Here is a 115,343-nt window from a genome sequence, read left to right as displayed (position 1 = left end):
GTACACGCGCAACATGGCGACGGGTGCCTCGACTGCGGATGTAGCGATTGTGTTGATCGATGCGAACGCCTTTGCGAAGGCCGGTGGCCTGTTGCCGCAGTCGCGCCGCCACACGTATATCGCCAGTCTGCTGCGGATTCCGCATGTAGTGGCTGCGGTCAACAAGATGGACCTCGTCGGTTATTCGGAGGAGCTGTTCCAGAATATTCGCGAGGAGTTTGGCAAGCTTACAACGAAGCTGGGATTGCCGAGTGTCGAGATTATTCCGGTGAGCGCGCTGGCTGGCGACAACGTCGTGGAACATTCAACGGCGATGCCTTGGTACACGGGGCCAACGCTGCTCGAGTACCTCGAGACGGTGCCGCTGGAGTTTGTTGTGGCCAAGCATGGCCCGCTACGTTTTCCGGTGCAGTTGGTGGTGCGGCCTGATGCGACGTTTCGCGGTTTTGCTGGCCGTGTCGAACGCGGTGAAGTAACCCCCGGCCTGCGCGTGAAGGCATTGCCGAGCGGCCGCACGACCCGTGTGAAGAGCATCGTGACCTACGACGGCGAGTTGAAGGCCGCGAGCTTTCCCCAGAGCGTGACCCTGGAGCTTGAGGACGAGATCGATCTCAGCCGCGGCGAGATGTTGGTGGCCGAAGATCAGGCGACGCCGCAGATCAGCACACAGTTCCGCGCGATGGTGGTGTGGATGAGCGAAGATCCGCTCGTCGTCGGCAAGGCCTATCTGGCCAAGCATACGACTCGGACGGTGCGCGCGACGGTGCGGGCGATTCGTTATCGTGTCGACGTGAACACAGCCGAGCAGCGCGATGCCGCAAAGCTTGCAATGAACGATATTGCCGAGGTGGAGTTCGAGACTAGTCTGCCGCTGTTCTTCGATACCTATGCCGAGAGCCGTGGCGCCGGATCGCTGATTCTGATCGATGCAGTGACCAATGCGACCGTCGGTGCAGCGATGATCTCTGCTTCGATTGACGATACCGAAGAGTCTGTCGCGCACAAACCAGGTTTCCTCTTCTTGCCTGGGGATGAAGCCGCAGCTATCTCGCTGCGCGAAGAACTGCATCATCACGGACAGCGTGCAGTGATCGTCGACGACCCGCTTATCCCGGAGAGCGCTCTGGTGGCAGTTACACGCGCCTTGCAACTCGCAGGTGTAACAGCGATCTCGGCACGTGCGGCCCTCAGCGCTGAAACCGTTACTGCACTTCAGTCATCTACTGAAGATCACTTCGTGCAGGGGCTTGAAGCAGTGCGGACATGGTTGGAGGCGAAGCGATGAGCACGGTGTCGGTCGATATCGAAGGGCTGCAGGCGGAAGAGATTGCTGCTGAAATCGTGCGCGAGTCGCGCGGAGAAGCCGTTTGCCTGACGAGCAGCTTCCAGACCGAAGACATGGTTGTGCTGCACATGCTGCGCAAGCATCTGCCCGGTGTGCCGGTGATCTTCCTCGAGACTGGCTATCACTTTGCTGCGCTGATCGAATATCGCGATCGTCTGGCGCAGGAGTGGGGTCTGAACCTCATCAATGCGATGCCCCGCACCACGCTCGCGGAGCATGAGAAAGAGTTTGGCCTGCTGCATATCGTAGAGCCGACGAAGTGCTGCCAGATTCGCAAGGTCGAACCGTTGATGCGCTCGCTGGAGCCTTACTCGTGGTGGTTTACCGGGTTGCGCCGCGAGCAGTCTCCGACACGCGCCGGGTTGAAGAAAGTCGAAGACCATAAGCTGCCGACCGGCAAGCAGATGAAGAAGATCAGCATACTGGCCGACTGGGACTGGGCGCGCGTCGAGGCCTATGCTCAAGAGCACGGGATTCCACGGCTCTCGCTCTACGACCGGGGGTATACCAGCATCGGCTGCGAACCCTGCACGGCCATTCCCGCGGCTGGCGCGGATGCGCGCAGCGGCCGCTGGGGCGGCAAAAAACTGGAGTGCGGCATCCATACTTTCAGCGAGAAGGAATAAGAGCCTTCAGCGAAAAGAAAGTAACAAAGGAGTATTCTGGGCGGATGATGCGCGAACGCCGTCAGATCGTCGAACTCTGGGAGCGTGGCGATGCCGTGGCCCTGGCGACGCTGGTGCGTGTGGAAGGCTCGAGCTATCGCCGCACAGGAGCTCGGTTACTGATTGCGGCGAACGGTGACTACGCCGGTTCTATCTCGGGGGGCTGTCTGGAAGCCGAAATCGTTCGCAAAGCACAGTGGATGGTTGGCGCGGGCGCTACAATCCAACGTTATTCAACGCTCTTCGACGATACGGCGGAGATTCCTTACGGCCTCGGTTGTGGCGGCACGGTAGAGCTGTTGCTCGAGCCTGCAGGAACGCCGGAGTTCGACGCACTGATGGACGCAATGCGTTCGTCTCTTCATGGCGAGACGCAGTTTGTGGAGACCTGGCTTCCTCGACCTGGAAGGCAGCTGCATCGCACCGTTCAGAGAGTAGATGATGTCTTCTGTCTACGCCCAGACTTTGCGGACTCCTCCCGCAATACATTTTGTGAAACTCTCGAGCCGCCCCAGCGGCTCTTCGTTTTTGGCGCTGGCGACGATGCACAGCCGGTGGTGCGCATGGCCGCGCTATTGGGATGGAGCATCCTTGTAGTGGATGGACGCGCGCAATGGGCGCGGGCAGAGCGCTTTCCCGAGGCCGAGCAGGTGCTTGTAGCGCCGGCCGCCGATGATCTGCGTATCGATTCGCGCGATGCTGTTGTCGTGATGACGCATAGTTATGAACAAGACCGCAACTGGCTTGCTGCTGTTTTGCCGAGCGGGCCAAGCTATCTCGGATTGCTGGGAGCGAGGCACCGCAGCGCTCTGTTAGTAAGCGAAGTGGCCGCAATGCTGGATTGGACGCTGGAACGTGCCTGTGCGGGGATCTTCGCTCCCGTGGGGCTGGATCTTGGCGGTGATGGTGCGGAGGCCATAGCGCTCTCGATCGTTGCGGAGATCCAGGCCTGTCATGAGGGGAAGCTTGGAGCATCGCGGCGCATGGCCCCAGAAGCAGTTACAGAGTTGATCGCCAGGGATGACGCGTCGCGCTATCTGCAGGCACAATGTGCGCTATGAGTATCGCGGGAGTTGTGCTGGCAGCAGGTACTTCAAGCAGACTGGGCAGGCCGAAGCAGACCGTTGTCTTTGAGGGCGAAACGCTGGTGGAGCGTGCTGTGCGTGTGGCGCAGGAAGCAGGGCTTTCGCCGGTCATTGCTGTGGTCAATCCAGAGGGAGACTTTGGCCACTCGCTCCAGCAGCTGGGTTGTCTCGTTGTGATCAACGAAGGTTTTGCGGAGGGGATGGCCGCTTCCATTCGCCGGGGTGTGGCGGTGGCGAAGATGTTGAAGGCGAGCGGTGTTGTCTTGATGACCTGCGATCAGGTTGCGGTGAGTCCTGAACACCTGCGCGCGCTGTACGAGGACACTGAGAACATCGCTGGTTCAGGCTATGCAGGCAAGGTTGGTATTCCGGCATACTTTCCCACGTCCGGATTTGATGATTTACAGCAGTTGAGCGGGGATGTCGGAGCGCGTGAGATGTTGCGGAGTGCGCGAGTCGTCGTGGATGAGAGACTGGCGCTTGATATTGATACGGAAGAGGATCTTACGCGTGCAGAGGCCACTACTAATGCCATCGCGCCCTCCGCGAAACCTCCGCGACCTCTGCGTTAAAAGCTTGTGCTGGCAGTGGTACTACAGCGATCGCAGGAATTCTTCCAGCAGATTTGCGGCGACTGCCGCCCGATATTTTGCCGTGCTGCGAATGTCGTCGATAGGCTTGGCTTCGGTTGCCAGAGCAGCGCGTGCGGCGCGAACAGTTGCGTCTAGGTTTGCTCCATCAATCCGCTGGCGCTGTAGTGCAGCCTCTGTCGCTGAGCAGCGCACGGGGCGATCCGTCAGCGATGCCGCGCCGAGACGGATGTCTGCGATGGTATCGCCTTCCAGTTTTGCAATGGCAGCCAACGCAATCTTAGAAATCGACTGTGCGTTACGCGTTCCTACCTTCCGGATGTACTGGCGATAGTCTGAGAAGTCGCGCGGTACGCTGATGCTGTGTAGCAGTTCGTCGGGCCGCAGCACCGTCTTTTTGTAGCCGAGGTGAAAATCCGAATAGGGCATGGTGCGTGTGCCGCTTGCGCTGATGAGTCTGACCGTCGCTCCATAAGCCAGCAACGCAGGCGGTGTATCGGCTGCAGGGGAGGCATTGCAGATGTTGCCGCCGAGCGTGCCGCGGTTCTGATTCGCGATGCTCCCAGTCCATGAGGCAGACTGAATCAGCAGTGGCAGGTCTTCCGCGATGGCTTGGCTGCGGCGTATATCGGTGAAGGTCGTGCCGGCGCCAATGTGGATGGCTTTGTCGTCGACGCGGATGAAGCGCAGCTCGCGCAGATGCTGGATCGAAATCAGGGAGTGCTGTACGAGGCGGCCGACGCCGAGCGCAACCATCAGCTCGGTCCCCCCAGCGATAGGCGTGTATTTACCAGGCTCTTTCGCGAGGATCGCGAGAGCGGCGTCGAGCGATGGCGGCGCTGAGAGATCGTAGAGTGAGACGTCGGAGCGCATTTGTTCTGTATGCCTTTCCATTCGTTGATGGATTAGGGAGAGATGGTGTTGGCCGCTTGTTGAACCGACTCAAAGATGCGCATGTAGCCGGTGCAGCGGCAGAGATTTCCGGCGAGTCCTTCCTGGATCTGTTCGAGGGTTGGGTTGGGGTACTTGTCCAGCAGATGATGCGTGGCAAGAATCATACCCGGCGTGCAGATGCCGCACTGTGCACCCCCTCTTTCAAGGAAGCATTGTTGAATAGGGTGCAGTTGGCCCTCGGTCGAAACACCTTCGATGGTGCAGAGCCGTGAACCATGGGCCTGTAGGGCGGGCACGAGGCAGGAGTTGACCAGCTCCCCATTGAGCAGCACAGCACAAGCGCCGCACTCGCCTTCGCCACAGCCTTCTTTGGTGCCGGTCAGGTGCAAGTCTTCGCGCAGAACATCGAGCAGCCGCTTCATCGGTGGGACGTCGACGCTCTGCCTGTTGCCGTTGACGGTGAATTGGATAGGAGTGTTCATGCAACGGCCTCTGGTAAAAACTCACCCAGATGCGTGGGGTCAAAATCTTCACTGCCGCCATGCGCGGGCTCGGTAAAGCTGGTGAAGCGTTCGAAGATGTCTTCCGGCAAGAGCGGAATGGTGTTGAAGGCGATGCCCGTGGCGTTTTCGATGGCGTTGAGAATTGCTGGCGCGGGACCGTCCATTGGAAGCTCCCCGATACCTTTTGCTCCGCCGGGGCCGTGGATGCTTGGCACCTCTTCAAAGTGCACATGGATCGGCGGCAGGTCGGCACTGGTCGGCATGATGTAATTGGTCATCTGGTTGTTCATCATGCGGCCCTCCTTCCAGACGCACTTTTCGTAAAGCGCATAGCCGATACCCTGTGCCACGCCGCCTTCGATCTGACCCTTGGCAAGTACCGGGTGCATGACCAGTCCGACCTCCTGCAGTGCGTCAAAGCGTGTGACGGTTGCCATGTAGGTATTGAGATCGACCGCGACTTCCGCGACGTAGACCGCCCATGCATAACCGGGGTAGGCATCGCCGCGATAGAGCTCGTCGTCCCAGTAGATCTTCGTGGCCGGCTCGTAGCGAACGGAAGCGCGCAACGAGCCATGCTTTGCGCGATAGGACTGCGCCGCTGCGATGAACTGTTCGCGCGTGTGTTCTTCAGGCAGATCCTCCTGCTCACGCAGTGTGGCTAAAATCTGGTGGCTGGCGCGCTCCACGAGCTTGCCGACGATCATGGCTGTGCGGCTCGCAACCGTTGGACCGGAGTTGGGTACGACACTCGTGTCGGGCTGCGCAATCAGAATGTCCTCATAAGGAAGCTGGAGTGTCTGTGCAGCAACCTGGCAGAGTATCGTGTTGGTGCCTTGTCCGAACTCGGTGGACGAGACCAGGATCTGCGGTCGTCCGTCTTCGAGTACATCGAGATGAACCAGCGAGTTCAATCGCCGCTCACCGGAGCCTGTGAATCCGGCCCCGTGCATGAACGAGGCAAAGCCGACACCGCGTTTGATCGTGGAATGCTTGTTCTCTTCGGCGAAGCGTGCGAGTTTCTCGTGGTATTCGCTCTCCTGCAGCGCGCGCGTCAGCAAATGCTGCATGTCGACGGGCTCGTTCAGGAGTTGGCCTGTGGCTGTGCGGTCTCCGGTGCCAAGGAAGTTGCGGCGGCGAAGCTCTTCGGGCGTAAGGCCAATCGTCTTCGCGATCTTGTCCATATGGCGCTCCAGCGCGAAGAGCGACTGCGGCGCACCGAAGCCGCGAAAGGCGCCGTGCGGAGGGATGTTCGTCGCCATGGCCTTGGCGCGAACGCGGATATGTGGCCACTTGTAGGGACCTGGCGAATGAATCGTTGCGCGCGATAACACAACCGGCGAGAGTGTTGCATAGGCTCCGCCGTCGATAGCAACATCGATGGTCCCGCCCAGCAGCTTGCCGTCTTTGGAGACTGCCGTACGGTGTCGCGTGCGCGAAGGGTGCCGCTTGGTGGTCGCGGCCATGTCCTCCGCCCGGTCGTAAGTGATCTTCACCGGATGACCGCACTTCATCGCCAGCAGCGCGGCGTGCGAGCCGATGACGGAAGGGAAGTCTTCCTTGCCGCCGAATGCGCCGCCGGTCTCCACCTGGATGACGCGACACTTCTCTTCGGGCAGATTGAAGATCAGAGTAAGCGCATGCACGACGTAGTAAGGACACTGCATCGAACCGCGTACGCATACATCGCTCACATTACCGAGAGCATCTTTGTTGCACTCGGCGATGACGCCGTTGTTTTCGATGTAGAGCTGCTCCTGCGCGCCGGTGTGGTATTCCTCTTCGACGATGAAATCGGCAGCTTCAAACGCAGCGGCCAGACCGTCCTCGGTCTCGTTCGCCTCACCGGAGTACATCAGGTATTGTTTGAAGCAGTTGGCTGTGCCGCCGGCATCGCTGCCCGGCCAGATGATGCGCTCAGCGTCATTGTTCTCAACGGCGGCTTCGGACTCTTCGATGGTGAAGACGCCGGGTAGTTCGTCGTACTCGATACGCACGCCGCGCACGGCGGCGAGGAGTGCGGTCTTGTCTGGATGCGCGAGCAGCAGGATGGGTTCTTCAGGGTGATTGACCTGACTCTCGGCAAGACAGGGGTGATCTTTGGTCAGGTGGACGATGGTGTTTTCGCCGGGAATGTCGGAGGCGCGCACGATGGCGAATTGCTCCCAGTCGATCTCCGGAGCAAAGGTAATGCTGCAGATGATTCCACGGGCGATGGAGGAGCGCACAGTCGCGCCGTGCCACATGCCCGGCAGCGACTGGTCGTCAATGTACTTTGCTGCGCCGAGCACCTTCGCACGACCCTCTTTGCGAAGAGGAGAAGCGCCGAGAATGGGTTTGCTTTGCGACATAGCTGAGTTGGTCGTGTAGTTTGAGTATCCGAAGAGGATAGTACGAAATGGGGTCGGGCGTCATGTGCTGGCCGATGAGTCCCGCGATAGCGCAAGGATTAGAGCGGATCTCGATAGTGCTCTACAGTGGGGAATGGATCATAAAAGTGATGCAGGAGTGCCCGCCACTCTTGATACTGCGGAGAGCCGCGAAATCCTTGAGTGTGGTCTTCGAGCTTTGCCCACTCCACGAGAAGAATGTAACGACTCGGCTTCTCGTGGCAGCGGCGTATCTGATGAGAGATATAGCCCTGCATTCCGGTGATGAGGGGAAGCGCCTTCTTAAACGCTGCCTCAAACTCATCTTCCTGCCCGGCGCGAACATCCAGAGTCGCGACTTCCAGGATCATTTAGCGTCCTTGCGCGGCCAGCTTCGACTGAATGAGATCGGCGAGGTGGCCTACCGTGTGCATAGATTCCAGTTCGGCGGTCTGGAACTTGATGCCGAAGCGCGACTCGATAGCCACGATCAGATTGATGTGATTGAACGAGTCCCACTCGGGAACCTCCGCGGCTGTTAGGCCGGGATTGAGCACGATAGAGTCGTCATCAAAAAGATCATGAAAGATCGTGGTGAGCTGCGCATAGATGTCGTGCTGTTGCATCAATCTATTATATCGACGCGGTTTCTATTAGAAGTGCCGCAGCTTGGGGCCTGGAGTCTCGCGCACCTCTGTTGCAGGTGAGTCTTCTGTGGGGCGGACGGCCAGCGGTTTTTCGATGCTCTTTTCGATCGAGCGGCTCACCAGGTCTCGCGAACCGAGCCCGATCGCAAGCGAAAGCGTGAGAACGATGCCTCCGAAGAGGATACCGAAAGCCAGTTCGACGACGGTGCCGCCGATTTGCAGATGGTCGAGCGCCATGGCAGCGGTGAGCACCAGAACCAGCCACTTTACTCCAAACGAAAGAAAGCGCGCATATTGCAGTTGCGCATTGACGGCACCAATGAGCACCGAACGTGCGAGGAACCTCGCCAACAGATTTCCAGCAAAGAGAATCAGGATGGCGCCGAGGAGATGCGTCAGGTAGGGAAGGGCAAAGAGCGAGACCTGAGTATCAGCAGAGTACGACGCGTCGAACGCCGATATGCCAATGGCGACGCCGGCCAGTATGCAGACCCAAAGGATCACACGCGAAATCAGTAGCGTCGGGGAATGGGAGGGGGCCCAGTCGGAGAAGTTTACCGGCGAGCTGATCTTCTCGTTTGCCTTGATGCGCTCGTCGAAGCGTGTTGCCGTCAGCAGTCGACGGATGAGTGCCGCAAGCAAAAAGCCGATTAGGGCCAACACGGCTACGGCGAGCAGAAAGGCCAATAGCCCGGGAAGAAAGCGGACTAGCACGACCACCACGCGGTGCGTGGATTGGAGAAGGGCGAATTTGATTTGCTGACCCATGATGATGGCTCCTAGCTTCGTTGGTGCCGGCGGATACTGCGATTCCAGGGCGTATCGGCCGAGTTGGCGCTCTTAAGGATTGAAACGGTCCGGCCAGCGCCAGCGGGCGACTACATAAGGTTTCTCGGTGGAGAATGCGGAAGCCGTCTCCTCGACATGCCGTGACGACAGCGCTGCGTCACCAGCCGACCGGCGAAGGTGCGAGGTGACCCACGCCAGATAGAGTGGCGTCAACGCGCCAAGCAGATGGCCGCGGTTGATGGTCCGCAGATGGTAGGCGAGGACGAAGTCGTATACGACCCGCGCCCACAGGTCCGGAGGCATCAGAAAGCTCTCGGGTGGCGCCAGAGACAGCTTTTTCAGCGCGAGCAGCGATTGTGGAGGGAGCACCAGCGACCAGATCTCCTGAAGATTCAGGTAGGCGCTGCGAAAGCTCTCCGCCATCGCGCGAACTTCGGCGAGTTCCTCGGTTTCGCTTCCCAAAAGCACCGGTTCCGAGGCTTGAACCGCAGAGATCGAGCTTCTACTGCGCTGCCAGAAGGGCGCCTTCGCTTCGATGTCGGTAAAGAGCGAACCCGCAACTTCGGCGAGCAGCGAGTTTAGATCGGCGTCGCCCGGATGCGGCAGTGTCCGCTCGCCGACTTCGATCTCACGGACGACAAAGGATGAGACTGAAGCTTCTGCGGCCGGCCAGACAAGCGGCGTGCTCTGAGCTCCATTGCCCAGCCTGCGTGCGGCTGCAGCGAGACGTTCGGCCATGCGCAAAGAGAGCGCTGCATCGAGCGGCAGAGGCAGATGCGTCCCCACACCGAAAAGCGCATTCGTAAGAGGATAGAGCAGTGCTGAGCTCACCAGGGCATCGTGTGGGCCGGTTTTGTAGCGCGGCAGTGCCAGGTCGACTCTCTGGTTGAGGATGCAGGTGGCCAGTGCCTGCAGTCCAGCCGATGACAGGGAATCAGCTTCCGCTCCGAGAAGCATGAGCGCTGATGCGTTGTGTTCGCGCGCGAGATCGGCAGCGGTGAGAAAGTCACTAGCCACGAGGGTCCAGGATGCATGAGGAGGTCCCGCCGGATAACCGACCAGGCGCAGGTGTTCCGTGCTGGATTCGTTGTCTGGGAGAACGTCGGGCGAGGCGAGAACCACGGATTGTCCGGGAAGAGCGGCGCCAATGCGATCTTGCATCGTCTGCAAACCATCGATACCCAATGATGGAAGGCAGATGAGCAGCGTGGCGCGGCTGCTGTCCGTGCTGCGTACGGCTGGCGCTGTTTCCAGCGGGCTTGCATTCGAGATGTCGGCAATCGGCGATGAGGACATGAGTTTTTACAAGACAATGCAACGATAGACGATTTAAGCAGTATCACGGGCGAGCGCAAGCAAGCCGCTAAGTGGAATATGCAACCAATCGGGCCGGTTGTTCAACTCGTAGAGCAGTTCGTAGAGCGATTTTTCAAGCAACAAGGCATGCAGCAGGGTCTCAGCCTGGGGTGGTTTTGGGAGCAGCGAGGCCCCCTGTACTCCAGCCCCGTGTATTGTTTCGCGGTAGGCCTGAAGAAACTTTACCGATACGGCATTTTCCCAGAGTGATGCCCATCCAGCGAGGGCTCCTGACTGTTCAGGGCGGCGCTGTGTGTAACGGTCAAGTGTTGAACGCGAGGCATAGCTAAAGCTGCGCAACATGCCGGCAACATCCTTCAGTGGCGAGTGTTTCTGGCGGCGTTCTTCGAGCGACCGAGCGGGCTCGCCCTCAAAATCGACGATCAAAAAGTCCGATTTCGCGTGCAGCAGTTGGCCTAAATGATAGTCGCCGTGGATGCGGATACGTTCACCGAAGGCTGCAGGGGCATCCGTCGCGAGCGCCCGAGTGCGCTGCAGAAGGTCGCTGCGACGGCTCAGGAGCAACGCAGCGCGGTCGACCAGATCGTCGGGGATCGTCGCAAGATTGCGTTTGAGCGCTCCTAACGCCTGCTCGACCTGCTCGCGAATGCGTGCAGAGTCGCGAGTCAGGTCTTCGGTGGAAGTGGGCTCGGCTGAGAACGCGATGTCGTCTGTCGGCGTTGCCAGGGCAAGATGCATCTGCGCCGTTCGAGTTCCAATCAGCGCCGCTGCTTCGAGTGAAAAGCCTGCATGCTCCTGCGCGTCCTGCGGAATCTCCGCTTCCGCGAGAAAGCTTGCAGGCTTGCCGTAGGACGCGGGTTGCGGTGAGTTCGCAACTGATTCGTAGAACCGGATCAGCTCTTCCGAGAACCACGACCACCCGTCGCCCTCGTTGGCCGCGAACGCCTGAAGAAAGGCGAGGGTTGTTCCATCGTTATGATGAAGCTCGCCCAGATAGGCTGGGATGCGGTCGAAGTGCGCGACATCGGTGAGAAAGCGGCTTATCTCCACGTCAGGATTTTCGCCGGGTTCCAGCCGCCGGAAGAGTTTGAGGATCGCTTTTTGATCGAATAGAAGACTGGTATTGGACTGCTCTGCCGAGCCCACACGAGACTCCGTTCCTGTAAGGCTGGTGGGATTGAATACCGGCGAGTGCGTGGCCAGAATGGTCGCACCGTCTTTTGTCGAGGTTGTAAACACCCCAAACAGTGCCTGACGAAAACCTTCGCTTGCCGTGGCATCGTAAAGTACAGACCCGTTCGTCGCATCCCCCAGCGTTGCCAGGATCGCTTTCGGTGACGATTTGCGCAAGGCCTCTGCCGAATCGCCTGCTGCGATGGAGAGTGGAAGCTGGTAGCGTTCTGCACTTCCATTGTCATAGGTGACGTCGATCAGCGCGATGCTGTACTCGTCTCCAGCGAGCGCCATGGAAGCGCCAACGACGGCAGAGCGAATCTTCCGTGATTTGCTTCCAAACCACCGTTGTTGCTCCAGATAGTTCGGCAGCAATTGCTGCAGGAGTTCGTGCCCTCCACCTTCCAGAAGGCTGCCGATGGACAAGGGGTGGGATGCCGGTGCACTGTTCGGTGCGATACCCGCTAGCGCCTCGTTCTCCGTGGGAGATTCAATGGTGGGAGCTTCCGGCTTGGGTGCTGCGGGTTGCAGTTCCAGCCAGAAGAAGCTGTAGGGCGCGAGCGTCAGCGGGTAGGGCTGATCGGTGATCTCGGGGAACGCGACGTAGCCCAGCATTTCAACGGGCTGCCGTCCGGCGAATTTAGCCAGGTCAAGCGCTACCGGTTGCGCAAAGCGTGAAAGGTTAGCGACGCAGAGCACCGTCTCCGGCGAGCCATCTTCGCGCTGGAGGTCGCGGATATAAGCCAGAACCTTGCGGTTTTCCGGATGCAGAAATTCGAGCGTGCCCCGGCCGAAGACCTGGAATAATTTGCGCAGCGCAATCATGTTGCGCGTCCAGTGCAGCAGCGAAGAGGGATCGCTCTGCTGGGCCTCTACGTTGATCGCTTGGTAGCCCCAAACGGGGTCCATAATGACCGGGAAGTAGAGCCTGGCAGGCACTGCCTTGCTGAAGCCAGCGTTGCGGTCGGAGTTCCACTGCATGGGCGTGCGTACGCCGTTGCGGTCGCCGAGATAGATGTTGTCGCCCATGCCGAGCTCGTCGCCGTAGTACATGATCGGCGTTCCGGGGAAGCTGAGCAGCAGGGAGTTCATCAGCTCGATGCGGCGGCGGTTGTTGTCGAGCAGGGGTGCCAGGCGGCGGCGAATCCCAACATTAACGCGCATGCGTGGATCGGCCGAGTAGGCCATATACATGTAGTCGCGCTCGTCATCGGTCACCATCTCGAGCGTGAGTTCGTCGTGGTTGCGCAGGAAGAGGCCCCACTGACAGTTATCGGGGATTCCAGGCGTCTGCGCCATGATGTCGGTGATGGGCAGGCGATCCTCCTGCCGCAGCGCCATGTACATGCGTGGCATCAGTGGGAAGTGGAACGCCATGTGGCACTCGTCGCCGTCGCCAAAGTAGGGCCGCACATCGGCCGGCCACTGGTTGGCTTCGGCGAGCACCAGGCGGTTCTCATAGCCTTCATCGATCGCCGCTCGGATGGCTTTGATCGCGGCATGGGTCTCGGGCAGGTTCTCGCAGTTGGTGCCGTCGCGCTCCACGAGGTAGGGAATCGCGTCCATGCGCATGGCATCGACGCCCATGTCGAGCCAGAAGCGCATCGCTTTCAGCACCTCTTCCATCACTGCCGGGTTGTCGAAGTTCAGATCAGGCTGGTGCGAGAAGAAGCGATGCCAGTAATACTGCTGGGCCTCTTCGTCCCACGTCCAGTTCGACTTTTCCGTATCGGTGAAGATGATACGGGCGTCCTTGTAGATCTGGTCGGTATCGCTCCACACGTAGTAATCACGCTCGGGGCTGCCCTTGGGAGCGTGGCGCGCGCGCTGGAACCACGGATGCTGATCGCTGGTGTGGTTGATGACGAGCTCGATCATCACCTGCATGTTGCGCGCATGCGCTTCGTCGAGGAACTGTTTGAAGTCCTCAATCGTCCCGTAGGAAGGGTTGACATTGGTGTAATTGGCGATGTCATAGCCGTCGTCCCGCAGCGGCGAGGGGAAGAACGGCAGAACCCAGAGGCAGGTAACGCCGAGGTCCTGCAGATAGTCGAGCTTGGAGATCAAGCCTTGGAAGTCGCCGATGCCATCGTCGTTGGAGTCGGCGAAGGCACGCACATGGATCTCATAGATGATCGCGTCTTTGTACCAGAGCGGATCGGTGGCGCTACAGGGTTTCTTCACTCGTAAAAGGCCTCTCTCGTGCTGGGGCTCCTGAGGGAGTTGGATGCAGATTTAGAAGCTGCGGTGGTCAGCCTTCAGGACTCTCTAGAAACTTTCGAAGGCTAGGCACATCTTTTGTTCCAATATCGTCCACCCGCCAACCTCGCGGTGTCCAAAGAAAAGAAATTCGGACTTCAGGTTGGCCTCACGATCCGAAACACATGCGCCGGTATCACGCTGGGTTTGAGCGCGACGTAGTTCCACTGATCGTGCCACAGATAGCGAGCGCCGGTGAGCAGATCCTCGACCTCAAAACTTCCCTGCCAGGGCAGTCCGAGCTTGTCGAGCGCGAGATTGATGATCCCAGCCTGTTCGTTGAGTGGGTCTAGATTGACCGCGACGAGGATCGTATCCGAGAAGTCCGGCGTCGACTTCGAATAGCAGAGAATGCTCGGGTTCGGGCACGGATGGAAGTGCAGGCTCTCATTGCGTTGCAGCGCAGGGTGTTCGTGGCGAATCTTGTTGAGCTGCGTGATGAGCGGGGCAATGGACTGCGGTGACGAGCGATCCCATTCGCGAATCTGATACTTCTCGCTGTCGAGATACTCCTCCGACCCGGTCTTTCCTGACGACGGCGCTGCCGGGCGGCCTTCACAAAGCTCATAGGCCGGGCCATAGATGCCGTAGTTTGCAGAGAGCGTTGCGGCCAGGATCACACGCTGCATGAACATGGGCCGGCCGCCGGTCTGGAGCTGCTCGTGCAGGATGTCGGGTGTGTTCGGCCAGACATTGGGGCGGAAGAAGTCCGAGACGGGCGGCTGGGTCAGCTCCTCAAAATAGCTCTGCAAGTCAGGCTTGTCGGTGCGCCATGTGAAGTAGGTATAGCTCTGGGTGAAGCCTCCCTTGGCTAGGGAGTACATCACATGCGGGCGTGTGAACGCTTCGGCGAGAAAGAGGCTGTCGGGTGCTGTGCTTTGAACCTCTGCGATGCACCACTTCCAGAACGGCAGCGCCTTGGTGTGGGGGTTGTCGACGCGGAAGACGCGCACGCCGCGGTCGACCCAGAACTTGAAGACGCCGAAGAGCGCATCCCAAAGTCCGCGCCAGTCGCTGGATTCGAAGTTCAGCGGATAGATGTCCTGATACTTCTTTGGTGGGTTCTCGGCATATTGGATCGTTCCATCGGGCCGATGAACGAACCACGCTGGATGCTGTTTTACCCACGGGTGGTCGGGCGAGCATTGAAAGGCGATATCCAGCGCCAGTTCCATACCCTGTGCCTGCGCTGCTTGTACGAGGTTGTCGAAGTCGGCCAGTGTACCCAGCTTCGGATGGATCTCCGTGTGGCCGCCTTCGGCAGAACCAATGGCCCAGGGGCTGCCTTCCTCGCCCGGCTCAGCCGTGACGGAGTTGTTCTTGCCTTTGCGAAACGCGACCCCAATGGGGTGAATCGGTGGCAGGTAGACCACATCGAAGCCCATTGCGGCGATCTCTGGAAGCCGGGCCTCGACGTCTTTCAAGGTGCCATGCCGGCCCGGGACCGGCGAGGCCGAACGCGGAAACAGCTCATACCAGCTCGAAAAACGCGCACGTTCGCGATCGACCCATAACGGCAGCTCCACCGGATACTTTGTCGCAAACGAAAGATCGGGATACTTTGCCGCGAGTTCTTCCAATTCAGGGGTGATGGGCGACTCGTAGAACGGAAGCTTTGCCTCCGCGAGTGTCCGCAGCTGCTCCGTAGCCAGTTTCAGACGGTTCGCATCCTCTCCCTTAGCCCGCGAAGCGGCTGCCTCCAGGTGGTCTGCTCCGATGCGCAGAGCCAGTGGAATATCCTGCGGCGTCGCCTGTGGCGTGGGCTCTTTTGGGTCGGGTTGAGCGGCGAGTCGTTTGCCCAGATCATGCACCCACGTGTCAAAGTGGTCGACCCAGGCCTCGACGGTGAAGCGCCACATGCCGAGCTTGTCGACGGGAAAACTGGCTGTCCACATATCGTTCGTGAGCTCCTGGAAAGGAACAGAAGCCCATTTCTTTTGCGACTCATGGCGATACAGCAGCCGGGCTGCAACGTGATCATGTCCGTCGCCAAAGATCGCTGCTGTGACCTCGACGAGGTCTCCTGTGACGCGTTTTGCGGGATAACGGCCAGCATCGACCTGTGGTTGAATCTCTTCGATGACGATGCGGCGGCGGCCCTCACTCGGTTTCATGCTGTACGTTCTCTCCTGCGTCGATCTTTCGTAAATTCATGCGTTTGCAGCCAACACGAAACGCGTATCCTGCCAGGACGCATCCAACGGTGGAAGATGTCTTCCCAGCGTCTCCACCTTACACCCGTCCTCTAAAGGGTAAGGGATGCAGAGGGACCAAAGCTGGTTGTGCTGTGGAGCAATGAATCGGGTCCGACTTGGAGGGATCGTGTCGAAGTGGTTCGGAAAAGAAGAGAAGCAGGTACCGCTGCACGCGGCCCGCATTGAGGACTACGCCCTTATCGGCGATTGCGAAACCGCGGCGCTGGTCAGCCGTGAGGGTTCGATCGACTGGTTGTGCTGGCCATCTTTTTCAGATGGGGCGTGTTTTGCTGCGCTGCTGGGAACGGCAGAAAATGGTTACTGGCGCATACGGCCCGAGGACGAAATCCGTTCGATTACCAGGCGTTACCTGCCCGGAACCATGATTGTTGAAACAACGTTTGTCACCGAAGAAGGCGCGGTCAGTCTCACTGACTTCATGCCGCCACGGGGCAAGCACTCCGACGTTGTCCGTATTGTGACCGGCGTTCGCGGCAAAGTGAAGATGCGCATGGAACTCGCCATCCGCTTCGACTACGGTCTCACAATCCCCTGGGTCACAAAAAAGGGCAACGAGTTGCGTGCGGTTGCCGGCCCGCACATGGTAGTGCTGCACAGTGAGTGCGTGAAAGGTAAGCCGGTCGAATTACAGGGTGAGGGGCTGAAGACGGTCAGCGAGTTCACTCTCCGCGAAGGCGACCGGACGTGTTTTGTGTTGACCTACGCCGGTTCGACCGAAGTGGTGCCGGAGCGCGTGCCCCCCGAAGATGCTCTTCGCGATACGCAGGATTACTGGTGCGAGTGGACGGCACGGTCGAAGTACGAGGGTGAGTATGCGGATGCCGTCGCACGGAGTCTGATGACGCTGAAGGCGATGACCTATCGGCCCTCCGGCGGCATCGTCGCTGCGGTGACCGCCGGGCTGCCGGAGAAGATTGGCGGCGAACGCAACTGGGATTACCGCTACTGCTGGCTGCGCGACACGTCATTTACCTTGCTGGTGCTGATGCGCGCCGGCTACACCGAGGAGGCCGTGCAGTGGCGTCTCTGGCTTCTGCGTGCGATTGCCGGCTCTCCTGGCCAGGTGCAGACCATCTATGGCATTAGTGGTGAGCGGCAATTGATTGAATGGAACGCCGATTGGCTGCGGGGTTATGAGGACTCCCTGCCTGTGCGCTTCGGCAATGCTGCGGCCAAACAATTTCAACTGGATGTCTTTGGCGAAGTCGCGACCGCGCTGTACAACACGCCGGAAGCCGATGAGGACATCCGCGTTCCTGCCTCCGCATTGCAGGCTGCGCTCATCGACCACCTGTGCAAGGTCTGGCCGGAGCCGGACGAGGGTATCTGGGAGACGCGCGGCGGACGTCAGCACTTCGTTCATAGCAAGGTGATGGCCTGGGTCGCACTTGACCGTGCGCTTAAGAACTACGAGCGTTTCGACGGCGGAGGCGACGTCAAACGCTGGCGCAAGAACCGCGATATGTTGCACAAGGAGATTTGCGCGAAGGGTTTCAATAAAAAACTCAATGCTTTCACGCAAAGCTATGGCTCGAAGGAACTCGACGCCTCCTGTCTGCGGTTGGGTCTGGTTGGTTTTCTGCCGATGGATGACCCTCGCATTGTCGGCACTGTAGATGCCATTCAGAAACAACTAACCAGGAATGGCTTAGTGCGGCGCTACATTCCAGCAGCCACTCCGGACGGCTTGAAAGGCGACGAGGGCACATTTCTGGCCTGTAGTTTCTGGCTCGTGGTCAACCTTCATCTGATGGGACGGAAGGAGGAGGCCAGCGAGATGTTTCATCGTCTGCTGGCACTACGCAACGATGTAGGCTTGTTGAGTGAGGAGTACGATCCTGTAAATAAGCGTATGCTGGGCAACTTTCCACAGGCACTCTCGCATATCGCACTGATTCATGCAGCGTTCACGCTTTCGGGCCACTGGCAACCCCAGCCTTTTGTGGCAGCCAAGTAGCTGATTATCGTCTCAATGCAACCTCAGGTATCAGGAATCGACTCTATTTGATCTATACGGGTCGTTCACGACCGATGGGCATTTCGCGGGCTGAATCGGTTTCATAACAGCTGTAGAGCGAAGTGAAAGATGTTTGTGTGGTTTTCTGTAAAGAAACCCGCATTGAATGCGAAATCACAGCGGTGAAACCGCTCTAACGCATGTATCCACAGATGGGACAAGACCATTCAGATGGCGAAGACTCCGAGGTCGACATATCGGCTGCAGCTGCACAAAAACTTTACCTTCGACGATGCTACTTCGATCGTCGACTATCTGAAGTCGCTTGGGGTTACCCATGTCTACACGTCGCCCTACCTGCAGGCTGCGCCGGGAAGCACGCATGGCTATGACGTCGTCGATCATCGCAAGGTGAATGAGGAGCTTGGTGGTGCGGAGGGGCACGAACGCTTCTGCAAGCGGCTGAACGAATTGGGGCTGGGGCAGGTACTGGATATCGTGCCCAACCACATGAGCCTCGGGGAACAGAATCGTTACTGGTGGGACGTGTTGGAGAACGGCACAAGCAGCCGTTACGCAAGTTTTTTCGACATCGATTGGAACTCGGCGGAAGAGCGCCTGCGCGACAAAGTGCTGGTGCCGATTCTTGCCGATCAGTATGGCCACGTTGTGAGCGAGGGCGGCATTAAAGTTGTCCGGCGCGGAGCTACCTTTACGGTAGAAGCCGCGGGACAGGCGCTTCCCGTCGCTCCCGAAAGTCTGTTTGCCATTCTGAACAGGGCTGCCGATTATGCAAAGAGCGATACGCTGAACTTCCTGGCTGCCAGCTATGGACGTTTGCCGTATCCGGATCTATCGGACCGGCGCACCACGCTGGCGCGTCATCGCGATAAGGGAGTGCTCTATCGATTGCTCGATCGTATCTGTGGCGAAGAGGCCGGGGTCTGCGAGGCCGTCGATCGCGCCGTAAAAGAGTTGAATGCGAACCCGGACGCGCTCGACGCGTTTCTATCGCAGCAGCACTATCGCCTGGCCTACTGGAAGACGGCGGACCAGCAGCTCGGATATCGCCGTTTCTTCGACGTGAACACTCTGATCGGCCTGCGCGTCGAGCGGGAATACGTCTTTGACGAGACGCACGCGCTGATCGTGAAGTGGTTGAAACAGGGGATGCTCGACGGCGTTCGCATCGACCATCCCGATGGCCTGCGCGATCCACTGCAATACTGCCAGCGTCTGCGTGATCGCGCTCCGGAAGCATGGATCGTCGGCGAGAAGATCCTCGAGCCTGGAGAGTTTCTGCGCAGCTCATGGCCAATACAGGGGACCAGTGGATACGACTTTCTCAACGCTGCCATGAACGTGCTGGTGAAGCCCGAAGGTCTGCGTGACCTCGGCAGGTACTATGCGAAGTTCACCGGTGAGTCCACAGACTTCCCAACCATTGTCCATGACAAGAAAATCGCTGTTACGCAGGAGGCTCTGGGCAGCGACGTGAACCGGCTGACCAATATCTTCGTCGATGTCTGCGAGAGCCACCGCGAGCAGCGTGATTTCACACGCGCGGAGATTCGCCGTTCGATTCGTGAGGTGGCTGCCTGTTTTTCGGTCTACCGGACCTATGTGATGCCCGACCGCGAAGAGATCACGGACGAAGACCGGCTGGTGATCGACCGCGCGATCCAGTGTGCGAAAGACAACCGGCAGGACATCGATGGGGCTCTCTTCGACTTTATGAGCGACGTCCTGCAACTGAAGGTGAGGGGCGCTAACGAAAGCGAGTTTGTCTATCGCTTCCAGCAGTTCACAAGCCCGGTGATGGCGAAAGGCGTGGAAGATACGGCCTTCTATTGCTTCAACCGTCTTATCGCGTTGAACGAGGTGGGCTCCGACCCGTCACACGATGGCCTAAGTCTCGCGCAGTTTCACGAATACAACGCGACGATGCAGCACACGCATCCCGAGAGCATGACATCGCTTGGCACGCATGACACCAAGCGTAGTGACGATGTGCGCGCACGCCTGCTCGTGCTCAGTGAGGTACAGAAGGTCTTTGCGCAGACTGTCAGGCGTTGGTCAAAGCACAATACGCACTATCGCACAGGAGAGTTTCCTGATCGCGGCACGCAGTGGTTCCTGTATCAGACCATGATCGGTGCGTGGCCCATTGGCGGCGAGCGCCTGCGGGAGTACATGCAGAAGGCCATGCGCGAGGCGAAGGTCCGCACCAGCTGGGTTGCCAACAATGAGGCCTATGAGAATGCGGTCAATAAATTCATCGATGCGATTCTGGCCGATGGAGGATTCATTGCCGAGCTCGAGGCGTTTGTCGCGAATATTCTTTTTGCCGGGCGTATCAATTCGCTCTCCCAGACGCTGATGAAGCACACCGCGCCCGGTGTGCCTGACCTCTATCAGGGCGGCGAGCTGTGGGATCTATCGCTCGTCGATCCGGATAATCGGCGTCCGGTGGAGTATGACCGGCGTCGCCAGCTGTTGGCTGAGCTCGAAGGTCTGGATGCCGCAGCCGTAATGGAGAGAATAGACGAAGGCTTGCCGAAGTTGTGGGTGATTCAGCGTGCGCTGCGCCTGCGGGAACGACGTCCGGAGTGGTTTGCTCCCGAAGCGGACTACCTGCCCATGACCGCAAATGGAACCAAGAGCGGGCATGTGATTGCCTATCGCAGAGGGGACAATGTGCTGACGGTGGTTCCGCGTTTCTGGATGACACTACGTGGCGACTGGGGCGATACCTCGCTCGCATTTCCCGAAGGTAGCTGGAAGAATGTAATGACCAACAAGATGATGCAGGGTGGAACCATGCGCCTTGGCGAGTTGCTGCGCGAGTTTCCCGTAGCTTTGTTGACCCGCGAGGGTTGAAGTTTTCCAGAATCAGGATTTCCTAGAATCAGGAGAAGAGAAGGAATGCACGAGTTTTCCGTGTGGGCGCCGAAGGCGAAGCGTATGACCTTGAAGCACGACGAGCAGCAGCTCGCCATGGAAGGCCCGGATGACCGTGGCTGGTGGCACATTGTCGGTATGGACGCTCATTGCGGTGATGATTATGCGTACCTGCTAGACGATGATCCAACGCCCTATCCCGATCCCCGCAGCCTGTGGCAGCCGTATGGAGTGCATGGGGTTTCGAGACTGTACGACCATCGCCTGTTTCCGTGGACCGATCAGCGTTGGCAGGGGCCGCCATTGTTCGGCGCGGTTCTATACGAGCTGCACATAGGCACCTTCACCAAAGAAGGAACCTTTGACTCCGCGATTGCGAGGCTCGACCACCTTGTAGAGCTTGGCATCACGCACGTAGAGATCATGCCCGTGGCGGAGTTCCCTGGCAATTACGGCTGGGGCTATGACGGCGTCGCTCTGTTTGCCGTAACCAACAAGTACGGTGGGCCGGACGGCCTGAAGCGCTTTGTCGATGCGTGCCACAACAAAGGGCTTGCCGTCATTCTCGACGTTGTCTACAACCACTTTGGCCCGACGGGAAACTACACTCAGAAGTTCGCACCGTATCTGACCGAAAAGCACAAGACGCCCTGGGGCGATGGTGTGAACTTCGAGGACATCGGTAGTGACGAGGTGCGGCGTTTCTTCTGTGATAACGCCATCATGTGGCTGCTCGAATACCACGTTGACGGTCTTCGCCTGGATGCGGTGCATGAGCTTACGGACAGGTCCGCCTTTCACTTCATGGAGCAGCTCTCGGCCGAGGTAGAGACAGTCGGCGCGATGCTTGGGCGCAAACTGGTGCTTATCGCGGAAAGCGATTTGAACGATCCGAAGATCGTGCGCCCGCGCGAAGCCGGTGGGTATGGCATGGATGCGCAGTGGTCCGATGACTTTCACCACTCGCTCTTTACCCTGCTGCACGCCGAGCAAAGCAGTGGTGGCTACTATGAGGACTACGGGCGCTTCTCCTACCTGGCGAAGGCGCTGGAGAAGGTGTTCGTGTTTGACGGCAACTACTCCATCTATCGCAGACGCACACACGGCAGGCCTATCGATGGACTCTCCGCGCATCATTTCATTGACTTCGTCCAGAACCACGATCAGGTCGGCAATCGAGCCACGGGTGATCGCCTGGAGCATATCGTCGGCCTCGATGCCGCAAAGGTAGCGCTGGGCATGTTGCTGACCGCACCCTGCATTCCGATGCTGTTCATGGGCGAAGAGTTCGCGGCGTCGACTCCGTTCCTGTACTTTGCAGACCACGAAGATGACGAGATGGCGAAACGGGTATTCGAGGGCCGCAAGCTCGAGTTCGCGGCATTTGGCTTCGAAGAGGCGGAACAGATACCCAACCCGGAGAAGCCGGAGACCTTTGAGGCTTCCAAGCTGAACTGGGACGAACTTCATGCGGGGATCCATGCCGAGATGTTGGAATGGACCAAGAAGCTGCTTCATCTACGCCGGCACTCGCTTTCGCTCAACGATGGCGATCTGAGCCACGTGACGATTGACAGTCACGAGGAAGAGCGATGGCTCTCGATGCAGCGTGGCAAGGCGCTTGTCGTTCTGAATCTGGGAGAGAAGCTGGTTCGGGTGAAGGTGCCTGATCGGTACTTCCTGGCTCTGGCATCGAGGCCGGAGGTTGCGGTTGCTCCGGGAGAAGTGGGCATGCCTCCGATGAGCATGGCTGTCTTCTCCTTCGAACGTCTGGAGAGGGTGTCGTAGCATCGATCTATGAACGACGAACAGATACCACCCATCAGGACAATCAGCAGCCGCGAGGTATATCGCAATCCGTGGACGCGCGTCCGCGAAGATGTGATCGAGCGCAGCAACGGCGTGCGCGGCATCTACGGAGTCGTAGACAAGGATCCTGCGTGCATCGTTATTCCTCTGGAGCAGACCGCTGAGGGCGATTTCCTATGGCTTGTGCGGCAGTATCGCTACACGGTGGGGGATACTTTTTTCGAGTTACCGCAGGGCGGCTGGGAGACGGCTGAGGTCGATCCCGAGGAGCTGGCTCGCGGTGAGCTACGCGAGGAGACAGGACTGCTCGTCGAACGCATGACGCATCTGGCGGATCATTGGATTGCCTATGGCGCGATGCGCCAGATTCATCATGTCTATCTGGCGGAGGGGCTCACACCCGGCGAAACCGAACGCGATCCCGAAGAGCATGACATGACGGTGCATCGGGTTCCAGTGAGCGAGTTTGAATCGATGCTGCTCGACGGCCGTGTGATGGACAACTGCACTGTCGCAGCCTGGGGTGTTTACCGGGTCTGGCGCGACCGCAGAGATAAGCTTCTTCGCAGCACTTAAGTAGGCCACGAATACCGTCGCGTCCTCAGCGGAACCTCCGCGCCCTCTGCGTTAAAGATTTTGCCGTTGTTTGTTCTAAACCTTATTACGCCGAAAGCAGTCCGCGCTGTGGTCGTTGACGATGCCCGTCGCCTGCATCCAGGCATAGACGATCACCGGCCCAACAAACTTGAAACCACGTTTCTTGAGAGTTTTGGAGATCTCTTCAGAGAGTGGTGTCTGCGCGGGAACAGGGCCTTTATTGCGGATCGGTTTGCCGCCTGCAAGGTTCCAAACAAAGCTGGAGAAGTCTTCTCCGGCATCCTGCATCGCGAGGAAGATCCGAGCACCGTTGATGGTCGCTTCGATCTTGGCACGCGAGCGAACAATGCCCTCGTTCTTTAGAAGCCGTGCAATATCCCGCTCCTTGAACTTCGCGACTACAGCTGGATCGAAACCTGCAAAGGCCTTGCGGAAGGCATCACGCTTGCGCAGGATGGTGATCCAGGAGAGCCCGGCCTGGAAGCCCTCCAGCATCAGCATCTCCCAGAGTGCGCGGCTGTCGTGCACTGGCACGCCCCACTCTTCATCGTGGTAGGTCTGGTATAACGGATCACTCCCAGACCACGCGCAGCGTTGCAGATCGTGTTTTGCCATCTCAGTTCACCATCTTCTGGCGGCGGGACATAAAGTCCATCAACAGGTAGTTGCCGAGGGTCTGTGGCGTGGTGAAGTAGGCCTTGCCGCGGCACATGGCCGAGACCTTCTGCACGAACTGAACTAAGGCGAAGTCCTGAGCCAGCATGAAGGTGTTGATCATGATGCCGGCGCGCTTACAGCGGCTGACCTCTTCAAGCGTCTCTTCAATGACGATAGGGTCCAGGCCAAAGGCGTTCTTGTAGATGCGGCCATCTGCCAGCGTCAGTGCCGAGGGTTTGCCATCGGTAATCATCACGATCTGCTTCATGTCTTTGTTGGACCGCTGCAGAATGCGATGTGCCACACGCAGGCCTTCGCGGGTATTGGTGTAGTGCGGGCCGACCTTGACGCGCGGCAGTTGCGAGATCGGAATCTCTTCGGCGGAGTCGTGGAAGAGCACCAGGGACAAAGAGTCGCCCGGATACTGTGTACGGATGAGATGGCTGAGCGCCATGGCAACGCGCTTGGCGGGAGTGAAGCGGTCCTCGCCATAGAGGATCATGGAGTGCGAGCAGTCGAGCAGAACGACGGTCGCGCAGGAGCTCTGATAGTCGGCCTGCTGAACATGTAAGTCGGAGTACTCCAGCTTGAGGACTCCGGAGCCGTCAGGGGCGCCTTCGCGGGCGAAGACCGAGTTGAGCGTAGCGGTGATGTCGAGGTTGAGCGAATCGCCGAACTCATACAGCTTCGATGACCCGTTGGTCTCTACGCCGGCAGCCTCGTAGCTCGTGTCATGGCGGCCCAGCGATGACTTGCCCAGCGGGCCGAGAAGATCGCGGAGCGCCTTGTAGCCGAGGAAGTCCATGCCCTTGTCGGTGACTTCAAAGCGCGAGGACTCACCGTCGCCCTCTTCTCCCTGGCCTTGACCCTCAGCGGGCTCCTCCGCATTGAGGAAGTTCTCATCCTTCATGCGCTGGACGATTTTGTCGATGAGCTCTTCGACCTGTTCTTCGGGCAGCTGGTCGAACTGCTCCTGCGCGTCTTCGTCGAGCAGGTCGCCGGATTCGAGCGCCTGGCGGATCGCATCGCGCAGGTTCTCCATGGTCTGCTCACCGTCCATGTCCCGAAAGGGCGAGAACGGGTCTTGAAAGCCAGAGTCGAGCAGGAAATCGGAGAGCGCCTGCATCAGGTCATCGAGCCCGAAGCTCGTGGAGAGGTCGCCGGTGAATTTGGTGTAGCGGGTGAGCTTCATTCGTGGCCTGCGTTCTACATTAGACGCTCGGCAGTGGTGGAAGATGCGGGTAGTAGTTGTCAGCTCGCAGTTCCGCCGAACCAGCTAACAGCGAACTGACAACTACCTCAGGGCTATAGTTTTGTCCCTGACAACACCGCGAAGCGATTGTCTTTGAACCAGCAATCGGCGTCGGTAAAGCCAGCCTCACGCATCCAGTGGAGCTGATCTTCGACGGAGGCGCAGCGGTCGTCCTGCTGGCGGTAGAGCGAATCGGCGATCTGCTGGGGTGTGGCTCCAGATTCGCGAACCTGCTGCAGCCAGATCACCTTGTAGTGAGCGTCGAGGGCTGGCGTGGGGCCGGCGACCTGCTCGGCGTTGACGAAGGTGCCGCCGGGCCGGAGAGACGCGTAGATCTTCTTGAAGAGCGACTTCTTGGCCTCGTTGTCGAGATGGTGGATCGAGAGCGCGGAGACGATGGAGTCCTGGTTATGGGGCAGCGTCGCGGTGGCGTAGTCGGCAACCTCAAAGCTCACATTGGAATCGGTGCCGAGGCGGGTGCGGGCTCGCTCGAGCATTGGTTCGGAGACGTCCATCAGGTGAATGTGGGCTTTGGGATACCACTGGCGTACGAACGTGGAGAGCAGCCCCGTACCTGCGCCGAGGTCGAGCACGCGTTCTGCCCCGCCGACGATGAGATCGGTGGTACGGCGATAGAAGGCGTCGTAGCAGGGGATTAACTTGGCGCGGTCGGCGTCGTAGGTGGAGGCGGTGATGTCGAAGATTTCCTGGGTTGCGTTAGGCATGGCTGTCTCAAGAATAAGCGCTTGAGCGGATTATGTCGCTGGGGAGTTATTGGCGACAGTTATAGGACTACGGAGAAATCGCATTACTCAGGACAGCTTGAGGTGTTGGAGTATGCAGTAAAACTTGTTTTTTGAGGAGAAGGGCAGGGGAATGTTCCACGTAGAACATTTTTTCTAAAATTTAGAAATCACCGCTCTACTGTCTCTAGTATGAGGACTTTACCTCTGAAAAAATGACTTATGCGTTGCGGAGAAGATGCGCTATTTAAAGCCTGCGCGGAAGGATACAACCGCTTCAGTCGAAGTCGTCGCGATTGACGTTGCCTTTGCCTGTGATCGCGTAGTGCAGGCAGCGCCAACAAAGGCGCACAGATCCGATAAACACAGCGATGCCCCCGATCAACACCATAAAGCCAGGGCTAGTGAAGACAAAATATCCGGCAACTATCGCGAAAAAAGCTAGGAAGATCGCGCAGATGCCCTGGACCCAACGTGCGGTGTAATCCTTCTCGTCCCACATGGACGAAAATTCTAATTGAAGCCGCGCCGTGTGCGGTTGTGGGCGTCTTCACGCTCCTGCTCGCGCTTGCGTTCGGCGAAGTTTGCGGCTTCCTCGTTGCGCTTGCGCTTTTCGCCTGCTGTGAACTTGCGTGCTTCGCTGCGCGAGATACGCTTGTGCGCGGTCATGCCTTCCAGCAGGAACTCTGCTGCCGAGACGGCGACCTCAGGCTGTGACTTCGACGTGATCTTGAGGGGCGTCAACTTCTCGAAGAGCCCCTGAATCTGCTGGAGCTCGGCCAGCACGGCAGCAGCCGGCTGTTTGTCGTTCAACTCCACGGCGCCGCCGAGGTTGAACCACTGCTCGATCTGCTGCGTGTTGGTGTCGGCGAAGTAGCTGTCGAAGATGTTGGCGACGGAGCTGCGGATCAACTCGCGGATGACATTGTCGGAGCCCCGCATCTCGCCTTCGTACTCGAGTTCGATCTTGCCCGTAATGCCAGGCAGCGCGGCGAAGATATCGCCGACACGCGGGACGACCACAGACTCTCCGTGAATCAAAGCCCGGCGTTCGGCGTTTGAGACCACCAACTCCATCGTGCTGATAGGCAGCCGCTGCGAGACACCCGAGCGCTTGTCGACCTTCTTGTCCTCGCGGGCCACAAAGGCGATCTGTTCGACAATCTGGCGAATATAGTGCGGAATCTCGATGCGCTGGATGGTGTCATTCGAGGGGGCATACGTACGCTCTGTCCAGGCCTCCTGCTCCGTAATGCTGATGGCCTCATCGAGCGATTCGGGATAGTGCGTGCGAATCTCGCTGCCGATACGATCCTTGAGCGGAGTGACGATCTTGCCGCGTGCCGTGTAGTCCTCGGGGTTGGCGCTGAAGACAATAGCGACATCCAGTTCCAGGCGCACCGGATAGCCCTTAATCTGTACGTCGCCCTCCTGCATGATGTTGAAGAGCGCAACCTGGATCTTGCCGGCGAGATCAGGAATCTCGTTGATGGCGAAGATGCCGCGATTGGCGCGGGGGAGCAGACCGTAGTGCATCGTCAGCTCGCTGCCGAGTTCGTGGCCGCTACGCGCTGCTTTGATCGGGTCGACGTCGCCGATGAGGTCGGCAACGGTCACATCCGGCGTTGCGAGCTTTTCGACGTAGCGCTCCACCGGCGTCATCCACGCGATGGGGGTATCGTCGCCGAGCGAGGCGACGAGGTCGCGCGAGAACTTCGAGAGCGGGGCATAGGGGTTATCGCGCAGCTCGGATCCGGCGACATAGGGGCTAAAGGGGTCGAGCAGCGTCGTAAGCGAGCGCAGGATGCGCGACTTTGCCTGGCCGCGCAGGCCCAGCAGGATGAAGTTGTGCCGTGAGAGCAGGGCATTGACCACCTGCGGGACAACGGTGTCGTCATAGCCGACGATGCCGGGGAAGAGCGATTCGCCCTCTTTCGGCCCACCGGGGGCGATCTCGCGCAGGCGAACGATCAGGTTGTCGCGGAGTTCGTCTTTGACGCTGCGGGAGACGCGATCGGCGGTGTAAACAGAGGTGCGAAGCTGACCTAGTGTGCGCGGAAGTGCAGTCGACGGCATATGTAGAAGTATAGATGTCGGGCGCGCTCATAAGATTCTCGGTCGTTTAGGATGAATCCGAGGCGTTTCTCTGTGATTCTGGCGTATTTAGATGAGACGGGTAATACGGGCATGGATCTGAGTGACGCTACTGGGCAGCCTTACCACTGGGTTGGGGCGCTCCTTGTTCCGCAAGATGTCTGGCATTCTTCAAAAGCGGCTGTTGAGAAAATCCATGCGTTTGCATCGGCCAAAGGTTTTGTGGGCGCCGACTGCGAACTTCATGGGGCAGAGATTTTGCATGGCCTAAAGAATTGGCGGGCTGTTTCGCTGACAGATAGATTGCAGATATTCGAGATGTGCGTGTCGGTTATGGAGACGCATTCCTTGAAGCTCGTGTCTGGTGGGTGCAATAAAAAACTCTTGCGTGAGCGATATAGCAATCCAGATCACCCGCACGGAATAGCAACCTGGTTATGCCTCGAACGTGTCGCTCGTTACGCCAAAGCCAAGAACGATCTTGCCGTTCTAGTCGCGGATGAGTGCAGTGCAGACCATAAAAACCTATCGCGTGGGGCGCTGAAAAGCTATCGCCAGTTTGGCGCACCATTTGGACCGTCTATAGATTTATCGTGCCTTCTTGACACAATTCACTACATGTCTTCAGCTGAGTCTCCCCATATCCAACTATGCGATATAGCGCTCTTCATTCGGCAACGGTACGACCGGAAAGGCGACGTTCGAATTCGTGATCTCTGCCATCGCTGTAATCGCCTTTATGCTGTCAGTTCCGGCGTGATTCCGTACTAAAACTGGTATTATAAGAAGGACGACTGATGTGGCCGCTCATTAGCGACCCGGAAGCCTAGCTTCCTCAGCCGTCCCTTTTATTTAAATTCACACAATGTCGTCGAGCATAGCCTGCATCTCGCTGGCAGCATGGGCGTTGCCAGTGCGTGCCGCAGCGGCAAGACCAGCAGTAAGGCGCTCGCGGGCTTCCTCCGTACGGCTCGCTTTGAGCAGCTCCTGCGCGGACATCTGGTAGGCAGGCACGTAGTCAGGGGTGTGCTGCAGAATGGTCGCGAACTCAGCGAGCGCCGCCTCTTGCTTGCCCTCCGAGGAATAGGCCATGGCGAGGCCGTAGCGGGCAAAGGCGTCGGTGGGGTTCTGCTTCAGGATTTCGGTGAGCATCGCGATCTTGTCCATCTGCTTAGGATGCGGGGAACGCCCACGAAATGCAAAAAGGCTGGCTTCGAGGCCAAAAGAGCACCAGTTGACGGACAATTTAGGATAAAAAAGACGGGCAATTTAGAATAAATAGATGAGTGAAGGCGTATTGGTGCGGCCGGTTCGTGAGTCGCAGTCGGAGCGCAGCGAGATCATCTTTCCAGGCGATGCGAATGCGCTTGGCAATCTCTTCGGCGGCAGGTTGATGCAGTTCATCGACCTCGTCGGGGCGATGGCCGCCAGCCGCCACGCGCGGGCCATTACGGTAACCGCCTCGATGGACCATCTGGACTTCGTTGCCCCGGTAAAGGTCGGCGATCTGCTGATCCTGAAGTCCAGTGTGAATCGGGCCTTCAGGACGTCCATGGAGGTCGGTGTGAAGGCGATGGTCGAAGATGTGCGCGCCCAGCGGCTGCGGCATGTATCGTCAGCCTATCTGACCTTTGTAGCAGTCGATACCACGGGCCAGCGTATTGAAGTGCCGCAGGTTTTGCCGGAGACCGAACACCAGCAGCGGCGATTTGAAGATGCAGGACGCCGGCGCGAGATGCGATCCGACGAGACCCGGCGGAAGAAAGAACTACGTGCCGCGCTAACGCCGGATTGGCATTTATAGAAGAACGCCCGAGTGGCCTCTATAAGAGGCCGCAAACAGGAAACAGCGAACAGGAAGAGCAAGGACGAATTTGATGGGACACAGTGGACAGGGAGTACCGCAGGGACCGCAGCCGTTGCCGGGTATACAGCATGTGGTGGCGGTAGGATCAGGCAAGGGCGGCGTTGGTAAGACGACAGTGAGCGTGAATCTGGCGGTGAGCCTCGTGAAGCTGGGCTATCGCGTAGGGCTGATCGACGCCGACATCTACGGCCCGAACGTCCCCACCATGCTGGGCGCGACACGGCAGCCGAACATCGTCGGAGAGAATCGGATCGAGCCGCTTCTGGCGCACGGCGTCAAGTTCATCTCCATCGGTCTGATCTCCCCCGGCGATAAGCCGATGGTGATGCGCGGGCCGATGCTGCACCAGATCATCAGACAGTTTCTGCAACAGGTAGAGTGGGGCGAGCTGGACTTTCTCGTCGTCGATCTCCCCCCGGGCACGGGCGATGTCGTCATCTCGCTGGTACAGACGGTTCCGCTGACCGGCGCAGTCGTCGTCTCAACCGGATCGAGCGTAGCCTTGCAGGATGCGCGCAAGGCGTTGGAGATGTTCCATCAGGTGAACGTTGAGGTGCTCGGCCTGGTCGAGAACATGAGCCAAATGACGCTGCCGAGCGGCGAGGTGATCGACGTATTCGGTGCGGGCGGAACCCAGCAGACGGCGAAGCAGTTCAACCTGCCGTTCCTGGGTTCAATCGATCTCGATCCACGCGTGCGCGAAGGCGGCGACCGTGGCCTGCCTGCGGCTCTGGGTGGCGAAGACTCGCTCCGTGCGCAGGAGTTTGCGGCCATTGCGCAGAAGATTGCCGAGAAGGCCAAAGAAGTCGCTGCACGCAGTGAAGATGTGTTGGAGATTAGTTAGAACAGGAAACAGGAAACAGGAAACAGCGAAGCGGCTAAGAGATCGAGATCTAAGCTAGAGGCGAATGATGGCGAGCATGCACCAGATGACAATACGGCAGCGGCAGATTCTGACCGCCATCGTCGAGAGCTACATCTCGACGGGCGAGCCGGTGAGCTCTGGGACCATTGCACGCTCCCAGGCCCTCGATACCGGTTCGATGAGCGCGGCTACGATTCGCAATGAGATGGCCGATCTTGCCGACGCAGGCATGCTGGAGCAGCCGCATACCTCGGCTGGCCGTGTCCCCTCGGCGCAGGCCTTTCGCATGTACGTGGAGCAGTTGCATGGCGGTATTGCAGGTCGGCTGCCCGGGCTTTCGCTCGCGGAGGTTCAGTCGCAGATCGACTTAAGCCTCGCCGGAGTTGCCGGAGCCCAGGCCTTGCTGGCCAGAACCTCGCATGTGCTCGCCACGCTTTCAAGCGGTGTCGGATTAGCGATTGGTGCGGTCGCGAACGCCGATCTTTTGGAGCACGTCCACTTCAGCCGTCTGGCCTCGCGGCGGGTTCTTGCCGTGTTGGTGACGCGTAGCGGCATGGTGCGCGACCGGGTGCTCGCCATCGACCGCGATCTCTCGCTGCGTGAACTCGAGACGGCAGCGAACTTTCTGAACGAGCACTATCGCGGATGGAACATCGAGCGCGTGCGAGCCGAACTGGCACAGCGCCTGGAGCGCGAGCGCAGCGACTATCGCGAACTGGCCCAGCAGCTATGGGCGGGCACCGTACCCGAGGCCGCGCATGCCGAGCAGGCAGTCTATGTCGAAGGCGTTGCCAACCTCGTCGGGCTGCCGGAAGACCGCGCCCATCTGCGCGAGATGCTCGCCGCTCTGGAGGCCAAGCAGCGCCTGGTGGAGCTGCTGAATGCCTATATCGATTCGCGGCAGGAGTCGGTGCGTGTCGTATTCGATCTTGAGGAACAAGCCCCCGAGATGGCAGGCTTAGTGCTGATCGCCGCACCGGCACGTGTAGGTGGTGAAAGCATCGGAACGGTGGGAGTCATTGGCCCGAAGCGAATGCACTATGAGAATGCGATGAGCGCCGTCAGCTACATCGCGCAGGTCTTCGACCGCATCAGCAGCGATAAAACAGGTGGAATGCTTGGACCACCCTCGCTATGAGCCCGAAGCGGAAACGGATCGATGAAGTTCGAGACACATTCGCGCGATGGTCGCGAATGGGAAACAATGAAGATGGAGCAAATATGAGTAAACAGGACACGATGCAGGACGAGACGATAGACGCGGCGCAGACCGAACCGGAGATTGGAACAGAAGCTGTGGAGACAGACGCGCAGCCAGCAGAGTTAGAGCAGCTTCGCGGCGAACGCGACCAGTTGAAGGACCGCCTCGCACGGTTGCAGGCCGAGTTCGACAACGCGCGCAAGCGCGAGATCAAGGAGCGCCAGGACGCTCGGGACTATGCGGTGCAGGGCGCGATCGACCCGTTCCTAGGCGTAATGGACAACTTCCAGCTCGCGCTGAAGGCGGACGGCTCTGCCGAGCAGCTGCGCACGGGCGTGGAACTGATCCTGAAGCAGATGGAAGAGGCCCTGCGTGGCCTTCAGGTACAGCCGGTGGAGACGGTGGGGGCCCAGTTCGACCCGCGAATCCACGAGGCCCTGGGCAGCATCGAAACAGTGGAGCATCCAGACCATCAGGTGCTGGAAGAGATTCGCCGCGGCTATAAGCTGCGCGACAAGCTGCTCCGTCCCGCGCTGGTGCGGATTGCGGTGAACCCAGCACAGAAGAGTGAGTAGCACAGGCGGCTAGGCACAGGCAGCTAGGCGAGAGCCCGTTAATAGAGAACAGGAAATCAGGTAATGGCGACAGCGACGATGAAGATGGACTACTACGAGGTTCTACAGGTAGAGCGCACCGCGAGCGACGGCGAACTCAAGGTCGCGTATCGCAAGCTCGCCATGCAATTTCACCCGGACCGTAATCCGAACAATCCAGAGGCCGAAGAGCGCTTCAAGCAGTGCAGCGAAGCCTACCAGGTGCTGAGCGATGCGGATAAGCGTGCGGCCTATGACCGTTACGGTCATGCTGGCGTCAGTGGCGCTGGCCCAGGCGGCTTCAACGGCGGCAACCCCTTCCAGGGTCAGGGTGACCTGGGTGACATCTTCGGCGACCTGTTCGGCGAGATGTTCAACATGGGTGGCAACCGCCGCGCGTCGCGCGCACAGCGCGGCCGCGACCTGAAGTTCGACATGCGCCTGGAGTTTGAAGAGGCTGTCTTCGGAGTCGAGCGCGAGATCTCGATTCGTCGCGCCGAAGTATGCGAGGACTGTTCGGGCACAGGTTCAGAGGGCAGCAAGCAGCCTGAGACTTGTCAGCAGTGCGGCGGCCGCGGACAGGTTCGCTCCCAGCAGGGCTTCTTCTCGGTCGCGAGAACCTGCCCGGTGTGCAGCGGTACGGGCAGCGTCGTCCGCAACCCCTGCAAGACCTGCAGAGGTGACGCCCGCATACAGCGGGAGCACAAGATTCTCGTCAAGGTTCCGGCAGGCGTCGAGCAGGATACCCGCATCCGCTACAGCGGTGAGGGCGATGCAGGACGCTTTGGCGGTCCAGGCGGCGACCTCTATGTGGTGCTTGAGGTCAAGGCGCATAAGTTCTTCGAGCGCGATGGCGACGATCTGCACTGCGTGATTCCGGTGAGCTTCCCGCAGGCGTCATTGGGCACGGAGCTTGAGATTGCGACGCTCGAAGGTAAAGAGACGCTGAAGGTTCCCGAAGGCACGCAGAGCGGCAAAGAGTTCAAGCTTAAGGGCAAGGGTGTTCCACACCTGAACTCGCACGGCAAGGGCGACCTGATCGTCGAGGTGCGCGTGCAGACACCGAACAAACTCAACAAACAGCAGAAGGAATTGTTGAAGCAGCTCGCCGAGACGATGACCGTGGAGAACATACCCTCTTCGCGTGGAATATTCGGCAAGGTTAAGAACATCTTCAGCTAAGCGGCAGGTAGAGAAGTCAGGGAACGGCGGTGAGGCCATAGGCTCACCGCCGTTTTTATTTCTAGTGCCGTGACCAAGTAATTAGGTGCTTTTGCTTTTCTGGTTGTCATTCCCGCAGGGAATCTGCTTCCTCCTGCGATGGCAAGAACGCTGTGGCTATACGGACCAACAGCAGGTTCTCTCCACCCCAACCTGCAAAGAACGCAGGCTGGGGACCCCGGCCTGCGGGAATGACAACCAGAAAAGCAAGAACAACGACAAAAGCAAAAACACCTCTTCACGCGGTCACGGTACTAGCGCGACGAGGATGGGGCACCCGATGGTGGCTCTCGGTCGTAAAACCTATCTGGAAACGAGCGCTTATGTTTCGCCCAAAAACTGCACCAGATCGGACAGCGTATTTCCGGAACCATCGGGAAGCACTCCCAGCTCCTCCGCAGGAAGTTTTTGCCGGTTAACCCAGTACGTCGGATAGCCAAAAAGCTTTGCTCCCGCAGCATCCCATCCCGCCGATGCCACAAACAAGATCTCCTCACGCTTCGCCTTGAAGGCGTCCAATCCCATTTGGTAGGCCTGAGGGGCAGGCTTATAGGTCTTTACCTGGTCGGTGCTGAGGATCTGCTCGAAGAACCCATCCAGCCCTGCGTGCTTGATATTGGAATGCAACATCCTGGGGGTGAGGTTCGACAGGAACGAGAACCGGAGGCCAGACTTTCTCAAAGAAGCGAGAGCCGGAAGTACGTCTGGCCAAGCCTGCAGTTCGAGGTAGGCATTCATCAGTCTGGTCCGCTGAGCTGGGAGGATATTTAGTTTTAGTGCATTGGCGGCGAAGGTGAGGGCATCGTCTGTTACCTGCCAAAAATCCACGTAGTGCTGGGACGCGACCCTCAACCACGTGTATTCGAACTGACGCGTGCGCCACTGGTTACTAAGACCCACCCCCGGAAACATTCCATCGGCAAGCGCAAAGACTGGTCCGGGGTCAAAGATCGGAAAGGCATCGAAAGCAATAAATTTAATGGCGGACATCGCCTTCGGGGTTGCTGCAAGTGCATTTGGGACTCGAATCAAACTACTGCTAGCGGCACTCCCGGCTGCAAGGGTGACAAACTCTCTACGATCCATAAGCATTGCAAGCAATCCTTGAAACGTCCCAGTGGGTTGCAGGGACGCACCTTTGATCTTATAGAGATTCCTTAGATCAAAGCCGAACAGATAGCCAGCCCTGCAATCGCCGCCGTCTCCGCACGCAGGATGCGCGGACCCAGCGTGACATGCTTCCATCCATGCTCGGTAAAGAGCTGCATCTCCTCAGCGGTCCATCCACCCTCGGGACCAATGGCCAAAGCAATGGACTGACTCGCTTCCCCCAACGCAGAAGCAATCGTGTTCTCCTGCTCCGTCTCCGCAAGCAACAACTTGGTCTCTGCGCTCACTGATTGCAGTGCAGCTTTCAACGTCTGCGGATCGTCGACTTCGGGTACGTCGCTTCGCCGCGACTGCTGCGCCGCCTCCCGCACGATGCGTCTCCAACGTTCCACGCGCTTAGCCGCGGCTAGAGCGAGATGCTTCTCCGTGCGACGTGCAAGTACAGGAGTGATACGCGCAGCACCGAGCTCGGTGGCTTTTTCAATGCCCCATTCGAGATGATCGAACTTGAAGACAGCCAGCAGCAGATGCACAGGCAGCGCTGCCTCGGCCTCGAGCTCTTCATGCAGCGCAAAGACGACCTCGCGCTCCGAGACGCTGATGATCTCGGCACGATGCAGGAAGCCATTAGCCACGACGTCGAAGATTTGTCCGGGCTCCGCGCGCAGCACGCGCGCCAGATGCGCGGCCTGGTCGCCGGTCAGCGAAGCGGTTGTGTCAGTGAAGGTGTCGGCGATCCAGCGGCGGCGCGTCATGCCTGTAGGATACTGCGACATCGCATGTGTGTGGCGGGTTGCGTATAGACGTGCATGCGAAAACCCCTATGAACAAAGGCCCGATAAACACCTCAGGGAACGCTCTGTATCGCGTTCCCTGAGTGTGTTGCCTTTGTTTGGTGCTTTGCCTGGTTGCGTTTGCCTGCGCTCCCATATCGATAAAGATCATCGACGCTGCTTTCACGATGTGAAGCAACTAACGAAGGTATAGATTTTGTGCGACATATAGTCAAGAAAAAAAGTGAGGTAAGGCAAAGGAATTTTTTCGGCGCGCTCTTGGCTCGGACCATCTTTACGGACTCTTGATGGCTGCATCGGCTTCATCATCGTGCCAGATTGGCATGCCGAAGGAAGAGAAAGAGCCCAACCAGAAAGTCCTGTGCGCTGTGTGCGACGATGACGGCGCGCAGATTTCCGAAGCGCAGCGCGAGAATCGCGTACATGAGTCCGAGTATGCCGACGAAGATTGCACCTCCGACACCTTCATAGAGATGAAGGCTTCCGAAGAGGAGAGACGTTACCGTGATCGAGAGGATCGTGGCGAATCGTTGAGAGGCGCCCGCTATGGAAAAGAAAGAGAGGGCTTGGCGAAGCAGGTACCCGCGAAAGATGTGTTCCTCACAAAAGCCTGCCGTGAGGCTGACACCAGTCCACAGCAGAAGCTCGAACCCTGTCGTCGGCGCGACCGATTCGACCGTCTTATTCTTCAAGTGAAGACGGGACACGACTTGCTCATGGAGGTTTGCGACGTGTGAAGGATCAGGATGTCGTAGCACGAGGATCGACATGGCGACCATGACGACGAAGCTGAGCGTTACCAGGCACGCGGCATAGATCGTCATACCGCGCACAACTTCGAGAAACCATGGTCGGCGGTTATGCAGCAGCGTGTTCCAGAAGAAGAGATGGCGGTGGTACACCCCAGCGACGACGCAGCCAAGCAACATCCAGACCATTAAGATCTGCGATCCGTAGCGTATTGGACGATCCAGCGCGATCGTCTCTTGATGCCCAAAGTGCGCCACCACGGAGAAACCCGCGAGCAAAGCCACAACCGCAAGCGTATGCATCCAGGGGGCGATGGGCTCAAGAACGCCCTCCGCTCTGAGATCTCCCGATGGCGGAAGCGGCGTGTCGGGCAAAGTATCTGTCATGGGACGTATACTACGGCGTTCGGCCTTGGTTTGCGCACTGCAGCGTTTGACCGCGAACAGAGGAGACGTGTCATGCGGGATGTTGTGATCGTAAGTGCAGTACGGACGCCAGTTGGGAAGTTCCAGGGTGGGTTGTCGGAGATGTCTGCTGTAGAGCTTGGCGCTATCGCGGTACGAGCCGCCGTGCAACGAGCCGGCATCGCAGCGGAGAGCGTCGACGAATGCCTCATGGGCTGCGTGTTGCCAGCGGGACTAGGACAGAACCCGGCACGACAGGCTGCCTTGCGTGGCGGGCTCGCGGATACCGTAAGTGCTCTGACGATCAACATGGTGTGTGGATCGGGCCTGAAGGCCGTTGCGTTGGCCGCTCACGCGATCTCTCAGGGCGATGCGGAGATCGTTGTCGCCGGTGGCATGGAATCCATGTCGAATGCACCCTATCTGTTGCCGGGTGCACGTAAGGGTTTGCGCATGGGCGACGGAGCTGTAGTGGACTCGATGATTCGCGACGGGTTATGGTGCGCGTGCGAAGACTTCCACATGGGCATGACCGGCGAACTCGTCGCTGAGAAGCATTCGATTACCCGGGAGCAGCAGGACGAATACGCCCTGGCCTCCCATCGCAAGGCGGCTGCGGCCTGGCGCGAGGGTCGCTTCGACGCAGAGGTTGTGCCTGTCGAGGTGAAGAGCAAGAAGGGCTCGGTGATGGTGACGCGCGATGAGAGTGTTCGCGAAGATGCGTCCCTGGAGGCGCTCGCTGCGCTGAAGCCGGCGTTCAAAAAGGACGGTACGGTGACAGCGGGCAACGCTCCCGGGGTAAACGATGCGGCGGCTGCGGTTGTGGTCATGTCCGCGGAGAAGGCCCGCGAGCTTGGGCTCAAACCGCTGGCGACGATCCGCGCACAGGCTACCAGTGGCGTCGCACCGAAGTGGGTGATGCTCGCTCCGGTGACCGGGATCAAGAAGGTGCTGGAGCGTGCGAAGTGGTCGATCGATCAAGTGGATCTGTTTGAGTTGAATGAAGCCTTCAGCGTGCAGGCGCTCGGTGTGACCAAGGAGTTGGGCCTGGGCCTGGAGCGAGTGAACGTAAATGGCGGTGCTGTCGCGATCGGGCACCCCATCGGAGCCAGCGGCGCACGCGTGCTCGTGACTCTGCTGCACGAGATGCAACGTCGCGATGTGAAGAAGGGTGTCGCTGCACTGTGTTTAGGTGGGGGGAACTCGGTGGCGTTGGCGGTGGAACGAGAGTAGACCAGCTATCTAGCTGGAACCGGATCATTCGTTCCCATGGGCACAGAGCCATTGCACGAGGCGATGCGCTTGATCGTGAGCCCCAACCCTTTGGCAATCCCAAAACGTTGCACGGCCTGTATCGAGTAGCGCGAGCAGGTTGGGTTATAGCGGCAGCGAATGAAGCTGGCAGTAAGGGGTTGAAGATCGCGCTGATAGAACCGCACAGCCCCGAGATAGAGCCGTGCGGTCACCTGTTTTTGCGGAGCACGGGTGGCATCGAGCGCTACAAGAAGGATCAATAGCGCGACAATACCCAGTAGAAGGCGCGATCGTTTCATCGGGAAGCACCCATCAAACCACCTCAGCCTATGTTCGTCACATAGGCCTTCGTCAACACTCGATGATATTCAGCGCGAGTCCGGCGAGGCTGGTCTCCTTGTAGCGCGACTGCATGTCCATCCCCGTGCGGTACATGGTCTCGATCACCTGATCGAGCGAGATCTTGTGGCTCCCCTGATCGTTCATCGCCAGGCGCGAGGCGTTGACAGCCTTTACCGCACCCATACCATTGCGCTCAATGCAGGGAATCTGCACCAGCCCCCCGATGGGATCGCAGGTCATGCCGAGGTTATGCTCCATCGCGATCTCGGCAGCATGCTCGATCGCACTGTTGTCGCCGCCAAGCGCAGCGACGAGGCCGCCCGCAGCCATCGAACAGGCCACGCCGACTTCACCCTGGCAGCCGACCTCTGCGCCTGAGATGCTGGCATTCTCCTTGTACAGAATGCCGATAGCCGCCGCGGTGAGGAAGTAGCGTAGCAGCCCAGCTTCTTTGTCGGCTTCAGACAGGTCATGCGAGGCATGATGCAGATAGAAGTAAGCGATAGCCGGGATGACGCCGGCAGCACCGTTCGTCGGTGCCGTCACGACACGGCCGCCAGCCGCGTTCTCTTCGTTGACCGCCATGGCAACGAGTGTGACCGAGTCCATCGGTGCAAGCGGATCACGGGTACGGCCCTCTTCGTCTAGTCGCGCAAGGCGCCGCGCAAGACCGGCAGCGCGCCTGCGGACGTTGAGGCCACCCGGCAGTGTCCCCTCGGTAGCGACTCCGCGGTCGATGCAGGCACGCATCGTCTCCCACAGGGTGAGGATGGATTGCTTCACGGCAGATTCGCCATCATGAACGGCGCCGGCATCTCTTGGCGGCGGATGCACGATGGTCTTCTCGTTGAGCAGCGCGACTTCGTTCGCAAGTACGATCTCGGCGATGGAGAGCTTCTGTTCGCTGGCGAGCTTGAGCAACTGCTCGGCGCTGGAGAACGTGTAAGGCACCTCACGCTTCCTCGCATCGCCAGGATTGGCGAACTCCTCTGCGGAGACGATGAAGCCGCCGCCAATGGAGTAATAGACCCCGCTCGCAAGCGTGTCTCCGTTGGCAGCGCGCGCCGTGAAGCGAAGGCCATTGGGATGAGTCACTGTTTCCGGATCGGGATACATCTGGTTGCGGTGGAAGAGCAGATGTTCGCTCTCCCGGAATACGATCTGGTGGCGACCGAGGAGTTGCAGTTGCTGCGAAGATCGAATCGCAGCGATGAGCGAGTCAATCTGTGCAGGATCGACTCTATCGGGAGCTTCGCCGAGCAGACCGAGGAGCACAGCGCCGTCTGTGCCATGGCCAATTCCGGTGAGCGCGAGCGAGCCGTAGAGGTCCACGGTGATAGAAGTGGTTGGCTCGAGCAGGCTGTTGCTGTCGAGAGTGTGAACGAACCGCAAGGCTGCGCGCATGGGGCCGACAGTATGCGAGCTCGAGGGCCCGATACCGATTTTAAAGAGCTCGAAGAGACTGGTGTTCATAGACATCCTGTGCAGGTTGGCACGATGCCTATTGTAGGCGGCGCGCACGAGACTTGCTCGCTGAGGCCGTGCGCTTCTTCGCCGTCTGCTTCGCGAGGGTATTGTGGAAGGCGGTCGAGAGCGCCCCTGCGAGAACCTCTTCAGGCGCATCGAGGCGGACGAGCGTCATGCCCATGCGGCCCCAGCCGCCGGGGGCAGGTGTGAAAAGATCGGGCGCATCCGCAAGAAAGCCTGCCTGCTGTTCAGGGGTGAGCTTGAGCGTTCCAAGGCCTTTGCTGCCGTAGGCGAGTGTGGCGAAGATACGGTCATGGATGCGAAAGTCCGGCGCACCCATGTGCGAGCTCTCGGCCGCCTCAGGCAGCGCCAGTGCAAGTCTGCGAAAGAGGTCAGGACTCGGAGGAGTTTCAGTGGTCTTATTCATGCCTTTCGCTTCCTTACTCTGTCCAACGACAATTCTATGCACTGCCGTTCATCGGGGGATGCGCTGTCTGTTTTATCCGGGTAATATTGTGTTGACATGTTTTACCCGGGTATAATCGAGGCCGATGTCTATCGAAAGGTCTCTCATGTCCACCCCACTCTCGCTCCAGGTCACAGCTTTTGAAGGAGATCGCTGTATTGCATCGGGCTCGCTGGCAAGCGTGGCGGAGAAGATTAAGGAAGTGATCGCCCGAGGGGAGGTAGCTCCAGTGTTGGTCTTCGACGACCAAACAGGCGCCCAGATCGACCTGAACCCCCGCACATTGGCGGAGGCAACGTCTCCAATCACTGCCGAACCCCTGGAGTCGCGCAATGCGGGGCGGCCGAGACTGGGTGTTGTAGCGCGAGAGGTAACTCTACTGCCTCGGCAGTGGGAGTGGCTGGGGCAGCAGCAGGGAGGAGCTTCTGCGACACTGCGAAAACTGGTCGACCAGGCCCGCCGTGAGAATGCGGGCGAAGAAAAAATACGAGCTGCACGTGAAGCTCTTTACCGTTTCATGACGGCCATCGCAGGGAATGCGCCTGGATACGAGGAGGCACTACGGGCGTTGTTCGCCGGCGATGTGCAACGTTTCTCCATCCCGACCTCGAATTGGGCTACCGATGTGCGCAAGCATATAGGTAAGCTCGCCCCGGCGGCCTTCGGATATGCGCCCTCACCGCTTGACGCTGTCATTCCGCTCACAAAGCGTGAAGCGGTTCTTCGCGCATTCGGCACCTCTGAGATTCAGGCGATTGAGCGGATCACGAATGGGGCGTCAGGGGCTGGCGTGTTTAAAGTCACCGCCAATCAAACCGAGTACATCTTGCGAATCGAAGGACAACCGGACGGCCTGCGCGATCCCGCACGGCAATATGCCTGCTTGAAGATTGCCGCCGACGCTGGTGTGGCGCCGCGTTTGATCTATGCCGATGTGAATGCTGGAGTGGCTGTCACAGACTTTATCGTTCCGGACCCAACTTCAGTAGAAAGATCGAAGGCCAAGTCGTTGCGAATGATCGTGAAGGCCGTCCGAGATTTGCATGATGCACCGCTGTTTCCTGGCTTGGTCGATTATTTGGAGGGTGTCGACATGCTGATCCGCAGATGCATAGAGACTGGCATCCTGGCGAAGAGAGCCATCGAGAAGCACCTGAAGTTTTATGGGGAACTGGCCGCTGCCTATCCCAGGCAGGACCTTGATCTGGTTTCCAGCCATAACGATCTCAACCCCGGTAATGTCCTGTTCCAAAAAGAGCGAGTCTGGCTGGTGGACTGGGAGTCAGCGTTTGCCGCAGACCGGTATGTGGACTTAGCGGCGATTGCCAATTTCTTTACGACGGAGGAGAGCGAGAAAGAGCTTGTCCTGCAGAACTACTTTGGCGCTGCGTTGAACGATCTTCATCGAGCCCGCTTCTTTCTAATGCAACAGGCGAACCGCATGTTTTACGCCATGGTAGTGCTGAACTTCGTAGCTGCCGCAGCGCCTGCGACAAAGCTGACAGCAGCCGATATGAAGGGCATACGGTGGAGCGAAGTTCGCGGAGAGATGGCCGGGATCAACACGAACGAAACCAAGGTGCGCTTCGCTTGTGCTCTGTTGAACGAAACCTTGCCAGCCTTTCAGAGCCCCAGGTTTAGCCATGCAATTGCGCTGGTGAAGGGCAATAACAGCCGATAGCAGAAGCTCCCCATTATGGGAAGCTTCTGGACAACATTCTTGTAGGCGTGCCCTTACTCAGTTGTCTCCGGTGCGGACGCCTTGGCCGTAGTTCTAATACTCGTGCTGTGCAGATACGCCGCCGCCGCGCTCAATCGTACAGGCGGCTTGGTGTCGTCAAAGAGGGGGACCAGCGCGATGGTGGCGGCCTTATCGTGGTAGTCGCCAAGTGCTTTGGCGGCGGCAATGCGGACAGCGGGATCCTTGTCCCCGAGGGCTTTTACGAACAGCTCGCGGTGGGACTCAGTCTTGGTTTTGGAGAGCTCTGTGATGGCGATAACATGGGCGGATTCGCCACCATTCTTACGAACGTACTCATAGGCCGTGATGCCGAAGCCGAAGGGCCCGAGCAGCATGCTGGCCCCCTGAAGCGCACCGATCTTGGCGAGGGCTGAGGGGTTGTGCAGGTCCTTGCTCATGGTGTGCATGGTCCCGTTGAGGAGGCCGGAGTTGGCCTTGCGGTCGCCGTCCACCACATCCATCAGGATGTCTTCGCCAGAGCGATCGTTCATCTTCGAAAGCGTGACGGCGGCCGCGAAGGCGACCTGAGGCTCTTTGTCGTCGAGCTTGGCGCGGAGATTGAGGATAAGCGCACGATTCTTTGTCTGGCCGGCGGCGAGAACAGCAGCCGTGCGGACATCGATGTCATCATCCTTCATCGCCTCAGCGATCAGATGCCCTGCGCGGGTGTTTGCTCCCATCGTTCCCAGGGCGGCAAGAGCCTGGGTGCGCAGGTCGGAGTGCTTTTCGTCCTTGATGCCGTTGAGGGCAGTGTCCAGCATCGTCCAGGCCGTCTCTGTGTTGCTGACGGGGGTGGTTGAGGCAGGTGCTGGAGGAGCGGAGCTAGGCTCTGTGGTGTCGGCCGGCTTCGCTGGGGTTTCTTGAGCGTAGGCCACAAACAGCGGAGAGAGTGCGAAAGCAGCCAACGCAACCGAGTAGAGGCTGGTGCGGAGGGAAGAAGGTGCAAGGTTCATATCGTTCTCCAGGACAGGGGCAAGCCAATTGTTTTCAGCTGTAAAGTGTAATGCTACACTTGCGAAACTATATCGCCTCACTGATGGCATCAGGCAGGGACATGCTCTTCAAAGCGCGCAGCGCAGCGGTTTACGGAATCGACGCGCACATTATCGATGTCGAGGTTGACTTCTCCGGAGTAAAAACCAAAGAAGACATCTTTGCCACCGTCGGTCTGCCCGACGCTGCTGTACGCGAGAGCCGCGACCGCGTCCGCTCGGCGATCAAGAATTCTGGCTTCGATCTACCGCCGACGCGTATCACCATCAACCTCGCCCCTGCCGATCTTAAGAAAGAGGGCTCCGGCTTCGATCTGCCGATTGCCGTTGGCATCCTCGGTGCCTACGGCGGCTTGGCGATCAGGGACATCAGCGATTTCGTGCTGGTGGGGGAGCTTGGCCTCGATGGCACTCTGCGAGCGGTGCAGGGAATGCTGCCAATTGCCGTCGCCGCCCGCGCCGCCGGAATTCGCAACCTGATCATTCCTGCAGCCAACGCGCGCGAGGCCGCCGTAGTGCAGGGTGTCAACGTCTATCCGGTCAACAGCCTGCTTGAAGTGCGCGAGCTGCTGAACTCGGCTGCAATGGGAGGCATCACGGCGCCGCCTCTGGTCGTCGACACCAAGGCACTGTTGGGCGATGTACAGGAGTACCACGCTGACTTTCGTGATGTGCGCGGCCAGCATGTGGCCAAGCGAGCCCTGGAAGTAGCCGCAGCCGGGGGCCATAACATTCTGATGATCGGCCCTCCAGGCAGCGGAAAGACGATGCTGGCCAAGCGCCTGCCGTCGATCCTCGCGCCGCTGCGCTTTGAAGAAGCACTAGAGACCACCAAGATTCACTCCGTCGCAGGTGTGCTGAACAAGGATGAAGGGCTTGTTACGCAGCGTCCCTTTCGTGCGCCGCACCACACCGTTTCGGACGCCGGGTTGATCGGCGGCGGCGTGATCCCGCGGCCGGGTGAGGTCTCACTGGCGCATAACGGCCTTCTCTTTCTGGACGAGCTGCCGGAGTTTCCACGCAACGTGCTGGAAGTCTTGCGTCAGCCGCTCGAGGATGGCACTGTGACGATCGCGCGTGCGGCCATGAGTCTGAGCTTTCCAGCGCGCTTCATGCTCGCCGCCGCAATGAACCCCTGCCCTTGTGGTTTTCGAAATGACAAGACGCACGACTGCAGATGCACGGAACCGATGATTCAGCGCTACGTCGCCAAGGTGAGCGGGCCACTGCTGGATCGCATCGACATCCATATCGAGGTACCGGCGGTGCAGTATAAGGAGCTCCGGAGCGGCTCGGCAGCGGAGGGCTCGGCAGAGATTCGCGCCCGTGTACTCGCAGCTCGGGAGCGGCAACATGCTCGCTTTCTGGAGAGTGGAGCCCGTACCAAAGGCTCTTCGAAATCGGCAAGCCGGGCCGTATTCTCCAACGCCCAGATGTCGACCCAGCAGATTCGCGTGCACTGCGAATTAGCAAGCGACGCTGAGCGGCTGTTGGAGCGCGCCATGCAGCAGCAAGGCCTCAGCGCTCGCGCCCACGACCGCATCCTAAAGGTCTCGCGAACCATCGCGGACCTGGATTCAGCGAACGAGATCGCCGTCAAGCACATCGCCGAGGCGATCCAATACCGGACCTTGGATCGCAGTTACTGGGCCTAGGGTATTTTCACGAATGGGGTGTAGGGCTTTTTTCTACCTTTCCCCTACTCTGTCATCTCGACCCTGAGCGTAGTCGAAGGGCTAGCGTCCTTTGCCGCCGTAGCGGAGAGACCCGCAGTTTGCTTATACAGGCACTACCGCCCGCACAGACAACCTGCCCCGGTCTCTCCGCTCCGCATAACGATCCTCCATGGTTCTAAGGCTTGTCGGGAAACGGAGGGTAGAGTGTGATGGTGCTTGAGACGCTGGGGTCATTGTTGTCATCCCCGGCATAGCTTGCTCCGAATTGGCTCCCTGCAGCTACGGGCACCACGGGCGTCCCTAATGTGGCTATTGATTCAGACATCTGCTTCAGCGACACCTCCACGCCTTCGCCGCCTGCAGTCACCAGGTCCGACAGACCATCTCCGTTGAAGTCTCCTACAGTAGGCGGCAGCAAATAATAACTGATAAAGGAGTAGGTCGGTAAAGGTCGAAAGATGATTCCGTCGCCTTTTCCTAGCAGCACCATCATCTTGTTGTCCTGGTTGGATGTAACCACCAGATCCGGAATGCCATCGTTGTTGAAATCTCCAACCGCCATAGAATCAAAACCTGACGGAAAGTAGAGTGGATTGTTATTCTCAGAGCGCGTGAAGGTCCCATCTCCATGTCCAAAATAAATGTCTATCTCTGAATTGACGTTCCGGCTGCCATCCAAACCGCCGGGGTCAAGGACAAGGGCGTCCAGGTTGCCGTCATCGTTAAGATCGGCCAAGGCGACGGTGGGGGTGACGGCCTCATTGAATCCTGCGCAACAGTAATCGAAGACTCCACTAAAAGGCGCGTTGCCCCACTGGAGTCCGCCATCTGCCGTACCAAGCCCCTCAAACGACGTCGACAGCAGATCTGCCCTGCCGTCGTTGTTAATGTCTCCCACTACAAAGGTGGAAGGATAGAGGCCATCAGCCTTATAGGATGGGAGATCAGAGATCGTGAAGGTCCCATCCCCAACTCCTAAGGCTAGTTTCAAGTAGCTGGATACGCCTGATCCTGGTTGACCAACCAAAGCCAGGTCGAGTATGCCGTCGCCGTTAAAGTCCCCTGCGCGAATAGATTCTATCTGTGAGTTTTGGAGGCCGGCATTGACAGGTGCCATTGGTTGGAATGTGCCGTCTCCTTGGCCCAACAGAACGGCAAAGGTATCATCGATGGCGCTGGATATAGCAATATCCTGGTTGCCTTTTCCAAGAAAGTCTGCCACTACAAAGTCGCTGGGAGCAAAAGGGGTTGCCAGAAGACGTGGGGCTCCGAACGTCCCGTCTCCGTTGCCCAGCAGGACTACTAATTGATTGTTAGAAGGATTGTAGTAAGGATCGCAGAACCCTTGTATAAGAACGACGAGATCTAACTTGTGGTCGCCATTAACGTCTGCGGCATGAATGGGGCCAATACACGCTGTTGTAGTAGGAAAAAAGGGAGATAGGTTGGAGGAAACTCCTGCGAAGATAGGCTCCTGTATGCCGACACCAAGAGTTGCCGTTCCCAGAACAGAGGACCCTTGACTCTTGTCCAGAAAGGATACTGTACCCGTCGGTGCGCTTTCACCTGCACTCGATACGATCGCCCTTAGCGTAGGGGCATCCTGACTGCCGGTGGGCGCAATCAAAGTGGTGGTTGGATAGTTTCCTGTGACTGTCAGTGTGGAGACGATTGATGAGCTGCTCTGGTTGTAACTTGTTTCGACAAAGTTCGCCCTGTAACCATGGATCCCGACCGCGGGGATCATCTTCAGCGTCGCTGTATAGTCATCCGCGCTGCCGTTATCCTTCAGCTGTACAGTTGCGATGATATTGACGTCACTGCAATGTAACGCCGCTGCGTTGCAGAAGTTCACAAACCCAGACTTCACAGGTCCTCGGCTAGAGGTGACTTTCGCGGTAAGCGTTACCGTCTTTCCTGCAGCAATCGTCGTCACGGGAGCATTGTCTTCACCTGATGTGACATACAACCTGGTGATGGTGGTTGCAGCGTTAGAAGCAAACGCTTGCCCCCCTGTGAATAGCAGGACGCAGAGAAGACTAGATACACCAAAACCCAGTCTTCTAATAAGGGAAATCATCGTTGGATGAAGCTCGGAACTTAGCATATAAGGCCCCTTTTAGTTACTCAGCAATCTGGAATGTTAGTAGGCTGGCATAGAAATATGACAGCGCAGAAGATATGCGGAGACTAGCAGTGGGGCCACAATAAGCAACGTTAAAAGTGCGGACTATACTGTAATTTAACGTAGATACTGAAGAACCAGGTACATAAATACTGGGTAGTTCATCTCAGTATGATTCTCTTCTCTACAATGAATTACATTCCGATAACAGCGAGTCTCAACGATACAGTTGCATGAAAAACCCATGCTTCAAGAGTTCAGAATCGACCGTTGTGCGGTTATGAGATGTCCGCTGTAGGTGAGGCTCGTTCTGTCGCCAACAACAGCCAGATGAATCCCCGCTAAGCACATCGCCGAGGCGATCAATATCGGACACTGGATCGCAGCTACTGGACTTAGCGCAAGCATTTTCCCAAACACAAATCCCGTCGCGTTCCGTTGCGAACCGCTGCGCCCGTTGCGTCAAGGCTTTTGCAGCGCCCGCAGTGGAACGATGACGGGATTTGATGACGTGCTCCTCAGCCACTACCTACTGCGGTGTGAGATTCAGGGTCAGCACCTGGAACGGCGCAAGCTGAAACTCATGTGCCGTTCCTGCTTGTAGCGCCAGTGCAGGCTTCGCAACATCATCCTTCCACGGGCTATGAGCGGTGAAGTGCTTCGTAGCACCTTCAGGCAGCTCGAAGACGGTCTGCGGATCGAGTCGAATACTCTGCGGCTTGTCGCTCGGATTACGCAATACCAGAATCGCTTTCTTAGGAGACCACGACGCCCACCCATAGACCTGCTGCCACGCCGGATCGCCACCGACCCAATGCGTGTCTACCAGGACATCGGCATTCGCTCGCGACCACTTTGCAGCCTCAGCAAGATCGTCCCAATTCTGCGAACTCAACAACGATGGGGTAATGTACATCTCCTGCAACTGCGTACCGGTGCCGAAGTACGACCGAATCTCATTGCGGAAGTCGTTGGATGGATCTTCCTTCAGCTGTCTGTGCCGCTCGGCATAGATCATTCCGTGCAGCATCAGCGAGTTCAGCGGATAGAGCGGGCCAGCCTTGACGATATGCTGATATGTATCGGCATCGCGATAGGTGATCCACCGTTCGCGGTAAGGGCCAACGCCGGCAACGTCGTCGTCCTCTCCTCCCCTCCAGATGGAGTCGGCATACCGCAGCCAGAACGGCGAAGGATACGTTCCCGTCGTCAGGTTGATGTAGATATCCGGCTTCTCCTGCCGCAGCTCTCCGATCAAATGGATGGCCGCGGAGAAATCGCTGTCGAACGCACTTCCCTTAAAAACCGTATCGGCGTTTCCAGTTCCGTCGAACTTGAACTGATTGATCCCATACTTGCGGATCATCTCCAGGCATACATCGCGAAACCGGTCGTAATACTTCGGCCCTGACAGTGCAAAGCCATCTGCAACGGTCTCGTATCCCTGTTGCTTCCCATATTCGATGCGCTCTTTCTTAGGCCCGGCATATCCGCCCCAAGGCGACATCCATACGCCTGGCTCCGTCCCATACTTCTCCGCATCCTTGCGCACATTGTTGAAGCCCTCAGGGAAGCCTGTATTGAATCCCCAGAGAGTATGGTGATCGTCCCATCCATCATCGAACAGGAACGAGTCCAGAACGACGCCTCGCTTCTCGTGCAACTCGCGTCCGAAGAAGTTGATGCGGTCACGTGCACCGGCTTCGTCATATGGGTTGAAGCGGCCAAGGTCATACCAGGAGTTGTAATGCAGAAAGGTGCGGTAAGGATGCGCGCGTTCGCGTTCCACATACGCCAGAAAGTCGCGCCGCATCTGCCCCTTCTGCGTTACGCCGATCACAGAGGAATAGGTGACAGACTGCCCCGCCTTCAGCGGCAGCGACCGATCGATGTAGGCCACCGTACGGTCCTGGCTCACGTCGCTCTCTGAGAGAGGATGTTCAAAGCCAAGGAAGAAGTTGTTCCATAGGATCGGCGATCCCATCACCGTGCCTGATATCTGCGCTCCAGGCAGACTCGCATCGATCAGCTGAACACGCGTGATCGCAACATTGCTGCTGCCCGCCGTCAACGTCAGTACCTGACGGACGTATCGCGAGCCATCGAGTAGGATGACGGACCACGTGCCGCTCAGAGCACCGTCGGCGCTGACCACGTGCGTATCGAACTCGACGCCCGGCACATGCTCCGCGTACCGTGACGCCGAGCCGTTGACGCTTAGCTCTTTGCGCTCCGGTGTGGTGTCGACCCGAAGATCGCTGGCGTTGAAGATGTTGCCGTCCTTAAGCAGCACGGAGAAGGGTTGCGGGATGTGCACTGCCTGGTTCGTCAGTTTGTCACTGACATTGAACTCGGCAAGATGCCCCGCGCTTACCTTCCAGTTTGCGGAAAGCACACGATTGCGAAGGCTGTACTCTCCGCTCTTCGACGATGCGATAGCTGTACCGGCATCCTGCGCGTTCGCCGTCGCCAAGCCCATCGTCATTCCCAGCAATGCAATAGTGGCCCGCCTGCCCTTACCGATCTGTCTATTTCTCATCTCTCTCCGAGCCTTCCCGCGAATGAACGGCTACCCAGCCTTACATATCCTCAGACCGTCTGATCCGCGCACAATACTATCGTTAAATAACAACTATACGTAATGTAACGCAGTAAATCGAAACATAATCAGAAAATTAGATTTAGGCTTTGATTTCGTGACTTTTCAGGTCGCCTTCTGGTGGGACAACTACATCAACACAACATGGAGCGCAAAGGATGGAGCAAAATGAAGCGCCGAGAATGGATCGTGGAGGCTCAATACAAATGGAGCGGAAATGCCCAAGCGGCCACGGGTGCCCCAACGGGACGGTATATACCAGCCCAGGGTGGTAACGCAAAGCGCGCCACAAATGTTTGTGAGAGCAACCATGCGTGAGCGCAACTACAGCGCGAAGCGCGTTCCCTGACGCTTCAGCGTCAGGGAGACGGAGGGAGCCGTAGCCTTTAGGCTACGGAATAAGGGCCACGCAAGAATCGGGCTTCAGCCCTGGGCCGTTTGCCGATGCGGGCAAGAAGCCCAAGGCGCAAACTCCGCTTTTAGACCATCGATTCAAGTATGATGAACCGGAAACGATGCCGACCAAAGCGCAGGAAAAAGAAAAACAAGTAAGTCCAATGTTGATCGAAGAGCGGCGTCAGCATGTCCTTGCGACGATCCAGCGAGAAGGGCGCGCGCTGGTCTCCGAGCTCTCCGATTCTTTGCAGATCTCACGCATCACCATACGGAAAGATCTCGACCACCTCGAAGCGCGCGGGCTCATTCAGCGAACTCATGGCGGCGCACTCATCTCTCAGAGCGGCACCTCGCAGGACCGTTCTATCCAGGAGAAGCAGCAGGTCCACCTCGCCGAGAAGCAACGAATCGCTGTGGCAGCCGCCAAATTGGTGCAGGATGGTCAGTGCGTCCTCCTGGATTCAGGAACGACAACCACCGCTGTCGCACGCGCTCTGCGTGACTTGAAGGGGCTGACCGTCATCACCAACGCCCTGAACATCGCCTCCGAACTCTCCGGGACTGATTTTGATGTCATCCTTATCGGTGGCACCCTGCGCAAGAACTCAGCGTCCCTCGTGGGACCATTGGCCGAAGATACACTGCGCGAGATGCACGCCGACATTCTTTTCCTGGGCGTCGACGGCTTCGATTCGACGGTTGGCATCACGACCCCCAACCTCCTCGAAGCGCGGGTAAACCGCGCCATGATGCAAGCCAGCCGCAAGATCGTTGCAGTATGCGACTCCAGCAAGTTCAGCCATCGCAGCCTGGCTCACATCGCTCCACCTACGGCCATCCATACCGTCATTACCGATACGAATATCGAGACCGCAGACGCCGAAGCTCTCCGGGCACTCGGCATTGAACTCATCCTCGTGGAAGGCTGAGAGCATTTCTTGCTTTTCTTTCTGTCATTCCCGTAGGGAATCTGCTTCTGAGGCAGCTACGAACTAGAGCCTGTCATTAAACTGCTCTTGAAGTCAGCTCGAACTGTGCAAACAGTTCGTTGAGGCACGGATCGGAAGGGCAGGGTTTCAACCCTGCCGCAAAAAGCCAGGCTAAAAGCCCACACCCTGCTGCAGCAGGCCGGAGTGAAGGCGCAGCGGCAGCGACTGAATTGCCTTCTTTTGTCCCAGCGAAACAAGCCGCCCCAGCCATGGGATACATTCTTGCTATTCTTGATAAAGGTAATAAAAAGAAACACGAAGTTGTAGCGGTGGGGATGATGAAGACAATGATCGAGCAGATAGAACAGCAGTTTGCCAGCGATAACTACTCCGGAATCTGCCCGGAGGCTATGGCGGCGATGCAGGAGGCCAATCGCGGCTCTGCCCAGTCCTATGGAGACGATCCCTGGACGGCCCGGGCGACCGAGCTATTCCGCGAAATCTTCGAGACAGACTGCGAAGTCTTCTTCGCCTTCAACGGCACGGCAGCTAACTCCCTTGCCCTGAGCTCGCTCTGCCAGTCGTACCACAGCGTTGTCTGCGCGGTGAGCTCCCACGTGGAGACCGATGAGTGCGGAGCGCCCGAGTTCTTCTCCAATGGTTCGAAGCTCCTGACCCTTCCTAGCGAAGACGGCAAGATAGAGCCTGCCGCTCTTCTTGAGCTTGCCCATCGGCGCAGCGACATTCACTTTCCCAAGCCAAAGGTCGTCACTCTTTCTCAGAGCACCGAAACCGGCCGCGTCTACACGGTCGCGGAGCTGCAGGCGCTGTCCAATGCGGCCCGTGACCTGAAGATGAACTTTCACATGGACGGCGCGAGATTTGCCAATGCCTGTGCCGGCTTGAACTGCTCCCCAGCCGAGATCACATGGAAGGCCGGAGTGGACGTGCTCTGTTTTGGCGGCACCAAGAACGGCATGGCCATGGGCGAGGCGATCGTCTTCTTCGATAAGAAGCTTGCGACCGACTTCGACTATCGCTGCAAGCAGGCCGGACAGCTCGCCTCGAAGATGCGTTTCCTCGCCGCGCCCTGGATCGCCATGTTCGAAAGCGGCGCCTGGCTGCAGAATGCCGCCCATGCCAATGCTTGCGCTCAGCGGCTTGTCCAGCGAATCCAGCACAAAGAGGGGATTCATATCCTCTTCCCAGTGGAATCGAACGCCGTCTTTGTCCAGGCCCCGCCCAGCAGTCTCGAGGCACTACGCGCTCTCGGCTGGCAGTTCTACACCTTTATAGGGAGCGGAGCCCGTTTCATGTTCTCCTGGGATTCCTCCCTGGAGCGTGTCGATCAACTCGCGGAAGACATTCTGCGGGTCACGTAGAACTATGCCTTGGAAACAATGCTTGACGAAGTTCTAGTACCGGCTGTCCTCTCGTTGCACGAGGCGGTCGTAGAGAGTGAGTGGAAGAATCTCAAAACGGTCGAGTGCAAGCGTGATGCCGAGTACTGTGTCGACCTTCACGATGGTTCCGTAGAGATCGACCCGGCGCCCTCGGCGCATGGAACGAGTCTCGGGGTATTGGTCGATATCGATATACGCGAAGATGGGATTATCCAGGCGCGAGAAGCGGTGCCACCCGCGCTGGTCAAAGGCGAAGTGCTTGATGGAGCCGCGGTTCATATCCAGGGCGTTGAAGAAGCGTGTCTTCCAGTACACGCTCAGTCCGAGATATCTGGAGGCGATGATCTCGTCTTGCTGGAGTTCGGGCACACGCTTGAGCGCGCGACGAATCCGTGCCTGGGTCGGAGTCTCGGAATAGGTCCCATTCATGCGACTTAGGATATAGCGTTGTCGTCCGTTATACAGAGCAATTCGACGAAACACTTTGGAATCAATTATCTACACTCCACAATTCTAGAAATCATGAGAGGCACATCTCTAGATTTCTCTGGATGCCGACCATCTCAGCCAGTGCTTTTATGTCATTTGCACCCGATACGGCATCCCTTTTTATGGAGGTGCAGGGCTGGCGGCTACTAAAAAAAGTATTGACCTTGGGCTTTGCACGCGATAAGGTGCAGAGGTACCGTAATTTCCGGCCATGAGTTGTAATCCGGGACGGTTCAAGCATCTTGCAGGGCGGTTAGACCGCTATCCACCAGCAAACCAGCTTTATGCCGTTCTCGCCGTAGCGAGAGAATCTCGCCGCTTCCGGCGGTGTTCCCAATAGCAAATCTGTTTGAAAGCTACTGGAATGAATAAGTTTACAGCGATTCACATCGCTTTTCGATGAAATAGAAATGCGACGCCAGAGTACTGGCTGCGTCTAATCAGTAACGGTCTGCCAGCCGAGCTTTCCGCCAGCAGATACCCAACACAGGCATTTCGATCAGGGCGCAAGATAACTTGAAGACGCCCATGCCTTGCAGAACGAATGGAGATAACAGACTATGCGCTCAGACCTTATTTTTGGAGCACTCACTCACGTGAACAACCGCTACAAACTGTGTCAGCTGGCCTCTAAGGCGACCCGCAAGCTGCATAAGCCCAATACACGCCTGCAGGACACAACCAACGAAGTTCTGGACCGCTTCAAGGACACCATTCCCATGAATGTGGTTGCTGAGACCGAAGCAGAGACTGCGGTTCTGGGCCGCGCAGCTTAAGCTGCGCGGTTGCAGTACCTTCGTTTTGAGAATTTCTGATAAGCTCTCTTCCTAAGACCCCTCAAGATTGAGTTTTGAAGCCGTATCCGGTAAGCTATTCAGTAATACCCCTGCAATATTGTTCGACACCCCTCTCGCGGTGGTTGCTTTCAGCGAGTTTCCCTGCAAGGCAGAACCTTCAACCTCCCTTCCGCAACACCCCCAATCCCCCCAAAATACGAACGAACTCAGGAATTCATGACTATCTCCGAATTGAAAGAAAAGAGCATTGCCGAACTGGGCAAACTCGCCCGCGGCCTGGAGATTCCAGGCACCAGCGGTCTGCGCAAGCAGGACCTCATCTTCAAGATTCTTCAGGCTCAGAGCGAAAAAGAAGGTCACATCTTCGCCGAAGGCGTGCTGGAGATTCTGCCTGACGGCTACGGCTTCCTCCGCTCGCCTGACTACAACTACCTGCCCGGACCGGACGATATCTACGTCTCGCCCAGCCAGATTCGCAAGTTCGACCTCAAGACCGGCGATACGATCAGCGGCAACGTCCGCAGCCCTCACGAGGGCGAGAAGTACTTCGCGCTGGTCAAGATTGAGGCGATCAACTTCGAGTCGCCCGAAGAGACCCGCAATAAGATTCTGTTCGACAATCTGACGCCTCTCTATCCTGAGGAGCGCATCAAGATGGAGACGGTGCGTGAGGCCATCTCTGGTCGCGTGATGGACCTGCTCTGCCCCATCGGCAAGGGCCAGCGTGGCCTGATCGTCGCTCCGCCGCGTACCGGCAAGACCGTGCTGATGCAGTCGATCGCGAACTCGATTACGGCCAACCATCCTGAGGTGGTGCTGATCGTTCTGCTCATCGACGAGCGCCCGGAAGAAGTGACGGACATGCAGCGGTCGGTGAAGGGCGAAGTGATCAGCTCGACCTTTGACGAGCCCGCGGCGCGCCACGTACAGGTGGCCGAGATGGTCATCGAGAAGGCCAAGCGCCTTGTCGAACACAAGCGTGACGTCGTGATCCTGCTCGATTCGATTACACGTCTGGCGCGTGCCTACAATACGATCGTTCCGCCGAGCGGCAAGGTGCTCTCTGGTGGTGTCGACTCCAATGCGCTGCAACGCCCGAAGCGGTTCTTCGGTGCGGCCCGCAACATTGAAGAAGGCGGAAGCTTGACCATTATCGCTTCGGCGCTCATCGATACCGGCTCGCGCATGGACGAAGTCATCTTCGAAGAGTTCAAGGGCACAGGCAACATGGAAGTGATCCTGGACCGCAAGCTGGTCGACAAGCGTGTATTCCCAGCCATCGACATCCAGCGTTCGGGCACCCGTAAGGAAGAGCTGCTGATTCCGAAGGAAGACCTGCAGCGCACCTGGATTCTGCGTAAGGTGCTCAACCCACTTTCGCCGGTTGAGGCTATGGAACTGCTGAGCGATAAGCTCGGCAAAACCAGAAACAACCAGGAGTTCCTGCACAACATGAGCTCGCTCTAACGGCTCTCTGTGATGCAAAGAGGCGCGGCCATTGGCCGCGCCTCTTGTTTTTATTCCCAGTCGACCCTAGTAACCATTTGCGATGAGATAGTCCACAGTCAGCCAATCCTTTGCAGGATGCGCGGTCTGCTGTGCGGCGTACTTCGAGAGCACGTCGGTTTCAAGATTGACGGGAGAACCCGCCACCAGGCTGTGCAGGTTCGTCGCCTTGTAGGTGTGGGGGATGACTGCGATTTCGATTCGCAGGCCGTCGACTTTGGCGACAGTAAGGCTGATGCCGTCGATGGTGATGGAGCCCTGCGGAACGATGTAGGGCGCAATGGCTACGGGAATCTCGATGGTCATGCGCCAATCGGTGTGCTCGTGGTCGGGATGCAGCTGGACCAGCGAGACGAGTTTGCCCGTAGCGTCGACGTGGCCCTGAACGACGTGTCCTCCCAGAGGCGAACCGGCCGGTGTGGGCAGTTCGAGGTTGATCGGAGTTCCGGCCTGCAGACTTGTGAGCGTGGTGCGGCGAATGGTCTCGTCGGCGAGATCGGCGGCAAAGCGGGCTTCGTCACCTGCGACCAGCGCTGTGAGGCAGACGCCATTGACCGCGATGCTGTCGCCAACCTTCCAGCGCCCGGCTAGTTGTGGCGCGGCTATGGTGAGGCGTGTGGCTCCCTCTGTCGGCTGGAGCGAGAGGACGGTTCCTATGGTTTCGATGAGGCCAGTGAACATATGTACAAGTTAACAGGAAACAGGCTCAGATGCCTGTCCAGGGATCGTGCAGATAGCCGGTGATACGGATATCCTCGGCCGTGCCGTGAGGGAGGCTGGCATGTTCCATTCGCTGCAACTGCTGCTGCACGACATAGGGGGAGGCGATGCCTTCGGCGAAGGGAACGGAGTCGAGACCTAACTCGCTCTCGGCATAATAGAGAACCAATTTGTCGACCAGGTCTTGGCGCAACAGGCTGCCATTCAACGACGAGCCTCCTTCGATGAGAACGCTGATGATGTTGCGTTCTGCCAGAGCCTGAAGTGCCGAGCGCAGATCGAGTTTGCCTTCATTATCGTGAAGGCGGAGGACATCGACGCCGCGATTGCGCAGTTCGGATTCGCGATCGGATGAGGCTGTTGCAGAGCAGAGCAGAAGCAGATCGTCGGCGGTGAAGCGCACAAGCTGCGAGCTGACTGGCGTGCGTAGGTTGCTATCGAGCACCACGCGCAAGAGCGGTCGTCGGCGAGGACGTCCGCTGCGATCGGTGAGCGAGGGATCGTCGGCCAGCACCGTACCAATGCCCGTGAGTATGGCGTCAACTGCGTGGCGCAGCTCCTGTACGTCGGCACGAGCTGCTTCCCCGGTGAGCCAGTGGGGCTGGCTGGCCGTGCGGAGACTCGCTGGTGGGGCGAGTTTGCCGTCGACCGAAACGGCGGCCTTTAGCGTAACGAACGGACGATGGTGCTGAATCCAGTGAGCAAACGCATCATTGAGGTGCTGTGCTTGTTGCGTTAGCGTCGAGGCAGGATCAGCGACTATGACTTCGACCCCTGCGGCGCGAAGTTTGGCGAGGCCGCGTCCGCTAACCAGTGGATTGGGGTCAACCGTGGCAACGACGCAGCGTGCAATCCCAGCAGCGATGAGCGCGTCGGAGCAGGGGCCGGTGCGTCCGTGGTGGGAGCAGGGTTCGAGGGTGACGTAGGCTGTGGCGTTCTGCGGGCTGTGGCCGCGGGCAGCGGCTTGTTTCAACGCTGCGATCTCGGCATGGTCGCGCTCGTCGTAGTGATGTGCGCCTTCCCCGAGGACTTCACCATCGCGAACCAACACACAGCCGACGGTAGGATTGGGCGACGCGAGGCCAACAGCCTCTTGTGCGAGTTCTAACGCGCGCTGTAGGTGACGTTCATCCTGGGGAGATAGGGACATGCAGCCTCAATCGAGCAGGGAATCGACGAATGTGCCGGGATCGAAGGGCAGGAGGTCTTCCATCTTTTCACCCACGCCGGCGTAGAGCACGGGCAGCCCCAGTTCACGGGCGATGGCAATGACGATGCCACCTTTAGCGGTGCCGTCGAGCTTCGTCAGAACGATGCCGGTGACGTGAGCGGCTTCAGTAAAGAGTCGCGCCTGCTGCAAGCCATTCTGGCCGGTTGTGGCATCCATGACGAGCAGTGTCTGGTGCGGAGCGCCGGGCAAGAGTCTTTCGGCGGTGCGGCGCATCTTGTCGAGCTCCTTCATCAGATCGACCTTGGTGTGCAGACGGCCCGCCGTGTCGACGATGAGGATGTCCGTGGCTCGGGCCTTCGCGGCAGTCAGCGCATCGAAGAGCGCGGCAGAGGGATCCCCGCCCTGGCGCGTCTTGATGAGTTGCACTCCAGAACGTTCGGACCACACTTCAAGTTGTTCGATCGCCGCGGCGCGGAAGGTGTCTGCGGCGCACAGCAGAACGCTGCGGCCCTGGCTGCGGTAGAGCGCGGCGAGCTTGCCTGTAGTCGTGGTTTTGCCGGTGCCGTTTACGCCGACCATCATAATGACCTCGGGCGGCGTGGAGGGATGAGCGATAGGGTGAGCGACGCTGTCGAGGATGCGGCGTAGCTCGGCCTTGAGTAGCGATTTGAGTTCGGCGCCGTCGTTGATGCCTTGTCGTAGAGCGCGCTCGCGGAGATGTGTAATGATCTCGCTGGTCGTAACCGATCCGATATCGGAAGCGAGCAACACGAGTTCCAGGTCGTCGAGGTTGTTCTCGTCGATCTCGCGGGTGAGCGCGACGACGCTTCCTATGGAGTCACTGAGGGCCTCACGAGTGCGTGAGACCGCCTGCTTCATACGGTCGAAGAAGCCACGGGGTTTGGAAGATTCAGGTTGTGAGAATTCGGGCGCGGTTGGCTCGGGTTCCGGAGTTTCTTTGTCGCGCTTACCGAAGAAAGAGAAGGCCATTGTTATTTAGTTTATCGGGAAACTACTCTGTCCGCCCCGGTCTGGCCATCAGCTCGCGAATGGCATCCTTCGGACTCTTGTCCTGGTGCAGAATCGCGGCCATCTGCTCGGTGATAGGCATCTCTACGCCGTAGCGGGCGGCCAGACCGAGTGCCGCGGTGGTGCTGCGTACGCCTTCAGCCACCTTGCCGTTCAGCCCGGCGATGATCTCGGGAAGCTTACGGCCTTTGCCCAGCTCGACGCCAACGGTGCGGTTTCGGGAGAGGCTGCCGGTGCAGGTGAGTACCAGGTCGCCGACGCCGGAGAGGCCAGCCATCGTATCGCGGCGTCCACCGCAGGCCACGGCGAGCCGGGTGATCTCGGCAATGCCGCGCGTGATGAGGGCGGCGGCGGAGTTCGAGCCCAGCTCCAGACCGGTCACGATGCCCGCGGCTAGGGCGATGACGTTCTTTAGCGCGCCGCCGAGCTCGGTTCCGATCACATCTTGATTGCGATAGACACGAAGGGAAGGCGAGGTAAAGTCGTCCTGCAAATACTTGCCGAGTTCCGGATCTTCGGTTGCTATGGTGATCGCGGTCGGCATGCCGGCGGCGACCTCCTGTGCGAATGAGGGGCCTCCGAGTGTGCCGATGGGGTTGTGTCCGTGGGCAGCCATGACCTGCGACATGCGGAGGAAGGTTTTTTCCTCGATGCCTTTGCTGGCCGAGAGTAGAACCTGGTGCGGCTGCAGCGCTGGAGCGATCTCTGTCATGACAGCGCGCAGATGTTGCGACGGCGTGACACAGAGGATGATGTCGGCGCCTTCGATGGCCTGGGTGAGTTTGGAGGTGATCTGAATACCCAACGGCAGGATGAACCCGGGCAGATAGCGCAGGTTTTCGCCGGTTTCAGTGAGCTCTGCTGCGTGCGCGGGCGCATGTGCCCAGAGACTGAGGTGGTGTCCTCCGCGCCGGGCCAATGAGACCGCCAGCGCTGTTCCCCACGACCCCGCACCGATAACTGCTATCCGGCTCATGCCTGTACCCCTTCAGTCTTGCTGTTTTTCTTGCTGCCGAACTTGCTTTCCTTGCCCTGGAGCAGCCTTGAGATGTTGGCGTGGTGTTTGACGATGACCAGGAGCGAAAGGAAGACGATGCTGCCGATTGCGATAGCCGAATGGTCAGTAGTTAATTTCAGGAAGACCACTGGCAACACGAGCGCGCCGATGATGGAGGCCAGGGAGACGTATCGCGTGAGTAGGACGACGACGAGGAAGATCGCGAGCGCTGCTAATGCCGAGGGCCACGAAAGTGCGAGGTACACTCCGAGTGCGCTGGCGACTCCTTTGCCGCCGCGAAAGCCGAGCCACATGGGAAAGACATGGCCGAGGATAGCGGCGACTGCGGCCAGGATCGGGAGATCGAGGTTGCCGGGCGCGAAGTGCTTCGCAATCATGACAGCGGCGAAGCCTTTGGCACAGTCGAGTAGCAGCGTGAGAATGCCGAGACCCTTTGCGCCGGAGCGCGCAACGTTGGTCGCCCCAATGTTGCCGCTACCCGTGGTGCGAATGTCCTCTTTGCGGAAGACGCGTACGAGAATGTAGCCGAAGGGGATGGACCCGAGCAGATAGGCGATCGCGAGGATGATGAGCCAGGACTTCATAAAATTCAAGCCTTTTCAGGCGGCTTGTCGAGTGTAGCAAGCAGAGCTCTGGAAACGTCAGGTTCTGCCGGGATGGCTCAAGGGCATATTGTGTTGGACTTTGCCGTAAAGTCGGCTTTTTGAGGGGCTTGAGGTTGTGCGATTATCGAACTTATGAGTTTGTCTAGAATTGTCTTTATTGTAGACGGCGACGCAGCATCTCCAGGGCGTGCTCGGTTGCCCAGAGGCGCACGCGGTCGCGGTCTCCGGGGATTTCGAGGCGCTTGACCTGGGTGTCGTCCGCGTCGGCGAGCCCGATGTAGATGAGTCCTGCCGGTTTCCCTGCATCGGGGCCCGTGGTAACGGGTGGCCCGGCGATGCCTGTGATGCTGAGGCCGAGCGAGCTTCCGGTACGCTGGCGGATGCCCTCAGCGAGCGCTCGCGCAACCTCTTCGCTGACTGCGCCGTGGCTTGCCAGCAGCTCCGGGGGAACGCCGGCGAAGATCGTCTTCAGTTCGTTGGTATAAACCACCGCACCACCCGCAAAGTTACGCGAGCTGTTGGGGATGGTGGTGAGGCGCTCGGACAGCAGACCGCCGGTGCAGCTCTCCGCGACGCTGAGTGTAAGGTCGCGCAGCCCTAGCATCAGCAGGACAACCTCTTCCAGCGATTCGCCGTGTGAGGAGAAGATGTCGTCGGCCATCTCGTGCTCGACCAGTTCGGCGACGGCGTCGACGCGCTCCTGCGCGGCTTCAAGGGTGTCTTTGACGCAGAGGAAGTGCAGTTGAATCTCGCCGGAGCCGGCGAGGATGGTGGTTTCGACATCCTCGAACCTTTGATAGATCGGGGCGGTGCGCGCATCGACCTGGCTTTCGGGGATGAGTGCCATGCGCAGCAGCCGCTTGGCGATGAAGCGTGGAGGAATCGAGGCGGCGAGGCGGGGAACACACTCGTCGTCGAAGAGCGGCATGAGCTCTTTGGGCGGTCCGGGCAGGAGGATGACGATCTTGCGATGAGCCTGTCCCGTGGAGTCAGGAAAGGTAGTGTCGAGCCACTGTCCCGGGGCGCTGCCGTTCTTGTTGGACAGCAGCACTGCACCGTCGAGAACGTCGGCCTGGCGCTGGTTGTTGAGCGGCATGGCCATGCGACGGGCGATAAAGCGCCGCTGCAGCTCAACCAGTACGGCAGGCTCGCGATGCATCTCAAGGCCGAGCGCTTCGGCGGCGCATTCGCGCGTCAGGTCGTCCTCGGTCGGCCCCAGGCCACCTGAAAAGAGCACGATGTCGGCGCGGCCCAGCGCGATGCGCGCGGCATCGACGAGGTGCTGGCGGTTATCTCCGACGATGGTCTTGAAGGCGACGGAGACGCCAAGATCGTTGAGACCCTGGGTAAGGTAGAGGGAGTTTGTGTCCTGACGGTGAGGCGTCAGCATCTCGGAACCAACGGCGATGATCTCGGCTAGCATGTTGTGACTTGTTTGATGCTATCGCGGAGGGAGTCGATTGAGAGTGTGGAGATTTCAGAGGAATTCTAGTATTCCGGCGAAGGCGGGAACCGCGTGAGCGGTGAACGCAAATGTCTTTAATCTTCTTGTTCCTGTTAATGTTCCTGTTAATGCGTGCGCTTCACGTTCGTCCGGCGTACGCCCAGCGCTCGTCGCGCGTTTTCCGTTCGTGGTTTCAGCACGATGGGTGAGAAGTTCGCAAGGAATCAAGGGCTGAAAAGTCTGGTATATCTTGCCAGTTCAGACGAGATATACCGGGCTTTCAGCCCTCAATTCGTTGTGAGGTTTCGTACCTGGGGCTCGCGCCCCAGGCTGTGATATATCGCCCCTTTGGGGCTGGTTCAGTGCTGCTTCAAGCTTCTTTCGTAAGTCCCCTGAAAGCTTTTCGTTATCCCTCTCCTCTTGACAATCTAGGGAAGGTCATCGTATACCTCTTGATTATCTAGTGGAGGCGGGTGTGGAGACGGATCATCGCGAGTTGGTTCAGGGGACTCTGGAGATGCTGGTGCTCAAGACACTGGCGCTCGAACCGATGCATGGGTACGGGATAGCGCTGCGCATTGAGCAGATCAGCAACGGCGTGTTCCGGGTAAATCCAGGATCGTTGCTTCCGGCACTCAACCGGATGGAGCGGTCGGGGCGAGTTCGCGGAGAGTGGCGCTCGACGGAAAACAACCGCCGGGCCAGGTATTACGCGCTGACAGCCGCCGGGCGTAAGGCACTGGAACAAGAACGCCGCCAGTGGGATCGCCAGATCGCAGCTATCCATCAAATTCTGGAAGCCTGATAGCGCAAATTCTGGAAGCCTGAGAGAGGGGGGATAAATGCTGCGAAGCTTGATGGCTGGTATCAGGGCACTGCTGCGGCCTACCGAGCGCAATGCCCAGATCGAAGAAGAGCTACAAAGCTTTTACGATGCCTCCGTGGACGACAAGATACGGAGCGGTATGAGCCCGGAGAGGGCGCAGCGAGCCGCTCGCATAGAGATTGGCAGCAGCGAGATGGTACGGCATAAGGCATGGTCGGCTGGCTGGGAATCCAAGATTGATTCCTTGCTGCGTGAGTTGCGCCTCACCGTACGTCGGCTGAGAAAGTCGCCGGGGTTTGCAATCACCGCGGTGCTGATGCTGGCCTTCGGCATTGGTGCCACCACCGCCATCTTCTCCATCGTGAACGGTGTGCTTTTGCAGCCGCTGCCTTTTCCGGACGCCGACCGCCTGGTCACTCTGGGCGACCTTGTGAGCGGGTTCGGCTGGACCTCACCCGGTTTCGTGACCGCCCCCGAGGTGATGGCTTACTCGCGCGATACACGTTCCTTTCAGAGCCTTGGCGGTTACGCCTACGTGAGCTATGAGCTTGCGGGAGTTGGCCAGCCCACCCAAATCCACGCCGGACGCATGACGCCCTCCGTTTTCTCCACCATGGGTGTCGCTCCGCTGCTGGGCCGCGTGTTCACCTCCCAGGAAGATCGGCAAAAAGCCCATGTCGCAGTGCTGAGCTATGCCATCTGGAAGAGCCGATTCAGCGGCAACCCCAAGGTAATTGGAACCACGATCGACCTTGACCGGGAGCCTTATACCGTCATCGGCGTCATGCCGAAGAACTTTGAGTTTCCAATCTGGAAAGGTCGCCAACTGTTCTGCGAGCTCTGGGTTCCCACGAGCTTCAGTGCTCAGGATCTTTCGCCGGAGGGTGGTGGGGAGAACTGGAGTCTGATGATGGTCGGGCGGCTCAAGCCCGGCGTTACGGTGGAGCAGGCGCAGGACGATGCACGGCACGTGGCCGCTCAGACTATGCGCGCCTTTCCGCTCGATTTATCGAACATCCGCATCCAGTCCGTGGTCTTTCCGCTGCACGCAGTTACAGTCGTCACTGCCCGTCCGCTGCTACGCTTGCTCTTTTTCGCCGTGGCCGTCGTGATGCTGATCGCCTGCGCAAACCTGGCGGGACTGTTGCTGGTTCGAGCGATTCGCCGCCAGCGGGAAACGGCCGTGCGCCGCGCTTTGGGCGCACCGGCAAGCGTGCTGCTGGTCCAGACGATGCTTGAGAGCCTCGTCATCAGCGTAAGCGGCGGGATACTCGGGATTGGGCTGGCCAGTGTGGCGCTGGCTGTTGGAAGAAGCTTTTTGCCGGAGGACCTGCCGCTGACCAGCCAGATTACGCTGAACTGGACAGTGGCAGGTTTCGCGCTTCTGCTGGCTCTGCTGACGGGCGCGCTGTGCGGTCTGGCTCCGGGTTTCGCGGCCCTGCGCATTAACGTAAACGCCTCCCTTAAGGAAGGCGGATGGAGCGGCGCCCACGCGCGTTTCCGTTCGGCGTTGGTAGTGGCTGAGATCGCGATTGCGCTGATCCTGCTGTGCGCTTCAGGGCTGCTTCTGCGCAGCTACATGAATGTGAGCGATGTGGATCATGGGTTTCAGCCCGGCCACGTGACCACCGCCGCTTACGCGTTGCCTCAGCAAGAATATCCGACGCAAGCGCGGGTCGATGCTTTCAACAGCCAGGTGCTTCTCCGCCTGGGCCAACTGCCGGGCGTTCAATCCGTGGGCCTGACGGATGGCCTTCCCATTAGCGGCAGCGGCGCGCTCTTTGTCGCGGACGGTTACATCGATCCGCGCGGACCTGGCAAGACGATCGCATTGTCTTCGGACGTGATCGGCGATTTTTTCAAAACGATGAGCATTCCGCTGATCCGGGGCCGCTATTTTACGGATTCGGATAATGCCAATGGCCAGCTCGTTGTCATCGTCAGCCACCAGTTCGCGGAGCACTATTGGCCGAACCAGAACCCCATTGGAAGGCGCCTGCGCGAGGGGACGCCGAAGTCTGCCACTCCGTGGCTGACGGTGGTAGGCGAAGTGGCCGCCGCGAAGCTTAACCGATCGAACGAGGACGGCGATTCCGAACAGTTTTATCTGCCAGTGGCGCAAAACGAGAAGGATGCTGGCGCCTATGCAACGCCGGCCGATCTGAACGGCAACAGTGGCCATATCGTCATGCGCTCCGCGCTGCCGCCCGAGCAGACGGAAGATGCCCTGCGCGCGGTCGTGAACTCCATCGATCCACAACTGCCTCTCACGCAGGTGCAGACGATGGAGGAGATCGTAGCGCAAAGCACCGCTCCGCGCCGTTTTAACACCGTCATTATCGCCAGCTTCGCCCTGGTCGCGGTGCTGCTGGCCATGCTCGGCATTTACAGCGTGATTGCCTTTTCGGTGGCCGCGCGCGTGCACGAGATGGCCATCCGCATCGCGCTGGGCTCGCAGCGCGGAGACATCCAGCGGCTGGTGCTGATCTCGGGAGCGAAGCTGGCGGCGGTGGGAGCGGTGATTGGTATGGCGGGAGCTGTGGCCACAGCCAGGTTGATGCGAAGCTTCCTGTTCCATGTGAATCCACTCGATCCTGTAGTGCTGGTACTGGCCCCGATTGCGGTGTTTGCGCTTGCGCTGCTGGCCTCGACGATGCCTGCGCGCCGGGCAGCCGCGGTGAACCCCATGGAAGCCTTGCGTGGAGAATAGCTTTGGCAAATCCGACGACATCTGGTATTGGCCAGTCGCTGATTCTCGCAGTCTGAAGATCAACTATTGCCCTTCAGGCCAATGCGCTCATTGAGAGACTCATGGGCATTCTGTTACGGGTTCCGGGCGAGTGGTACGTTTAGGCCACCTCGTCCAGTTCTTCGTTGTCCTGGGCCCACAAAGAAAGACCAAAAATCTCTCGTTGAGCGCTAAGTCCGGTTAAAGGGTGGAACTACATGCCCGTGTCGAGATGGAAGGCCTTTTCGTACCGCTCGACCGGGAAGCCGCTTGCTTTCCATGCCGCCAGCCCACCTTTGAGAAATTTAGTCCGTGAAAAACCCAAGGCGAGAGCTCGATGCAAGATGACACGACTGGTTTTGTCACTCGGGCACGTGCAATAAACGATCGAATCTTTGTCTTTCGGGATGAGCGACGGATTCTCAATCACTTCTTTTGGGGCAAGCCGTTGTGCGCCAGGAATGATCTCGGAACTGGCCAACAGATCAAGCGGAAGACGCACATCAAAGAGCAGTACATCCTGATTTGACGCAAACAATGTACGGAGACCTTCTGGCGTGATGCTGTACTGTTCCAGTTCATGACGGGCTCTCGATCGTCTGATCCATAGAACGAGAACGATCAACAGGCTTACGGCGCAAATGGCAGTTAAAGTCGCAGTCATCTTCGTTTCTCCTCGACACCAGTTCAGATTCACGAGAGACCTGAGAGGATGCAGCATGGTGCCTGGATCGCGGGCAAACAGGAAGTTGAGTCTCGGTTGGTGAGAACGTGTGAAGCGAACACATAAGGGGCATTTCAGGTTCCATCATGAGCGAATCTGAGGGTGAAGATTTCTCGATCGATAAACATTTGTTCTATATTGTATAGATAATGCGTGACCGCGATTATCTCGGCGAATTCGAGCACATCATTGTTCTGGCACTCCTGAGGTTGGACGATCGCGCATATGGGGTAACTGTGCGGCAGGAAATTGAGCTTCGCACTGACCGCGAGGTTTCAATTGGCGCTGTTTATGCCACTCTTGATCGCCTGGAGACCAAAGGGTACGTCACGTCCCATCGCGGCGATCCTACACCGGAACGTGGCGGGCGTTCGAAGCGATTCTTTCGTGTAACAGCGAAAGGAGTGACGGCTGTGAGCCGCACGCATCGCGCACTGCAGAACATGACAGAAGGACTCGGCTCATTCGGAGTTACCTATGACGTCGCAACCCCATCTCGTTAAGCCCCCGCGCCTTGCGGTTTGGCTGCTCAATCTTTTCGCCCTTGCCGAAGAAGCGGAATCAATCCTGGGTGACCTTCTTGAAGAGTTCTCACTTCTCGCGTCCAAATCGGGAGTGGCTTTCGCGCAACGATGGTATTGGCGGCAAACCATAAAAACTGTCCCATGGCTTGCCGGCATTGGCTTCCGCACTGCCCCGTGGTTGATAGGCGCATCCGTAGTCGGAGGACTCTTGCTTCGGAAACTCGTCGCTCCCTTGGTCGGCTTACCGGCATCTGCACTGCTTGATAGATACCAGGCCTTCTTCGAGCATCACGTCAGCGCATATCTGTTCTTCGCATCGACTGGCAGTGACATCGAACATCTCATCTCATTCGTGTTGATTGGGTTCCTTGTCGCTTTCGTTACCAGGCAGAGAGAAATGATTGCCACAATGGCGCTGGGTCTCGTCTACGGGGCAATGGCTGTCGTTGGGTTCATATACGCGGTGACCAAGACCGGGAACGACGCGTTACTGTGGAGGTTGACGTGGATTTTCGCCGATGCCTTCGCGATAGTCATTGCCGGAGCAATCGTTCGAATGCATCGACTGGCCGCTACATCTCGGCCCTCGACTGCCTAGTCTGCCAGCAAAGAGTTTCCTGCCTGCGAAGACCTCAGCGGCGGCTGGGGAGTGGAGCTTCAGCGGAGAGAAGGGGATTGGGATTGAAGGCCTTCTCTTTGCGCCTGGCTCTTCCCAGGTCGAGCTCATAACGGCGCATCGCCATGCCGATGTTTCCCTTGACCATTGCGGCGAGTTCAGCGAGCAGATCGCGGCCTTTGAGCGCTTCCTGCACGGTGCGTTCTTTGAGTTGAGCCATCTCGGATTGGCCGAGAGCTTCGATCTCGGCGGCGAGTATTTCGACGTCCTCGTTGGATTGCTCAATTTGTGCGAGGGTGCGGGCAAGGGCACTGGCCATGTCATTGGCGTTCCAGGAGTCCGTGGAAGGATCGTAGCCGTTGAGCATGCGCTGCAGGACGGCTGCGTCGTCGCGGCGGTAGGCTTCGTTGGCCTGGGCCATCAGGCGAGTGCGGTGGCGCTCGTCGTGGTCATCGATGGCGAAGTCCGGATGGATGAGTTTGGCGACCTCGCGGAAGAGGTTCCTGAGGTCGAGTGAGCGTTCGGGGACTGGTTCATCGGAGAGGACGGGTTCAGGCTGCTGCGCGGCCTCGCGGGCGTAGCGCTCGCGCTCTTCTGGAGTTTCTTGAGAGACCTTCAACTCTGCGATGCGCTCCTCCCACTCGTCCAGTTGCCGGTAGAGGACGCCGACCTGGCGGATGTAGCGGGTTTCAAAGCTGATGATCTGGTCGCGGAGATGCTCCAACTCTAACTCGCGTTTGGCCAGCACCGCGCGGATGGAGGCGAGAATGCGACGCTGATGGGCGAGTTCAACCTCCTCAGGCGTGGGCTCGCGGTAGATTGCGGTGGACATCTTGAGATACAACTCCGTAGATTCAATTATCTACGAAGGCAATAAGGTACTCGGCTTATCGATAAGTTGGTTGTCGCTTTCACCTGCCTATGGAGATCACTACCTCTTGTACAGGCGGGTGCGGTACCAGGGGTCTCCGGCCTGGAGGTTGTGTTGGCTCTTGGGGAGGAACATAGCCAGCAGCTTCGTGTGAGCACGGATAGCCAGCAGCAGCCATCGCGCTGGTTATGATTTTGCCGTCCGCGCCATCTGCATCGATTACTGAGCACCCGATACCTTGTCCAAGGCTAGTTCCCGCATCTTTCTGGGACACCTCTTCTATATCATCCGAGTGCCACCTCCCCTGGGTCGACAGGAAAAGGGAAACAAACCGAAAAAAGAAATAGACATAGTGATCCCCAAAATCATCAATTGGTCCTACGTGCACGAGACGTACTTTGACGGGCTGCGGAACGCTATCGAGAATCCTGATTGCGGTCTGCATGTGGGCATCGCTGATCATTCTGGCAGCAGGTCTGGCGGGCGTTTGGGCGGTTTGCTGAAACGAACAGGTCATCGCCAAGGCAAGCAAGGGGGCGAGCATAGGGGCACGATAGCAGACGCGCCAGTCATGGAAGAAGCCAAGTTTCAGGAAAGAAGTCCTCCACTGTGCCGTTGCGAAGGCAGGCAAAGCTCTCTCCCTGTGCCTCGGCACAGAGGAATCAGCGTGGAAGTGTGTGCCATTTGAGCAGGGTTCCGTCAATGGCGTCGATTTCAACGATGGTGCCAGGGATGTGAGGCAGGATGTGTATGCGGTAGACGAACCTTCCGATCGACAGATCTTCTTTTCTCTCCTCCTCGGTCCGCAGAAATTGCAGCCGGATATCAAAGGGGCAGTGAGTACTGTGGCCTTTGGCTTCCGCATACTTCCACACGCGAACCATGGCTTCCTCGCGGCTGAACACCTTCTCCTGCATTCGTTTGATCGCTTCCCGACGTCGTGGCCATGGTGACTGTTCACCGCGTAGGGCGTAGGCAGCCGTCTGGATTAGAAATTTCAGGAAGCGCCATGCATCCCGGAGCAGGACGACAAGAGCCGCCACCGTCGCGGCCAGAAATACCACCGTTATCGCCAATCCGAAGATCGGAACCTCAGTGTAGGAAGCAAGAACTTCTTGTGGATAGACGATCATGGGAATCAGCGCGGGTGAAACTTGAAATAGGGCTCCGTTGATTCAATTATCTACAGGCGTTCGAGAAATGGCCCGGGCCTTTTGTTCGCAGCCGAAAGAGAGCCCGGGCCTAAAGGCCAATTCTCGCTAGGCCCTTATTCCGTAGCCTAAAGGCGATTGCCTCCCTTACCCTCCACCCTGTAACGCTAAAGCGTCACGGTTTGCGCTGCGCGCTATTTTGAATTTCTCCGTCCTTCTATGAGTCAATGACTCACCTCACTAATCCATTCACCGGGAACAAACTTTCATCATTGCGTTCTCCCCACCTGTGAAGAGGCTTGACAGGCAACCTATTTCTTCGTCATATTAGAAGAAATTGAACCACTCGAAGTTTTGAACGAGTGAATGTTGTTCGAGCCGCCCCAATCGGTATCTCAGGCGTTCCCTGAGAGTCTCTGTGGCGTCCTCTGTCCTGCGCAAGGCTTTGGGGTTATGGCCTTGCTTGTGCTTCGAATCAATGGGAGATCGAAATGAGACTTGCGCACAAAATCGTGCTTTTGGTTGGATCGATGATTCTGGCGTGGCCACTCGCCGCGCGCGCACAGTGGGACAGACCACGGTTGATGGGGGCGGACGGGAAGCCGCTGGAGTTCGATGTGGTGTCGGTGAGGCCCAACCACTCCGGAGATACGTCGATGGGTGCTGGTTCCCAGACTATGGGCGATGACTGGACGTGCACAAATATGCCGCCGGAAGACATCATTCAATGGGCATTCGGTATCTTCGTGAGTGACCAGATCACCGGGATGCCGGAGTGGGCCAGGCACGAACGCTATGATGTCACGGCGAAGGTGAGAGACGCGGACGTGGCCGCGTTCCGCAAAGTCATTGACCCAGTACAGCGCGCCCCCATGCTGCAGAAGATCTTAGTAGACCGTTTCCATTTGAAGTATCACTACGATCTGAAAGCACTTCCCGTCTACGCGCTGGTGGTAGGAAAGAACGGCGTCCGGATGACAGAGATACAACCAGGCCTTGACTTGAATGGGATGAAGTTCGGTGGCGGGAGGCAAGTAGGACGGGGGCTGATCAGGAGTATGGGCCAGCCGATGAAACCTTTGGTGAATCAGCTCTCCATTGAACTAAAACGTCCCATTGTCGACAGGACGGGGCTTATGGGTTACTACAACTTCACGCTGCGATGGGCTCCGGACGATGGAGCTCCACCAGAGGGTGATGTTGCAGCTCCCTCGATCTTTACGGCGGTGCAGGAGCAGCTCGGGTTGAAGCTGGAGTCTACCAAGGCCCCCGTGCAGGTGCTTGTGATCGACAATCTTGAGCGGCCTTCGGAAAACTGAGGGGACGAAGGTGCTTCAGATGCGATTGTCCTGGGGCGGGCGTGAAGTGGCCTTGAGAATACCGAGGTAGACTGCGCAGGCTGCGGCTCCGAGGAGCGCACTCTCCCATGCGGTACGGTGGAACCATGCTGCTGTTGGTGCTTTGTTCGGAGATGAATGCAGGTAGAAATGATGGGCTTCGCCTAGAGCGACGATGGTGGCAATCAGTCCTCCAGCCAGGACAAAGACGACAGGACGCCACGCGCGAAGGTTATCAGAGACTGCTACAAAGGGCAGCAACAGAAGCCAGCAGGGCAGTATCACCAGAAGAGATCCAAGTGTGAGCAGGAGAAGGTCTCTATCTATGTGACCATCGTCCACGAATAAGGCGACTACGACTCCAGTGGCTAAGGCGATCAACGAGAACAGGCCGATGCGCTTCCAACGGCTCATGCGAGGGCCCGGCCCTGAATGCCTAGATCGACATGGAAGATGGTCGTGTTGGTCGCGAGTGCGGCGCAGCCGTCTTCGAGGAAGGCGAGACCCACGAGGTCATTGCCGGAGACGATGAGTTCTGCTTGACCCTCTCCGTCTATTTTTATGACACCACGCTGCCCATGCAGCGAAGCTGCGACATACAGATTGCTGTCGGCATCGAAGGCCATGCCCTGGGGACGGCCCAGGCCGCGATAGAAGACGGTTGCGTTGCCGTCAGGATCGATGGCGTGGATGGACTGGTTCGACGAGGTCGTAGGTGCGGTGACGAGCAGCATGCCGTCCTCACGGAAGGCCACGTGATAGGCCGCGACTGAGGGTTCAAGCGTGGCGAAGACGAAGATCTCACCGGCGTTCTTCGAACCGCTCGCGCCGATTTTGAAGATGGTGCCTGAGCGGTCGCCGACGAAGAGGTTGCCCTCGTGGTCGAACGCGATGCCGGTGGCGATGCCCATGCCTTCGGCGAAGGTGGAGATGGCGCCGTGCGGGGAGATGCGATAGACGGCGCCTTCGGAGCGCGAGCTGGCGTAGAGATAGCCCTCGCGGTCGAAGGCCAGCGCGGAGACGTTGAGCAGGTCACGCACGAAGGGCCGGACCTGGAGATCACGGTCGATGCGGAAGATCGATACCGGCACGCGTTCGCCGCGCGGGCCGGAGACCATTGCGAAGAGGTTGCCGTCGGCGTCGATGGCGGGGTTCGAGACCAGGTGGAGATTTTCGGCCATGGGGATGGCGATGTTGGCGTGCAGGATGTTGCTGACAAGTCCATCGCGATGGAGGACGAGATCGCTGGAGATGGCGCCATCGGGCACGCGGATGAGCGCACGGGCCTCACGGCTGAGTTCGAGCTCAGCGACGGCCTCGCCGAAGAAGGCCTGCGGGGCCTGCGGTTCGGTTGTATCTGCGCGCAGCAGCCGGCTGCCGAAGACTTCGAAGTTGCCGCCAGGGATTGCCGCTTTGGGTGTCAGGCGGTCGAGGTGTGGAGCGTCGGGGCGAGTTGGGTGCAGCAAGGTCATCTTTGGTTAGCGTAGACGGGGTGGGGGGTGAAGGCAAACGGGGTCCAATAGTCTTGTTGACGTTCCGCCATGGAGGAATCAACTTCTCTTGAGAGATCTTGAGAATAGCCGGACATCCTCCGCATAGGCATCAGGCGCTTCCCAGGCCGGAAAGTGGCCACCGTGCCTCTGTGTCGAGTACCTCTGAACGTTATAAAAGCGCTCCGCCCATTCCCTGGGAGCAAGCACCAGATCTTTGGGCCAGATGCAGATGGCGGTAGGGACACTGACGTGGTCGCTCGTCTTGAACGGGGCCCGAAAGTGACGATGGTCGTAGTACAGGCGCATCGACGAGCCAATTGTCTCGGTGGCCCAATAGATCATCAGGTTGTCGATGAGCATTTCGGGTGGAAATGTCTTAAGCAGATCATCCCCATGATCGCTCCAGAAATAGAACTTCTCCACGATCCAGCTAGCCAGCCCCACAGGCGAGTCCGCCAGCGCGAAAGCAAGCGTCTGAGGCCGCGTGTAGTGCATGTGTTCATACGCGCCTTCTTCTGCCTCCCACTGGTCAGAACGAGCTTTGTACGCCTGCTCCGCACTGGTTAAGAGCGGGGATGTACCTGTCAGAGGCGGGTCCACCACAGAAGCAATATGAATGCCTTGTACCGTGCCGGGATATTTCAAGGCGAGGCGAGTCGCTACGCCAGCGCCAATGTCGGTCCCGGAGGCGATATAAGCCGGATAGCCCAGATGTTCCGTCATCAAGGTGTGGAACAAGTCCTCGGCATTGACCTGATGGGGATGCGTCGGCCGGTCTGAGAAGCCAAACCCAGGGAGCGTGGGGATGACGACATCGAAGGCGTCATCCGCTGAACCGCCAAAGGCAGCAGGGTCGGCAAGCATTGGGGCCAGCCTGCGATATTCAGCGAAGCTTGAGGGCCAGCCGTTCATCAAAAGCAGCGGCTTGGGATGCGGGCCCCGTCCCCTTATGTGAAGGTAGTGGATGCTAAATCCTGCAACGGTCGTCCGAAACTGCGGCATCGCGTTTATACGTTCTTCCGCAGCGTCGAAGTTGTAGTTGGTCTGCCAGTACTCCACCAGCGCTCTAAGGAAGGATTTGTTCATTCCGTATTCCCAATCCGTCGCGACGGCATCGCTCCATCGTGTCTGAGCGAGACGGCGTTGGAGATCTGCTCTGAGTGCGTTGTCAAAATGGACGCTGAACGGTTTTCCTGGCATCTTCTGCTCTACTCCTTCGCTAACTGCGATTCCACGAAATGCGCCTAAAACTGCGGGAAGTGCAAGCGCAAACGTTCGACGGCTTACATCTTCATTTCGCGGTGTTACCATTTAAATAGTTTCAGTGGTAACTATTGAATTTGCAAGTGAGAGCTTGTCGTGCCTGAACATCGTCCGGAGACACCCGCCAAATACCGTTATTTGGAATCATTCTTATGGCATGACTTCGAAGCCGGTCGCTGCGACTGGAAGGTCTGGCTTCATCGCAAGCTGCGCGGTTGTTCTCCCGCCGTGACAGCGGCCACGTTTCAGCGCGCAATGCAGCTCCATGCCGCGCTTCGGTCGTTGCAGGCCGCAAATAGTGGAATGCAAATCGGCAACGAGCTTATCGCCGGCCGCGAAATGCTGAACCGGCTCATCGTTCTCTATCGGATTGAGCCGCGCCTTGGCGAGGATGGCCAGATCTCTCTAGCTACAAACAAGCCCGCGGACCCGGTTGCCAGCCTCGTGCTCATGGTATTGGATGCTCTGCAATCAGGCCTCTGGCGGCGCTTCAAGCTTTGCCACGAGTCCACCTGCCGGGCCTCCTATTTCGACGCTTCTAAGGCGGCGGTGAAGACCTGGTGCTCGATGCAGACCTGCGGCAGCCGCAATAAGATGAAGCGATACCGCGCCAGGATTTGACTGCACGCTCCACACTGCTGGAGTACAAGGGTCGCAGGAATACTCTTTCGCGCCCGGCCTATCGCAGAGGGAGCGCCACGTACGCGACCTCCGCTACTCGTCGCGGTCTTTGTCCGAAACCCCAACAGGGATGAGGTGGGAGTACTTCATCAGCCACATGACCTGCCTTCTGGCGCTCGGTTCGCTGCACGGCGAGGAGCGCACAATCTGCTCCACCAACTGGCCTACGCCGATGGGCTTTGCCGCAGCAGCCAGGGTCGCGTCGACGTTCCACTGATGGAACTCGGCAAGGTTCAGGAATTTTCCGGCATAGGGAATGAAGATGCGACCCGCGGAGGAGGCTTCGCCCGGTGAGCGAACTACTACGGTCTCATCGTTCAGGATCGTGGTCGCGAAGTGCTGGGCGAAGCGGAAATAATCCGGCTGGCGATAGGGCTGATACGTTGGCTTACGATACGGAATGCGATCGGCGATCGGCCTCAGTTCCGCAGCCAGCGCGTGGTACTCGGCGACAATCTTCTCCCAGGAGAAGTGCGTGACGGCTCGCTGCCGCGATGCCTCTCCCATCCTGGCACGCAGCTCCGGATTGCGAACCAGCTGCTCCAGTGCCTGCACCAGTTCGCGGCCGTCGACGGCGACGGACTGCGCGAGGCGAAAGTGATCTGGCTGCCAGTTTTCTGAATAGACCTGTGACAGCGGCCCGAGATCGCTGTCACACTGCATCCAGTAGGTCGGAATCAGAAATCCGGTTTCGCCATGGGCTACCGTTTCGCGGTAGCCGTCCCAGTCGGAGACTACCTGCGGAATGCCGCAGGCCATGGCCTCCAGCGGTGTTTGCCCAAAGCATTCCTGGAGATTGTCAGCGGGCGAGACGAAGATGTCGGCCGCGCTGTACAGCAGCGGTAGTTCCTCGTCCGTGATGCCGGGCAGAAAGACTACGCCGGTGGACAGGCCGGCTTCCTTCAGTTTTTCCTTGAGCAACTGGTCGTATCCCCTGTAGCCGCGGCCGCTGATCGCCAGCGTCAGTTGCGCCTCCGGGTTGCGGCGTCGGAGTTCGGCATAAGCCTGCGCCAACGGGAAGAGATCGCCCTTGTCGATCACGGAGATCCTTCCGAAGTAGAGAATCAGAATCTCCTTCTTCGAGAATCCGAAATGCTTGCGGCAAGCCTCCTTCGGCCGTGGGCAGAAGACTTCGGTATCGACGCCCAGGGGAATCACATCGAGGCGGCCGTGGAAAGCAGCCTGCAGGCCATGGCTGCGCATGAGCGCCTCGCCCATATACTCCAGTTGGTTGGAGATCAGTTGACGCGCGGCATGGCTGGTGCAGACGAACGAATCGCACGGCAGGGTTTCCGATAGCAGAAGTGGCAGAAACCGATTGTTCAGATGATGCTGATAACTCACTGTGTGGTGAGAAAACAGGATCGGATAGCAGGACGAGGCGAAGCTGGCACGGAGATCGAAGGGATTGCAGTAGTTGCCGGTGTCGTCAAACCAGGCATACCATCCTTTTTCAAACTCTGATGCGAGGTCGAAGTAGTTGCAGGCGTCGGCTACGGTGCTCTCCGGCAGCGGACTGCTCTTGAGTTGCTGCCGAAGCCTGGGCACTAAGGATGGATTGGTGATCAGCGTGATCTCCGCCTGAGGAGAATAGCGCAGCATGGCGGTGTTGAAGGACCGATAGGCGGTGTGCGCGCCGTAGACGATCTGACGCTGCGAAAGAATCCTGCGCAGAGGTCTCAGGGCGGCGGCGAGCAATCCCTTTTCTCTCTTCGCCTCGCCGCCTCCACCGGCAATCAGATCCGTGCATAGGATCGCTATGCGCCGGGCACTGATTGACGCAGGTTCTGACGACGCGGCTCCGGCAGCGACATCCACGGTTGCTTCAGGCTGGACAGAGCCCATCACGACTTGCAGCAGCCCGGAAGCGAGACCTGGAGCGAGCTTTCGATCTTCCCCTTGATGTCATCTCCGTACACGCCGACCCACGAGTTGAGAATTTTGCCCTGCGGGGAAATGACGATGGTGGCGGGTGTTCCGCCCAACTGATACGTCGACATCGTGGCGCTGCTCAGATGGGTATAGACCGGGAAGTCCAGGTGTTGTGAGTCAATGTATTGCTTGAGGTCGCGGTCCGTGAGCGAGAGACCGATAAGCCGGTACTTGTTTCCTGCCTGGTCGGCCAGCGCATGCAGATCGGGCAGGTTGCGCTTGCACCAGCCGCATTGAGGGGTGAAGACATACAGCACCGTGGGCACCGAGGTGGCAGCGTAATCAATCGTACCCGGCACGCCAGTTACCGTCTGCGCCTCGATGGAGGGCATCTCAGCACCTACCGTCAGCAATGGGTGGGAACTCGTTTTCTGCGAGAGGGTATGCACGCGCGCAATCAGGAAAAAATTGAGCGCGATGGATGCGGCAAACAGAATCAGAATAGCGCTCTTGTCCACGAAGGACGCGGCCTTCGATGAGGAAACTGCCGAGGCAGGAGACGGCTGCCCGATGTTCGTCGACTCCATGCGAATCCTCCACAGTGGTGTGCGGTGCGGCGGCTCCTAAGCATGCCGCACCGCACTGGTTTTGGTGATGATTTGTGCAGCTGTACTACTCTTCAACGCAGGTATAGCCTTGCATATTCGATGTAGGGCCTTGATTGCACTCCTCGTTCGTGAACTCGCACCGAGCGTCGCCTCCGCAGGAGTTATCCAGCTCGTAATTACAACAAGCCTGTTCTGCGTGTGCTTTGTGCGGGAGAACTACCTGGTGAACCGCGGCCACAAAAGCAGCCATCGAGCTCCCATAAAGTAACGTGCGTAGGACCAGTTTCCATTTCATAGGGAGAGGGCTCCTTAATTCCCTCAGTAACAGCTGTGCTTGTTTCTCGTGTCTGAAAAACAGGCCAATCTTCCGCCGTCACAGCCCTGCTGCCGCGGGGAGGGCAGAATGATTGGTTCTACGAATTGCTGCTCGAACTAGGAATAAGTCAGCCATGGTAACGATTCCATGGACGGCAATAACAATGCCACGCGAATTCGAGAACTGTCAAGCGGGAATTATTGGGGCTCTTTTTACAGCAGCCGAATATTACGAGAATGCGGGGCAGCAGCTAAGGACTATTGCTGTCCCGCATCTGGTTCAAGTCCAGAGCCGAGTTACAGATAGGGTTGACTACTCCATCTTTGAAGCCGAGTACTCCGGGCAATGTCGCATCCTGAAGCAGGGATCCAGGTTGCCGTGGCGATCGGTCTCAGCCTTCGACGAACTTCAGACGCACCACTCTAGAAGAAGCGGCCCGCGATCAGTGCCACGATCAGCGCGAGCACACCGGCTGCAACGTCGTCGAGCATAATGCCTGTGCCTTCGGGCAAGGCTTCGAACTTTTGAATGGGCCAGGGCTTGAAGATGTCGAAGAGCCGGAAGAGGATCAGCGAAAGCACGGCGTGCTTCCAATCAGGGCGAATGGCGATGAGTGCGATGAGTTGGCCCGCGACCTCGTCGACGACGACGAAGCCTGGGTCTTCGCGGCCGGACTCGCGTGCAACGAGAGTCGAGGCGGGGATGCCGATCAGCGTGACGACGATAGCTGCGACAGTCGTGTCGATGGCCAGGGTTATGAAGTTGGGATGGAACGCATGTGCGGCGGCGTACCAGAGCAGCGCCGCGGCGACGGAGCCATAGGTTCCCGGTCCGGGCTTGAGCAGGCCTGCGCCGAAGAAGGTGCCGAGAGCCCAGGCCCATTTTGTTTTGCGTCCGGTTTGAGCTTCGCGAAGTTCAGAGAGGGAGACGTGTGGCTGATGCGCCATTAGTTCTTCCACTCTTTGGTTTCATCGGTGGGGTGCTGTTGTTGCTGGGCGTGTTCGAGGTCTTCGAGCAGATCGGGATCGAGGATGGGAGAGCTGATCTTGTAGTCTCCCGAGGCCCATTTGCCGAGGTCGATGGTGCGGCAGCGCTCCGAGCAGAAGGGGACTTCGGCGGAGTCGGTGGGAACGACCTTACGGCAGATGGGGCAGCGGAGTGTTTTGGTCTCGGACATAGCGAGTTTAAGTTTAGATGATGGAACGGAGGAGGCCGCCTTCGGCGCGCAGAGCGGCTCCATTGGTGGCTGCGGAGAGCGGGCTGGCGAGAAAGGCGACGAGGTTTGCAATCTCGGAGTCTTCGATGAGCCGCTGCAGCAGCGAACTCTGGCGGTGCTTTTCGAAGAACTCTTTTTCAGCCTGCTCGGGTGTGGCATTGGGGATCGACGACATCTTCTCGAGGAACTCGACGATGCCCTCGGAGCGTGTGGGGCCGGGCATGACGGTATTGACAGTGACGGCGGTGCCTTTGGTCCGTTCGGCAAGGCCGCGGGAGATGGCGAGCTGCGCGGACTTGGTGACGCCGTAGTGGACCATCTCGGGTGGAGTCATCACTCCGGACTCGCTGGAGATGAAGATAATGCGGCCGGAGTTGCGCTTGATCATGCGCGGGAAGTAGTGGCGCGAGAGCCGGACGCCGCTGAGAACGTTGGTCTCGAAGAGATGCAGCCAGTCGGCATCGGTGATGTCGACGAACTCTTTGGGCTCGTAGATGCCCAGGTTGTTGATGAGGATGTCGGTGTCGGGGACCTGCTGGAGAAGCTTGTCGGCGCCTTCGGCGGTTGCCACGTCAGCTACCACGGGGATGACTTTGGGGATGCCGGCGAGTGCCTGGGTGAGCTTGGCCTGGGTGCGGCCCGGGACGGTGACGGTGACGCCTTCGGCTGCCAGTGCCTTGACGATGGCCAGGCCGATGCCGGCAGAACCTCCAGTGACGATAGCGGTCTTGCCGGTGAGTTGCAGATCCATGAGTTCTCCTTATGCCGGTGGTGCTGGCAGGTACTTGTATGGATGTTGGTTGAGCGGTGGGAGATTCATGGTGGGGGTTTTGGCGCTCAGGACGATGCCTTCGGCATTTGCATTCGTGCCTGAGCTTCGCTGAAGAGACTCTGTACGTCACGGAGAGTCGTTGTGGGATCGTTGTTGTACTCCATCAGGCGGTGATGATAGCCGCGTGTCGCGGTACGTTCGTCAACGATGGCGCGAACGGTTTCCATGGCGGGCCGACGGTGATGGGAACCTCCAGTTACAGAGATGGAGGCTTTGATCATGGCGCAGTAGATGCTCCATGTTGTTGCAGCGGTTGGACAATGGCGATCGTCGGTTCGGTTCCATACGGCTGGAGTCGAAAGCAGCCGCGCTGCTTCCTGCACGATCTTCTGGTCAAGAGGCCTGGGGACTATTTCACGAGATTCATTCGAGGCATCGAGATCGAACGTAAGAGGTGAAGCAACGAAATGCGTGACGGGATACCACCCGTATTCGGTACGAAGAACACCCCATCCACCTGAATAGATTTCAAGTTCAAGCGCGGCGTTCGGGCTGTCTTGATCGGTCATATCACCCGACCAGATCTGGGAGGGGTGAATGTCAGTGCGCCAGATGCCGGTTGTGATGGCTGCCGCAGGTTTCAAGGTCATGGCCGAGGTTTGATCGAAGACGTGGCCGCAACCGCCAGTGAAATGGTCTTCTGCCTGTTGAAATATGCAATGTGAGAGCGCTGCCGAGGTTTGCCCATAGAGCGCCGATGCAGACAGCGCCAGAAAAAGGAGTAGCAGAGCATATATCGAAGCGCGACCCTTCGGCATGCGGCAACCTCAATGCCTGAAAGTTTACTCGATGATTCTTGCAACCACGTCATAGTCGTGCGACTCGGTGATCTCGGCGCGGTAGAAGGTGCCGGGGACGAGGACTTCGTGGGGGCCGAAGTCGTTGATGAGGACCTTGCCGTCGATTTCGGGGGCCTGGTCCAGCGAGCGGCCTTGCCAGAGGAGTTCGGTCTCTTCGCTCTCGCCTTCTACGAGCAGGTCGATCTCGCGGCCTACCCAGGCGCGGCGGGCTTTGGTGCTGATCTTGTTCTGCAGCTTCATCAGCTTGCGGCGGCGGGCTTCGATGGTGCGCTTGGGGACCTTTTCGTCGAGTTCGAAGGCTCCTGCACCCTCTTCGTCGGAGTAGCTGAAGACGCCGAGCCAGTCGATCTGTGCGGCTTGTACGAAGGCCAGGAGCTCGTCGAAGTCGGCTTCGGTCTCGCCGGGGAAGCCGACGATGAAGCTGGTGCGCAGGACCAAGCCGGGGACGATGGAGCGGGCTTGGTCGATGATCTGCAGGAAGCGGTCGGCGGTGCCTCCGCGCTTCATGCGGCGCAGTACATTGGCGCTGGCGTGCTGGAGGGGCACGTCGAGGTACTTGGCGACGGTGTCGTGCTTCGCGATCGATTCCAGGAGCCGTGTGGTGATCTTGTTGGGGTACGCGTAGAGGAAGCGGAGCCACTTGAGGCCCGGCAGCGGGGCGAGGGCGTCGAGCAGGTCGGCCAGCTCGGGGCGCTTGCCGGTGACGGCGTCCTTGGGAAGGTCTTCGCCGTAGCAGGTGGTGTCCTGGCCGATGAGCGTGATCTCGCGAACACCCTGGGCGATGAGCGACTTGGCTTCGGCGACGATGCTCGACAGCGGCCGCGAGCGGAACTTGCCGCGTAGCTGCGGGATGATGCAGAAGCTGCAGGGGTGGTCGCAGCCTTCGGCGATCTTGATATAGGCCGAGGCGCGGGGCGTAGTGAGGATGCGCGGCGTTTCGTCGGAGTAGAGGTAGCTGGGCAGGGCGGCGGTTGCGCCGTCCCAGGCCTCGCGGGAGAAGCGTCCGGCTTGTTCGCGGGCATCGCCTTCGGGTCTAGACGACTGCGCGTCGGGCGAGACGCTTCGCGTGGCTTCGTGAGCGATCTGTGGCCCGTCGGACTCGGGGCGAGAGTGCTGGTTGACCGACGAGGCGTGCCGCTCGATCTGCGCCGTCGTCAAAATGGCGAATGGGGAGTTGTTCTCCGCGGGAGTGGGGCGATGGAGGCCGGCAGCCTCCAGGATCGCTTCGAGCTCACCGGTGCCGACGACGGCGTCGACCTCGGGGATGTTCTTGCGGATCTCGTCGCGGTAGCGCTCGACCAGGCAGCCGGCGACGATGAGCTTCTGGGCGCGGCCGCCGTTGGCGATCTTGTGCTGCACCATCTCGAGGATGGTGTCGACCGACTCCTGCTTGGCGGAGTCGATGAAACTGCAGGTGTTAACGACGAGGATCTCGGCGTCTTCGGCCCTGGGGGTGAGCTCCGCACCGCCGCGATGCAGCAGTCCCATCATGACCTCGGAGTCGACGAGGTTCTTGGGGCAGCCGAGCGAGACGAATCCGACCTTGGGGCGGTGGGTCTCGGTTTCTGCAGCTGGATTTTCGAGGGTGGGGGAGAGGCTCACAACTCTTGATTTTAGCAGGTTTTATGCAGGTTTGAAGAGCAAAAACCTTGACGCAACGGGCGCGAAGGGAGCCAAGCTTCGCTACGGCGGTTGTGCCGGTCCTGCTGGATTTTGCTACATGATGTGGCGGGGTAAGGGTGGCAATGGTTGGGGTTGGGGGGCGGTGTGGCTGGTTACGACTACGCCGTTGGTTTCAAAGTGGCTGATGCGGTGGTCGGTGGAGTGGCCCTGGGTGACAGCCTTGCGAAGTATCGAGAGGTGGCGGCGGGAGTCGTCGGCGAAGTGCCTGCTGATCGCGTGGTCGTAATCGACCACTAGGACATAGGTGGCCTCGCACTTGGGGCAGTAGATGGGGTCTTCGAGCGTGCGATGGAACGACGCCGGTGGCAGAGGTGCCACCGGGTCGGTTCCGGAACGGATTGCGGCGATGATCAGGGACAAGCTGGTTTTGCTCCCAGAGGCTAAAGCCTCATTTTAGGGTGACTGAAGATGCCCGGACTAAAGTCCGGGCCTATCTCAGAGACAAAAGCAATTACGTCTACCAGATATGAACGCGATCATCGGGGGTGAGGTAGAGGGTCTGGCCGGGTTTTACGTCGAAGGCAGCATACCAGGCGTCGAGGTTGCGGACGGTGTCGGCGCGGAACTCGCCGGGGGAGTGCGGGTCGGTGAGGACCTGCTGGCGCAGAGCGGCTTCGCGGGCTTTTCCGGCCTCGCTCTGCGCGTAGCCCAGGAAGAACTGCTGCTCTCCGGTGAGACCGTCGACCACCGGCGCGGGTTTGCCGTGCAGCGAGGCTAGCCACGCATCGTGGGAGGCGGTGATTCCTGCCAGGTCGGCGATATTTTCGCCGAGCGTCTGGTGGCCGTTCAGGTGCAGGTCGGGGAAGGGGGCGTAGGTGTCGTACTGCTTGGCGAGTGCTTCGATGGAGGCATCGAAGTGGGCGCGGTCAGCATCGGTCCACCAGTTGCGAACCTTGCCCTGCGAGTCGAAGGCCGCGCCTTCGCTGTCGAAGGTGTGCGAGATCTCGTGGCCGATGATGGTGCCGATGGCTCCGTAGTTCACCGCGTCAGGCGCCTTGGGATCGAAGAACGGCGGCCCGAAGATGGCGGCTGGGAAGTTGAGACCGTTATCGAGCGGAAGGTTCACGGCGTTGACGGTCTGCGGAGTCATCGTCCACTCCTTGCGATCGGTGGGCTTGCCGATGCGCGCGAGCGCGTAGTGGTAGTCGAAGAGCGAAGCGCGCCAGAGATTGCCGAAGAGATCGTCGGGCTCGATGCTGAGGCCCTGGTAGGAGCGCCAGTGGTCGGCGTAGCCTATGCCGACCTGCAGGGTGCCGAGTTTGCGCAGGGCTTCTGCTTTGGTGGCGGGCGTCATCCAGGTGAGGTTCTCCAGGCGCGCATGGAAGGCGGTGAGGAGATTCTGCACCATGACTTCGACCTTCGCTTTGTCGGCGGGAGTGAAGTAGCGCGCGGCGTAGAGCTGGCCGACGGCGTCGCCGAGGATGCCATTGACGAGCGCGATGGCACGCTGCTCGCGAGGACGCTGCTGCTGCGCTCCGGTGAGAGTCTTGCCGACGAAGTTGAAGCGCTCGTCCGCTAGCGGGGTGGAGATGGCGGCGGCGTATTGCTCGATGAGATGGAAGGCGAGGAGATCCTTCCAGGTGTCGATGGGGGTGGCGGAGACGAGGTAAGCCTCGGCGGTGATGGCCGTGGGTTGCCAGACGATGAAGCTGGGCTGCTGCGCGAGGCCGGCGGCTGCGAAGTAGGCAGGCCAGTCGAGGCCGGGTGCGTTCTTTGCGAAGTCGGACATCTGCCAGACGTTGTTGGCCTTCGCGATGTTCTCGTCTTCGGCGAGCGAGAGGTGTTTCTGCGCGATTCTTGTTTCGAGTGCGAGGATCGCGTCGGCGCGTTTGTCTGTGTTGCTCAAGCCGGCAAGCTTGAGCATCTCCGAGATGTGCTGCACGTACTTCTCGCGGATGGTCTTCATGCGCTCGGAGTCGGTGACGTAGTACGCACGGTCGGGGAGTTGCAGGCCGCCCTGCATCAGGTAGGGCGTGTAGTGGTCGGGGTCGTTGAAGCCGGGGGCGATCCACAGGCCGAAGAGGTTAGGGGTATGGAAGTTGGTGTTGTTGAGTGCGTCGGTATCGGCGCGGAGGGTGTGGCCGAGGGCGGTGGCGAGTTCGTGCTCGTTGCTGATGGCGGAGAGCTCGGCAAGGTGCGGCTTGAGTGCGGCGATGCCGCGCTGGTCGATGGCCTGCTCGTCCATGTAGGAGGCGTAGAGGTCGGCGATCTTGCGCTTCTCGGTGCCCGCTGTTGCGTTGGACTTGGCCGCCTCGTCGACGATGCCGGCGACGCGCTTGTTGACGACGTCGGCGAGCAGGGAGAAGCCGGACAGGCTGGTGCGGTCGGCGGGAATCTCAGTCTTCGCGATCCATGCGCCGTTGGCATAGTGATAGAAGTTGTCGCCGGGCTGCGCGGTCTTGTCCATGTTGGCGGGGTGAACCCCGTGGACGTCCTGTGCGGAGAGGGTGAGCGCGAGGGGTGAAAACAAGAGGGCGGAGCAGCCGATGAGCAGTACAGATTTCATGGGGAGGATTTTACAGGGTTCACGCTACGGCAGCTTGGCGGCCTCGGCGATGGGGTCCCAATGGTCCTCGCCGCGAAGAAAGTTCTGCGCAGAGAATGCTTCAGCTTCCTTCGCTGTGAGTTGATGCGACCATGCGACACGTTGTTTGGGCAGCCAGCCGGGGCCGGAGTTGTTGTATTCGGCGTAGAAGGCTTTGGGCGTGGGGTCGTTCTTGTTCCAGATCGACCAGCCTTCGGGGTTGAGGTCGGCGGGGAGTTCGGTGTTCATCACGATGACGCGAGAGTAGGCGCGCCAGGGGCGGCCGAGAGAGAAGCTGGTGCCTGAGGGCGGTGTGGGGTCGTTTGTGACACGCGAGTGGTCGATGACGTAGCCCGTAGTCTGATCGAGCGAGGTGCGCGACTGAGCAGTCAGGAAGCCATTGTGGATCTCGTGCAACTCCGAGCGGTCGAAGACGGCAGTGGCGTTGCCGAAGATGAAGTCGGTGCCGCCGGCGATGTAGCTGTCGACGTAGTACTGGCGGCCAAAGTCCGCGAAGAGCGTGTCCTGGTCGCCCAGAAAGCGGCAGCGTTTGAAGATGGCGCGATCCGAGCGCACAGCAGCCGCGACGGCCTGGCCGGTGGGGCCTGCGGTGTTCTCGAAGGTGACGTTATCGGCCTCGAAGCTGTCGCCATCGATCTCGGCGGTTGCTGTGAAGAAGGTGCCACCGGCGGATTTGGCGTTCTGCGAGGCGGTGATGACAACCTCGCTGGGGTCCTTACCCAGCCCGAGCAGCGTGATGCGCGAGCGGTTCCGAGTGACGTTGATGCGCTCGTGGTAGGTGCCGGGTACGATCTCGATGATGGTGCGGCCATGCGGCGCTTCAGGGGCGTGGTCGAGCGCCTGCTGGATGGTCGTGTAGTCGGTGGTGCTGGTGATGCCGCCGTGGCCGCTCGGGTCCACTTTAATGTGGACGTCTTGAGTTAGGGCTGTTGTTGATAGGAGGACGAGCGGAAGGAGCAACGTGCGCATAGGTGACAGAGTACGCGGGAGGGTGCAGGGCGACAATTCGTAATGGCGCTCAACGAAGGCGGTCGGGCGTTCGCCCGATGCCCACCTTAGCCGCGCAAAGAACGCGCGCCGAAGATAGGGCACCCGGATTGTCGCGAGTTCAGAACTCCCAGCGGAGGAGTGTTGCGCCGACGGTAAAGCCTGCGCCCACACTTGCCAACAGCACGAGGTCGCCCTTCTTCAGGCGGCCTTCTTCGAGTGCCGTGTTCATCGCCAGGGGAATGGTTCCGGCCGTCGTATTGCCGAAGCGGTCGATGTTGATGACAACGCGCTCCAGCGGCAACTTGAGGCGCTCGGCCGTGGAGAGGATGATGCGTTTGTTGGCCTGGTGCGGGATGAAGCAGTTGAGGTCGGAGCCTTCGATGCCGTTGCGGCTGAGGACGGTCTCGGCGGCTTCGGCCATCTTGCGCACGGCGAACTTGTAGACTGCCTGGCCGTCCTGGTGGACGAAGTGCTGCTTCTTGTCGACGGTCTCGTGGCTGGCAGGCAGAAGGCTGCCGCCAGCGGGCATGTTGAGGCTGACTGCGCCGGAGCCGTCGATCTCATGCCAGAAGTCGATGAGGCCGACCTCGCCTTCCTCGCAGGGTTCGATCAGCACGGCGCCCGCGCCGTCGCCGAAGATGACGCAGGTCGTGCGGTCGGTGTAGTCGATGATGGAGCTCATGACATCGGCGCCGATGACCATGACTTTTTTATGCGCGCCGCTCTCCACGAGCTTCGCGCCCACTTGCAGGGCGTAGGGGAAGCCGGAGCAGGCGGCGGAGAGATCGAAGCCCCAGGCGCCCTTGGCGCCGAGCTTGTCCTGCACCAGACAGGCGGAGGAGGGGAAGAGCATGTCCGGCGTGACGGTCGCGACGATGATGGTGTCAAGATCGCTGGCCTCGATACCGCGCTTGGCCAGGCAGCAACGGGCTGCCTCAACGGCGAGATCGCTGGTGGCGACGCCCTTCTCGACGATGTGGCGCTCACGGATTCCGGTGCGTTCGGTGATCCACTGGTCGTTGGTGGCGACCATTCTCTCCAGGTCGGCGTTGGTCAGCAAACGGGGCGGAACGTAGGTTCCTACGGCAGATATTTTGGCGCGCACAGTGTTCCGGGGCTTCAACGTCAGGCTCAAACTAAGATCCTCCGAGGAGATAGACAGCAAAAGAGCATCTTATCGTGCTCCAGGCATAGAGAGATGAAACGGGGCTGAAAAGCGAACGCTTGCTATAGCAGGAAAACAGCATGAAATGAGGGGTTTGCGGGCTGTGTGCCGAGAGAGAGGAAGTGTACCGGGTTTCCCTACTGCGCCCATATCGACCCGTTACCGTTGCTTCCTTCCGGACCTGGCGGGGTTGGCGGGAATACGTCGCGTAGGACCCGGCACAAGAGATAGTTTACCAGATCATGCGGGGTCGCTGGCTTGTTGGGCTGTGGACTCGCTGAGGCGGTTGGCGGGCTGTATCTCGCGTGAGGTTCGGTAGAGCTTCCAGATGGCGAAGGCCGTGGAGATCAGGATGAAGACCCAGAGCGAGATGAGGATGGTCGTTCCCCAGCGTGTGGAGAAGTGTCTCCACAGGTGCAGCACCTGGCGGCCATAGTGGATGCCGAGCCACGCCGCAATCGAGTGCCGCACCAGGCGGCTCAGGGTGAAGGCGGTCATGAACTTCCGGCGCGACATGTGCACCGCACCCGCAGCCAGCACGAAGGGCGAAAGCGGCATCGGCGGAGGAAGCAGCGCGGGCAGCGAGACCGCAATGATGGCGTGCGACTCCATCCATCCGGTCGCGCGCTTCAACATGGCGGCAGGGACGTGCTTTTCGAGGAACTTCATGCCTCCGGCCTGGCCGACCGAGTGAGAGAAGAACCCTCCTGCCGCCGAACCCAGAGTCGCCACGAGCACCAACAGAAACACGTTGGTATGGTCGGCGGCGAAGAGCACGATCATGATGTCGGTGACGCCGGGGATGGGCAAAGGCACGAAAGAGCTGTCGACGGATGAGACGAGAAAGAGCCCCAGAAGCCCCAGGTGGATGAAGAAATGCACGAAGCGATGGCCCGCAGCAACAGCCAGCCATACGGCGAGAGTGGGGGGCGCGGGACTCATCCTGTTGGATAAGACGTGAAGTAGCAGGGTGAAGTCGCGAAGAATTGTGTTTATGCTGCTTTTGTTTTTCTAGTTGTCATTCCGAGCGTAGCCGAGCGAACCTGCTTTCTCCCGTTCTCCCCAGTGCAGACCACAAATGTTATGCGCCGGTATAAACCATGCGCTTTTATTTCTGGTCTGCACATTTTCTGGGAAACACAAACGAAAAAGGGGAGACGGCAGGTTCGCTCGGCTACGCCTCGGAATGACAACTAGAACAGCAAAAGCAACACAGGTGCAGAGCGTCGGCTTTAGCTCAGAATGTTCAAGTTCGGCATCGGTGGCAATGCCCCAATCTCAGCCGCCAGTGTGCGAAAGAGCTCGATAGCCCGCAGGCAGTCGGGGTCGAGTGTGTAGTGGATATTGCGCGTGAGGTAGGTGCGGATCGTTTCCGGCGAAACAGGCAGGCGCGGCGTCCATTCGCGAACCAGCTCCTCGATGTGTGCCATGCCATTGTCGCGACCGGTGGTGAGGTCGGCAATTAACTGCTGCGCCGTTACGCCAGAGCGTGCCAGGGACTCGGGACGCAGTGCCCAGACTGCCGCCACCCAGGGGAGACCGGTGTGCTCGCGCCATAGCGCCGCAAGATCGAGCCAGAGCAGAGGCTCGTGAAGCGCCGCGTCGATCTGTGTCCGGCGTTCGCGTGCCAGCAGCGCGGGATCGCCGATGAGCAGCGCCGCGTCTGCGGTGGCGAGCATGGGAAGGGGATCGGCGGGTTGTTCGACGAAGGCGGGATGCGCGTTGTGAAAACGCTCGAAGAGGATGTGCGTATAGGCCTGCGAGCTGCGCGAAGCGGCATCGGCGGCGACGGTGCGAACCTGCTGCAAGGCCTCGCGAGTCGGCAGGTTCGCGGGATTCTTGAGCAGCAGCAGGATGCTGCGAACCTCATGCTGCGAGGCGATGGTGCAGCCGGGCACAATGGCCAGCTCCGGTGTGAGTGAGGCGATGGGGATCAGGCCGAGGTCGGCTTCGTCCGTCAGCAACTCGTGCGCGCATGCGGCGGGCGAGGTGTAGTGCAGCTCGTAGTCTTTGCGAAGCTGGGTTGCGGTGGGCTCGTGCTCGAAGTTGTAGAGCAGCGGAGCGGGATTCAGAAAGGAGATGGCAGCGACGCGAAGAGGCACCTACCTATTTTAGGTGAGCGGATATCTGCTAAAGGGGAATTGGCTCGGTGCAGAAGGCTTAACGTGTTTCAGGCGTGAGCAGAACAGGTGCAGAATCCGGTGGCGGATCGTTAATCGCACCGGGACGGGGCGCCAGCAGAGGTTTCAGGCGCAGGAAAGGCGATTCGAGAAAACGGAAGCTCAGCTTCGCCATCACAAAGGTCACGAGAAACATGGACACAGGAATCATGACGAGCAAGTGATGAGACCTGAGGAAGAGGAAGTGATCTTTGGAGTACACCACCTCCAGGAGCATCAACTGGTAAAAGTAGATTCCGTAGCTGATCCGCCCTATGGCGACGAGAGGCCGCATCTGCAGAAACGATGTGAATAGCGAGGACGATTCAATGGCCAGAAGGAGGATTCCGGCTGCGGCAAGGGCGACCAGGGTATATCCAATGGTCGAGATGACGGGATCGTTCATCGGCATTCCGGAGCGCGTCTTCTCCAGTGCCAGAGACAGCGCGAGAAGTAAGGGAGCTCCGATCGTCAGTCCAAGCGCGACACGTCGCAGCGTTGTCTTCGAGCCGCCGGGCCCACGGAGCCACAAGGCTACTCCCGCGCCGGCAAGAAGGCCGTCAGCTCTCGAGAAGGTGCTGAAGTAGAGCATTCCTTGCGAGAACATCTGCGGCTGAAAGTGAATGTAGAGCAAGCGAGCGATGGGGAGGGCGGTGAAGATAATCAGGCAGAGGCGTAAGAGACCGCGCCGTGAACGGACGAACCAAAGAACGGCCGGCCAGACGAGATAGAACTGCTCCTCCACGCAGAGCGACCAGAAGTGGTTGATCAACAGCGTATGCGATCTCCCACCATGAAAGGGAGAGTGAAAGAACACAAGGCTGGGATCAGCATGGTGATGAAGAGCCGCACCTGCAATGAAGAAGTTCCCGACGTAAAAAGCCATGCAGAGGACGGCGTGACTCCATGAGACGTGGAGGATTGGAGTCAGCAGGAGAAGCACCAGCCAGAAGCTGTAATAGAGAGGGAATATGCGGAGCGCGCGACGGATGTAAAAGTTGCGGAAGTAGTCGTCTCGATGGAGCGAGTCGTAGAGAATGCCCGTAATCAGGAATCCTGAAAGACAGAAGAAAAGATCAACGCCAACCCATCCCCACCTCCAGACTTCGACGTCCCAGGTCAATCTGCAGTAATGGAACGAGAAGATCAGAAGTATCGCGATCGCACGCAGGCCATCCAGGGCAGGGTAGAAGGGGCGCAGGAGGGATGATCGGTCTGGCTCGGATACGAAATCTGTCATACGTGGCAATCCCGCTCCGGTTGGAGGCATTCGTGCGTCAGGCAGCGATTGGACAAAAGATGATTCTAGCGAGGGAAGAGAGATCAGAGAACAGAGATCAGAGAAGAGCGGTGCTTCTGAACTGATTTCTGTTCTCTGATCTCTCTTCCCTGTGCGATACCATGCGAGCACAATGTAGCGAAGAGGGAAAGTGATGTCGCAAGGGGTGAAGGAAGAGGCGCGTCTGGCGTGGCTGGCACTGGTGCTGACGCCGCGCATGGGGCCAACGCGGTGCGGGCGAGCGGTGCAGCGGCTGGGTGCGGCGGAGCGTATGTTTTCAGCCTCGCTTACCGAGCTGGAGAGTACCGGCATGCCCGCAGAGTCCGCGCAGTTCTGCTATGACGGCCGTGCGCGAGCGGCGGCACTGGATGAAGCGCAACGCCTCGCCGAGGCTGGAGCGAGCTTTGTAACGCCGGAAGACGACGACTACCCGCAACGGCTGCTGGAGATCTATGACCCTCCGCCGGTGCTTTGGGTGCGCGGCAATGCGAGCCTGCTGAACCGGGCGGGGATTGCGGTGGTGGGTACGCGGCATCCGACGCCGTATGGTGCGGGCATGGCTGAGATGTTGAGCCGCGATCTTGCGCGCCGGGGTGTTGTAATTTTCAGCGGCATGGCGCGCGGCGTGGATACCTGCGCGCACAAGGGTGCGCTCGAGGCGGGCGGAACGACGATTGCCGTGTGGGGCACCGGCATCGACGTCATCTATCCCAAGGAGAATAAGAAGCTGGCCGAGCAGATTGTGCAGCAGGGCGGAGCCCTGGTCAGCGAGTTTCCGATGGGCACATTTCCTGCGCCGCAGAACTTTCCCATTCGCAATCGCACCCTGAGCGGCATGAGCGTGGGGGTGCTCGTTGTCGAGGCGGCGGAGTACTCCGGCACGCGCATTACCGCGCGTTGCGCCATCGAGCAGAGCCGAGACGTCTATGCGGTGCCCGGCAATGCGACCAACAAGAACGCCTGGGGGCCGAATACCCTCATCAAGCAGGGTGCGAAGCTGACCGCCACGTGGGAGGATGTCTGGGAAGACCTGCCCTCGCAGGTGCGGGTGGAGCTGGAGGGCCGACTGGAGGAGCAGGCTGGAGTCCCGAATGGGGCCAGAAATGGGGGGAATGAATCCTCCGGTGGGGGAAGCGCATCATTATTCTCCGGAGCTGCGGCGCTATTCCCCGAAGCGGCTACCCTGCCTCCGATGAGCGAACAGGAGCGGCTGGTGATGCAGCATCTCCGCCAGGACGAGGCGCTGCAACTCGACGAGCTGATCGAGCGTCTAGAGCCAAAGATGGTTTCGGGTGAAGTGTTTACCGCACTGTTCGAGCTCGAACTCGCAGGGCGGGTAAAACAGATGCCGGGCAAAAATTACGTGCGGTCCTTTTAGTAGCTGTAAGGAAACATGTGTATTATTTGTCACTCCGGCAGAGATGTTGGCACGTCCAACAGAACATCTGCGTGTAGGGTTGCGTATGAGTGACCGAGCGCAGTGCCGATTTGTCCGGTTTGACTTGACCTCGGCAATCCGTGTTAGTTTGCAATGGAATTAGAAACAGGGACGCGGTTTCGGCCGGTCGTCTCTGAATAGGTGTGCAGTATGGCAAAGAATCTAGTGATCGTGGAGTCGCCGGCGAAGGCGAAGACGATCGGGAAATATCTCGGCAGCGACTATACGGTGGAGGCCTCCATTGGCCACATCATGGACCTTCCGAAGAACGATATCGGCGTGGAGCTGAAGCATCGGACGTTTGAGCCGACGCTCATTGTTTCGCCCGGCAAGGAGAAGATCGTCGACCGCCTGAAGAAGCTGGCGGCCAAGAGCGATGCTGTGTTTCTGGCACCCGATCCTGACCGCGAAGGCGAGGCTATCGCCGCGCATCTGAAGTTTCAGTTGCTGCCGTCGATCAAAGACAAGAGCAAGATGCGGCGCGTGACCTTCAACGAGATTACGAAGAAGGCCGTGAAGGCGGCGTTTGAGCACACCCGCGAAGTGGATGAGAACCTCGTCGATGCGCAGCAGACGCGGCGCGTGCTCGACCGCCTGGTGGGCTATCAGATCTCTCCGCTGCTGTGGGACAAGGTCCGCCGCGGCCTGAGTGCGGGACGTGTGCAGACGGTCGCGCTGCGGCTCATTGTGGAGCGTGAGCGCGAGATCAACGCCTTCAACCCGGTGGAGTACTGGAATATTGATGCTGTGCTGGCTCCCCAGAAAAATGGGCAGGAGTTTACAGCCCGCATGGTTGGGGTGAAGGGCCTGCCGATTCGCGTGTCGAACGGCACGGATGCCGAGGGCAAGGAGCAGTTTCTTTCGAACGCGCTGCCCGATAAGGGAGCCGTCGATGAGGTAATGTCGCAGCTTGAAAAAGCCACGTGGCGTGTCCGGTCGATCGAAAAGAGGGAACGCAAACAGAACCCGAAGGCTCCGTTTACGACCAGCCAGTTGCAGCAGCAGGCTGCCGGCCGGCTGGGTTTCAACGTGCGCCGCACGATGGGCGTGGCGCAGCGCCTGTATGAAGGCATCGAACTCGGTTCTGAGGGCACGGTGGGTCTCATTACCTACATGCGAACCGACTCCACGCGTATCAGCCCGGATGCTGTGAAAGACATTCGCGACTGGGTGCAGAAGAAGTTTGGCGCGAACTATCTGCCTGCCAAGGAAAATGTCTACAAGAGCAAGAAAGACGCGCAGGATGCGCACGAAGCGATTCGCCCCACGAGCATCAGCTTCGTTCCCGATGAGGTGCGCAAGTATCTCTCGGACGAGCAGTACCGGCTGTACAAGCTGATCTGGGAGCGTGCGGTCACCAGCCAGATGACGCCCGCAATCTTCGACCAGACGACAGTAGACATCGAAGCCAAGGCGGACGTGAGCTATGACTTCCGTACTACGGGAAGCATTCTGAAGTTCGACGGTTTCCTCCGCTTCGACGAAGAGGCGAAGAAGGCCAAAGCCGCCCGTGATACGAAGGCATCCGCTGCTGCTGCCGCGGAAGAGAAGAAGACTGCTGCCGCCAGCGCCGAAGGCGACAGTGCTGCCGAGGCCTCGAAGGATGCGACCTCGGAGGAGAGTTCCGCGGAGCGGCGTCTGCCGGAGTTAAAGGATGGGCAGTCGCTCGAGAAGATCAAGCTCGATCCGCAGCAGAAGTTCACACAGCCGCCGCCACGCTTCAACGAAGCGAGCCTGGTGAAGACGCTGGAAGAGAAGGGCATTGGACGCCCTTCGACGTACGCCTCGATCATCAACACGATCCAGGAGCGTGACTACGTCAAGAAGCTCGCGCAGAAGCTCGTTCCCACCGAGATCGGCATGGTGGTAACCGAGCTGTTGGTGAAGAACTTCCCGTACATCTTCGAGACCGGCTACACGGCACAGCTCGAAGGAGAGCTCGATGCGGTGGAAGAGGGTTCGGAGAAGTGGACCGACCTGCTCAAGGGCTTCTACGGCCACTTCGAAAAAGAGCTGAAGGTCGCCGAGACCGAGATGGAAGACATCAAGCGGATGGAGCAGAAGACGGAGGAGATCTGCGATAAGTGCGGCAGCGCGCTGGTGCTCAAGTGGGGCAAGTTCGGCAGCTTCTACTCGTGCTCGAACTTCACGAAGACCAAGCCCATTACGGTGGCGCAGGGCCCGTTCAAGAAAGACCCTAAGGCCGCCGTCAAGAAGGTGCTCGACACCTTCAACTTCCCGATGCACGTCAAGGCGATGAACGACGATGTCGCCGAATTCAACGAAGAGGTCGCGGACAAGGCAGCCTTAATCGACGCTCTGCAGCGTGCTGGCGGACAAGGCAAGAAGACGGGCATAAAGCTCGTTGTGGAGCCGGAGAGCTGCGACTTTACGAAGGAGAACTTCGCCGCGAAGCCTGACCTGAACTCTCCCGAGGCGCAGGACGGCGAGCAGGAAGAGGAGTTCTGCGACAACTGCGGGCGCACCATGGTGCTGCGCAATGGCCCGTGGGGGCCGTTTATGGCCTGCCCCGGCTACAACGAAGACCCGCCGTGCAAGACGATCCGCAAGCTCACCCAGAAGGTGCAGACGAAGCCGCCGGTCGTGCTGGAAGAGCCCTGCCCCAAGTGCGGCAAGCCGCTGCTGCAGCGCGATGGCCAGTATGGCGAGTTCATCGCCTGCTCGGGCTATCCGAAGTGCAAGTACGTGAAGCAGGAGCTGCTCGAGGTGCCGTGCCCCAAGTGCGGGGGCGAGGTTGCTGTGCGCAAGAACAAGCGCGGCGACACGTTCTACGGCTGCACGCGGTATCCCAAGTGCGACTTCACCAGCAACCAGAAGCTGGTGAACGAGACCTGCCCGAAGTGCGACTCGGCCTACCTGGTGGAGTACGCGAACAGCGAGGGCACGTACCTGATCTGCCCGAACAATCGCGAGGCCCTGCCCAAGCGCCGGCCGCGTAAGGGAGCCAAGGAAGAGGAGGCTCCCACGACGCCGGAGTGCAGCTTCGAGAAGAAGATTGGACCGCCAAAGGTTAAGGAAGAGCCAGCGGAGTTGAAGAAGCCCGATCCGGAGAATACGAGGACGCTGGTCGAAGCTATGGCGTAATCGACTGTGGGGGGGCGAAAGACCGGGCTTGTACCACCCTGGGGGCAACGCCCCAGGTTGCAAGTCCAAGACATGCAAAGGGCTGAAAGCCCGACACATCGGTTGAGTCATCGATGTGTCGGGCTTTCAGCCCTTACTTTTCTTTTTCTTTGAAAAACGCAGGTGAAAAGAACCGGTGCTGGCACTCAGAACAGCGGTAGGGCTTGATCTTCGGAAGGAGGCGTTCCAAAAGCTTCCGGTGAGAACGCGCTGTTTCCTCTGAGCCGCAGCGTGGGCACTTTCTTGAAGCTGTCATCCAGATGTCTTATGTCCCCCTGAGGTATCAGACACTCCGAAGGTCTCAACGGTTGTTTAGCCGTTGGTTAATTACTTGGTTAACATTGGTTAATAAGGCTTCTCAATGGCACATTCGTGGCGACCTCTTCGAAGCCCTCTGCATGAGACATCTTGTGTCTCTGCCAGGAGCTTCCGCTTCTACGCACTTCTGTAGGAGCTTGGATCAATACTTCCATTTACAATATATTTATGCTATAACCGTAAAGGGTACGCGGCTTAGCCGCGGCACAGGAGTTCCCAGATTGCAGTGATGCAAACCGGGGCCTGCCTGCTGCATCTAATTGAAATGATTGGAAGGCGGATATGGCGAAGGCAATTTGGAACGGACAAACTCTCGCAGAGAGCGAGAACATCGAAACGGTCGAAGGCAGTATCTACTTTCCTGAAGAGACTGTAAATCGCGCCTTTCTCAAGCCTAGCTCGACGAGTTCGAACTGCCCGTCGAAGGGGCGTGCGCGCTACTACACAGTGCTCGTAGACGGCCAGGAGAACCCCGATGCAGCCTGGTATTACCCCGATCCGAAGCCTGCGGCCAAGACCGTGAAGCACCATGTCGCCTTTTGGCGCGGTGTGGAGATCGTCACTACCTAAAGGATGTGGGTTTCCTGTGGTCAAGTTGTGAAAATCGCTCCCTTCGGGGAGCGATTTTCTTTAGCATGCAGAATGAATAGAGTCAGGGCTTCTGCGGAGGCTGTACGAGGTCTCCACCCCCGACGATCTTTGAGCTGACGTGGGTCTTTTCGAAGTCCCGGTTTTGGGCGTCGATGACGATCTCACGGTTGAAGAAGAACAGCACGTGTATCTTGAATTCGGTCCCGAAGCTGACCGGGAACCAGACTCCGTCCGGTTGCGGGGCGTAGAGGATGGTGAAGCCCAGGCCGGGTACGTTGGTCCCCATCAAGGTGCGAACCGCGAATGGAATATTGCGCGCCATGACGGTGCGGACGGACACCGGCTCGTAGGTGGCGGCATCGATGTAGGCGTCGCCCTTCCAGCCGAAGTCGTCCTTGTCTTTGGGGCGGAATTCAATGTGAAAGCAGTCGTGGCCGTTGCGCGGCTCGTGCCCTAGCAGCTTGAACTGATAGTCCTGCTGGTTCTTCGAGGTCAGCGGGAAAAGACCCTTGCCGATGCCATCTTTGGATTGGTCATTGATCAGGTGCTCGCGAATACCTTCGACAAGGTCGCGGTCCGTATCGTCATCATCGCCAACGCTAATAGAAAGGCTGTCGTGATCGGCATCTACTGGTGGCTTGTCGTCCTTTTTCCCAGGAAGCAGGTGGGTGTAGGTGATGTATTTGTGCTTTACCAGCATCCGCCCATCGAGCTTGAGAAGCTCCTGATGTGAGTCCGCGCCGGAGGGGGTGACACGGGAATCTGTGATCTCCTCGCACAGGATGGTTTTGCCTTTGCGGGAGAGGGTGCGGGCGTGTTGAACATAGACGTAGCGGGCGCGCTGGGCCTCGGATTGGTTCTGATTGAGGGCTACGCGCGCCATGATGGCTTCTGCGGTGGATGCGGTCTCGGCCGGAGTTGCCGGTTGTTGGGATGCCGCAGACGAGAAGGGGAGCGCGAGCGCAAAGGCAAGGGCAAACAACGGCTGAGGCATGCCTGTGTGTACGCTGTGTAACCCGCAAAGGTTCCGAGGTCCCTGCGGATATGTAGCTCTACAGGTCGGGTGCGAGCATCTGGTAGCGGATGAAGAGCCGCGGCCCATGCGTATACCAGTCGAGTTCGACGGACTGGCCAGGGTCGTGCCAGTTGATGGCACAGGCTACCGGCCGCTTGGCGACGGTTGCGGCGTCGGCATCGCAATCGGCCTGCCGGCTGATGGGCGTGGCATATCTGTCGGTGAGCGCGCGTGTGAGCTTGTCGGAGGCGAAGTTCAGCAAGGCTTCATCGCCGCCGATGCTGGGAAAGTTTTGCTTCATGATCGCGAAGTCGAGCGAGAGGGTTATGTCCATCAGGCCGCCGGCGTCGGTGAAGCGGAACTCCGCGCGCAGAGGCAGCGCATTGCGCATGCCTGGCAACAGCAGTTGGTAGTCGCTGACCGATTGCAGCGAGCCCTCCTGGCTGGTCTCGACGTCGAAGTTCTGCCCCGCGAGCGCAGCGCGTACGCTGTCGCGGGTTTGGCCGAAGGACAGGCCCTTCCAAGTGGCTTGTGCCTGTGCTGTAGAAGCTAGGCCCAGGCTGAGAAGCAGGATGAGAGTTTTCACGTACGACCTCTAAAAGGAATCAGGTGTTCTTGTATGTGACGTTTGATCTTGGCGGAGGATATCGAAGAGCATTAGTCGTAAAAAAAGAGCACCAGGTTTCACCGCGTCGCCCGGTGAAATCTGGTGCTCTTTAGTTTTTGCACCCTTCAGGGGAAGGGCTCTTGCGGGTGCTTATGCCTTGACGACGTTGCCGTTCTCGACCTTGACCGGATCGAGGAAAGGCATCGCCTTGCGGAGTTCGGCGCCGACCTTTTCGATCGGGTGCGCGGCCTCTTCCTTGCGGATGCGGGCGAACTCGTGGCGGCCAGTCTCGTTCTCCGCGATGAACTTCTTCGCGAACTCACCCGAACGGATGTCGGCGAGCAGACCTTCCATCGCCTTCTTGGTGTCAGCGGTGACGATGCGCGGACCGGCAACGTAGTCGCCCCACTCAGCGGTGTCGGAGATGCTGTGGCGCATGTACTCCAGGCCTCCGCGGTACAGCAGGTCGACGATGAGCTTGAGCTCGTGCAGCACCTCGAAGTAGGCGAGCTCGGGCTGGTAGCCGGCCTCGGTCAGCACCTCGAAGCCGCACTTCACGAGTGCCGCTGTTCCGCCGCAGAGAACAGCCTGTTCGCCGAAGAGGTCGGTTTCGGTCTCTTCGGTGAAGGTGGTCTCAAGCACGCCGGCGCGGGTGCTGCCGATGCCCTTGGCGTACGAGAGCGCGAGGGCTAGTGCATTGCCGCTGGCATCCTGCTCCACGGCAACTAGCGCGGGCACGCCGCCGCCTTCGGTGAAGACCTCGCGAACGCGATGGCCGGGCGACTTGGGAGCGACGAGCGAGACGTCAGCGGTAGGGGGCGGTGTGATGGTGCGGAAGCGGATGTTGAAGCCGTGCGCGAACATCAGGGTGACGTTCGGCTTCATGTTGGGCTCAATCTCCGCGTGGTACACCTTGGCGGCGGTCTGGTCCGGAGTGAGGTTCATGATGACATCGGCCCAGGCGGAGACCTCCGCAACGGTGCCGACTTCAAGCCCGGCGAGTTCGGCCTTCTTGGCGCTCGGCGAACCGGCGCGGAGGCCGATCTTGACTTCAACGCCGGAGTCCTTCAGGTTGAGCGCGTGGGCATGGCCCTGCGAGCCGTAGCCGATGATGGCGACTTTTTTCGCCTGGATAAGGGAGAGGTCTGCGTCTGCGTCGTGGTAAGTCTTTGCCATGATGTCTTCTTTCTGTCAGTTGGTTGATGGTGAAATTGCGAATGTGTTGTGTGGACTCTGGAACTGCGTTTGCAGTTCCGGTCATCCTCATGCTTCATGCTCGCCAAACTCAGTGGGGAGAACTTCATCCTCCGGCAGCGCGTCGGGGTCAAGAATGTCGATATTGTCAGCGGAGGCAGTCTTTGTACCGAGAGCCTTCAGCACGCGGGAGGTATGGTGGCCGCGCCGCATGGCCATGCGTCCAGTACGTGAGACCTCAAGGACCTCGTAGCCGCTCTCACGCAGGACCTGCAACAGGCCTTCGATCTTGGAGGCAGAGCCCGTCATCTCCAGCATGATGGACTCGGGTGCGAGGTCGACGACTCGGGCGCGGAAGACCTGTGCCAGCTCGAAGACCTGCGAGCGCGAGTTCTGGCCGTGAGGCGAGTCGGGTCCGGCGGCAACCTTGATCAGGCAGAGCTCGCGTACGACAGCCTGAGCGCGGTTGACCTCATCGACGTGGACGGTGGTCTCCAGCTTGTAGAGCGAGGCCCTGATCCTGTGGGCGGCATTCTCGGGAGCCTCGCACACGATAGTCATGCGCGAGGTGTCGGGACGTTCCGATTCTCCGACCGTCAGCGAGACGATGTTGATGCTCAGACGGCGGAAGAGCGAGGCGACGCGGGTGAGTACGCCGGGTTTGTCTTCTACTAGGGCTACGAAGGTGTGAAGCATGAGACCTCAGGAGTTAGGGAACAGGGATTAGGGATTAGAAACCGATGGGGCCGTGGCTTTATAGGGGATGTCGGGATTCCAAAGTTGTATCTGATGGTCTTCGTCGTGGAGTAGGGATCCATCGTCTCGTTCGTGATTGGTATAGCCACCGTACGTAAAGTCGCCGGCTGCGTGATAACTGCCGCCGCAGGGTGGTGCTCCGCTGGCGTATTTTTCAGCAGCGCATTTTGAACCTCGGTAGATATGAAACCAGACGATGGGTTTGCGGTCATCGACCAGCTTCTGACTGATCTGCAGCTTGTCGAGCGTTCGAGCATGAACCGCATCGCGAAGCTCCCATATCAGGCTCTCAATCTCCTCGTCGGTAGCGTTCTCTTTGGTGACCAGGGTGATGCTGCTTTCATCATGATGGAAGACTTTGAAGGCAGGCGGTGGGACATTTGGGCGTGGAGGTGTCAACACCTGCTGCGCCGTGGGGGCAGGAGCTGGCGGTAGTGTGGATTTGCAGCCGAGCACAGGAATCAAGACAGCCAGCGCCGCAAAAGCCAACGAGGCCAGAATCACGCGATGGCGCGGGGCGGAGTGAGGAGTGGCTACGAAAGGGGAGCGCATGAGTATCCTTTCGAGTCCGAAGGCTGGCACAACACCGATGCCGGGTTCGGAAGGCTATAGAGAACGTGTTGCTTGTACGGGTGCTCGACGGGCACGCGAGGATGGTCGAAGGAGAGTTCGGGCCGGTGGGTCATGCCGAGTTTTTCCATCACGCGACGGGATGCCGTATTGGCAGGAACGGTGATAGCAACGAGATCTGTCAGATGGAGCTCGTTGAAGGCGAGATCGACGAGGGCGCGTGCTCCTTCGGTGGCGAGTCCCTTGCCCTGGCAGTCCTGCGTAAGTCGCCAGCCAATCTCGACAGCGGGCTGCGGCAGATTGGGAATGGGATCGCGCATGACTTGTATGCCGATAACGCCGGCGAAGGCGCGGTCTTCGCGGAGTTCCGCCGCGAACATGGTGAAGCCATCGCGCTCGAACTGCTCGAGGTAACGGTCGATGTCCTCATCGCTCTCTGCACGAGTCCTCGTCGCGGCGAAGAAACGCATGACACCAAGGTCAGCGTTCATTGCCGCGAAGGCCTCGCGATCACGCTCCTGCCAGAGGCGAAGGAGGAGGCGTGGGGTTTCGAGTTGGAACGGAGAAGACAGTTACTCATCCTCCGCGGTTTCGAGCAACGGATCATGCTGCGGTCGACGCACCATCTCATGCAAGGCAGCGCCGGGAGCGATCATCGGATAGACGCCGTCTTCCTTCTCAACCTGGAAGTTGATGAGGAAGCATTTGCCGCTGGTGCGGGCTTTGGTGACGGTGGGTATTACGTCGGCGCGCTTGCCGACATTCGCCCCGGCGATGCCGTGAGCAGCAGCGAGCATCACGAAGTCCGGCGAGAGGATCGGCGAGGCCGAGTAGTTCTTCTCGTAGAAGGTCTCCTGCCACTGGCGCACCATGCCGAGGAAGCCATTGTTGATGACGGCGATATTGATCGCGAGGTTCTCCTGCACGATGGTGGAGAGCTCGGAGGCAGTCATCTGGAATCCGCCGTCACCGGCGATGACCCAGACATCTTTCTCGGGGCATGCGACCTTTGCACCGATGGCTGCGGGCAACGCGAAGCCCATCGTGCCGAGGCCGCCGGAGGTGACCAGAGAACGGGGTGCCTCGTGCTTGAAGTACTGGGCCTCCCACATCTGGTGCTGGCCTACGTCGGTGACGATGATGGTGTTCTCCAGACGGCCCGCAGCCTGCGCCTCGCGCCAGATGTCGTGGATGACGTGTGCAGCGTAGAGATGGCCGTTATCGGGAAGGTTGATGATGTCGCGGACAGCAGCCGTGCCCTTGCTGGCGTTGATCTCCTTCAGCCAGCTGGTGTCGGAGTTCTTGGGAAGCAGCGGCAATAGCAGTTGCAGCACCTCTTTGAGATCGCCGATGAGCGCCACATCCGCGCGAACGTTCTTGTTGATCTCGGAAGGGTCGATCTCGATGTGGATCTTCTTCGCGTTAGGCGCGTAGCTGGCGAGGTTGCCGGTAACGCGGTCGTCGAAGCGCATGCCGAACGCGAGCAGCAGGTCAGCCTGCTGGATGGCGTTGTTCACCCACGACTCTCCATGCATGCCCATCATGCCCAGCTGCAAGGGGTGCGCTGCTGGAACAGCGCCGAGGCCAAGCAGCGTGCTGGCGATGGGAATCTGTTGAGCTTCGGCGAAGGCGATGACTTCCTTCTCCGCGCCGGACTCGACGATGCCGTGGCCGGCGAGGATGATGGGCTTCTTCGCTTGCTGAATCAGCTCGATCGCTTCGCGGATTGACGAGGACTCGGCCCTGAGCATCGGATGCGGACGATAGGGATGCGGCTTGGCCGCCTCGAACGAGAAGGTTGCGGTGCCTTGCTGCGCGTCCTTGGTGATGTCGACGAGCACGGGGCCGGGTCGTCCTGAGCGGGCGATCTGAAACGCCAGCCGGACGGTGGGTGCGATGTCTTCCGCGCGCGTGACAAGGAAGTTGTGTTTGGTGATCGGCAGCGTGATGCCGGTGATGTCGACTTCCTGGAAGGCATCGCTGCCCAGGACTTTGCTGGACACCTGGCCGGTGATGGCCACGATGGGGATGCTATCGAGCATGGCTGTGGCCAGGCCGGTCACCAGGTTGGTCGCTCCGGGGCCAGAGGTTGCCATGCAGACACCGACAGCGCCACTGGCGCGGGCATAGCCATCGGCCATATGTGCCGCGCCCTGCTCGTGGCGAACGAGGATGTGGTGAATCGTCGGAAACTTGCGCAGCGCATCGTAGATAGGCAGAATGGCGCCGCCGGGATAACCGAAGACAGTCGTTGTGCCTTCGCCCGCGAGTGCGGCCCAAAGGATCTCGGCTCCGGTGAGGGTGGGATGCTGCTGTGATTTGTTGGCCATCGTTTACTCCTTTGCTGCGGGTTGCGTGTCGAATTCTTGACCTTGTGGTCGTGTCACTAAACTGTTATCTCGCGTTCCGGCGAACCGGACGATCCGGCTCTAAGAATGACTTTTGCGCTTTTGCAAAGCGGGTAAGAGTTGAGGACTGGGCTAATCAGCGAGAACATCTTTTCGGAATCCGCGCCATAGAGAAACAGGACAGTCTCAGTCGCGCGCGACTCTGTACTGCTGACCACTCCATGAGCGCCGAGCGCCTTGGTGAGAAGTCCGTCGAGCGTGACCGTGTCGCAGTTTCTGTAGACCGATTCATCCAGGATCTCACTATTGAGATGAATAACGATGGCATGCTCCGGCTGCGGGGTCGCGGGTGCTTGCTGCTTGCCGAAGATCTTGTCGAAGAATCCCATGCGTACCTCAGAGGTAAAGCTTTTTTTGTCGTTGCTGTTGCTGCTGCCGTTGTTCTTGCTGTTGTTCTTGCCGTTGTTCTTGCTGTTGTTCTTGCCGTTGTTTGTTTTTCCGCCGTCATCCTGAGCCGTAGGCGAAGGACCCCCGAATCTGGTGTCGTCACGTCCGCCTTAGGACATCCTCAGAACGCTTTGCTTCCATCGAACAACGTAATGGGCTTACCCCAATCCGCGCTTAAATCTTTCCAATCCGGATTGCTCTCCACAATCAAAGCAATCTTGCGAGAGCGTAACCATCCCTTCAACTCTTTCTCGCGAGCAATGGCCCGTACAACCAAACCATGTGTTTCGTAATAAACAAGACTGTCGATCTTATAGCGGGCTGTGAAGCTATCTGGGAAGTGGTTGTTCTTGTGCATACGTGCTTCCAGATCGGTAGTAACCCCGATATACAGACGCTTGAAGCTGCTTGCGAGGATATAAACATAACCCTGTTTGGCCATAACGTTATTCGCTCCATGTGCATCGTGCAAAATTCGGGGGTCCTTCGCCTACGGCTCAGGATGACGGCGAAGAACAAACAACAGCAACTACAAAAACAAACAACTACAACTACTAGGTGGTAACAGCACCTTCACTCGCGCTGCTTACGGAGTTTGCATACTTCGCAAACACTCCGCGTTTGTAGCGAGGTGCGGGTGCTTTGAAATCTTTGAGCCGGGCGGCGATCTCTTCGTCCGGGACATTGAGCGTGAGCTTGCGGCCGGGGATGTCGAAGGTGATTGTGTCGCCTTCGTGCACTGCGCCGATGGGACCGCCGAGCTGAGCCTCCGGAGCGACGTGGCCTGCCATAAGGCCGCGGGTTGCGCCGGAGAAGCGGCCGTCGGTGAGCAAGGCCACGGTCTCGGAAAGCTCAGGGATACCTTTGACTGCGGCAGTAACGGCGAGCATCTCGCGCATACCGGGACCGCCGCGCGGTCCTTCATAGCGGATGACCAGCACGTCGTTCGGCTTGATCTTGCCCTCGTTGACGGCAGCGAAGCAGAGGTCTTCGCTATCGAAGACGCGTGCCGGGCCGGTGTGGTGAATGCGCTCATGGCCGGCGACCTTGACCACGCAGCCTTCGGGCGCGAGATTGCCCTTGAGGATGACAAGACCACCGGTGAGCTTGAGCGCTTTGTCCCACGCGCGGATGACGGGCTGGTTGGGTGTCTCGTCTGCTGCGGTGGCTTCTTCGCGAAGCGTCTTGCCGGTAACGGTAGGCGTCTTGCCGTGCAGCAGCTTTTTGTCGATCAGGCGCTGAGCGAGAACTCTTGACCCACCAGCATCCTGATAGTCCTTGGCAACGTACTTGCCGCCGGGCTGGAGGTCGCAGATGAACGGCGTCTTCTCGCTGATGGTATCGAAGTCATCGACCGTGAGCGGAATGTCGAGCTCCTTGGCAATGGCGATGAGGTGCAGCACGGCGTTCGTTGAGCCGCCCGATGCACAGACAGCGGCGATCGCGTCTTCCAGCGACTCGCGCGTGATGATCTGCGAGGGCTTGAGGCCGGCGCGTGCGAGATCCATCACGATCTTGCCGGCCTCGCGCGAGGCCGCGTGCTTCTCTTTCGACATCGCAGGGACGCCGGTGATCTGGATAGGCGAGATGCCGAGGAACTCGCCGGCCATCGCCATGGTGTTGGCCGTGAACTGGCCGCCGCAGGCGCCGGGGCCCGGGCACGCGGAGGCTTCAACGGCTTCGAGCTGCTCGTCGGTAATCTTCCCGGCAGCGTGTGATCCGATGGCTTCGAAGACCTGCTGGATGGTGATATCGATTTCGGTCTTGCTGGAGGCATCGGGCGTTTTGCCGTCTGCTCCTACGTGCAAGTGGCCGGGCGCGATGGAGCCGCCGTAGAGCATGAGGCCAGGGATATCGAGACGGGCGAGCGCCATCACCGCGCCGGGCATGTTCTTGTCGCAGCCTGCAATACAGACCAGCCCGTCGAAGCTGTTTCCACGAGCCACCAGCTCGATGGAGTCGGCGATCATGTCGCGCGAGATGAGCGAGGCCTTCATGCCCTCGGTGCCCATCGTGATGCCGTCGGAGATGGTGACAGTGTTGAACTCCATCGGCGTGCCGCCGGCTTCGCGAACGCCCTGCTTGACCGCCTCGGCGATATCGCGGAGGTGGTAGTTGCAGGGGCCGATCTCGGTCCAGGTATTGGCAATACCGATGATCGGCTTGTGCAGATCTTCCTTACTGAAGCCGACGCCGCGAAGCATGGCGCGGGCTGCGGCGCGGGATGGGCCTTCGGTGAGGACGATGGAGTTCTTCTTGCCGGTGCTGCTCATTTTCTCTCCGTGTAGTGCAGTGGTGATGCGAGCGAAGAACGGGAGACAGCAGGTTCCTCACTGCGCTCGGAATGACAAACAGAAAAACAAAAACTATGCAGCAGCCTTCGGTGCGAGCCAGAACTCTTCACTATGCTTCGCTTCGTAGCTGTCGAGTTCGGCCTCGTGCAGCAGGGTGAGGCCGATGTCGTCGAGGCCGTTCAACAGGCAGTGTTTGCGGAATGGGTCGATGTCGAAGTGGGCCTTAAAGCCTTGCTCGTCGGTAACAGTCTGGGCTTCCAGATTGATCGTGAGCGTATGCTTTGGGTCTTTCGTGCAGCGGTCGAGCAGCGTCGCCACTTCGTCTTCGGTGAGGCGGCAGAGGATGATGCCGTTCTTGCCCGCGTTCGAGAAGAAGATGTCGGCGAAGCTGGGCGCGATGACTGCGCGGAAGCCGTACTGGTTGATCGCCCAGGCCGCATGCTCACGCGAGCTGCCACAGCCGAAGTTCTTCTCGGCGATGAGGATCTCCGCCCCCTTGTACTCGGGCTTGTTCAGCACGAAGTCCTTGCGCTCGGAGACGTGGTCCGGCGTGTCGAGATTGTAGCGCCAGTCGAAGAACAGGAACTCGCCGTAGCCGGTGCGCTCGATGCGCTTGAGGAACTGCTTCGGAATAATCTGGTCCGTGTCGATGTTCGGCAGCGGCAGGGGAGCAGCAGTGCCGGTGATGATATTGATGGGCGTCATTAGCGCGAACCTCCTTTGCTGTTGTTGAACTTCCAGTGGCGGACATCGGTGAGATGGCCGGTGATCGCGGCGGCGGCGGCCATCGCAGGGGACAGCAGATGTGTGCGGCCACCGCGGCCCTGGCGGCCTTCAAAGTTGCGATTGCTGGTGGAGGCGCAACGCTCGCCGGGCTGAAGGATATCGGGGTTCATGCCGAGGCACATCGAACAGCCGGGTTCGCGCCACTCGAAGCCTGCAGTCTTGAAGACCCGATCGAGGCCTTCTTCTTCGGCCTGATGCTTCACCGACTGCGAACCGGGTACTACCATCGCGCGAACTGTCGTCGCCACATGGTAACCATCGACAATCTTTGCTGCGGCGCGGAGGTCTTCGATGCGTGCGTTGGTGCAGGAGCCAAGGAAGACTGCGTCGACGTTGATGTCTTCGATCTTAGTGCCGGGCTTCAGGTCCATGTACTCCAGGGCGCGCGAGAACGATTTTTTGTCGGCTTCGCTGGGAGCATCGTCGATGGAGGGCACCGTGCTGTCGATGGTGGTGACCATACCGGGCGACGTGCCCCAGGTAACGCTGGGCGCGAGTTTGGTGGCGTCGATGTTGAGTTCGCGGTCGAAGGTTGCGCCTTCATCCGTAACGAGCGAACGCCATTGCTCGACGGCCAGGTTCCATTCGGCTTCACCTTGAGGAACGAAGCGGCGACCCTTGAGGTAGTTGAAGGTCGTCTCATCGGGAGCGATCATGCCCGCGCGCGCGCCGGCTTCGATGCTCATGTTGCAGATGGTCATGCGGCCTTCCATCGAAAGCGCGCGGATAGCTGATCCTGCGTACTCGACGACGTAGCCTGTCGCACCATCCGTGCCGATGCGACCGATGATGTCGAGGATGATGTCCTTCGCGGTGACGCCGTAAGGAAGTTCTCCTTCTACATTAATGCGGAAGGTCTTGGGCTTCGATTGTGGCAGCGTCTGCGTGGCCATCACGTGCTCGACTTCGCTGGTGCCGATGCCGAAGGCCAGCGCACCGAAGGCTCCGTGCGTGGAGGTATGCGAGTCACCGCAGACGATGGTCATGCCGGGCTTAGTGGCACCAAGCTCGGGGCCAATCATGTGCACGATGCCTTGTGCGGCGTCCTGCACATCGAAGAACTCGATGCCGAACTCGGCGCAGTTCTTGCGCAACGCATTCACCTGCGCATTGGAGATCTGGTCGGCGATCACGAGACGGTCCTGCACCGAGGTTGTGGGCACATTGTGATCCACGGTCGCGATGTGGCGATCCGGGCGGCGCAGCTTGCGGCCGGCGAGGCGCAGGCCGTCAAAAGCCTGCGGTGAGGTGACCTCATGCACGAGTTGGAGATCGATGTAGATAATTGTCGGCTCGCCGGCGGGCTCGGCGACGACGTGCTGCTGCCATACCTTTTCGAATAGGGTGCGAGGGGCGATGGCTTGAACGCTGTTCTGTGTGCTCATGAGTGTGTTCCTTGACGAGATGCCTGATTCGGATCGATACCCGGAGGGCAGTAGGCTGGTTGGATACCGGCATCGAGTGCGCCGATGATGTGTGGAACGCCGTCGGGATCGACAACGATGGCGTTGGTGATATTAGGTGCCTTGCATCCTCCGCCGACGAAGGCGGAGAGGGAATCTTTCAACGATTGCGGGAGTTGCTGCGCGTTGAGTTCGCGCGAGGGAAAGATCCAGAGCGTGAAGGGCGCGTGAGAGTCATCGGGCGTGCGGTCCTGCTCATTCCAGCGCAGCGCTGCAAAGACGACAAGCGGCGTACGTTCACTTTTACTGGCGGCCAGATCGGTGAAGAGCAAACCACGCTGCGCGCAGTGTTCGACGACGCAGCCGGTGATGGTGAGATGGCGATTGTCGGTACTGGCGACTTTGCCATCGCCGCCAAGAAAAGTTTGTGCCGCTTCGTTAAGCGGAATGCCCAGGCCCCACATCGATTGCGGAGCATTGAGGTTTGCTTGCAGCAGAGTCTTAAAGCGCAGGTCGGTGAGGAGGCCGGACTTCGTGCCATCGGGAGCAGGCTTCGCGTACCGCCATAGCCACTGGAGATCATCCTCCGGCTGCTGATGACGGATCTGGGGTGGTTTTGGTGGAGGGGCAACGAGGTTGTCGGGATTGGTGATCTGCGCACGTGTCGCCGTTGCTCCGGTGAGGAGGAGGATGGCGGCGAGTTGGAGAGTCGTGCGCATGATTGTCGTTGCTTTTGCTTCTGCTCTTGTCTTTGCTCTTCTTGTTGTCATTCCCGAAGGGAATCTGCTTCTGCTCTTGTGGCCACAGCGTTACTTGGCTCTTGTTTGAAACCAGCGTCTTTGTGGTGTCGCCAGGAAACAGCAGATTCCCTGCGGGAATGACAACAAGAAGAGCAAAAGCGACAACAAAAACCTAATCCCTAAACAGCGTGCAGCGACTGATGCCGATCGATCGACTCAGCCAGCGCCTGATGCACGAGCTTGCCCATCTGTTGTGTCGTGACATTGGCCGCGGTGTTGCCACGCGCGATATCTGCCGTGCGATGGCCAGCCTCAAGCACCTTGGCCACAGCGGCTTCGATGGCCACCGCCTCCTGCTCGAGTCCACCGGAGTGGCGCAACACCATCGCGGCGGTCAGGATCGCGCCTAGAGGATTGGCCTTGCCCGTTCCAGCGATGTCCGGTGCGGAGCCGTGTACGGGCTCATAGAGGTTGACCTTGCCGCCGATGGTCGCTGAGGGCAGCATGCCGAGCGAACCGGTGATGACACCGGACTCGTCGGAGAGGATGTCGCCGAAGAGGTTCTCGGTGAGCACCACGTCGAAGTTGCGTGGGATGTTCATCAGGTGCATCGCCATCGAGTCGACGAGCTGGTGTTCGACCGTGACATCGGGGTAGTCGCCCTTGAGGGAATCGACCGTAGCGCGCCAGAGCTGCGAACACTCCAGCACATTCGCCTTGTCGACGGAGGTGAGCTTCTTGCGGCGCTTCTGCGCCAGCTCGAACGCGACGCGCGCCACGCGGACAACTTCGTCGCGGGTGTAGCGCATGGTGTTGATGGCTTCGCCGCCGCCGTTGCCTTCCTTGTTCCACCAGCGCGGCTGGCCGAAGTAGAGACCGCCAAGCAGCTCGCGCACAAAGAGAATGTCCGCACCCTTTGTAACCTCGGGACGCAGCGGAGAGTTCTCCGACAACGCGGGGTAGGCGACCGAGGGGCGGAGGTTGGCGAAGCCGCCCAGTTCCTGCCGGATCTGCAGCAGGCCGGCCTCGGGACGCTTGTCCGGGGTCAGGTGGTTGAACTTGTTGTCGCCGACCGCGCCCAGCAGAACAGCATCGCTTTCCAGGCACATATCGATCGTGGTCTGGGGCAAGGGGGTGCCATTGGCCGTAATGGCGACGCCGCCGATGAGAGCTTCGGTGAATGTGAACTCGTGGCCACCGAACTCGGCTGCTGCCTGGAGAATTTGTGTGGCCTCGTGGGTTACTTCAGGGCCGATGCCGTCGCCGGCGAGAACTGCGATCTTCAGCTTCATTACCTATCCTTCAAGTGCAGTGGTGATCCGGGAAGCAGATTCCCCATTCGACTTCGCTCAGGGGAATGACAACCAGAAAAGCAAATACAACGACAAAAGCAATGCGTAACGGCAAGTGCGAAAGCAGCGACTCTACGGGACTGGAGTTGCTAGTGGCTCGGCGCTGTGCGTGCTGAGCAGGGCGACGATGTCCTGGTCGTAGATGGATTTCTTGCGGTCCGCCAGTTCGGTGAAGCGGTGGTAGACGGTGTCGAGCTCTTCGCGTGTGAGCGTGTGGCCGAGTTCGGTGAGGCGGTGCTCGAGGGCGCGCCGGCCGGAGTGTTTGCCCAACACGATCGTTGTGGCCGTAACGCCGACGGAGCCAGGCGTCATGATCTCGTAGGTGAGCGGGTTGGCCAGGACACCGTGTTGATGAATGCCGCTTTCGTGGGCAAAGGCATTTTTGCCGACGACAGCCTTGTTGGGGGCGACGGGATGATCCACAATCTCGGCCAGCAGCGCGCTGGTGGGATAGAGCTGTGTATTCACGATGTTCGAGGTGTAGGGCAGAACGTCGCGGCGTACCAGCAGCGCTGCAGCTACTTCTTCCAGGGCGGCATTTCCAGCGCGTTCGCCGATGCCGTTGACGGCTACTTCGACCTGACGCGCTCCACCCTCGATGCCGGCCAGCGTATTGGCAACGGCGAGGCCAAGATCGTCGTGACAGTGCGTGGAGAAGATGACCCCTTCCATACCCGGGAGCTCTCTCAACATGCGAAAGATGGCAGCGTATTCGGACGGTGTCACATAGCCGACGGTGTCCGGAATGTTAATGGTGGTGGCTCCGGCCTGCACGGCAACCTTGACCATCTCACAGAGGAAAGCGGCTTCGGTGCGAGTCGCGTCCATGGGCGAGAACTCGACGTTGTCCACAAAGGAGCGAGCCCTGCGTACTGACTCCGCGGCCAGATCGAGTGCCTGTGCCCGGGACATCCTCATCTGGTGTTCGAGATGGATGTCGGAGGAGGAAAGAAAGGTATGGATGCGGTTGTTCTGAGCGGGTTCCACGGCGCGGGCGGCTGATTCAATGTCCGCCTGCTTGGCTCTTGCCAGCGCGGCGATGCGCACACCCTTGACCTCTTTGGCGATGGTTCGCACCGAGTCGAAGTCGCCTGCGGACGCGATCGGAAAGCCGGCCTCGATGATATCCACGCCAAGAGCGGCAAGCTGATGCGCGAAGCGCAGTTTTTCGACCGGGTGCATCGTGCAGCCGGGCGACTGCTCGCCGTCGCGCAGGGTGGTGTCGAAGAAGACGATCTGATTGGAACTTGCCATGGATAGAACCTTTCCGTCTCGACCTAAGCATAACGTACACTTATGCTGTAAGCGGGATGTATGCGAATTTCTAATGCCGGTATAGGCGACGCCAGCCTGTGAAAACGGTACTCTTTTCTGCGGCTGAAAAGCAATGGCAAGGGTCGTTACGCATAGGGTACGAAAGAAGTTGGATTTCGCAAAGAAAGAAAGGCCAGGGACTCGTGGATCTGTTCCAGTTAGAGACGTTTCTGGCGGTAGCCGAGGAACGCAGCTTTTCCCGCGCAGCCGCTCGGCTGCACCGGACTCAGCCTGCGGTCAGTCAGGTGATCGCCAAGCTCGAGGCGGAACTTGGCGAGACCCTGCTGGATCGCTCTTCGCGCGATGGCACGCTGACCGATGCGGGTGGCGTACTCCGTGAATATGCCGAGAAGATGTTGAACCTCAGGTCGGATGCGGCCTCTGCGCTGGTCGACCTGCGTTCGCTGCATACCGGCCGGCTGAACCTGGCGGCCAACGAGTACACCTGCCTCTACCTGCTGCCGGTGCTGGATGCCTTCCGGCGCGAGCACCCGCGGGTAAAGGTCGCGGTACAGCGGGCACTGGCCAGCCGCATCGCCGACGAGGTGCTCCAGCACTCGGTGGAGCTGGGCGTGGTCAGTTTTCGTCCGGACGATCCGCAGGTGCGGTCGATGCTGGTGTACCGCGACGAACTGGTATGCATCGTGAGTCCCGGCCACGCGCTGGCGAAGGAGGGCAAGGCCTCTATCCAGCGGTTGGGGCGCGAGATATTTGTGGCCCACAATGTAGCCTCGCCGCTGCGCCAGAAGGTGATCGGAGCCTTCAAGCGGCACAAGACGCCCTTGCAGATGGAGGTCGAGCTGCCGTCGCTGGAGGCCATCAAGCGCTTCGTCCAGCGCGGCAATGGAGTGGCTCTGGTTCCGAGGCTGACCGTCGAGGTCGAATTGGAGTCGGGCGAGCTGGTTGCTATTGCGGTGCCGGAGCTGCAGGTCGAGCGCAAACTGCGGCTGGTCTACCGGCGGCAGGCAGCCCTAAGCCACGCCGCACGCGCCTTCCTCCAGGTGGTCGAAAAACACGCCGAGGAGCACGGCGACCCATTCTGCTTTATCGCGGAACGAGCTTAACGGCGCTGTGAGATGCACATGAATCACCACAGAACTGTCATCTCGACCGGAGTGCGGGGCCCCCGGCGAACGTTCTCTGTTCGCTGGGGTGCGACGCGGCGCTTTTGCCGCCGTAGCGGAGAGACCTGCATCAAGGGTGGAGGAGACACGGCGAGCGTTTTTTGCTCGCCGTGTCTCCGTAGCTCTGGGTTACGGACCCAAAGAAAGTAGAGCCCTGAAGGGGCGGTATATCGCGGCTGCACGATATACCTAGGAAAACAAAAAGCCTATCTCAGGGGGCTAAAACTCGGACCTATCTCAAAACCAATAACAAAGACCAGAACTACCGAAATAGTCCCAAACCGGGGAACCTTTCTGAGAAGCCCACGTCTTTAAGCAGTAGCTGTGAGTGTTGCCAATCCGGTCACGCGGAACAGCCTATTGTTGCGAGATGAAAGCGAGTTGACTCATGATGCCGAATGCAATGGAAACGAAGAGAATGCGCACGGCAGCCGTGCTGCTGTGCGGAGCGATGCTGGCCGTGCTGCCAGCCATGGCGCAGCAGGATGCACCGCCTCCTCCGTCGCAGGGACAGACACAGGGCGGACCCCATGGTCGTGGCGGCATGATGAATCCCGAACAGCACGCCGCCCACCTGCAGAAGGCTCTGGGCCTTTCGGACGACCAGACCGCACAGGTGAAGGCAATCTTCACCGATGAGCAGACCAAGGGGCAGGCGTTGTGGCAAAACACGTCGCTCTCGCGGGAAGACCGCCATACCCAGATGGAAGCGCTGCGTCAGGATGAAGACACCAAAGTGCAAGGCGTCCTGACTGCCGACCAGAAGACAAAGTACGCCGCACTGCAGGCGCAGATGCGCGAGCATAGAGGCGATCAGCAAAACGGTAACGGTGGTGCGCCTCCGCCTCCTTCAGCGTAGGAATAATGCTTGGAGCCGTATGCATGTAACACACGAAGGGCCTCTGCGGAGGCCCTTCGTTTTTGCAGTAGAGGTGGTGCCGGAGCCGATTCATTCGAGAAACGCAGCGGTCAGCCCGCGCAGTAGTGCGGCGAGCGGGTACAATTAGTCATTAGCGCGCCGCGGGTTCGGTCGTGCTCTGTGAAAGTTATTGCAGGGCAATGGGCACGGGGAGCGATTGCGAAGGGATTTCTGCAAGCATGAAGAAGATGATGTTGCTTGGCGCTCTGCTGGTATGCACCGCCGCCGTGGGTTCCGCCCAGGAAAGCCGGCAAGATGTGAGTGCGAGCGCTTACGGGTTGTTTGGTCCAGAAGTGCATGGTGCTGCTGGAGTGACGGAGAACACCACGGGTGCTCTGGGTTTTCTCGGAAGCTACCGTTACTCGGTGACACCGCGCAGTGGGCTGGAGGTTAACTACTCGTTCTTGCAGAACTCGGACAGGTATAGCAACCCCAGTTTTGGTGTCAATAAGCTGTATGTCCACTCCCGGCAGCAGGAGATATCCGGAGCCTACGTCTACTCGCGGAACTACAAGAACTACAATCCGTTCCTTGAGGTCGGCGTGGGCGGCATGATCTTCTCGCCGATTCGGGATTATGGCACGCAGGTGCTCAGTCTCAAGCAAAACACCAACATCGGGGCTCTCTTCGGTGGCGGCGTGGCTTACGAGATCAGCCCCAGTTTCGACATCCGTGCGGAGTATCGTGCCTTCCTGCTCAAGGCTCCTGACTTTGGCTACGCCAACTTCAAGACCAACCGCTATGAAGTGTTGTCGATGCCGTCGATCGGTCTTGCGTACCATTTCTAGAAAAGTTTGATTCAAGTGTAGTAAAGAGGCCCGGCGATTGCCGGGCCTCTTTCGTTTGGATCTCCCTCTTATTGAACAAGATAAAGGTGTGATATCCGCCACTCATGAGCGTTTAACGATGATTGGGTAATGCTACCCGGACCAAATCATTTAGCGGGTACGGGTGACTTTATGTCTTTTGCACCCCATACCCAGATCCAATAACAAAGCCCCGGAAGGTCCGGGGCTTTGCCGTGTTTGAGTAGGATCGTCCAGAGGCGAGCTAACGACGACGAGGCTTGCCGGGCGGGAAGTGATACGCAACTCCAACGGTAATAAGCTGCGGTGTCAGGCTATTCTGCCGAAATCCGAACCAGTGCTGATACTCATACTCGGCACGGACGTTGAGATGCTTCAGGACTGCGATGTCCACGCCGGCACCCAGGTTGAGTGTGTTGTAGGCAAGGTTGGCACGCGGAAGACTAGCATCCGTAAGAGGGAAATTGAAAACCCCACGACCGTACAGACCCTTAGCATACGGTTTGAATCGGCCAAAGTTCCAGAAGTACCGGCCGCCAGCTTCATAGCTCCGCTCATAAATCCGTGCATTGGCAGCACCCTGGTACTGATTCAGCTCGTGAAAGTCGACCTCTGCCCCGATGTGCCTGCGGAAGTCGAAGTCACTGTAGAACCCAAAACCGTTGAGGTTAGTAGTTCCGAAGTCGGGATAGGCATGGGTGAGGGTCCCGCCTACCTGCAGGTCGCCGAGCCGGCTGGCAGCCGGAGTGGACTGCGCCAGAGCCATCGAGCTGCAGGCAAACGTGAATGAGAGAGCCAAGATAAGATTCTTCAACGAGGAGTCTCCATCAATACCGCCGAGAAGCACGGTTAGTTCTGCGGCGGGTTAGCCGTACCGGTTGTTGGAGCCGTTGCAGGCTGAGCAGGTGCTGCCGCTGGCGGGTTCGTTGTATCGGCAGGTGCTGCTGTCGGAGCCGCATTTGGATCAGCCGGGACCGGTACTACGGTGGCTCCGGGTGCAGGAGCGGCTGCTGGAGCTGCGGAGGGCTGCCAGTAGGCAAGCCGCAGGTAAACCGGTGTGATCTCAAACGGGATCTTGTCGCGCGAACTCAACAAAGGCTCGTAGGTGGTGTGCAGCTGGATGACCTGGTCGGTCCAGGGATCGTAGCGGAGGTACTGGCCCAGAGGCGTTGCTCCCTGTTGCTTCAGGTCGTTGTTGTCGAGCTTGGGGCCCTTGGAGATGATGGCCTGCATCCAGAAGGAGCCGTCGGGCTTCAACAGGCTGTCGCCGATCTGGGGTTGAGTGAGTTGCTGCAGCCCTCTCTGCCGAGCCTGAAGCTGCTGGAGGTAGAGAGCGAAGTACTGCTGGCCGTCGGCGAGGTCCTTGACGCTCAACAGCTCCATAGCCTTCTTGGCAGCTTCCAGATTGTCGGCATTGGTATGGTGCATCGGCAACTTCTGGAAGGCGGCCTGGCTGGGGAAGAGCAGACGGTCGCTGAAGGCATACTTGGTGTCGATGCGGTGGCCGAGAATGATGTGCGCTACCTGGAAGGCCAGCAAGGCGTTCAGGTTGCCTGCCTGCTGCGCGCCGTCGGCCGAAGGGATAGCCGTCGTGTCGATCAGGCTCTTGGAGATCAAGATCGTGTTGCCGATGGCCAGCGACTCCAGGGGTGTCGTCAGCAGGATGCGGACCTTGAGGGGGCGCGATGTTGGAATCTGGTTGTAAGCGAGGATGTTGTTCGCGAGATCCGAGAGAGTCTTGTCGAAGTCGCTGGGGGCATCGATCAGGCCGGCGGTGTAGAGACGGTCGATGACGTTATCCTCGGCCTGCTGGACCCACTCACGCTGCGCCTGCAGCGGGCTGACGTCCGGTGCCTGCTGACTGGTGTCGATCGCGCCTTCTACTTCCAGGCTGGTCTGGTCAGCGTCTTTATTCGGAACCTTCAGGGAGTAACCCCAGATGTGGTTGACGGCCTTGAACTTCAGCACGTGCGCGGGGCTCTTGGGGTCGGTCTCTTCGATGTAGGAGGCGGTAGGCAACCAGAGATCCTCTCCCACGTTGGTGCGCCACGAGTCGAAGTGATAGTACTCGGCGCGGTCCTTATCCTCACCGGCCAGGTCGCCGTTGTAGCGGACGATGTTGCCGCCGTTGCGCTCGACCCAGACGCGGCCGAAGAAGCGGCCAGCACTTTTCTTGACGGGCTCAACATCGAAGACGACAGTCGGAACCGTTCCGAGAAAATCATTGCGGACGAAGTAGAAGTTATAGTGCTGGCGATCGAAGCCATCGCCATTCGGTCCGTTGGAATCGATGACGACCATGCGGACGAAACCGCCCTCGTCATAGCTGAGATGCAGGGTCTTGGTCAGGCCGGACAGGCCGCTAAAAGCGTGTTTGATGCCGTCGAGTTTCCCAGTTTTACCGTCGCTTGAATCGTGCTTGCCTTCGGCGTAGCTGGTCTGCGTGATCTCTTTGCCGAAGTTGATGCGAGTCAGGTAGTGCGCATCTGCCTCAGGGACCTGGATCATGGCCGCGTCGGGACGCATGTTCTGAATGTAGGTCTCGACGAGGGGTTGGCGCTCCTTGAGGGCTTTGATCACTGCCGCTTCACGGGTGATCGCCTTGTCGATCAAGGCGTTCTGGGCTGGGCTCGGTTTGCGAGAGACCGTTTGGTCGGTCTTTTTCTTCCCGAAGGGGCCAGCGGCAGCTGGCAGGGCCGAGGCAGCCAGAAGTGAAAGGGTCACGGCGGCAGTGAGTTTTGTCCGGAGATTCATAATATGTCTAAAGACTCCTTTTGGTTCATCGGATGCCGCAATCGGGCGTCCCGTTCAAACGTTTCGGCACAGTGTGCAGGACTTCAATAAAGTCTTGTGCGTCGAGTTTTCTGATAAGAGCTTGTCTATCTGTAGATTAGCTCATTTGGAAGTTGACTTTTACGACGCCTTCCCAGTCGACCGGGTTTCCTGAGGCGTCTTTTGCAGGTTGAAATCGAGTACCCATAACGGCTTGTCTGGCGGATTCATCAAGGCCGTGGCCGAGACCGCTGGTCACACCCAGAACCTCAACGGCCCCGGACGCCATGACACGGATCCGCACAGAGACATTTCCCTCCAGATGCAGAGACTTGGCTTCAGCAGTGTAGACCGGAGTGGGCTTGTAGGTAACCCGCGGTGGTGTGGCGGCAGCGGAGGAGCGGATCTGAGGGGTATTTGCAGCCGGAGGGGCTGCAGCAGTTTGCAGCTGAACCTGCCTCGGCGCGTTTGCATAGTTCGTCGAGTTCAGGGGCCCGTTGCTGCCTGGGGTACCTAGCTTTACGCCCTTGACCTCATGCGACCCATTGTCGTGGCCATTGATGCTGGTGCAGTTCGGGCAGCCGGAGCCGAGGCTGACTGAGGTCGCATGTGGACCGCTGCCGGTGTTGGAGGCGTTCATCCCGGGAATGCCCTGCCCCCCCAGGTTGACGCGAGATACGGCAGGTCCGGTCAGTGGCTTCAGCGGGTTGTCGGCCTGTCCCAGGCGCACAGCCGTGGGATGTGCATCGTTATTGGGCACGTGGGCCGCAGAGGCGGTAGCGAGATTCACCTTGACTGCGGCTGGCGGCTTAATGATCTTTGGCGGTGCCGGTTCGCTCACGACGGGCTTCGGTATCGGGACCGGAATCGGCTTCACGTCGGGCGGTTTC

102 protein-coding genes and 1 other RNA gene (1 of these 103 cut by a window edge) are annotated in these 115,343 nt (G+C 59.0%); 33 read left to right on the top strand and 70 right to left on the bottom strand.

From position 1 onward, the window contains the following. The 4 genes in view from cysN to GSQ91_RS18160 are tightly spaced (at most 44 nt apart) and all read left to right on the top strand, a layout consistent with a single transcriptional unit that may run on beyond the window. A protein-coding gene (gene cysN / locus GSQ91_RS18175; RefSeq protein WP_158823160.1) for a sulfate adenylyltransferase subunit CysN crosses the window boundary here: on the top strand, positions 1-1,285 show its 3' portion. 359 nt of this gene lie to the left of the window's left edge; only the last 1,285 of its 1,644 coding nucleotides appear in the window; the start codon falls outside the window, past its left edge; its stop codon occupies positions 1,283-1,285. Beyond that, positions 1,282-1,971, top strand: coding sequence for a phosphoadenylyl-sulfate reductase (locus GSQ91_RS18170; protein ID WP_158823159.1), 690 nt, complete (start codon positions 1,282-1,284; stop codon positions 1,969-1,971). The genes cysN and GSQ91_RS18170 overlap by 4 nt, the downstream gene beginning before the upstream one ends. A 44-nt stretch (positions 1,972-2,015) precedes the next feature. Then, complete coding sequence (locus GSQ91_RS18165; RefSeq protein WP_158823158.1) at positions 2,016-3,071, top strand: XdhC family protein; 1,056 nt, start codon at positions 2,016-2,018, stop codon at positions 3,069-3,071. Beyond that, complete coding sequence (locus tag GSQ91_RS18160; protein ID WP_158823157.1) at positions 3,068-3,667, top strand: NTP transferase domain-containing protein; 600 nt, start codon at positions 3,068-3,070, stop codon at positions 3,665-3,667. The genes GSQ91_RS18165 and GSQ91_RS18160 overlap by 4 nt, the downstream gene beginning before the upstream one ends. 21 nt (positions 3,668-3,688) lie before the next feature. Here GSQ91_RS18160 and GSQ91_RS18155 read toward each other — a convergent pair whose 3' ends face one another. From GSQ91_RS18155 to GSQ91_RS18115, 9 genes are all read right to left on the bottom strand, one after another. After that, positions 3,689-4,558 (bottom strand): xanthine dehydrogenase family protein subunit M, encoded by an 870-nt coding sequence (locus GSQ91_RS18155; protein ID WP_158823156.1) that lies wholly within the window; start codon positions 4,556-4,558, stop codon positions 3,689-3,691. 32 nt (positions 4,559-4,590) lie between these two features. After that, positions 4,591-5,061, bottom strand: coding sequence for a (2Fe-2S)-binding protein (locus GSQ91_RS18150; protein WP_158823155.1), 471 nt, complete (start codon positions 5,059-5,061; stop codon positions 4,591-4,593). Beyond that, complete coding sequence (locus GSQ91_RS18145) at positions 5,058-7,433, bottom strand: xanthine dehydrogenase family protein molybdopterin-binding subunit (protein ID WP_158823154.1); 2,376 nt, start codon at positions 7,431-7,433, stop codon at positions 5,058-5,060. Before GSQ91_RS18145 ends, GSQ91_RS18150 begins: the two co-directional genes overlap by 4 nt. A gap of 98 nt (positions 7,434-7,531) precedes the next feature. After that, positions 7,532-7,822: an antibiotic biosynthesis monooxygenase gene (locus GSQ91_RS18140; RefSeq protein ID WP_158823153.1), complete on the bottom strand. Its 291-nt coding sequence runs from the start codon at positions 7,820-7,822 to the stop codon at positions 7,532-7,534. Beyond that, positions 7,823-8,077 carry an acyl carrier protein gene (locus GSQ91_RS18135; RefSeq protein ID WP_158823152.1) on the bottom strand — a complete coding sequence of 85 codons (255 nt, stop codon included), beginning with the start codon at positions 8,075-8,077 and terminating at the stop codon, positions 7,823-7,825. A 27-nt stretch (positions 8,078-8,104) separates the two neighbouring features. After that, positions 8,105-8,866 (bottom strand): hypothetical protein, encoded by a 762-nt coding sequence (locus GSQ91_RS18130; protein ID WP_158823151.1) that lies wholly within the window; start codon positions 8,864-8,866, stop codon positions 8,105-8,107. A 72-nt stretch (positions 8,867-8,938) separates the two neighbouring features. Further along, on the bottom strand, positions 8,939-10,183 hold the full coding sequence (locus GSQ91_RS18125) for a hypothetical protein (protein ID WP_254064681.1): 1,245 nt from the start codon (positions 10,181-10,183) through the stop codon (positions 8,939-8,941). Positions 10,184-10,216: 33 nt separating this feature from the next. Next, positions 10,217-13,561, bottom strand: a complete 3,345-nt coding sequence (gene treS / locus GSQ91_RS18120; protein WP_158823150.1) for a maltose alpha-D-glucosyltransferase — start codon at positions 13,559-13,561, stop codon at positions 10,217-10,219. A gap of 173 nt (positions 13,562-13,734) precedes the next feature. After that, a complete protein-coding gene (locus GSQ91_RS18115; protein WP_158823149.1) occupies positions 13,735-15,750 on the bottom strand; it encodes an alpha-1,4-glucan--maltose-1-phosphate maltosyltransferase in 2,016 nt (671 codons plus the stop codon). A gap of 208 nt (positions 15,751-15,958) precedes the next feature. On the opposite strand from GSQ91_RS18115, the gene GSQ91_RS18110 reads away from it, so the two are divergent. The 4 genes from GSQ91_RS18110 (at position 15,959) to GSQ91_RS18095 (ending at position 23,095) form a co-directional block, all read left to right on the top strand. After that, the gene (locus tag GSQ91_RS18110; RefSeq protein ID WP_254064680.1) at positions 15,959-17,809 is read left to right on the top strand and encodes a glycoside hydrolase family 15 protein; all 1,851 of its coding nucleotides are present in this window, start codon (positions 15,959-15,961) and stop codon (positions 17,807-17,809) included. 231 nt (positions 17,810-18,040) lie between these two features. Continuing rightward, complete coding sequence (gene treY / locus GSQ91_RS18105; protein ID WP_158823147.1) at positions 18,041-20,689, top strand: malto-oligosyltrehalose synthase; 2,649 nt, start codon at positions 18,041-18,043, stop codon at positions 20,687-20,689. Between the two features lie 45 nt (positions 20,690-20,734). After that, entirely contained in the window at positions 20,735-22,498 is a 1,764-nt protein-coding gene (gene treZ / locus GSQ91_RS18100; RefSeq protein WP_158823146.1) for a malto-oligosyltrehalose trehalohydrolase, read from the top strand. 9 nt (positions 22,499-22,507) lie between these two features. After that, positions 22,508-23,095, top strand: coding sequence for an NUDIX hydrolase (locus GSQ91_RS18095; protein ID WP_158823145.1), 588 nt, complete (start codon positions 22,508-22,510; stop codon positions 23,093-23,095). 75 nt (positions 23,096-23,170) lie between these two features. On the opposite strand, the gene GSQ91_RS18090 is transcribed toward GSQ91_RS18095, so the two are convergent. From GSQ91_RS18090 to GSQ91_RS18070, 5 genes are all read right to left on the bottom strand, one after another. After that, entirely contained in the window at positions 23,171-23,731 is a 561-nt protein-coding gene (locus GSQ91_RS18090) for a DNA-3-methyladenine glycosylase I (protein ID WP_158823144.1), read from the bottom strand. Position 23,732: 1 nt separating this feature from the next. Beyond that, a complete protein-coding gene (locus GSQ91_RS18085; RefSeq protein ID WP_158823143.1) occupies positions 23,733-24,965 on the bottom strand; it encodes a VWA domain-containing protein in 1,233 nt (410 codons plus the stop codon). A 113-nt stretch (positions 24,966-25,078) separates the two neighbouring features. Beyond that, the gene (locus GSQ91_RS18080; protein ID WP_158823142.1) at positions 25,079-25,750 is read right to left on the bottom strand and encodes a trans-aconitate 2-methyltransferase; all 672 of its coding nucleotides are present in this window, start codon (positions 25,748-25,750) and stop codon (positions 25,079-25,081) included. A gap of 295 nt (positions 25,751-26,045) precedes the next feature. Continuing rightward, on the bottom strand, positions 26,046-26,270 hold the full coding sequence (locus tag GSQ91_RS18075) for a hypothetical protein (RefSeq protein WP_158823141.1): 225 nt from the start codon (positions 26,268-26,270) through the stop codon (positions 26,046-26,048). An 11-nt stretch (positions 26,271-26,281) separates the two neighbouring features. Further along, positions 26,282-27,844, bottom strand: a complete 1,563-nt coding sequence (locus GSQ91_RS18070) for a sigma 54-interacting transcriptional regulator (RefSeq protein ID WP_158823140.1) — start codon at positions 27,842-27,844, stop codon at positions 26,282-26,284. 72 nt (positions 27,845-27,916) lie between these two features. Here GSQ91_RS18070 and GSQ91_RS18065 point away from each other — a divergent pair, with 72 nt between their 5' ends. After that, positions 27,917-28,633: a DUF3800 domain-containing protein gene (locus GSQ91_RS18065; RefSeq protein WP_158823139.1), complete on the top strand. Its 717-nt coding sequence runs from the start codon at positions 27,917-27,919 to the stop codon at positions 28,631-28,633. Positions 28,634-28,720: 87 nt separating this feature from the next. Here the strand turns inward: GSQ91_RS18065 and GSQ91_RS18060 are convergent, their stop codons facing one another. Continuing rightward, complete coding sequence (locus GSQ91_RS18060; RefSeq protein ID WP_254064678.1) at positions 28,721-29,014, bottom strand: tetratricopeptide repeat protein; 294 nt, start codon at positions 29,012-29,014, stop codon at positions 28,721-28,723. A 130-nt stretch (positions 29,015-29,144) separates the two neighbouring features. Here GSQ91_RS18060 and GSQ91_RS18055 point away from each other — a divergent pair, with 130 nt between their 5' ends. The 5 genes from GSQ91_RS18055 (at position 29,145) to dnaJ (ending at position 33,570) form a co-directional block, all read left to right on the top strand. Further along, on the top strand, positions 29,145-29,666 hold the full coding sequence (locus GSQ91_RS18055) for an acyl-CoA thioesterase (RefSeq protein ID WP_158823137.1): 522 nt from the start codon (positions 29,145-29,147) through the stop codon (positions 29,664-29,666). Positions 29,667-29,739: 73 nt separating this feature from the next. Further along, a complete protein-coding gene (locus tag GSQ91_RS18050; RefSeq protein ID WP_158823136.1) occupies positions 29,740-30,573 on the top strand; it encodes an Mrp/NBP35 family ATP-binding protein in 834 nt (277 codons plus the stop codon). 67 nt (positions 30,574-30,640) lie between these two features. After that, positions 30,641-31,732 carry a heat-inducible transcriptional repressor HrcA gene (gene hrcA / locus GSQ91_RS18045; protein WP_158823279.1) on the top strand — a complete coding sequence of 364 codons (1,092 nt, stop codon included), beginning with the start codon at positions 30,641-30,643 and terminating at the stop codon, positions 31,730-31,732. A gap of 83 nt (positions 31,733-31,815) precedes the next feature. Continuing rightward, positions 31,816-32,370 carry a nucleotide exchange factor GrpE gene (locus tag GSQ91_RS18040; protein WP_158823135.1) on the top strand — a complete coding sequence of 185 codons (555 nt, stop codon included), beginning with the start codon at positions 31,816-31,818 and terminating at the stop codon, positions 32,368-32,370. A gap of 63 nt (positions 32,371-32,433) precedes the next feature. After that, positions 32,434-33,570: a molecular chaperone DnaJ gene (gene dnaJ, locus GSQ91_RS18035; RefSeq protein WP_158823134.1), complete on the top strand. Its 1,137-nt coding sequence runs from the start codon at positions 32,434-32,436 to the stop codon at positions 33,568-33,570. A gap of 360 nt (positions 33,571-33,930) precedes the next feature. Here the strand turns inward: dnaJ and GSQ91_RS18030 are convergent, their stop codons facing one another. From GSQ91_RS18030 to GSQ91_RS18020, 3 genes are all read right to left on the bottom strand, one after another. Next, a complete protein-coding gene (locus tag GSQ91_RS18030; RefSeq protein ID WP_216845312.1) occupies positions 33,931-34,695 on the bottom strand; it encodes a haloacid dehalogenase type II in 765 nt (254 codons plus the stop codon). A 71-nt stretch (positions 34,696-34,766) separates the two neighbouring features. Continuing rightward, complete coding sequence (locus GSQ91_RS18025; RefSeq protein ID WP_158823132.1) at positions 34,767-35,474, bottom strand: 16S rRNA (uracil(1498)-N(3))-methyltransferase; 708 nt, start codon at positions 35,472-35,474, stop codon at positions 34,767-34,769. 344 nt (positions 35,475-35,818) lie between these two features. Continuing rightward, complete coding sequence (locus tag GSQ91_RS18020) at positions 35,819-36,649, bottom strand: CPBP family intramembrane glutamic endopeptidase (protein ID WP_158823131.1); 831 nt, start codon at positions 36,647-36,649, stop codon at positions 35,819-35,821. Positions 36,650-36,721: 72 nt separating this feature from the next. Here GSQ91_RS18020 and GSQ91_RS18015 point away from each other — a divergent pair, with 72 nt between their 5' ends. After that, positions 36,722-37,900, top strand: coding sequence for an acetyl-CoA C-acetyltransferase (locus GSQ91_RS18015; protein WP_158823130.1), 1,179 nt, complete (start codon positions 36,722-36,724; stop codon positions 37,898-37,900). Positions 37,901-37,905: 5 nt separating this feature from the next. Here the strand turns inward: GSQ91_RS18015 and yidD are convergent, their stop codons facing one another. The 3 genes from yidD to GSQ91_RS18000 are packed head-to-tail and all read right to left on the bottom strand — an operon-like array spanning position 37,906 to position 40,157. After that, positions 37,906-38,220, bottom strand: coding sequence for a membrane protein insertion efficiency factor YidD (yidD, locus tag GSQ91_RS18010; RefSeq protein WP_158823129.1), 315 nt, complete (start codon positions 38,218-38,220; stop codon positions 37,906-37,908). 52 nt (positions 38,221-38,272) lie between these two features. After that, the gene (locus GSQ91_RS18005; protein WP_158823128.1) at positions 38,273-39,736 is read right to left on the bottom strand and encodes an L-serine ammonia-lyase; all 1,464 of its coding nucleotides are present in this window, start codon (positions 39,734-39,736) and stop codon (positions 38,273-38,275) included. A gap of 28 nt (positions 39,737-39,764) precedes the next feature. Continuing rightward, complete coding sequence (locus GSQ91_RS18000; protein WP_158823127.1) at positions 39,765-40,157, bottom strand: MmcQ/YjbR family DNA-binding protein; 393 nt, start codon at positions 40,155-40,157, stop codon at positions 39,765-39,767. A gap of 145 nt (positions 40,158-40,302) precedes the next feature. On the opposite strand from GSQ91_RS18000, the gene GSQ91_RS17995 reads away from it, so the two are divergent. Beyond that, positions 40,303-41,877: a DUF2239 family protein gene (locus tag GSQ91_RS17995; protein WP_158823126.1), complete on the top strand. Its 1,575-nt coding sequence runs from the start codon at positions 40,303-40,305 to the stop codon at positions 41,875-41,877. 53 nt (positions 41,878-41,930) lie between these two features. On the opposite strand, the gene GSQ91_RS17990 is transcribed toward GSQ91_RS17995, so the two are convergent. Next, on the bottom strand, positions 41,931-42,890 hold the full coding sequence (locus GSQ91_RS17990; protein ID WP_158823125.1) for a HEAT repeat domain-containing protein: 960 nt from the start codon (positions 42,888-42,890) through the stop codon (positions 41,931-41,933). Positions 42,891-42,991: 101 nt separating this feature from the next. Here GSQ91_RS17990 and GSQ91_RS17985 point away from each other — a divergent pair, with 101 nt between their 5' ends. Beyond that, complete coding sequence (locus GSQ91_RS17985; protein WP_158823278.1) at positions 42,992-44,584, top strand: YifB family Mg chelatase-like AAA ATPase; 1,593 nt, start codon at positions 42,992-42,994, stop codon at positions 44,582-44,584. Positions 44,585-44,780: 196 nt separating this feature from the next. Here GSQ91_RS17985 and GSQ91_RS17980 read toward each other — a convergent pair whose 3' ends face one another. Both GSQ91_RS17980 and GSQ91_RS17975 read right to left on the bottom strand, forming a co-directional pair. Beyond that, entirely contained in the window at positions 44,781-46,541 is a 1,761-nt protein-coding gene (locus GSQ91_RS17980; protein WP_158823124.1) for an FG-GAP-like repeat-containing protein, read from the bottom strand. Positions 46,542-47,259: 718 nt separating this feature from the next. Next, complete coding sequence (locus GSQ91_RS17975; RefSeq protein ID WP_158823123.1) at positions 47,260-49,269, bottom strand: enterotoxin; 2,010 nt, start codon at positions 49,267-49,269, stop codon at positions 47,260-47,262. A gap of 575 nt (positions 49,270-49,844) precedes the next feature. Between GSQ91_RS17975 and agaR the strand changes: the two genes are divergently transcribed. Further along, positions 49,845-50,654, top strand: coding sequence for a transcriptional repressor AgaR (gene agaR / locus GSQ91_RS17970; protein WP_254064677.1), 810 nt, complete (start codon positions 49,845-49,847; stop codon positions 50,652-50,654). Positions 50,655-50,989: 335 nt separating this feature from the next. Continuing rightward, complete coding sequence (locus tag GSQ91_RS17965; protein ID WP_254064675.1) at positions 50,990-52,036, top strand: low specificity L-threonine aldolase; 1,047 nt, start codon at positions 50,990-50,992, stop codon at positions 52,034-52,036. 33 nt (positions 52,037-52,069) lie between these two features. Here the strand turns inward: GSQ91_RS17965 and GSQ91_RS17960 are convergent, their stop codons facing one another. Continuing rightward, complete coding sequence (locus GSQ91_RS17960) at positions 52,070-52,486, bottom strand: hypothetical protein (RefSeq protein WP_158823122.1); 417 nt, start codon at positions 52,484-52,486, stop codon at positions 52,070-52,072. Between the two features lie 620 nt (positions 52,487-53,106). Between GSQ91_RS17960 and GSQ91_RS17955 the strand changes: the two genes are divergently transcribed. Both GSQ91_RS17955 and rho read left to right on the top strand, forming a co-directional pair. Continuing rightward, complete coding sequence (locus tag GSQ91_RS17955) at positions 53,107-53,322, top strand: DNA-directed RNA polymerase subunit omega (RefSeq protein ID WP_158823121.1); 216 nt, start codon at positions 53,107-53,109, stop codon at positions 53,320-53,322. Between the two features lie 237 nt (positions 53,323-53,559). Then, positions 53,560-54,810, top strand: a complete 1,251-nt coding sequence (rho, locus tag GSQ91_RS17950) for a transcription termination factor Rho (protein ID WP_158823120.1) — start codon at positions 53,560-53,562, stop codon at positions 54,808-54,810. Positions 54,811-54,876: 66 nt separating this feature from the next. Here the strand turns inward: rho and GSQ91_RS17945 are convergent, their stop codons facing one another. The 6 genes from GSQ91_RS17945 to GSQ91_RS17920 form a co-directional block, all read right to left on the bottom strand. Continuing rightward, on the bottom strand, positions 54,877-55,530 hold the full coding sequence (locus GSQ91_RS17945; protein ID WP_158823119.1) for a riboflavin synthase: 654 nt from the start codon (positions 55,528-55,530) through the stop codon (positions 54,877-54,879). Between the two features lie 25 nt (positions 55,531-55,555). After that, complete coding sequence (gene ribD / locus GSQ91_RS17940; protein ID WP_158823118.1) at positions 55,556-56,719, bottom strand: bifunctional diaminohydroxyphosphoribosylaminopyrimidine deaminase/5-amino-6-(5-phosphoribosylamino)uracil reductase RibD; 1,164 nt, start codon at positions 56,717-56,719, stop codon at positions 55,556-55,558. Between the two features lie 6 nt (positions 56,720-56,725). After that, a complete protein-coding gene (gene ftsY / locus GSQ91_RS17935) occupies positions 56,726-57,730 on the bottom strand; it encodes a signal recognition particle-docking protein FtsY (RefSeq protein WP_158823117.1) in 1,005 nt (334 codons plus the stop codon). A 22-nt stretch (positions 57,731-57,752) separates the two neighbouring features. Continuing rightward, complete coding sequence (locus GSQ91_RS17930) at positions 57,753-58,745, bottom strand: NAD(P)H-dependent glycerol-3-phosphate dehydrogenase (RefSeq protein ID WP_158823116.1); 993 nt, start codon at positions 58,743-58,745, stop codon at positions 57,753-57,755. Beyond that, positions 58,742-59,371, bottom strand: coding sequence for a glycerol-3-phosphate 1-O-acyltransferase PlsY (plsY, locus tag GSQ91_RS17925; RefSeq protein WP_158823115.1), 630 nt, complete (start codon positions 59,369-59,371; stop codon positions 58,742-58,744). The genes GSQ91_RS17930 and plsY overlap by 4 nt, the downstream gene beginning before the upstream one ends. A 175-nt stretch (positions 59,372-59,546) precedes the next feature. Further along, positions 59,547-60,815 (bottom strand): competence/damage-inducible protein A, encoded by a 1,269-nt coding sequence (locus GSQ91_RS17920; RefSeq protein WP_158823114.1) that lies wholly within the window; start codon positions 60,813-60,815, stop codon positions 59,547-59,549. 496 nt (positions 60,816-61,311) lie between these two features. Here GSQ91_RS17920 and GSQ91_RS17915 point away from each other — a divergent pair, with 496 nt between their 5' ends. Further along, complete coding sequence (locus GSQ91_RS17915) at positions 61,312-61,641, top strand: PadR family transcriptional regulator (RefSeq protein ID WP_158823113.1); 330 nt, start codon at positions 61,312-61,314, stop codon at positions 61,639-61,641. 37 nt (positions 61,642-61,678) lie between these two features. After that, positions 61,679-64,372: an ABC transporter permease gene (locus GSQ91_RS17910; RefSeq protein ID WP_254064674.1), complete on the top strand. Its 2,694-nt coding sequence runs from the start codon at positions 61,679-61,681 to the stop codon at positions 64,370-64,372. Positions 64,373-64,604: 232 nt separating this feature from the next. Here GSQ91_RS17910 and GSQ91_RS17905 read toward each other — a convergent pair whose 3' ends face one another. Further along, positions 64,605-65,054: a rhodanese-like domain-containing protein gene (locus GSQ91_RS17905; protein WP_158823112.1), complete on the bottom strand. Its 450-nt coding sequence runs from the start codon at positions 65,052-65,054 to the stop codon at positions 64,605-64,607. Positions 65,055-65,263: 209 nt separating this feature from the next. Here GSQ91_RS17905 and GSQ91_RS17900 point away from each other — a divergent pair, with 209 nt between their 5' ends. Next, positions 65,264-65,617 carry a PadR family transcriptional regulator gene (locus GSQ91_RS17900; RefSeq protein WP_158823111.1) on the top strand — a complete coding sequence of 118 codons (354 nt, stop codon included), beginning with the start codon at positions 65,264-65,266 and terminating at the stop codon, positions 65,615-65,617. Continuing rightward, positions 65,592-66,236, top strand: coding sequence for a permease prefix domain 2-containing transporter (locus GSQ91_RS17895; RefSeq protein WP_158823110.1), 645 nt, complete (start codon positions 65,592-65,594; stop codon positions 66,234-66,236). Before GSQ91_RS17900 ends, GSQ91_RS17895 begins: the two co-directional genes overlap by 26 nt. 34 nt (positions 66,237-66,270) lie before the next feature. Here GSQ91_RS17895 and GSQ91_RS17890 read toward each other — a convergent pair whose 3' ends face one another. Further along, a complete protein-coding gene (locus GSQ91_RS17890) occupies positions 66,271-67,086 on the bottom strand; it encodes a hypothetical protein (RefSeq protein ID WP_158823109.1) in 816 nt (271 codons plus the stop codon). 701 nt (positions 67,087-67,787) lie between these two features. Further along, positions 67,788-68,258, bottom strand: a complete 471-nt coding sequence (locus GSQ91_RS17885) for a hypothetical protein (RefSeq protein WP_158823108.1) — start codon at positions 68,256-68,258, stop codon at positions 67,788-67,790. 509 nt (positions 68,259-68,767) lie between these two features. Here GSQ91_RS17885 and GSQ91_RS17880 point away from each other — a divergent pair. Then, on the top strand, positions 68,768-69,595 hold the full coding sequence (locus tag GSQ91_RS17880; protein WP_158823107.1) for a TIGR03435 family protein: 828 nt from the start codon (positions 68,768-68,770) through the stop codon (positions 69,593-69,595). A gap of 15 nt (positions 69,596-69,610) precedes the next feature. On the opposite strand, the gene GSQ91_RS17875 is transcribed toward GSQ91_RS17880, so the two are convergent. From GSQ91_RS17875 to GSQ91_RS17865, 3 genes are all read right to left on the bottom strand, one after another. Further along, the gene (locus GSQ91_RS17875; RefSeq protein ID WP_158823106.1) at positions 69,611-70,027 is read right to left on the bottom strand and encodes a hypothetical protein; all 417 of its coding nucleotides are present in this window, start codon (positions 70,025-70,027) and stop codon (positions 69,611-69,613) included. Further along, positions 70,024-71,085 carry a gluconolaconase gene (locus GSQ91_RS17870; protein ID WP_158823105.1) on the bottom strand — a complete coding sequence of 354 codons (1,062 nt, stop codon included), beginning with the start codon at positions 71,083-71,085 and terminating at the stop codon, positions 70,024-70,026. The genes GSQ91_RS17875 and GSQ91_RS17870 overlap by 4 nt, the downstream gene beginning before the upstream one ends. A 78-nt stretch (positions 71,086-71,163) precedes the next feature. Then, on the bottom strand, positions 71,164-72,306 hold the full coding sequence (locus GSQ91_RS17865; RefSeq protein WP_254064673.1) for an epoxide hydrolase family protein: 1,143 nt from the start codon (positions 72,304-72,306) through the stop codon (positions 71,164-71,166). Positions 72,307-72,465: 159 nt separating this feature from the next. On the opposite strand from GSQ91_RS17865, the gene GSQ91_RS17860 reads away from it, so the two are divergent. Continuing rightward, complete coding sequence (locus GSQ91_RS17860; protein WP_158823103.1) at positions 72,466-72,990, top strand: CGNR zinc finger domain-containing protein; 525 nt, start codon at positions 72,466-72,468, stop codon at positions 72,988-72,990. A 93-nt stretch (positions 72,991-73,083) separates the two neighbouring features. Here GSQ91_RS17860 and GSQ91_RS17855 read toward each other — a convergent pair whose 3' ends face one another. The 15 genes from GSQ91_RS17855 to GSQ91_RS17785 form a co-directional block, all read right to left on the bottom strand. Then, entirely contained in the window at positions 73,084-74,895 is a 1,812-nt protein-coding gene (locus GSQ91_RS17855; protein WP_158823102.1) for a glycosyltransferase family 4 protein, read from the bottom strand. After that, a complete protein-coding gene (locus GSQ91_RS17850) occupies positions 74,895-75,509 on the bottom strand; it encodes a TlpA disulfide reductase family protein (protein WP_158823101.1) in 615 nt (204 codons plus the stop codon). Before GSQ91_RS17850 ends, GSQ91_RS17855 begins: the two co-directional genes overlap by 1 nt. A gap of 759 nt (positions 75,510-76,268) precedes the next feature. Continuing rightward, the gene (locus GSQ91_RS17845) at positions 76,269-76,793 is read right to left on the bottom strand and encodes a phosphatidylglycerophosphatase A (protein WP_158823100.1); all 525 of its coding nucleotides are present in this window, start codon (positions 76,791-76,793) and stop codon (positions 76,269-76,271) included. Continuing rightward, the gene (locus tag GSQ91_RS17840; protein ID WP_158823099.1) at positions 76,793-77,023 is read right to left on the bottom strand and encodes a DNA gyrase inhibitor YacG; all 231 of its coding nucleotides are present in this window, start codon (positions 77,021-77,023) and stop codon (positions 76,793-76,795) included. Before GSQ91_RS17840 ends, GSQ91_RS17845 begins: the two co-directional genes overlap by 1 nt. Positions 77,024-77,036: 13 nt before the next feature. Then, positions 77,037-77,813 carry an SDR family NAD(P)-dependent oxidoreductase gene (locus tag GSQ91_RS17835; RefSeq protein ID WP_158823098.1) on the bottom strand — a complete coding sequence of 259 codons (777 nt, stop codon included), beginning with the start codon at positions 77,811-77,813 and terminating at the stop codon, positions 77,037-77,039. 86 nt (positions 77,814-77,899) lie between these two features. Continuing rightward, positions 77,900-78,652, bottom strand: a complete 753-nt coding sequence (locus GSQ91_RS17830) for a hypothetical protein (protein ID WP_158823097.1) — start codon at positions 78,650-78,652, stop codon at positions 77,900-77,902. 24 nt (positions 78,653-78,676) lie between these two features. Next, positions 78,677-80,296, bottom strand: a complete 1,620-nt coding sequence (rimO, locus tag GSQ91_RS17825; RefSeq protein ID WP_158823096.1) for a 30S ribosomal protein S12 methylthiotransferase RimO — start codon at positions 80,294-80,296, stop codon at positions 78,677-78,679. 114 nt (positions 80,297-80,410) lie between these two features. After that, positions 80,411-80,737 carry a hypothetical protein gene (locus GSQ91_RS17820; protein ID WP_254064671.1) on the bottom strand — a complete coding sequence of 109 codons (327 nt, stop codon included), beginning with the start codon at positions 80,735-80,737 and terminating at the stop codon, positions 80,411-80,413. Positions 80,738-80,834: 97 nt separating this feature from the next. Further along, complete coding sequence (locus tag GSQ91_RS17815) at positions 80,835-82,883, bottom strand: M13 family metallopeptidase (protein WP_158823095.1); 2,049 nt, start codon at positions 82,881-82,883, stop codon at positions 80,835-80,837. Between the two features lie 24 nt (positions 82,884-82,907). Further along, positions 82,908-83,891 (bottom strand): pectinesterase family protein, encoded by a 984-nt coding sequence (locus GSQ91_RS17810; RefSeq protein ID WP_158823094.1) that lies wholly within the window; start codon positions 83,889-83,891, stop codon positions 82,908-82,910. Positions 83,892-84,030: 139 nt separating this feature from the next. Then, on the bottom strand, positions 84,031-85,047 hold the full coding sequence (locus GSQ91_RS17805; RefSeq protein WP_158823093.1) for a beta-ketoacyl-ACP synthase III: 1,017 nt from the start codon (positions 85,045-85,047) through the stop codon (positions 84,031-84,033). Between the two features lie 152 nt (positions 85,048-85,199). Then, positions 85,200-85,298, bottom strand: an RNA gene (ffs, locus tag GSQ91_RS17800) — signal recognition particle sRNA small type. A gap of 19 nt (positions 85,299-85,317) precedes the next feature. Next, positions 85,318-86,019, bottom strand: coding sequence for a YqaA family protein (locus GSQ91_RS17795; protein WP_158823092.1), 702 nt, complete (start codon positions 86,017-86,019; stop codon positions 85,318-85,320). A gap of 290 nt (positions 86,020-86,309) precedes the next feature. Beyond that, on the bottom strand, positions 86,310-87,179 hold the full coding sequence (locus tag GSQ91_RS17790) for a menaquinone biosynthetic enzyme MqnA/MqnD family protein (protein WP_158823091.1): 870 nt from the start codon (positions 87,177-87,179) through the stop codon (positions 86,310-86,312). Between the two features lie 58 nt (positions 87,180-87,237). Continuing rightward, entirely contained in the window at positions 87,238-88,476 is a 1,239-nt protein-coding gene (locus GSQ91_RS17785) for an acyltransferase (RefSeq protein ID WP_158823090.1), read from the bottom strand. A gap of 193 nt (positions 88,477-88,669) precedes the next feature. Between GSQ91_RS17785 and dprA the strand changes: the two genes are divergently transcribed. From dprA to GSQ91_RS17770, 3 genes are all read left to right on the top strand, one after another. Beyond that, positions 88,670-89,893, top strand: a complete 1,224-nt coding sequence (gene dprA, locus GSQ91_RS17780; protein ID WP_158823089.1) for a DNA-processing protein DprA — start codon at positions 88,670-88,672, stop codon at positions 89,891-89,893. Between the two features lie 210 nt (positions 89,894-90,103). Beyond that, the gene (gene topA, locus GSQ91_RS17775; protein ID WP_158823088.1) at positions 90,104-93,058 is read left to right on the top strand and encodes a type I DNA topoisomerase; all 2,955 of its coding nucleotides are present in this window, start codon (positions 90,104-90,106) and stop codon (positions 93,056-93,058) included. 639 nt (positions 93,059-93,697) lie between these two features. Then, a complete protein-coding gene (locus tag GSQ91_RS17770) occupies positions 93,698-93,985 on the top strand; it encodes a DUF427 domain-containing protein (RefSeq protein ID WP_158823087.1) in 288 nt (95 codons plus the stop codon). Between the two features lie 82 nt (positions 93,986-94,067). Here GSQ91_RS17770 and GSQ91_RS17765 read toward each other — a convergent pair whose 3' ends face one another. The 15 genes from GSQ91_RS17765 to GSQ91_RS17695 all read right to left on the bottom strand — a co-directional run bounded on the left by GSQ91_RS17765 (position 94,068) and on the right by GSQ91_RS17695 (position 108,772). Continuing rightward, positions 94,068-95,000 (bottom strand): hypothetical protein, encoded by a 933-nt coding sequence (locus GSQ91_RS17765; protein ID WP_158823086.1) that lies wholly within the window; start codon positions 94,998-95,000, stop codon positions 94,068-94,070. A 58-nt stretch (positions 95,001-95,058) separates the two neighbouring features. After that, on the bottom strand, positions 95,059-95,607 hold the full coding sequence (locus GSQ91_RS17760; RefSeq protein ID WP_158823085.1) for a hypothetical protein: 549 nt from the start codon (positions 95,605-95,607) through the stop codon (positions 95,059-95,061). Between the two features lie 171 nt (positions 95,608-95,778). Beyond that, positions 95,779-96,807 carry a ketol-acid reductoisomerase gene (gene ilvC / locus GSQ91_RS17755; RefSeq protein ID WP_371417126.1) on the bottom strand — a complete coding sequence of 343 codons (1,029 nt, stop codon included), beginning with the start codon at positions 96,805-96,807 and terminating at the stop codon, positions 95,779-95,781. A gap of 84 nt (positions 96,808-96,891) precedes the next feature. Then, positions 96,892-97,518 carry an acetolactate synthase small subunit gene (gene ilvN / locus GSQ91_RS17750; RefSeq protein WP_158823083.1) on the bottom strand — a complete coding sequence of 209 codons (627 nt, stop codon included), beginning with the start codon at positions 97,516-97,518 and terminating at the stop codon, positions 96,892-96,894. A gap of 27 nt (positions 97,519-97,545) precedes the next feature. After that, the gene (locus GSQ91_RS17745) at positions 97,546-98,130 is read right to left on the bottom strand and encodes a hypothetical protein (protein ID WP_158823082.1); all 585 of its coding nucleotides are present in this window, start codon (positions 98,128-98,130) and stop codon (positions 97,546-97,548) included. Then, a complete protein-coding gene (locus GSQ91_RS17740; protein WP_158823273.1) occupies positions 98,112-98,720 on the bottom strand; it encodes a GNAT family N-acetyltransferase in 609 nt (202 codons plus the stop codon). The genes GSQ91_RS17745 and GSQ91_RS17740 overlap by 19 nt, the downstream gene beginning before the upstream one ends. Beyond that, complete coding sequence (gene ilvB, locus GSQ91_RS17735) at positions 98,721-100,478, bottom strand: biosynthetic-type acetolactate synthase large subunit (RefSeq protein WP_158823081.1); 1,758 nt, start codon at positions 100,476-100,478, stop codon at positions 98,721-98,723. It abuts the gene before it with no gap. A 56-nt stretch (positions 100,479-100,534) separates the two neighbouring features. Continuing rightward, positions 100,535-100,885: a hypothetical protein gene (locus GSQ91_RS17730; protein ID WP_158823080.1), complete on the bottom strand. Its 351-nt coding sequence runs from the start codon at positions 100,883-100,885 to the stop codon at positions 100,535-100,537. 179 nt (positions 100,886-101,064) lie between these two features. Beyond that, on the bottom strand, positions 101,065-101,385 hold the full coding sequence (locus GSQ91_RS17725; RefSeq protein WP_158823079.1) for a GIY-YIG nuclease family protein: 321 nt from the start codon (positions 101,383-101,385) through the stop codon (positions 101,065-101,067). Between the two features lie 112 nt (positions 101,386-101,497). After that, complete coding sequence (gene ilvD / locus GSQ91_RS17720; protein ID WP_158823078.1) at positions 101,498-103,216, bottom strand: dihydroxy-acid dehydratase; 1,719 nt, start codon at positions 103,214-103,216, stop codon at positions 101,498-101,500. 93 nt (positions 103,217-103,309) lie between these two features. Beyond that, positions 103,310-103,942: a 3-isopropylmalate dehydratase small subunit gene (leuD, locus tag GSQ91_RS17715; protein ID WP_158823077.1), complete on the bottom strand. Its 633-nt coding sequence runs from the start codon at positions 103,940-103,942 to the stop codon at positions 103,310-103,312. Continuing rightward, complete coding sequence (leuC, locus tag GSQ91_RS17710; protein WP_158823076.1) at positions 103,942-105,408, bottom strand: 3-isopropylmalate dehydratase large subunit; 1,467 nt, start codon at positions 105,406-105,408, stop codon at positions 103,942-103,944. Before leuC ends, leuD begins: the two co-directional genes overlap by 1 nt. Then, positions 105,405-106,145, bottom strand: coding sequence for a hypothetical protein (locus GSQ91_RS17705; protein ID WP_158823075.1), 741 nt, complete (start codon positions 106,143-106,145; stop codon positions 105,405-105,407). The genes leuC and GSQ91_RS17705 overlap by 4 nt, the downstream gene beginning before the upstream one ends. A gap of 200 nt (positions 106,146-106,345) precedes the next feature. Beyond that, positions 106,346-107,458, bottom strand: a complete 1,113-nt coding sequence (gene leuB, locus GSQ91_RS17700) for a 3-isopropylmalate dehydrogenase (RefSeq protein ID WP_158823074.1) — start codon at positions 107,456-107,458, stop codon at positions 106,346-106,348. Between the two features lie 132 nt (positions 107,459-107,590). Next, positions 107,591-108,772, bottom strand: coding sequence for a 2-isopropylmalate synthase (locus GSQ91_RS17695; protein ID WP_158823073.1), 1,182 nt, complete (start codon positions 108,770-108,772; stop codon positions 107,591-107,593). 203 nt (positions 108,773-108,975) lie between these two features. Here GSQ91_RS17695 and GSQ91_RS17690 point away from each other — a divergent pair, with 203 nt between their 5' ends. The 3 genes from GSQ91_RS17690 to GSQ91_RS17680 all read left to right on the top strand — a co-directional run bounded on the left by GSQ91_RS17690 (position 108,976) and on the right by GSQ91_RS17680 (position 111,663). Further along, a complete protein-coding gene (locus GSQ91_RS17690; RefSeq protein ID WP_158823072.1) occupies positions 108,976-109,896 on the top strand; it encodes a LysR family transcriptional regulator in 921 nt (306 codons plus the stop codon). 463 nt (positions 109,897-110,359) lie between these two features. Next, positions 110,360-110,815 (top strand): hypothetical protein, encoded by a 456-nt coding sequence (locus GSQ91_RS17685; RefSeq protein ID WP_158823071.1) that lies wholly within the window; start codon positions 110,360-110,362, stop codon positions 110,813-110,815. A 239-nt stretch (positions 110,816-111,054) separates the two neighbouring features. Continuing rightward, the gene (locus GSQ91_RS17680) at positions 111,055-111,663 is read left to right on the top strand and encodes an outer membrane beta-barrel protein (protein ID WP_158823070.1); all 609 of its coding nucleotides are present in this window, start codon (positions 111,055-111,057) and stop codon (positions 111,661-111,663) included. Between the two features lie 262 nt (positions 111,664-111,925). On the opposite strand, the gene GSQ91_RS17675 is transcribed toward GSQ91_RS17680, so the two are convergent. The 3 genes from GSQ91_RS17675 to GSQ91_RS17665 all read right to left on the bottom strand — a co-directional run. Continuing rightward, positions 111,926-112,495 (bottom strand): porin family protein, encoded by a 570-nt coding sequence (locus GSQ91_RS17675; protein ID WP_158823069.1) that lies wholly within the window; start codon positions 112,493-112,495, stop codon positions 111,926-111,928. Positions 112,496-112,530: 35 nt separating this feature from the next. Continuing rightward, the gene (locus GSQ91_RS17670) at positions 112,531-114,435 is read right to left on the bottom strand and encodes a hypothetical protein (protein ID WP_158823068.1); all 1,905 of its coding nucleotides are present in this window, start codon (positions 114,433-114,435) and stop codon (positions 112,531-112,533) included. Positions 114,436-114,571: 136 nt separating this feature from the next. Continuing rightward, positions 114,572-115,343, bottom strand: a 772-nt coding sequence (locus GSQ91_RS17665) for an energy transducer TonB (protein ID WP_216845309.1), incomplete at its 5' end; no start/stop codon positions are given.

Source organism: Granulicella sp. S156 (assembly GCF_009766105.1).
Taxonomy (GTDB): domain Bacteria; phylum Acidobacteriota; class Terriglobia; order Terriglobales; family Acidobacteriaceae; genus Granulicella.
Note: the sequence above shows the minus strand (reverse complement) of the source record. Positions and strands in the feature narration are given on the sequence as shown.

Bases quoted from the DNA above. Each gene is read 5' to 3' on its own strand.
- GSQ91_RS18170 (WP_158823159.1), top strand. From the start codon at position 1,282: ATGAGCACGGTGTCGGTCGATATCGAAGGGCTGCAGGCGGAAGAGATT.
- GSQ91_RS18165 (WP_158823158.1), top strand. From the start codon at position 2,016: ATGATGCGCGAACGCCGTCAGATCGTCGAACTCTGGGAGCGTGGCGAT.
- GSQ91_RS18160 (WP_158823157.1), top strand. From the start codon at position 3,068: ATGAGTATCGCGGGAGTTGTGCTGGCAGCAGGTACTTCAAGCAGACTG.
- GSQ91_RS18155 (WP_158823156.1), bottom strand. From the start codon at position 4,558: ATGCGCTCCGACGTCTCACTCTACGATCTCTCAGCGCCGCCATCGCTC.
- GSQ91_RS18150 (WP_158823155.1), bottom strand. From the start codon at position 5,061: ATGAACACTCCTATCCAATTCACCGTCAACGGCAACAGGCAGAGCGTC.
- GSQ91_RS18145 (WP_158823154.1), bottom strand. From the start codon at position 7,433: ATGTCGCAAAGCAAACCCATTCTCGGCGCTTCTCCTCTTCGCAAAGAG.
- GSQ91_RS18140 (WP_158823153.1), bottom strand. From the start codon at position 7,822: ATGATCCTGGAAGTCGCGACTCTGGATGTTCGCGCCGGGCAGGAAGAT.
- GSQ91_RS18135 (WP_158823152.1), bottom strand. From the start codon at position 8,077: ATGCAACAGCACGACATCTATGCGCAGCTCACCACGATCTTTCATGAT.
- GSQ91_RS18130 (WP_158823151.1), bottom strand. From the start codon at position 8,866: ATGGGTCAGCAAATCAAATTCGCCCTTCTCCAATCCACGCACCGCGTG.
- GSQ91_RS18125 (WP_254064681.1), bottom strand. From the start codon at position 10,183: ATGTCCTCATCGCCGATTGCCGACATCTCGAATGCAAGCCCGCTGGAA.
- GSQ91_RS18115 (WP_158823149.1), bottom strand. From the start codon at position 15,750: ATGAAACCGAGTGAGGGCCGCCGCCGCATCGTCATCGAAGAGATTCAA.
- treY (WP_158823147.1), top strand. From the start codon at position 18,041: ATGGCGAAGACTCCGAGGTCGACATATCGGCTGCAGCTGCACAAAAAC.
- treZ (WP_158823146.1), top strand. From the start codon at position 20,735: ATGCACGAGTTTTCCGTGTGGGCGCCGAAGGCGAAGCGTATGACCTTG.
- GSQ91_RS18095 (WP_158823145.1), top strand. From the start codon at position 22,508: ATGAACGACGAACAGATACCACCCATCAGGACAATCAGCAGCCGCGAG.
- GSQ91_RS18090 (WP_158823144.1), bottom strand. From the start codon at position 23,731: ATGGCAAAACACGATCTGCAACGCTGCGCGTGGTCTGGGAGTGATCCG.
- GSQ91_RS18085 (WP_158823143.1), bottom strand. From the start codon at position 24,965: ATGAAGCTCACCCGCTACACCAAATTCACCGGCGACCTCTCCACGAGC.
- GSQ91_RS18080 (WP_158823142.1), bottom strand. From the start codon at position 25,750: ATGCCTAACGCAACCCAGGAAATCTTCGACATCACCGCCTCCACCTAC.
- GSQ91_RS18075 (WP_158823141.1), bottom strand. From the start codon at position 26,270: ATGTGGGACGAGAAGGATTACACCGCACGTTGGGTCCAGGGCATCTGC.
- GSQ91_RS18070 (WP_158823140.1), bottom strand. From the start codon at position 27,844: ATGCCGTCGACTGCACTTCCGCGCACACTAGGTCAGCTTCGCACCTCT.
- GSQ91_RS18060 (WP_254064678.1), bottom strand. From the start codon at position 29,014: ATGCTCACCGAAATCCTGAAGCAGAACCCCACCGACGCCTTTGCCCGC.
- GSQ91_RS18055 (WP_158823137.1), top strand. From the start codon at position 29,145: ATGAGTGAAGGCGTATTGGTGCGGCCGGTTCGTGAGTCGCAGTCGGAG.
- GSQ91_RS18050 (WP_158823136.1), top strand. From the start codon at position 29,740: ATGGGACACAGTGGACAGGGAGTACCGCAGGGACCGCAGCCGTTGCCG.
- hrcA (WP_158823279.1), top strand. From the start codon at position 30,641: ATGGCGAGCATGCACCAGATGACAATACGGCAGCGGCAGATTCTGACC.
- GSQ91_RS18040 (WP_158823135.1), top strand. From the start codon at position 31,816: ATGAGTAAACAGGACACGATGCAGGACGAGACGATAGACGCGGCGCAG.
- dnaJ (WP_158823134.1), top strand. From the start codon at position 32,434: ATGGCGACAGCGACGATGAAGATGGACTACTACGAGGTTCTACAGGTA.
- GSQ91_RS18030 (WP_216845312.1), bottom strand. From the start codon at position 34,695: ATGGATCGTAGAGAGTTTGTCACCCTTGCAGCCGGGAGTGCCGCTAGC.
- GSQ91_RS18025 (WP_158823132.1), bottom strand. From the start codon at position 35,474: ATGACGCGCCGCCGCTGGATCGCCGACACCTTCACTGACACAACCGCT.
- GSQ91_RS18020 (WP_158823131.1), bottom strand. From the start codon at position 36,649: ATGACAGATACTTTGCCCGACACGCCGCTTCCGCCATCGGGAGATCTC.
- GSQ91_RS18015 (WP_158823130.1), top strand. From the start codon at position 36,722: ATGCGGGATGTTGTGATCGTAAGTGCAGTACGGACGCCAGTTGGGAAG.
- yidD (WP_158823129.1), bottom strand. From the start codon at position 38,220: ATGAAACGATCGCGCCTTCTACTGGGTATTGTCGCGCTATTGATCCTT.
- GSQ91_RS18005 (WP_158823128.1), bottom strand. From the start codon at position 39,736: ATGAACACCAGTCTCTTCGAGCTCTTTAAAATCGGTATCGGGCCCTCG.
- GSQ91_RS18000 (WP_158823127.1), bottom strand. From the start codon at position 40,157: ATGAATAAGACCACTGAAACTCCTCCGAGTCCTGACCTCTTTCGCAGA.
- GSQ91_RS17995 (WP_158823126.1), top strand. From the start codon at position 40,303: ATGTCCACCCCACTCTCGCTCCAGGTCACAGCTTTTGAAGGAGATCGC.
- GSQ91_RS17990 (WP_158823125.1), bottom strand. From the start codon at position 42,890: ATGAACCTTGCACCTTCTTCCCTCCGCACCAGCCTCTACTCGGTTGCG.
- GSQ91_RS17985 (WP_158823278.1), top strand. From the start codon at position 42,992: ATGCTCTTCAAAGCGCGCAGCGCAGCGGTTTACGGAATCGACGCGCAC.
- GSQ91_RS17975 (WP_158823123.1), bottom strand. From the start codon at position 49,269: ATGAGAAATAGACAGATCGGTAAGGGCAGGCGGGCCACTATTGCATTG.
- agaR (WP_254064677.1), top strand. From the start codon at position 49,845: ATGCCGACCAAAGCGCAGGAAAAAGAAAAACAAGTAAGTCCAATGTTG.
- GSQ91_RS17965 (WP_254064675.1), top strand. From the start codon at position 50,990: ATGATGAAGACAATGATCGAGCAGATAGAACAGCAGTTTGCCAGCGAT.
- GSQ91_RS17960 (WP_158823122.1), bottom strand. From the start codon at position 52,486: ATGAATGGGACCTATTCCGAGACTCCGACCCAGGCACGGATTCGTCGC.
- GSQ91_RS17955 (WP_158823121.1), top strand. From the start codon at position 53,107: ATGCGCTCAGACCTTATTTTTGGAGCACTCACTCACGTGAACAACCGC.
- rho (WP_158823120.1), top strand. From the start codon at position 53,560: ATGACTATCTCCGAATTGAAAGAAAAGAGCATTGCCGAACTGGGCAAA.
- GSQ91_RS17945 (WP_158823119.1), bottom strand. From the start codon at position 55,530: ATGTTCACTGGCCTCATCGAAACCATAGGAACCGTCCTCTCGCTCCAG.
- ribD (WP_158823118.1), bottom strand. From the start codon at position 56,719: ATGTCCCTATCTCCCCAGGATGAACGTCACCTACAGCGCGCGTTAGAA.
- ftsY (WP_158823117.1), bottom strand. From the start codon at position 57,730: ATGGCCTTCTCTTTCTTCGGTAAGCGCGACAAAGAAACTCCGGAACCC.
- GSQ91_RS17930 (WP_158823116.1), bottom strand. From the start codon at position 58,745: ATGAGCCGGATAGCAGTTATCGGTGCGGGGTCGTGGGGAACAGCGCTG.
- plsY (WP_158823115.1), bottom strand. From the start codon at position 59,371: ATGAAGTCCTGGCTCATCATCCTCGCGATCGCCTATCTGCTCGGGTCC.
- GSQ91_RS17920 (WP_158823114.1), bottom strand. From the start codon at position 60,815: ATGCTAGCCGAGATCATCGCCGTTGGTTCCGAGATGCTGACGCCTCAC.
- GSQ91_RS17910 (WP_254064674.1), top strand. From the start codon at position 61,679: ATGCTGCGAAGCTTGATGGCTGGTATCAGGGCACTGCTGCGGCCTACC.
- GSQ91_RS17905 (WP_158823112.1), bottom strand. From the start codon at position 65,054: ATGACTGCGACTTTAACTGCCATTTGCGCCGTAAGCCTGTTGATCGTT.
- GSQ91_RS17900 (WP_158823111.1), top strand. From the start codon at position 65,264: ATGCGTGACCGCGATTATCTCGGCGAATTCGAGCACATCATTGTTCTG.
- GSQ91_RS17895 (WP_158823110.1), top strand. From the start codon at position 65,592: ATGACGTCGCAACCCCATCTCGTTAAGCCCCCGCGCCTTGCGGTTTGG.
- GSQ91_RS17890 (WP_158823109.1), bottom strand. From the start codon at position 67,086: ATGTCCACCGCAATCTACCGCGAGCCCACGCCTGAGGAGGTTGAACTC.
- GSQ91_RS17885 (WP_158823108.1), bottom strand. From the start codon at position 68,258: ATGATCGTCTATCCACAAGAAGTTCTTGCTTCCTACACTGAGGTTCCG.
- GSQ91_RS17880 (WP_158823107.1), top strand. From the start codon at position 68,768: ATGAGACTTGCGCACAAAATCGTGCTTTTGGTTGGATCGATGATTCTG.
- GSQ91_RS17875 (WP_158823106.1), bottom strand. From the start codon at position 70,027: ATGAGCCGTTGGAAGCGCATCGGCCTGTTCTCGTTGATCGCCTTAGCC.
- GSQ91_RS17870 (WP_158823105.1), bottom strand. From the start codon at position 71,085: ATGACCTTGCTGCACCCAACTCGCCCCGACGCTCCACACCTCGACCGC.
- GSQ91_RS17865 (WP_254064673.1), bottom strand. From the start codon at position 72,306: ATGCCAGGAAAACCGTTCAGCGTCCATTTTGACAACGCACTCAGAGCA.
- GSQ91_RS17855 (WP_158823102.1), bottom strand. From the start codon at position 74,895: ATGGGCTCTGTCCAGCCTGAAGCAACCGTGGATGTCGCTGCCGGAGCC.
- GSQ91_RS17850 (WP_158823101.1), bottom strand. From the start codon at position 75,509: ATGGAGTCGACGAACATCGGGCAGCCGTCTCCTGCCTCGGCAGTTTCC.
- GSQ91_RS17845 (WP_158823100.1), bottom strand. From the start codon at position 76,793: ATGGCGCATCAGCCACACGTCTCCCTCTCTGAACTTCGCGAAGCTCAA.
- GSQ91_RS17840 (WP_158823099.1), bottom strand. From the start codon at position 77,023: ATGTCCGAGACCAAAACACTCCGCTGCCCCATCTGCCGTAAGGTCGTT.
- GSQ91_RS17835 (WP_158823098.1), bottom strand. From the start codon at position 77,813: ATGGATCTGCAACTCACCGGCAAGACCGCTATCGTCACTGGAGGTTCT.
- GSQ91_RS17830 (WP_158823097.1), bottom strand. From the start codon at position 78,652: ATGCCGAAGGGTCGCGCTTCGATATATGCTCTGCTACTCCTTTTTCTG.
- GSQ91_RS17815 (WP_158823095.1), bottom strand. From the start codon at position 82,883: ATGAAATCTGTACTGCTCATCGGCTGCTCCGCCCTCTTGTTTTCACCC.
- GSQ91_RS17810 (WP_158823094.1), bottom strand. From the start codon at position 83,891: ATGCGCACGTTGCTCCTTCCGCTCGTCCTCCTATCAACAACAGCCCTA.
- GSQ91_RS17795 (WP_158823092.1), bottom strand. From the start codon at position 86,019: ATGAGTCCCGCGCCCCCCACTCTCGCCGTATGGCTGGCTGTTGCTGCG.
- GSQ91_RS17785 (WP_158823090.1), bottom strand. From the start codon at position 88,476: ATGACAGATTTCGTATCCGAGCCAGACCGATCATCCCTCCTGCGCCCC.
- dprA (WP_158823089.1), top strand. From the start codon at position 88,670: ATGTCGCAAGGGGTGAAGGAAGAGGCGCGTCTGGCGTGGCTGGCACTG.
- topA (WP_158823088.1), top strand. From the start codon at position 90,104: ATGGCAAAGAATCTAGTGATCGTGGAGTCGCCGGCGAAGGCGAAGACG.
- GSQ91_RS17770 (WP_158823087.1), top strand. From the start codon at position 93,698: ATGGCGAAGGCAATTTGGAACGGACAAACTCTCGCAGAGAGCGAGAAC.
- GSQ91_RS17765 (WP_158823086.1), bottom strand. From the start codon at position 95,000: ATGCCTCAGCCGTTGTTTGCCCTTGCCTTTGCGCTCGCGCTCCCCTTC.
- ilvN (WP_158823083.1), bottom strand. From the start codon at position 97,518: ATGCTTCACACCTTCGTAGCCCTAGTAGAAGACAAACCCGGCGTACTC.
- GSQ91_RS17745 (WP_158823082.1), bottom strand. From the start codon at position 98,130: ATGCGCTCCCCTTTCGTAGCCACTCCTCACTCCGCCCCGCGCCATCGC.
- ilvB (WP_158823081.1), bottom strand. From the start codon at position 100,478: ATGGCCAACAAATCACAGCAGCATCCCACCCTCACCGGAGCCGAGATC.
- GSQ91_RS17730 (WP_158823080.1), bottom strand. From the start codon at position 100,885: ATGGGATTCTTCGACAAGATCTTCGGCAAGCAGCAAGCACCCGCGACC.
- GSQ91_RS17725 (WP_158823079.1), bottom strand. From the start codon at position 101,385: ATGGCCAAACAGGGTTATGTTTATATCCTCGCAAGCAGCTTCAAGCGT.
- ilvD (WP_158823078.1), bottom strand. From the start codon at position 103,216: ATGAGCAGCACCGGCAAGAAGAACTCCATCGTCCTCACCGAAGGCCCA.
- leuD (WP_158823077.1), bottom strand. From the start codon at position 103,942: ATGACGCCCATCAATATCATCACCGGCACTGCTGCTCCCCTGCCGCTG.
- leuC (WP_158823076.1), bottom strand. From the start codon at position 105,408: ATGAGCACACAGAACAGCGTTCAAGCCATCGCCCCTCGCACCCTATTC.
- GSQ91_RS17705 (WP_158823075.1), bottom strand. From the start codon at position 106,145: ATGCGCACGACTCTCCAACTCGCCGCCATCCTCCTCCTCACCGGAGCA.
- leuB (WP_158823074.1), bottom strand. From the start codon at position 107,458: ATGAAGCTGAAGATCGCAGTTCTCGCCGGCGACGGCATCGGCCCTGAA.
- GSQ91_RS17695 (WP_158823073.1), bottom strand. From the start codon at position 108,772: ATGGCAAGTTCCAATCAGATCGTCTTCTTCGACACCACCCTGCGCGAC.
- GSQ91_RS17685 (WP_158823071.1), top strand. From the start codon at position 110,360: ATGGAAACGAAGAGAATGCGCACGGCAGCCGTGCTGCTGTGCGGAGCG.
- GSQ91_RS17680 (WP_158823070.1), top strand. From the start codon at position 111,055: ATGAAGAAGATGATGTTGCTTGGCGCTCTGCTGGTATGCACCGCCGCC.
- GSQ91_RS17670 (WP_158823068.1), bottom strand. From the start codon at position 114,435: ATGAATCTCCGGACAAAACTCACTGCCGCCGTGACCCTTTCACTTCTG.